The 115,343-nt window shown below is 51.5% G+C and carries 99 protein-coding genes and 2 pseudogenes (2 of these 101 running past the window's edge); 68 read left to right on the top strand and 33 right to left on the bottom strand.

What is annotated here, in order from left to right:
• Positions 1–6,232, top strand: the 3' portion of a protein-coding gene (locus IPK01_07870; GenBank protein MBK7933410.1) for a CSLREA domain-containing protein. 1,049 nt of this gene lie to the left of the window's left edge; only the last 6,232 of its 7,281 coding nucleotides appear in the window; its start codon lies beyond the left edge, outside the window; the stop codon is at positions 6,230–6,232.
• A gap of 76 nt (positions 6,233–6,308) precedes the next feature.
• Here IPK01_07870 and IPK01_07865 read toward each other — a convergent pair whose 3' ends face one another.
• From IPK01_07865 to IPK01_07850, 4 genes are all read right to left on the bottom strand, one after another.
• Positions 6,309–7,001 (bottom strand): hypothetical protein, encoded by a 693-nt coding sequence (locus tag IPK01_07865; GenBank protein ID MBK7933409.1) that lies wholly within the window; start codon positions 6,999–7,001, stop codon positions 6,309–6,311.
• A gap of 278 nt (positions 7,002–7,279) precedes the next feature.
• Positions 7,280–7,669, bottom strand: a complete 390-nt coding sequence (locus tag IPK01_07860; protein MBK7933408.1) for a hypothetical protein — start codon at positions 7,667–7,669, stop codon at positions 7,280–7,282.
• A 75-nt stretch (positions 7,670–7,744) separates the two neighbouring features.
• Positions 7,745–8,767, bottom strand: a complete 1,023-nt coding sequence (locus IPK01_07855) for an isocitrate dehydrogenase (NAD(+)) (GenBank protein ID MBK7933407.1) — start codon at positions 8,765–8,767, stop codon at positions 7,745–7,747.
• A 159-nt stretch (positions 8,768–8,926) separates the two neighbouring features.
• Positions 8,927–10,582 carry a cadherin-like domain-containing protein gene (locus IPK01_07850; GenBank protein ID MBK7933406.1) on the bottom strand — a complete coding sequence of 552 codons (1,656 nt, stop codon included), beginning with the start codon at positions 10,580–10,582 and terminating at the stop codon, positions 8,927–8,929.
• Positions 10,583–10,706: 124 nt separating this feature from the next.
• Here IPK01_07850 and IPK01_07845 point away from each other — a divergent pair, with 124 nt between their 5' ends.
• From IPK01_07845 to IPK01_07785, 13 genes are all read left to right on the top strand, one after another.
• Complete coding sequence (locus IPK01_07845) at positions 10,707–10,859, top strand: hypothetical protein (protein ID MBK7933405.1); 153 nt, start codon at positions 10,707–10,709, stop codon at positions 10,857–10,859.
• Positions 10,860–11,149: 290 nt separating this feature from the next.
• On the top strand, positions 11,150–12,316 hold the full coding sequence (gene thiO, locus IPK01_07840) for a glycine oxidase ThiO (GenBank protein ID MBK7933404.1): 1,167 nt from the start codon (positions 11,150–11,152) through the stop codon (positions 12,314–12,316).
• On the top strand, positions 12,313–13,740 hold the full coding sequence (locus IPK01_07835; GenBank protein ID MBK7933403.1) for a TlpA family protein disulfide reductase: 1,428 nt from the start codon (positions 12,313–12,315) through the stop codon (positions 13,738–13,740). Before thiO ends, IPK01_07835 begins: the two co-directional genes overlap by 4 nt.
• A gap of 8 nt (positions 13,741–13,748) precedes the next feature.
• Entirely contained in the window at positions 13,749–14,393 is a 645-nt protein-coding gene (locus tag IPK01_07830; GenBank protein ID MBK7933402.1) for a methyltransferase domain-containing protein, read from the top strand.
• On the top strand, positions 14,390–15,163 hold the full coding sequence (locus IPK01_07825; GenBank protein ID MBK7933401.1) for a hypothetical protein: 774 nt from the start codon (positions 14,390–14,392) through the stop codon (positions 15,161–15,163). The genes IPK01_07830 and IPK01_07825 overlap by 4 nt, the downstream gene beginning before the upstream one ends.
• Positions 15,164–15,399: 236 nt before the next feature.
• Positions 15,400–17,622 carry a redoxin domain-containing protein gene (locus tag IPK01_07820; protein MBK7933400.1) on the top strand — a complete coding sequence of 741 codons (2,223 nt, stop codon included), beginning with the start codon at positions 15,400–15,402 and terminating at the stop codon, positions 17,620–17,622.
• Between the two features lie 47 nt (positions 17,623–17,669).
• Positions 17,670–19,559 (top strand): M3 family oligoendopeptidase, encoded by a 1,890-nt coding sequence (locus tag IPK01_07815; protein ID MBK7933399.1) that lies wholly within the window; start codon positions 17,670–17,672, stop codon positions 19,557–19,559.
• Positions 19,560–19,616: 57 nt separating this feature from the next.
• Positions 19,617–21,335, top strand: coding sequence for a tetratricopeptide repeat protein (locus tag IPK01_07810; protein MBK7933398.1), 1,719 nt, complete (start codon positions 19,617–19,619; stop codon positions 21,333–21,335).
• Between the two features lie 6 nt (positions 21,336–21,341).
• Positions 21,342–23,144 carry a tetratricopeptide repeat protein gene (locus IPK01_07805; GenBank protein ID MBK7933397.1) on the top strand — a complete coding sequence of 601 codons (1,803 nt, stop codon included), beginning with the start codon at positions 21,342–21,344 and terminating at the stop codon, positions 23,142–23,144.
• A 43-nt stretch (positions 23,145–23,187) separates the two neighbouring features.
• On the top strand, positions 23,188–23,781 hold the full coding sequence (locus tag IPK01_07800) for a hypothetical protein (GenBank protein MBK7933396.1): 594 nt from the start codon (positions 23,188–23,190) through the stop codon (positions 23,779–23,781).
• A gap of 64 nt (positions 23,782–23,845) precedes the next feature.
• Positions 23,846–24,337, top strand: a complete 492-nt coding sequence (locus IPK01_07795; GenBank protein MBK7933395.1) for a DUF1772 domain-containing protein — start codon at positions 23,846–23,848, stop codon at positions 24,335–24,337.
• Positions 24,338–24,452: 115 nt separating this feature from the next.
• On the top strand, positions 24,453–24,608 hold the full coding sequence (locus IPK01_07790) for a hypothetical protein (GenBank protein MBK7933394.1): 156 nt from the start codon (positions 24,453–24,455) through the stop codon (positions 24,606–24,608).
• A 20-nt stretch (positions 24,609–24,628) separates the two neighbouring features.
• Entirely contained in the window at positions 24,629–25,390 is a 762-nt protein-coding gene (locus tag IPK01_07785; GenBank protein ID MBK7933393.1) for a hypothetical protein, read from the top strand.
• A 38-nt stretch (positions 25,391–25,428) separates the two neighbouring features.
• Here the strand turns inward: IPK01_07785 and IPK01_07780 are convergent, their stop codons facing one another.
• From IPK01_07780 to IPK01_07770, 3 genes are read right to left on the bottom strand one after another with little or no spacing between them, the layout of a single operon-like run.
• The gene (locus IPK01_07780; GenBank protein ID MBK7933392.1) at positions 25,429–25,974 is read right to left on the bottom strand and encodes a hypothetical protein; all 546 of its coding nucleotides are present in this window, start codon (positions 25,972–25,974) and stop codon (positions 25,429–25,431) included.
• 4 nt (positions 25,975–25,978) lie between these two features.
• Complete coding sequence (locus IPK01_07775; GenBank protein ID MBK7933391.1) at positions 25,979–26,299, bottom strand: hypothetical protein; 321 nt, start codon at positions 26,297–26,299, stop codon at positions 25,979–25,981.
• Between the two features lie 36 nt (positions 26,300–26,335).
• Positions 26,336–26,689 (bottom strand): hypothetical protein, encoded by a 354-nt coding sequence (locus tag IPK01_07770; GenBank protein MBK7933390.1) that lies wholly within the window; start codon positions 26,687–26,689, stop codon positions 26,336–26,338.
• A gap of 849 nt (positions 26,690–27,538) precedes the next feature.
• Between IPK01_07770 and IPK01_07765 the strand changes: the two genes are divergently transcribed.
• From IPK01_07765 to IPK01_07650, 24 genes are all read left to right on the top strand, one after another.
• Entirely contained in the window at positions 27,539–28,909 is a 1,371-nt protein-coding gene (locus IPK01_07765) for a pyridoxal-phosphate dependent enzyme (protein ID MBK7933389.1), read from the top strand.
• 18 nt (positions 28,910–28,927) lie between these two features.
• Positions 28,928–29,353 (top strand): hypothetical protein, encoded by a 426-nt coding sequence (locus tag IPK01_07760; GenBank protein MBK7933388.1) that lies wholly within the window; start codon positions 28,928–28,930, stop codon positions 29,351–29,353.
• A gap of 39 nt (positions 29,354–29,392) precedes the next feature.
• Entirely contained in the window at positions 29,393–31,024 is a 1,632-nt protein-coding gene (locus IPK01_07755) for an FHA domain-containing protein (protein MBK7933387.1), read from the top strand.
• 6 nt (positions 31,025–31,030) lie between these two features.
• Positions 31,031–31,759 carry an FHA domain-containing protein gene (locus IPK01_07750; protein MBK7933386.1) on the top strand — a complete coding sequence of 243 codons (729 nt, stop codon included), beginning with the start codon at positions 31,031–31,033 and terminating at the stop codon, positions 31,757–31,759.
• Positions 31,699–32,460, top strand: a complete 762-nt coding sequence (locus tag IPK01_07745) for a transglycosylase SLT domain-containing protein (protein ID MBK7933385.1) — start codon at positions 31,699–31,701, stop codon at positions 32,458–32,460. The genes IPK01_07750 and IPK01_07745 overlap by 61 nt, the downstream gene beginning before the upstream one ends.
• Positions 32,461–32,464: 4 nt before the next feature.
• Positions 32,465–33,724 carry an FHA domain-containing protein gene (locus IPK01_07740; GenBank protein MBK7933384.1) on the top strand — a complete coding sequence of 420 codons (1,260 nt, stop codon included), beginning with the start codon at positions 32,465–32,467 and terminating at the stop codon, positions 33,722–33,724.
• 5 nt (positions 33,725–33,729) lie between these two features.
• A complete protein-coding gene (locus tag IPK01_07735) occupies positions 33,730–34,566 on the top strand; it encodes a YkgJ family cysteine cluster protein (GenBank protein MBK7933383.1) in 837 nt (278 codons plus the stop codon).
• 80 nt (positions 34,567–34,646) lie between these two features.
• Positions 34,647–35,999: a type VI secretion system baseplate subunit TssK gene (gene tssK, locus IPK01_07730; GenBank protein ID MBK7933382.1), complete on the top strand. Its 1,353-nt coding sequence runs from the start codon at positions 34,647–34,649 to the stop codon at positions 35,997–35,999.
• Between the two features lie 39 nt (positions 36,000–36,038).
• Positions 36,039–36,716, top strand: a complete 678-nt coding sequence (locus IPK01_07725) for a DotU family type IV/VI secretion system protein (protein MBK7933381.1) — start codon at positions 36,039–36,041, stop codon at positions 36,714–36,716.
• Between the two features lie 14 nt (positions 36,717–36,730).
• Positions 36,731–40,348, top strand: a complete 3,618-nt coding sequence (tssM, locus tag IPK01_07720) for a type VI secretion system membrane subunit TssM (protein ID MBK7933380.1) — start codon at positions 36,731–36,733, stop codon at positions 40,346–40,348.
• 10 nt (positions 40,349–40,358) lie between these two features.
• Positions 40,359–41,153 (top strand): tetratricopeptide repeat protein, encoded by a 795-nt coding sequence (locus tag IPK01_07715; GenBank protein ID MBK7933379.1) that lies wholly within the window; start codon positions 40,359–40,361, stop codon positions 41,151–41,153.
• 116 nt (positions 41,154–41,269) lie between these two features.
• Positions 41,270–42,475: a type VI secretion system protein TssA gene (gene tssA / locus IPK01_07710; protein ID MBK7933378.1), complete on the top strand. Its 1,206-nt coding sequence runs from the start codon at positions 41,270–41,272 to the stop codon at positions 42,473–42,475.
• Between the two features lie 110 nt (positions 42,476–42,585).
• Complete coding sequence (gene tssB / locus IPK01_07705; GenBank protein MBK7933377.1) at positions 42,586–43,101, top strand: type VI secretion system contractile sheath small subunit; 516 nt, start codon at positions 42,586–42,588, stop codon at positions 43,099–43,101.
• Positions 43,102–43,107: 6 nt separating this feature from the next.
• Positions 43,108–44,598 (top strand): type VI secretion system contractile sheath large subunit, encoded by a 1,491-nt coding sequence (tssC, locus tag IPK01_07700; GenBank protein ID MBK7933376.1) that lies wholly within the window; start codon positions 43,108–43,110, stop codon positions 44,596–44,598.
• A 128-nt stretch (positions 44,599–44,726) separates the two neighbouring features.
• Positions 44,727–45,215, top strand: coding sequence for a type VI secretion system tube protein Hcp (locus tag IPK01_07695; GenBank protein MBK7933375.1), 489 nt, complete (start codon positions 44,727–44,729; stop codon positions 45,213–45,215).
• Between the two features lie 110 nt (positions 45,216–45,325).
• The gene (gene tssE, locus IPK01_07690; GenBank protein MBK7933374.1) at positions 45,326–45,811 is read left to right on the top strand and encodes a type VI secretion system baseplate subunit TssE; all 486 of its coding nucleotides are present in this window, start codon (positions 45,326–45,328) and stop codon (positions 45,809–45,811) included.
• 84 nt (positions 45,812–45,895) lie between these two features.
• The gene (gene tssF, locus IPK01_07685; protein ID MBK7933373.1) at positions 45,896–47,788 is read left to right on the top strand and encodes a type VI secretion system baseplate subunit TssF; all 1,893 of its coding nucleotides are present in this window, start codon (positions 45,896–45,898) and stop codon (positions 47,786–47,788) included.
• Positions 47,789–47,798: 10 nt separating this feature from the next.
• A complete protein-coding gene (tssG, locus tag IPK01_07680; protein MBK7933372.1) occupies positions 47,799–48,800 on the top strand; it encodes a type VI secretion system baseplate subunit TssG in 1,002 nt (333 codons plus the stop codon).
• Positions 48,801–48,850: 50 nt separating this feature from the next.
• Positions 48,851–51,619, top strand: coding sequence for a type VI secretion system ATPase TssH (tssH, locus tag IPK01_07675; GenBank protein MBK7933371.1), 2,769 nt, complete (start codon positions 48,851–48,853; stop codon positions 51,617–51,619).
• Positions 51,620–51,646: 27 nt separating this feature from the next.
• On the top strand, positions 51,647–52,339 hold the full coding sequence (locus IPK01_07670; protein MBK7933370.1) for a hypothetical protein: 693 nt from the start codon (positions 51,647–51,649) through the stop codon (positions 52,337–52,339).
• A 77-nt stretch (positions 52,340–52,416) separates the two neighbouring features.
• Positions 52,417–53,910, top strand: a complete 1,494-nt coding sequence (tssI, locus tag IPK01_07665; GenBank protein ID MBK7933369.1) for a type VI secretion system tip protein VgrG — start codon at positions 52,417–52,419, stop codon at positions 53,908–53,910.
• Positions 53,874–55,169 (top strand): hypothetical protein, encoded by a 1,296-nt coding sequence (locus tag IPK01_07660; protein ID MBK7933368.1) that lies wholly within the window; start codon positions 53,874–53,876, stop codon positions 55,167–55,169. Before tssI ends, IPK01_07660 begins: the two co-directional genes overlap by 37 nt.
• A 16-nt stretch (positions 55,170–55,185) precedes the next feature.
• A complete protein-coding gene (locus tag IPK01_07655) occupies positions 55,186–55,890 on the top strand; it encodes a hypothetical protein (GenBank protein ID MBK7933367.1) in 705 nt (234 codons plus the stop codon).
• Between the two features lie 36 nt (positions 55,891–55,926).
• Positions 55,927–56,430, top strand: coding sequence for a PAAR domain-containing protein (locus IPK01_07650; GenBank protein ID MBK7933366.1), 504 nt, complete (start codon positions 55,927–55,929; stop codon positions 56,428–56,430).
• 183 nt (positions 56,431–56,613) lie between these two features.
• Here IPK01_07650 and fumC read toward each other — a convergent pair whose 3' ends face one another.
• The 11 genes and pseudogenes from fumC to IPK01_07595 all read right to left on the bottom strand — a co-directional run bounded on the left by fumC (position 56,614) and on the right by IPK01_07595 (position 67,584).
• The gene (fumC, locus tag IPK01_07645; protein ID MBK7933365.1) at positions 56,614–58,020 is read right to left on the bottom strand and encodes a class II fumarate hydratase; all 1,407 of its coding nucleotides are present in this window, start codon (positions 58,018–58,020) and stop codon (positions 56,614–56,616) included.
• Between the two features lie 101 nt (positions 58,021–58,121).
• Positions 58,122–59,325, bottom strand: a pseudogene (locus IPK01_07640) (aminotransferase class I/II-fold pyridoxal phosphate-dependent enzyme).
• Positions 59,322–59,939: a class I SAM-dependent methyltransferase gene (locus tag IPK01_07635; protein MBK7933364.1), complete on the bottom strand. Its 618-nt coding sequence runs from the start codon at positions 59,937–59,939 to the stop codon at positions 59,322–59,324. The pseudogene IPK01_07640 and the gene IPK01_07635 overlap by 4 nt, the downstream one beginning before the upstream one ends.
• A gap of 5 nt (positions 59,940–59,944) precedes the next feature.
• The gene (locus IPK01_07630) at positions 59,945–61,351 is read right to left on the bottom strand and encodes a T9SS C-terminal target domain-containing protein (protein MBK7933363.1); all 1,407 of its coding nucleotides are present in this window, start codon (positions 61,349–61,351) and stop codon (positions 59,945–59,947) included.
• A gap of 14 nt (positions 61,352–61,365) precedes the next feature.
• A complete protein-coding gene (locus tag IPK01_07625; protein MBK7933362.1) occupies positions 61,366–62,118 on the bottom strand; it encodes a ZIP family metal transporter in 753 nt (250 codons plus the stop codon).
• Between the two features lie 17 nt (positions 62,119–62,135).
• Positions 62,136–62,528 (bottom strand): DUF302 domain-containing protein, encoded by a 393-nt coding sequence (locus IPK01_07620; protein MBK7933361.1) that lies wholly within the window; start codon positions 62,526–62,528, stop codon positions 62,136–62,138.
• Positions 62,529–63,050: 522 nt separating this feature from the next.
• Positions 63,051–63,704, bottom strand: coding sequence for a peroxiredoxin (locus tag IPK01_07615; protein MBK7933360.1), 654 nt, complete (start codon positions 63,702–63,704; stop codon positions 63,051–63,053).
• Between the two features lie 249 nt (positions 63,705–63,953).
• Positions 63,954–64,838 carry a DUF2202 domain-containing protein gene (locus IPK01_07610; protein ID MBK7933359.1) on the bottom strand — a complete coding sequence of 295 codons (885 nt, stop codon included), beginning with the start codon at positions 64,836–64,838 and terminating at the stop codon, positions 63,954–63,956.
• Positions 64,839–64,848: 10 nt separating this feature from the next.
• Positions 64,849–66,228, bottom strand: a complete 1,380-nt coding sequence (locus tag IPK01_07605; GenBank protein MBK7933358.1) for an MBL fold metallo-hydrolase — start codon at positions 66,226–66,228, stop codon at positions 64,849–64,851.
• A gap of 40 nt (positions 66,229–66,268) precedes the next feature.
• The gene (locus IPK01_07600; GenBank protein ID MBK7933357.1) at positions 66,269–67,030 is read right to left on the bottom strand and encodes a sulfite exporter TauE/SafE family protein; all 762 of its coding nucleotides are present in this window, start codon (positions 67,028–67,030) and stop codon (positions 66,269–66,271) included.
• 8 nt (positions 67,031–67,038) lie between these two features.
• Entirely contained in the window at positions 67,039–67,584 is a 546-nt protein-coding gene (locus IPK01_07595; GenBank protein MBK7933356.1) for a rhodanese-like domain-containing protein, read from the bottom strand.
• Positions 67,585–67,683: 99 nt separating this feature from the next.
• Here IPK01_07595 and IPK01_07590 point away from each other — a divergent pair, with 99 nt between their 5' ends.
• A complete protein-coding gene (locus IPK01_07590; protein MBK7933355.1) occupies positions 67,684–67,995 on the top strand; it encodes a winged helix-turn-helix transcriptional regulator in 312 nt (103 codons plus the stop codon).
• On the opposite strand, the gene IPK01_07585 is transcribed toward IPK01_07590, so the two are convergent.
• Positions 67,992–68,675 (bottom strand): class I SAM-dependent methyltransferase, encoded by a 684-nt coding sequence (locus tag IPK01_07585; protein MBK7933354.1) that lies wholly within the window; start codon positions 68,673–68,675, stop codon positions 67,992–67,994. The genes IPK01_07590 and IPK01_07585 overlap by 4 nt on opposite strands.
• A 4-nt stretch (positions 68,676–68,679) precedes the next feature.
• Positions 68,680–68,826: a hypothetical protein gene (locus tag IPK01_07580; GenBank protein ID MBK7933353.1), complete on the bottom strand. Its 147-nt coding sequence runs from the start codon at positions 68,824–68,826 to the stop codon at positions 68,680–68,682.
• Positions 68,827–69,116: 290 nt separating this feature from the next.
• Here IPK01_07580 and IPK01_07575 point away from each other — a divergent pair, with 290 nt between their 5' ends.
• The 3 genes from IPK01_07575 (at position 69,117) to IPK01_07565 (ending at position 71,983) form a co-directional block, all read left to right on the top strand.
• Positions 69,117–69,530: a hypothetical protein gene (locus IPK01_07575; protein ID MBK7933352.1), complete on the top strand. Its 414-nt coding sequence runs from the start codon at positions 69,117–69,119 to the stop codon at positions 69,528–69,530.
• A 190-nt stretch (positions 69,531–69,720) separates the two neighbouring features.
• Positions 69,721–71,130 carry a dihydrolipoyl dehydrogenase gene (gene lpdA, locus IPK01_07570; GenBank protein MBK7933351.1) on the top strand — a complete coding sequence of 470 codons (1,410 nt, stop codon included), beginning with the start codon at positions 69,721–69,723 and terminating at the stop codon, positions 71,128–71,130.
• 121 nt (positions 71,131–71,251) lie between these two features.
• Entirely contained in the window at positions 71,252–71,983 is a 732-nt protein-coding gene (locus tag IPK01_07565; GenBank protein MBK7933350.1) for a hypothetical protein, read from the top strand.
• A 10-nt stretch (positions 71,984–71,993) separates the two neighbouring features.
• On the opposite strand, the gene IPK01_07560 is transcribed toward IPK01_07565, so the two are convergent.
• Positions 71,994–73,346, bottom strand: a complete 1,353-nt coding sequence (locus IPK01_07560; protein MBK7933349.1) for a Gfo/Idh/MocA family oxidoreductase — start codon at positions 73,344–73,346, stop codon at positions 71,994–71,996.
• Between the two features lie 116 nt (positions 73,347–73,462).
• On the opposite strand from IPK01_07560, the gene serA reads away from it, so the two are divergent.
• The 6 genes from serA to IPK01_07530 all read left to right on the top strand — a co-directional run bounded on the left by serA (position 73,463) and on the right by IPK01_07530 (position 77,681).
• On the top strand, positions 73,463–74,698 hold the full coding sequence (gene serA / locus IPK01_07555; GenBank protein ID MBK7933348.1) for a phosphoglycerate dehydrogenase: 1,236 nt from the start codon (positions 73,463–73,465) through the stop codon (positions 74,696–74,698).
• Between the two features lie 49 nt (positions 74,699–74,747).
• Positions 74,748–75,638: a hypothetical protein gene (locus tag IPK01_07550; protein MBK7933347.1), complete on the top strand. Its 891-nt coding sequence runs from the start codon at positions 74,748–74,750 to the stop codon at positions 75,636–75,638.
• 111 nt (positions 75,639–75,749) lie between these two features.
• The gene (locus IPK01_07545) at positions 75,750–76,007 is read left to right on the top strand and encodes a hypothetical protein (protein ID MBK7933346.1); all 258 of its coding nucleotides are present in this window, start codon (positions 75,750–75,752) and stop codon (positions 76,005–76,007) included.
• A gap of 4 nt (positions 76,008–76,011) precedes the next feature.
• Positions 76,012–76,521 carry a YqhA family protein gene (locus tag IPK01_07540; GenBank protein ID MBK7933345.1) on the top strand — a complete coding sequence of 170 codons (510 nt, stop codon included), beginning with the start codon at positions 76,012–76,014 and terminating at the stop codon, positions 76,519–76,521.
• Positions 76,522–76,528: 7 nt separating this feature from the next.
• Positions 76,529–76,966, top strand: coding sequence for a hypothetical protein (locus tag IPK01_07535; protein MBK7933344.1), 438 nt, complete (start codon positions 76,529–76,531; stop codon positions 76,964–76,966).
• 76 nt (positions 76,967–77,042) lie between these two features.
• A complete protein-coding gene (locus IPK01_07530; protein MBK7933343.1) occupies positions 77,043–77,681 on the top strand; it encodes a hypothetical protein in 639 nt (212 codons plus the stop codon).
• Positions 77,682–77,740: 59 nt separating this feature from the next.
• Here IPK01_07530 and IPK01_07525 read toward each other — a convergent pair whose 3' ends face one another.
• Positions 77,741–79,924, bottom strand: coding sequence for a DPP IV N-terminal domain-containing protein (locus IPK01_07525; GenBank protein ID MBK7933342.1), 2,184 nt, complete (start codon positions 79,922–79,924; stop codon positions 77,741–77,743).
• 135 nt (positions 79,925–80,059) lie between these two features.
• Between IPK01_07525 and IPK01_07520 the strand changes: the two genes are divergently transcribed.
• The 5 genes from IPK01_07520 to IPK01_07500 all read left to right on the top strand — a co-directional run bounded on the left by IPK01_07520 (position 80,060) and on the right by IPK01_07500 (position 85,000).
• A complete protein-coding gene (locus tag IPK01_07520) occupies positions 80,060–80,335 on the top strand; it encodes a DUF4242 domain-containing protein (protein ID MBK7933341.1) in 276 nt (91 codons plus the stop codon).
• A 107-nt stretch (positions 80,336–80,442) separates the two neighbouring features.
• Positions 80,443–80,748: a hypothetical protein gene (locus tag IPK01_07515; GenBank protein ID MBK7933340.1), complete on the top strand. Its 306-nt coding sequence runs from the start codon at positions 80,443–80,445 to the stop codon at positions 80,746–80,748.
• A 97-nt stretch (positions 80,749–80,845) separates the two neighbouring features.
• The gene (gene sucB, locus IPK01_07510; GenBank protein MBK7933339.1) at positions 80,846–82,570 is read left to right on the top strand and encodes a 2-oxoglutarate dehydrogenase, E2 component, dihydrolipoamide succinyltransferase; all 1,725 of its coding nucleotides are present in this window, start codon (positions 80,846–80,848) and stop codon (positions 82,568–82,570) included.
• 269 nt (positions 82,571–82,839) lie between these two features.
• The gene (locus tag IPK01_07505) at positions 82,840–83,808 is read left to right on the top strand and encodes an OmpA family protein (GenBank protein ID MBK7933338.1); all 969 of its coding nucleotides are present in this window, start codon (positions 82,840–82,842) and stop codon (positions 83,806–83,808) included.
• An 82-nt stretch (positions 83,809–83,890) separates the two neighbouring features.
• A complete protein-coding gene (locus IPK01_07500) occupies positions 83,891–85,000 on the top strand; it encodes a VWA domain-containing protein (protein ID MBK7933337.1) in 1,110 nt (369 codons plus the stop codon).
• On the opposite strand, the gene IPK01_07495 is transcribed toward IPK01_07500, so the two are convergent.
• The 4 genes from IPK01_07495 to IPK01_07480 all read right to left on the bottom strand — a co-directional run bounded on the left by IPK01_07495 (position 84,997) and on the right by IPK01_07480 (position 89,161).
• Entirely contained in the window at positions 84,997–85,536 is a 540-nt protein-coding gene (locus tag IPK01_07495) for a hypothetical protein (GenBank protein MBK7933336.1), read from the bottom strand. The genes IPK01_07500 and IPK01_07495 overlap by 4 nt on opposite strands.
• 79 nt (positions 85,537–85,615) lie before the next feature.
• Entirely contained in the window at positions 85,616–87,274 is a 1,659-nt protein-coding gene (locus tag IPK01_07490) for an NAD+ synthase (protein MBK7933335.1), read from the bottom strand.
• Positions 87,275–87,317: 43 nt separating this feature from the next.
• Positions 87,318–88,121, bottom strand: coding sequence for an ATP-binding protein (locus IPK01_07485; protein MBK7933334.1), 804 nt, complete (start codon positions 88,119–88,121; stop codon positions 87,318–87,320).
• A 101-nt stretch (positions 88,122–88,222) separates the two neighbouring features.
• Positions 88,223–89,161, bottom strand: coding sequence for a COX15/CtaA family protein (locus IPK01_07480; protein MBK7933333.1), 939 nt, complete (start codon positions 89,159–89,161; stop codon positions 88,223–88,225).
• A 35-nt stretch (positions 89,162–89,196) separates the two neighbouring features.
• Between IPK01_07480 and IPK01_07475 the strand changes: the two genes are divergently transcribed.
• The 3 genes from IPK01_07475 to IPK01_07465 are packed head-to-tail and all read left to right on the top strand — an operon-like array spanning position 89,197 to position 91,029.
• Positions 89,197–90,117: a pyrroloquinoline quinone biosynthesis protein PqqB gene (locus IPK01_07475; GenBank protein MBK7933332.1), complete on the top strand. Its 921-nt coding sequence runs from the start codon at positions 89,197–89,199 to the stop codon at positions 90,115–90,117.
• The gene (locus tag IPK01_07470) at positions 90,114–90,854 is read left to right on the top strand and encodes a TlyA family RNA methyltransferase (protein ID MBK7933331.1); all 741 of its coding nucleotides are present in this window, start codon (positions 90,114–90,116) and stop codon (positions 90,852–90,854) included. The genes IPK01_07475 and IPK01_07470 overlap by 4 nt, the downstream gene beginning before the upstream one ends.
• A complete protein-coding gene (locus tag IPK01_07465; GenBank protein MBK7933330.1) occupies positions 90,844–91,029 on the top strand; it encodes a hypothetical protein in 186 nt (61 codons plus the stop codon). Before IPK01_07470 ends, IPK01_07465 begins: the two co-directional genes overlap by 11 nt.
• On the opposite strand, the gene IPK01_07460 is transcribed toward IPK01_07465, so the two are convergent.
• Positions 91,021–91,437 carry a winged helix-turn-helix transcriptional regulator gene (locus tag IPK01_07460; GenBank protein MBK7933329.1) on the bottom strand — a complete coding sequence of 139 codons (417 nt, stop codon included), beginning with the start codon at positions 91,435–91,437 and terminating at the stop codon, positions 91,021–91,023. The two genes, IPK01_07465 and IPK01_07460, sit on opposite strands and share 9 nt — an antisense overlap.
• Positions 91,438–91,549: 112 nt before the next feature.
• Here IPK01_07460 and IPK01_07455 point away from each other — a divergent pair, with 112 nt between their 5' ends.
• Both IPK01_07455 and glpK read left to right on the top strand, forming a co-directional pair.
• A complete protein-coding gene (locus IPK01_07455; GenBank protein ID MBK7933328.1) occupies positions 91,550–92,731 on the top strand; it encodes a PLP-dependent transferase in 1,182 nt (393 codons plus the stop codon).
• A 27-nt stretch (positions 92,732–92,758) separates the two neighbouring features.
• Positions 92,759–94,249: a glycerol kinase GlpK gene (glpK, locus tag IPK01_07450; protein MBK7933327.1), complete on the top strand. Its 1,491-nt coding sequence runs from the start codon at positions 92,759–92,761 to the stop codon at positions 94,247–94,249.
• 55 nt (positions 94,250–94,304) lie between these two features.
• On the opposite strand, the gene IPK01_07445 is transcribed toward glpK, so the two are convergent.
• A complete protein-coding gene (locus IPK01_07445; protein ID MBK7933326.1) occupies positions 94,305–95,513 on the bottom strand; it encodes an ATP-dependent Clp protease ATP-binding subunit in 1,209 nt (402 codons plus the stop codon).
• A gap of 272 nt (positions 95,514–95,785) precedes the next feature.
• Positions 95,786–97,099, bottom strand: coding sequence for an inositol-3-phosphate synthase (locus IPK01_07440; protein ID MBK7933325.1), 1,314 nt, complete (start codon positions 97,097–97,099; stop codon positions 95,786–95,788).
• 255 nt (positions 97,100–97,354) lie between these two features.
• Between IPK01_07440 and IPK01_07435 the strand changes: the two genes are divergently transcribed.
• Entirely contained in the window at positions 97,355–100,081 is a 2,727-nt protein-coding gene (locus IPK01_07435; GenBank protein ID MBK7933324.1) for a VCBS repeat-containing protein, read from the top strand.
• Here the strand turns inward: IPK01_07435 and IPK01_07430 are convergent.
• From IPK01_07430 to waaC, 4 genes and pseudogenes are all read right to left on the bottom strand, one after another.
• The gene (locus IPK01_07430; protein MBK7933323.1) at positions 100,078–101,730 is read right to left on the bottom strand and encodes a DUF1957 domain-containing protein; all 1,653 of its coding nucleotides are present in this window, start codon (positions 101,728–101,730) and stop codon (positions 100,078–100,080) included. The two genes, IPK01_07435 and IPK01_07430, sit on opposite strands and share 4 nt — an antisense overlap.
• Positions 101,731–101,824: 94 nt before the next feature.
• Positions 101,825–103,117, bottom strand: a complete 1,293-nt coding sequence (locus IPK01_07425) for a DUF4912 domain-containing protein (GenBank protein ID MBK7933322.1) — start codon at positions 103,115–103,117, stop codon at positions 101,825–101,827.
• Positions 103,118–103,200: 83 nt separating this feature from the next.
• A pseudogene (locus tag IPK01_07420) lies at positions 103,201–103,932 on the bottom strand (DUF3108 domain-containing protein).
• 203 nt (positions 103,933–104,135) lie between these two features.
• Positions 104,136–105,188: a lipopolysaccharide heptosyltransferase I gene (gene waaC / locus IPK01_07415; protein MBK7933321.1), complete on the bottom strand. Its 1,053-nt coding sequence runs from the start codon at positions 105,186–105,188 to the stop codon at positions 104,136–104,138.
• Between the two features lie 171 nt (positions 105,189–105,359).
• On the opposite strand from waaC, the gene IPK01_07410 reads away from it, so the two are divergent.
• The 9 genes from IPK01_07410 to IPK01_07370 all read left to right on the top strand — a co-directional run.
• Entirely contained in the window at positions 105,360–106,262 is a 903-nt protein-coding gene (locus IPK01_07410) for a hypothetical protein (protein MBK7933320.1), read from the top strand.
• Positions 106,263–106,512: 250 nt separating this feature from the next.
• Positions 106,513–109,386: a VCBS repeat-containing protein gene (locus IPK01_07405; GenBank protein ID MBK7933319.1), complete on the top strand. Its 2,874-nt coding sequence runs from the start codon at positions 106,513–106,515 to the stop codon at positions 109,384–109,386.
• 160 nt (positions 109,387–109,546) lie between these two features.
• Positions 109,547–110,650 (top strand): redox-regulated ATPase YchF, encoded by a 1,104-nt coding sequence (gene ychF, locus IPK01_07400; protein MBK7933318.1) that lies wholly within the window; start codon positions 109,547–109,549, stop codon positions 110,648–110,650.
• Between the two features lie 50 nt (positions 110,651–110,700).
• A complete protein-coding gene (locus IPK01_07395; protein ID MBK7933317.1) occupies positions 110,701–111,168 on the top strand; it encodes a DUF3010 family protein in 468 nt (155 codons plus the stop codon).
• 22 nt (positions 111,169–111,190) lie between these two features.
• Positions 111,191–111,622, top strand: a complete 432-nt coding sequence (locus IPK01_07390; protein ID MBK7933316.1) for a hypothetical protein — start codon at positions 111,191–111,193, stop codon at positions 111,620–111,622.
• Between the two features lie 95 nt (positions 111,623–111,717).
• Positions 111,718–112,254 carry a hypothetical protein gene (locus IPK01_07385; protein ID MBK7933315.1) on the top strand — a complete coding sequence of 179 codons (537 nt, stop codon included), beginning with the start codon at positions 111,718–111,720 and terminating at the stop codon, positions 112,252–112,254.
• A gap of 112 nt (positions 112,255–112,366) precedes the next feature.
• A complete protein-coding gene (locus tag IPK01_07380; GenBank protein MBK7933314.1) occupies positions 112,367–114,463 on the top strand; it encodes a multicopper oxidase domain-containing protein in 2,097 nt (698 codons plus the stop codon).
• A gap of 5 nt (positions 114,464–114,468) precedes the next feature.
• Positions 114,469–114,993 carry a DUF3347 domain-containing protein gene (locus tag IPK01_07375; GenBank protein MBK7933313.1) on the top strand — a complete coding sequence of 175 codons (525 nt, stop codon included), beginning with the start codon at positions 114,469–114,471 and terminating at the stop codon, positions 114,991–114,993.
• 120 nt (positions 114,994–115,113) lie between these two features.
• On the top strand, positions 115,114–115,343 hold the start of the coding sequence (locus IPK01_07370) for a carboxypeptidase regulatory-like domain-containing protein (protein ID MBK7933312.1). The gene runs 238 nt beyond the window's last position; 230 of the gene's 468 nt are visible here — the first part of the coding sequence; it begins with the start codon at positions 115,114–115,116; its stop codon lies off the right edge, out of view.

Here is a 115,343-nt window from a genome sequence, read left to right as displayed (position 1 = left end):
AAACTTGGCGGTTCCTGTGCGATCCGGATCGAAGAGGCTTTCCAAGTTTAAGGCTTATGCAGAACGCATGGAGACGCCGGGAGAAGCTGGGATAACGCCAGGAAATGTTGGCGGGAAAGTGGACCCGCCCGATGACGCGTCACCGGGGTTCCCGATCGAGTACCAGACCACCGACCTCGCCGTGCAGGGTACTAATTTATCGCCGGAATCGCGCGAGAAAGCGACGGCAGGTTTCCTTCGCTCGATCTCACCTGCCGATACGGCACCGCTCGCCCAGTGGAAATTAGAAACTATCGTCCGCGACGCAAAACTCGCGAACGCCGCTGCGTCGCTGTCATTGTCAAAGCTTGTAAAAGTTCGCGTTTCCGATTCGGGACGCGACGAGCTCGCGTTTATCGACTCGGCTTCGAATCAAATTCACTTGATGATCCGAGAGAATCTCAGGCGCAACAGTTCAACGACGGCGAACGAGATAGTGTCGCTTGATGTCGATGGTTCCGCAGTTGCGATCCGTCCGATGCGTCTGAACTCGGATGCTCTTTCGGATCTCGTCGTGCTCCGACAAGGAGCCTCGGAGCCATCCGTCATATTGACATCGCCTGCTGCGACGTTCGTCGTCAATACTACGAGCGACGAGGATGATGGATCATGCGGCGCCTCGTGCTCGTTCCGGGAAGCGATTCAGGCAGCAAATAACTCCAACGGCGTAGACACGATCACGTTCAGCATTGGATCTGGTTTTAGGATCCTCCAACCCGAATCAGCGCTGCCGAGGGTGGAATATCCGGTGACGATCGACGCTACCACGCAACCCGGTTTTTCCAGCGTCCCGATCATCGAGGTATTCGGCAATCTTGCTGGCGAAGGTTCAAACGGTTTAGATATCAACACCTCCGACTCAGTCGTTCGCGGACTCGCCGTGACCGGATTCGAGCAACTCTACAACGAGAACGATGAGACTTACACTGGCGGAGCCGGGATCGCCATTTTTAACTTCGTGGGCGAAACGTTCGCCGGATTCAATATCATCGAAGGAAACTATCTCGGAAATACGGGGTCCGGCACACAGGATCGGGGCAACGAAGCTTCCGGGCTTCTGATCTACGATTCGGATGACAACTTTATCGGCGGAGTGAGTTCCTTCGCCCGGAATGTGCTGTCTGGAAACGGCGATGCAGAGGTTCCGAACGGTGAAAATTTCGGCACCGGTCTGACCGTGATCGACGGCCGGTCTACTTTCATCTTTGGAAACTTCATCGGCCTGAACTCCAATGGCAACGCGGCTCTCGCAAACTCGGCAGGCATCCACCTCTCCGGCGCAGACAATCTCGTAGGAAGCGATCAGCCCGGTTCGGGCAATACGATCTCGGGGAACCGCCACCTTTTCCCCGTATCGAACGATCCGGAAGGATGCCTCGGCGATGGCGTCCTCGAACTGTCGCCTTTCAATTTAGAGACCGGCGAATGGGTTACTGAGAATAGTACTTTCAAAGGAAACAGGATCGGTACTAACGCGGCTGGAACAAGCCGTATCGGAAACTGCCGCTCCGGGATCTACACCAGTCCCCGAAACACCGCCACTATCGGCTCAGTCACTTCCTCGGGACGTAATATTGTCTCCGGTAATAGCGAAGGCGGTATTATTTGCTCCCCCCGGCGGCCGATCGAGATCGTCGGAGGATTTCTGACTGAGGCTGCTGCCGGTCCGTTTGTACCTGAGGGCAGCTGCAGAGTCGGCGGTAACAACGTCGGCACCGATGTGACCGGCAGCATCGCGATCCCCAACGATTACAATCGCCTACCTATACCTGCTGGCGGGTCCATCTGGACGGTCAATCTTTTCGGCGCATTGGGTGTTTTAAATACGGAAACGTTTTCGACTATCGGAGGCACCAGCGGAATATCGCCCGATAGCTGCACGGGGTTCTGCAACCTCGTCTCCGGGAATGCTAACTTCGATCCGAGTTCGGGCTCGGGGTTCTCAACCACGACCGGCATCGTTCGCGCCGGGCGGCTTGGAGACGTCGGCATCTGGAATAATTATGTCGGAACGAACAGGACCGGCACTGAAGCGCTGCCGAACGACAATGGGATCGCAATGTTCGCGGCCGGGACCTCAAGGATCGGCGATGTCCTGACCGGTCAGGGCGGAAACCAGACTTCGCTGGGCAATCTCATTTCGGGGAATAGGGGCTTCGCGATAACCTCCTCCTCGTTTGGCGACAATGGAAGCCTTTCGCTGTTTCTTGTTTATGGGAACCTTATCGGCACCGACCGGACGGGATCAACCGCGATTCCGAACGCCGACGGAATTCAATTCTACGATCCACGAGGTGCGGCGGTCATCGGCGGTTCAGATCCGATCACACGCAATGTGATCTCGGGAAATACCGGCAGCGGAATTATTTTTCTGCCGGGCGTTCCGGCTGCTGCGACCGTCAACAACTATATTGGCGTAAACAAGAATGGAGCCCCGCTTGGCAACGGCCGCGACGGTGTGGAACTGCGGGGCGAGTTCGACCACATCGGCGATACAGGCTTGGGCAATGTGATCGCCTACAACGGGCGCAACGGTATAACCGTTAGCGGATATTTTACCGATTTCGCCGAGAGCAACCGCATCCGGTTCAATTCAATTCACAGCAATGGAGCACTCGGGATCGATCTTTCCGCATCGACCGTTAGCAATCCACAGCCCGACGGCGTTACGGAGAACGATTGTCAGGACTCCGATAACGGCGCGAACAAACTCCAAAACTATCCCATCCTGACGACACCGATCTTCAACCAGAGCGGAACCGTAACAGTCGGCGGGGCTTTCGGCAGCGAGGCTTCTAAAACTTACACCCTTGATTTTTATTCAAACTCTTCGCCCGATTCTTCAAACTACGGCGAGGGAGAAACCTACATCGGATCGCACACCGTCACAACTGATTCAAGCGGCCGGACCGCGTTTCTTTTTTCCTCCACGGGCCCGGTTTCTTCCGATCTCAAGATATCCGCAACCGCAACGGACTCGGACGGAAATACAAGCGAATTCTCGTGCTATGCGGGAGAATGTTCTGTTTCCGGCGCCCTAACGGAACAAGAGTCCGCAATGAGCCTAGCCGGTGGCAGTTGCCCAATCGGATTCTTTGTAAATATCAACACCGACGAATCCGATCCCAATCCGGCCGACGGCATTTGCGATGTAGATTTCAATACCACCGGGGAACAGTGCAGCCTCAGGGCAGCGATTCAAACGACGAATGTTATCGCAGGCACCGATTACATCTATTTCAACATCCCGGGTGGCGGCATTCAGACGATCTTGGTGCTCAGCGATCTGCCGCCGATCACCGAGAAAGTTTTCATCAATGCCACATTCCAACCCGGCTATGCCGGTACACCTGTCGTCGAAGTCAATGGTGCCGCTACCAGCATTACCTCTAACGGTTTTGTCTTTGCCGCAGGCAGTGATGATTCTTTACTAACGGGATTGACGATCAATCGCTTCGGCGATTCGGGAGTCCTAATACAGGCGAATGACGTTGATGTCACTAAATGCTATATCGGCATATTCGCTGACGGTATCACCGAGGACCCTGCTGGTAAACAGCGTCGCGGGGTCCTTATCACAGGCGCCCGAAACACGATCGGAGGAGATCGTGATGCAGCCGAGCCAAGTACCGGCTCTAACAACCTGCTCGTCGGAAACTCAGTCGAGCAGATCAAGATCATCGGCACATCGGCAGTGGGCAATACGGTCCTAGGCAACTCGATAGGCTTCACGCTTTCCGACACCGAACGATCACGGCTCAGTGAGGCGGACGGGATCGTTTTGGATGCTGGCTCTTCAGGCAATCATGTCGGCGGGAATGGCGATATTATGTTGAGAAATGTCATCCAGGGACAAATTGCGGTCATGATCCGGGAGTCCGACGGGAATTTTGTAACTAACAACGGTATCGGTAATAGTGCCGCCGGCGTCGCGATATTCCAGGGAGCGAACAACACCATTGGCGGAATAGTGCGTTCTGAAAACGAATACACTGACCGAAATCTGATAGCGAACAATATCATCGGAGTTATACTATCCGATTTCTTCGAGATTCCCGCTGAATTCACCCGAAACTCTCCGGACGTGGACGATAAAGACTGCAAGGGAGCTTCTGATGAGCGCAAAAGGAGGGCGAACTCAAGACGGTTCTCGGCGGGTGAAACGATACGGACGACGGGGAACAAAATACTCGGCAATCTAATCGGTATTCGCAGCCAAGCTGACCCGATCGATGATTATAGTAACTGTGTCGGGGTCGTGATTTCTGAGGCGTCTGGTAATTTCGTGGGAGCAGACGTGGATGGCTACCTCAATTTTATTAGCGGCAATAAAGAAGGCGGGATCATAATCGATCACCTCGGAACGCAAAATACGATCCAGAGAAATTATATCGGCACCACCCGAACCGGCACCGAGTCGCACCCGAACCTGCATGGCGTCGATATTGCCGGAAATGTGAACTTTGTCAGGAACAATATCATTGCAGGAAATACAGAAACGGGCGTCACCATTGAGAGGCATGTAGAATCGGATACGATTCCGACTGGTAATGTGGTCGAGAATAACCGCATCGGTCTAAGTCGCGAAGATGTAATGCTTCCGCAGGAAAAGGGAATCTACGTGCAGGGCATAGGCAACACAATTCAAAACAATAATATTAGTGGCAATTCGATAGCCGGGATCGACATCCTCGGCGATTCCAATTCGATACTCAACAACCTGATCGGGACAGATCGGACGGGGAACGAGGCCAGGCCGAACACGGATTTCGGGATCCTCATTACAAGCTCTAACAACACAATTTCGGGAAATACTATCTCTGGAAATGGTAGCGGGGTCACGATCATTCGGCCAGTTGAGGATCCCAAGATCGAGGCTTCGGGAAACCGCCTCCTTGGAAACTATATCGGAACCAATTCTGCAGGTACCGTTGCGCTTCCCGGACAAACGCACGGAGTTGCGATCGCCAACGGCGCCGACAACAATACTATCGGGGGAACAACCGCCGATTCTCGAAACGTTATCTCCGGGAACACGCAGATTGGGATCTCGCTCCAGCCCGGTGCCGTCCCGGCAGCGTCGGCTCCGTTCGGAACCAAGATACAAGGCAACTATATTGGCACGAATGCGGCCGGTACGGCGGTTATTCCGAACGGAATTATGGGCTTAGAAATTAGCGAAACCTTGGAAACGTTGATCGGTGGCTTTGGAGCGGATATGCCCGGAGCTCGAAACGTGATCTCCGGTAACAGTCAGCATGGAATATTCCTGCGAAGCAACACCCTGAATACGCGCATTTCCGGTAATTACATCGGCACGGCCTCCGACGGCACCAGTCCACTCGGAAATATCGGAAATGGTATTTTTCTGCAGCGAGGCGTTGGAAGGACGACGATTGGGGGCCTTGAGCCGAATGCCGGGAACACGATCGCATATAACGGAAAGAATGGAATTCTCATGGCTGTCGACGCCGGCCAAAACAACATTATTGACCCGAACAGCATCTTTGCCAATGCCCTAATGGGAATCGACATCGGCGATGACGGCCATACGCTGAATGATCCTCTTGACGCCGATACCGGGCCGAATAATTTGCAGAATTACCCCGAAATTGTTTCGACGCGAGTAGTAAACGATGATGTTATCGTTAGTTTGCGTGTTGATTCGGCACCGGCGAACTCCGCCTATGGGATGAACGGTATTTATATCGAGTTCTTCAAGGCCGATGCAGGCAGTGAGGGTGAGCGGTTTATTGGTTCGACGTTTTATACTCTGGCCGACTACAATTCGCTCGCTCCCGGGACAAAGACCGTAAACCTCGGAAATATCTACACTCTCGGAATTCTCGGTACCGATATGATCACCGCTTCGGCGACCGACGCAAACGGTAACACGTCCGAATTCACACCTCGATTTGGCCCAACTGCCGCAGGCGTGAGCATTTCCGGCCGCATAAAAACTCCTTCCGGAGGTGGGCTGACGAATGCCTCTGTTTCGATCACCGATTCAACCGGTAATCGCCGCACGGTTTTGACAGGTTCTCTTGGATACTACAGGTTCCAGGACGTCCCGTCCGGGGAGACATACGTGATCGCGGTCAGCTCTAAGCGGTACACCTTCTCGTCGCAGATAGTGGCGGTGAACGACGACCTGACCGATGTTGATTTTGTTGGATCAGAGAACTCGCCATAGTTGAAAGTTGTCCGCTAACTCGAACAAAAAAGCCCCGAGCATTTGAGCCCGGGGCATTTTTTATCAAAACGCTAAATTAATAGGTCTGAATGTTCAGGATCTGATTGAGTATCGTTCCGAGGATGCTCATTGATCCGTTGTTGTAGGTACCGTACTGATAGTCGCCGTTGTAGTCATTCTGGTAACGGCTGTTCGAACCGTCCTGATAGCCACGCTGGAAGCCCTGCTGGAAGTAGTACTGGTACTGAGCACGGCTGACGTTGCTCTGGTATCCCACCGTTCCGCTGCGATAAACGCTCGAATTGGACCAGCTCGCACGTCGGCGGTTGTCGCGGTCATTTCGTCCGGCCTGGAAACCCTGTCGGTAGCCTTCGTTCACTGCCTGCCTCAGCAATTCCGCACCGTTGCGGTCAGTGTTGTAATACGTGCCGTTGCGGTAGACACGATATCGGCTGCCGTTGTTGTTGACGTTGTAGTTGCCGTTGTTATAGACGCGGCGGTTGTTGTTCATCCGCGTGTTCCGGGCATTCCATTCAGCCTGACGCTGCAGTTCAGCTCTAACTCTGGCTGCCTCGACCTTCGCTCGCTGACGTTCGGCCTTTTGGCGTTCCTTTTCTGCCTTGCGGTCATTACGGCGGTCGTATGTTTGGTCGCTTCGACGGTCGTCGCGGCCGCGGCCCTGTGCGTTGGCGATCTCGCTGGTGCCCAATAACGCGACCAAACCTAGTGCTGATGCTGCTGCAAATTTCTTGATATTAATTGATCTCATGATTACTCCTCTGTATATCCCTGCTTGATTTTCAGTTACACATTCTTTGGATCTCCGGATGAGATCCGCGAATTGTAATGATTTGTAAATGATTGATACTCAACGAGTTATCCATCTACACTAGGTATGTATCAACCTTTGTGCCATTCGCTGTCGATCCGTTTGTTCGCCTACGTTTACGCGCAAAAAGCACCTTTTGCCGGATCTCCGTTCCGTAGCAGAAGGTGCGTGTTTTACGTGAATGGTCTATCGAGAGACCGTCAATATTTAGTCTTCGGTCAGCGTGTAAGACGAATGACCTTGAATTTGGCCTTATAGTGACCCGTCGCGGCCTTTCCTTGTTTAGGATATGGCGTGAGTTCCTCAAGATAAACGGCCCAGCCGTCGAACGAATCGCCCTTCGGGCCATCATTCGAGTTGAACTCGAATTCTTTTGAGGTCTGTCCGTTGCTCAGCTTGACCTTGATCTTGGCGTTGCCCGCCCAGACGCAATTGACGCCCTCTGGACATCGCGAATCTTCCACTAAAGAAATGAACTTTATTCTTAGCTTGCTTTTCTTTGCGATGCCCTGCTTGCCCGACTTTACGGTCAGGTATTCAGGTGTCTGAGACATTCCGGTCATTGCGAATGCGAAAACGAGTGCAAATGTTGCGATTATTATTTTCATATCACTGCGGCCTCCTCCGGCCCCGCACTATTAGAACGAAACGGCCAAGTTTGCGTTGCAATAAATCTCGCCGCACTATGCCGCCGCGGTCGCACCCGAATGGATCTTTTCGATGATAGCGTTGGCAAATTCAGCCGTCTTTGCGGTGCCGCCGAGATCCTTGGTGCGTACAACGCCTTCGGCAAATACTGCCATCATCGCATCCTCGACCGATTTTGCCGCGGCGGCTTCGCCAATGTAGCGGAGCATCACGATCGCCGACATCAGGATGGCGGTCGGATTGGCAATTCCCTGCCCAGCGATATCAGGTGCCGAGCCGTGGACGGCCTCGAAAACCGCTCCCTGCTCACCGATGTTCGCTCCCGGAGCAAGCCCAAGCCCGCCGATCAGTCCGGCACAAAGGTCGGACAAAATATCGCCGTACAGGTTCTCCATGACCATCACGTCGAACTGTTCGGGCCTCATTACGAGCTGCATACAGCAATTGTCGATGATCTTGTCATCGGCCTCGATGTCGGGAAACTCCTTGGCCATGTTGTAAAAGCACTCGAGGAATAAACCATCAGAGAGCTTCATGATGTTGGCCTTGTGAACGGCCGTCACCTTTTTGCGGCCAAAATCGCGGGCGTACTGAAACGCATATCGCGAGATCCGCGTCGAAGCTTTCTCAGTGATGACCTTAAGGCTTTCGACAACGCCCGGAACGACCGTGTGTTCGAGCCCCGAGTAAAGCCCCTCAGTATTTTCGCGGACGATGACGAGATCGAGTTCGGGATATCGACAAGGGATATTCGGCAGAGCTTTGACCGGACGTACATTGGCGTACAGATCAAGTGCCCGGCGCAAGCCGACATTGACTGACGTAAATCCTTTTCCGATCGGCGTCATGATCGGCCCTTTCAGCGCCACTTTTGTCCGCCGCATCGAGTCGATCGCCGCCGCAGGCAGTGTTTCGCCGTATTTCTCGAGTGCCTGCGAGCCAAGTATCTGCGTTTCCCAATTGAATTCGACGCCCGTCGCCTCGATGATCCTAACCGTCGCCGCGACGATCTCAGGGCCGATGCCATCGCCGGGAATTAGTGTAATGGTGTGTTTCATAAGCTGTTATCCTGTATTCAAATTTACAACGGCCCGCGAATAAAGGCCAAACAGCGCATCGAGATGAACAAACGGCCGTCACCGCGGAAGATCCGAGGTGACGGCCATTTTTTGCTATTCCGCAAGCGTCCGGTGTCAGCATTTTAACTGATCGACGTTCTACTTCTTTCCCTTCGTCGCCGTGATCGTGACCGTGTCCGCGACGGAATTAGCTGTACCGTCGTTGACCACGAGACTTACCAAATAGGTGCCAGCCTTATCGGCCTTGAACGTCGGGTTGACGACTGTCCCTCCTCCGCTCAATGTTGCTCTGCTTTTGGCAGGTACTGACGTTAACGCCCAGGTAAATGTTATGTTGTCACCATCGACATCCGCACTTCCGCCTCCATTCAGAGTGACGACAGTGCCCATGCGAACGGACTGATCGGGCCCCGCATCGGCTGTTGGCGGATCGTTCACCGGTGTGACCGTCACGCTGACTGAGGCCGTTGCAACGTGTGGTCCGTCGCTGATCGTATAATCAAATGATGCGGACCCGTCAAAATCAGGATTCGGGGTAAATAGGACATTGGTTCCATCCCAACTAACAGTTCCGCTGATCGCGTTGTTAACAGACTGGATGCTTATAGCGTCACCGTCGGCATCACTGTCATTACCCAAAAGAAATGCCGGGCTGATCAATATCGCAACGTCTTCGGTTGTAACAGCGCTGTCAGGATTAGCAAGAGGCGGATGGTTTTCCGGAGTGACAATGACCGGCCCCGCGAGATTGACCGCCACATTCTGCGCGCCGATCAGATCGCCTACTCCGGCGACTCCATTTGCGTCAGGCTCACCACACCGCGGCGATGCCGGAAGCTGTTGATCCAAAGCTGTCGGGTTGTCGCAAAGAGCTTCACCAAGGTTTTCGGTATCCGGGTCAAGCAGTCCCGTATATTTGTAGAACTCGAAACGTCTGGTAACGGCGTCGCTGCCACTCGGCGTGATCTGGGTAAATACGCGGTCACCGGTGATCACGCCGTCCACGACCTTTGCCTGCAGCAGCATCCATTCCCATTCGATCTCGGCGGGCTCATTCGGAACGATGTTTACATCCGGATCATCTATGATCATATGGTTGAGATCTTCAGCATGAACGGCATTTGGTAATGTCGTAACCCATACTTTGATCCACATCGGCTCGCCGAATTGCGAGTTGCCGACAGGAGCGATAGGTGGTATCACGGTCGCGACCGCAGGCGGATCGCCCGGTGTCGAAGCAGGTGTCACGTTCCAGACTGGAGCGGGGATCGGCGTATTGCTGCCGAACTGGACCAGGCTGCCCGGCGTCGTGCCTTCGACGAGCCAACGATATGTTGTTCGTGTCGGAGCGGCATTCAATGACACTACGAAATGGTCGCATCCCCAGCTTAAGTAGTTGGGGTTGACACCGGCCCAGCACGAGTGCCCGTCGGTCGGCGGAAAATAGCCGCCTGCGATCGGCGTCGTGGCCGACCACGCACCTGCGGCATAGGTCGCCGCATATCGAACGATCACGCCATTTGATGTCGGCACGATCGAGGGTTCGCCATAACGCTGGTACGGCGCACCGAACCAATATGGGACGTCGGCACTGGTAATTCCCTCCAGCTCGATCTCAAAACCGTGACAATCACCACCGGTGTCATTTATGACATCAAAATTATCAAGCGTTCCGTAGGTCACGGGCGGCGTCGACTGTGCGATCGCACCTGACGGCGTGTAACTTACGGCAAATAGAATGAGAGCCGCACTGATCGCAACGGCGAGCACGGCATAAAACTTCTTGTTCATCATATTAACCTCCCTTGGAACCGTCTCTTCGTGACAGTCACAGGACAATTCCTTACTTGAAAATGCTAGAGGAAATAAGAGATGAGCCGCCGTAGGTTGTCTCCAGGCACTTACCTAAATGACAACCATGCCTGATCTTTTTCTCCTCATGACGATAACCCTCGCCAAAACTACAGGAGATGATCTTGGTGACTTTGCCGAACTTGCGAAAACGGTTCTCAATATCGAAACCGCGCCCAAGATCCAACCTGCCAATTCTGATCTTGGCAAAGGTATCTAACGTCACGCACCGTTATTCTTCGCAACTTTCGTGCCGTAATAATGCCGTGCTTAAGCTGTCACCGGCGTGCGGGATCAGAGCGGATCAGTGCAGCACAAAAAACTTCGCGCTCGCATGTGAAAAATATCACAGCCAAATTCCCGGTCGTCATTGATTCGTTGTAACGCGGCAACGTCAAAGCGAATTTGGTCGATCCGCTTTGTCTTTTGTGACGGCCATGGCTGCGTGGAAAAGGCAGTTTTAGGTGGGGACGTTCGTCCTTTGTGTCTGACTTAATTTATCATCTACTTGTGGCACGTAGTATCAAAGTCTCAGGTTCAAATCCAAGCGTACTAATTATCGGCGGCGGTGTGATCGGGCTGAGTATCGCCCGCGAACTGCATTTGCGCGGCGTTCGAAATATCACGCTGCTTGAAAGAAAAGCTTGCGGCGAGGAATCGTCGTGGGCCGCGGGCGGCATGCTTGGGCCGCAGGCAGAGGCCGATGAAGCGGGACCGTTCTACGATCTGTGCGGCGGATCGCGCGATCTTTATCCGGCATTTGCTGATGCCCTGCTGGCCGAGACAGGCATCGATATTGAGCTTGATCGCAGCGGCACGCTCTACTCGGCATTTAATATTGAGGACGAACGGCACCTGAACGGCCGTTTCGAATGGCAGTCAAAAGCCGGACTCGCCGTCGAGCGTCTGACCGCCGAGGAAACGCGGCGGTCAGAATCTTTTATTTCGCCGGATGTTCGGATGAGCCTGCTCTTTCCGAATGACTGGCAGGTCGATAACCGCAAACTCCTTACCGCATTGGGGCATTATGCCGAAATGAACAAGATCGAGATCTGCGAAAACACACATGTCGAATCGCTCCTGATCAAAGACGGCTGCGTTACCGGCGCCGCATCGGCAAACCGAACTTTCACCGCCGGCAAAACTGTCCTAGCAACCGGTGCGTGGACGTCGCTCATCAAACTCGGCGATATGGCAATGCCGTTTGCGGTCACGCCGGTGCGCGGGCAGATCATTTGTATGCGGACAGCAAAGCGGGTCTTCGAACATGTCGTGTACAGCCGTCGGGGATACATTGTGCCGCGTGCCGATGGACGGATATTGGCCGGGTCGACTACGGAATTTACCGGCTTTACCAAGGGCGTAACCGGCCAAGCCGCGACAGATCTGAGAAATATGGCGTTCGAGATCGCTCCGAGCATGGATAATCTGCAGGTGATCGACAGTTGGTCGGGACTCCGGCCGATGGCGGCGGACGGTTTGCCGGTTCTTGGTGAAATAGAAGGCCTCGATAGCCTGTTCGTCGCCACAGCCCATTACCGTAACGGCATTCTGCTGGCACCTTTAACAGCTAAGTTGGCCGCAGATTCCCTGATCGACGGACAGACTGACATTCGGCTCAGCGAATTTAGTCCGAACCGTTTTCGAGTGGCTGCCGGTAAGTCTAATACACGATGAACTTGCTCAGGATTTACAAATTTGCGTTGTTCTTGATACTTTGCACGGCGGTCCCGCTCGCGGCTCAGTCGGGGCGTGTCTTACCGGCAAGTTCGCCGAATGGGCCAACTGCGGATGGTCAGACCGTAAAGCAGTTGTTCGACGAGGCGAATTCTTACCTGAGAACCAAGGCAGCCGAATTTGAGGCAAAAAAGATCAGATTCAGCGATGCTAAGCTGGCTCAACTGCAGATCGAACAAAAACAGCTCGCCGCACGATACGCAGCCTCGGCGGGAATGCGAAAGGACCTTGCCGGCGAGGATCATTACTATCTCGGGATGCTGCATTGGATCGCCGAGAACCTCGACGGAACCCTTGAAAATCTTGCCAAGTTCGTCGCCTCCGAGGACTCACCGGCCGATCGTTCGCAGACCTCACGGTCGATCATGATCGTGGTCTATGCCAAGCAAAAGAACACCGAAGACGCCGAAAGGACGCTCGCCGAGTATCTTAAGAATCAACCGCAAAGGCTTACCGAACGTGCCCGAATGGAAAGCGAGATCGCCAAGGCGTATCAGGAAAAGAAGGACTTCGTCCGGATGGCACCGCATGCCGAAGAGGCATTTGCAGCGGCAAAGGCACTGCTTGCCGACGCATCGTCACGGGCACGCGGGCTCGATGAGATCCTGGATAACGGAATGTTAGCTTTTGAGGCCTATCGAGATATCGGAAATGCTGACAAGGCATTGGCCGCACTCGACGATCTGATCTCGTCCGGTGTTTCGACCCAAACGCCGAGCCTCTATTACTATGCCGCTGATAAGAAGATCACGTATCTGATCGAAACAGGCCGAAAACCACAGGCCCTCGCGTTTTACCAAACGGCCGCCGACAATGCCCAAAAAGAATTCGCCACGCCGCCGCTGAGGGCCGACGCCGATCGGCGTCTCAGGGCCCGCGACCGGCATTACCGTTTGCTCGGCGAATTGGCTATCGATCTGCCGGCGGTAGATCAGTGGTTTCCCGGAACGCCGAAGAAATTTGCCGATCTCAAGGGCAAGGTCGTGCTGCTCGATTTTTGGGCGACGTGGTGCGGGCCGTGCCTCGAAGCATTTCCGGCGCTCAAGGAATGGCATCAGGATTTTGCCGGCGAAGGGCTAGAGATCCTCGGCGTCACGCGCTATTACGGCGAGTACGGCGGCCTTCCGAAAGAGACGCCGGCGGAGCTCGAATACCTCAAGCGATATCGCGTCAGCAAAGGATTACCGTACGATTTTGTCGTGGCGAAGGGCCAGGCCAATCAGATCTTATACGGTGCGACAGCTTTGCCGACGGCGGTTTTGATCGATCGAAAAGGCGTGGTACGTTATATCGCGACCGGCACAAGTTATACACGGCTCGAAGAGATCCGGGCAACGATAATCAAACTCCTGGCTGAAAAATAAGCTCACCGATGCCGAAAAACGGCCGCAAGGCCAAACCGACAACGCAGGGACTATACGACCGCATCGCCGATGTGCAAAATGTCGCGATGAAGCTCAACGGCTATCGAACATCTGTTGCCAAATACCTCCGTTCACTCGACCTAAAACTCGACGCAGATTCGCTCGTCCTCGATGCCGGCAGCGGCACGGGACTTGTTTCGATGGCGTTTCAGGACGCAGCTTTGCCGGCGAAACGGAGCGTCGCACTCGACCTTTCGTTCAAATCGCTCGAGGTCGCCCGCGACGAATTTCGAAAAAGCAAAAAGCGCGTCAAAAAGATCGACGCCGTACAGGGTAACGTACTGCAGCTGCCGTTCGCTGACGAGACGTTTGACCTGCTGTTGATGTGCGGCGTGCTCGAGTATACGCCGCTCGACGACGGGCTTCGTGAGGCCGCGAGAGTTCTGAAAAAAGGCTCGCCGCTTGTCTTCCTGCCGGTCAGGCCGTCGCTAGTCGGATCGGTCCTTGAGATCCTTTACGATTTCAAGATCCATCCGCTCGCCGAGGTCCGCGAGGCAGCCGCCAAGTATTTCAAGGTCGTCGGCAATCACAAATTCCCTGTCACCGAACCGATATCGTGGTCGAAAACTATCTTCTTACTCGAAAAAAAATGAGCAATTTCCCACTCATTATCGGTCACCGCGGAGCGAGTGCCCACGCTCCGGAAAATACACTCGCCGCGTTCCAACTTGCGCTTAATGTTGGTGCGGACGGCGTCGAATTTGACGTGCAGCTTGCGAAAGACGGCGTTCCGGTCGTCATCCACGACGCAACGCTCGATCGGACCGCCTCAAGGCCCGAACGCGTTGCCGATCTCACGCCTAAACAGCTTGCCGCAGCCGATATCGGAACATGGTTCAATAATAAATTTCCAAAGAAGGCCAAGCCCGAATTTGCTAAAGAAACGGTCCCGACGCTCGCTCAGGTCCTCGACTTGCTGAAGGACACACAAGGCCTCATCTACATCGAACTCAAATGCGGCGACTCCGACTATGAACCGCTCGCCAAGTCGGTCTGCGACGTCATCCGCGATTCGCATCTACTGCCGCAGGTCATCGTAAAAAGCTTCAAACTAGCGGCAATTCCAGTCGTTCGCTTTCGCCTTCCAGAGGTCCAGACCGCCGCTCTCTTCGAACCAACGATCATGGATTTCCTCCGCCGCCGCAAACATATCCTCGCGATCGCCCACGAATTCGGCGCCCATCAAATATCGCTCCACTATTCCCTCGTCACCCGAAAACTGGTCGCCCTCGCCACCCAGGCCCAAATGCCCGTAACCATCTGGACCGCCGACGATCCAAAATGGCTAAAACGCTGCCATAAACTCGGCATTCGTGCATTGATCACAAACGACCCAGCAAACGCGATCTCGGCTAAGTCTTGATGAACGATCGGCCCCGTACATTGGCAAATTTCGTAATTATTCGTGCTATAATCCCTCAACTCTTCACCATAGCTTTGTATGAAACAATGCCCTGAAATTAGACGGGATTATTAGGACGACACTTCTGATGTATTGTCTCGACGGCCGTAATGCACACGAAGGCGGCGTTCTTCGGATCAAGCCTTTATAGCAAGGTTTTTCATCGAGCTGGTCAGTGGATTTGATTGGAGAAACTTATGATTCGATACAGCTTTCAAATGATGGGGCTACTAATATTGTTCTGTCTTTCAGTCTCAGCACAACCAAACAGCGGCGACAAGCTAAACGCTGCTGAAACCTGGAAGGTGGGGCATTCGCGGCATGGCGCAGCCTTCGATGCAGGCCCTCGCGAAAAACCGTGGGTGATGTCCGGCATCGGCAAGGTTAGCTTTCCGATCACGACCAAAAGCGCGGAGGCTCAGCAGTGGTTCGATCAGGGCATTGCGTTGCTGCATTCTTTTTGGTTCTTCGAAGCGGAACGTTCGTTTCGTTGGGCGCTCAAACTCGATCCCGAATGCGCGATGTGTTACTGGGGTTTGTCGCAAGCCGCCGCCGATGAACGCGGCCCGCAGTTTTTGAAAGAGGCCGGCAAGCGGAAAGACAAGGTCAGCGACCGCGAACGCCGCTATATCGAAGCCTGGGAGGCACGCGGAGAGACGGACCTTCCCGCCGATGCAGGCGGGAACAATCCAAGCGACGAAAAGCGGTCTAAGCGGTTCATGTTTCTGCTCGAACAGCTCGTCCTCAAATATCCCGACGACATCGAAGCCAAGGCGTTTTTCGCGCTCGATCAGATGGGCGGCGAGCATCGGTACGGCGCAGAATTGATATTGCAGCAGGTCCTCGCACGCGACCCGAATCATCCCGGCGCACACCATTACCGCATCCATAACTGGGACAGTGCCGAGGGCTATCAGGCACACGATAGCTGCGCGGCGTACGGAAAGATCGCGGCCGGCATCGGCCACGCGCAGCACATGCCCGGCCACATTTACAGCGGCATTGGCATGTGGCACGAGGCGGCGATCTCGATGGATTCGGCAACGCGCGTAGAAAAGCAATACATGCGCGAGCGTCTCGTGTTTCCATTCAACACTTGGAATTACGCACACAACCAAAATTATCTCGGCTACATTCAGGAACAGCTTGGAATGCCCGAGGCCGCGATCAGCGGAGCAAGGCAAATACTCGCTGCGCCGCTCGATCCAAAATACAACGATCCATCCCGCTACAGCGCACATGCTCAGGGCACGATCGCATTGTCACGCGTCCTTGTCCGATTCGAACGCTGGAAGGATATTCTCGACCCGAAGACTTTCAATTGGCAGGATCACACTCGGGATAAGTTAACTCGCGCGTACATCGAAACCCTCGCCCATCTTGGCTCGGGCGATCTCGAGAAAGCCGCGAAGAGTTACGCCGAGCACTCTGCTCTCAAGAAAGAGATGGAGAAGCCCGAAAACAAATGGTTCGAGCATCATCACACGATCCAATCACTCGAACTGCGCGGCCGACTCGCCATGGCGAACGGTGAAGCGCTGAACGGGTTGATGCTGATCGGTGAGGCGGCTAAACTGCAAGCCGAGAAATTCGACGACGAAGACGATCCGTCGCCGTGGCCGAATGTTCTGTACAACTCGCTCGGCCGCACTTACCTTCAGCAGAAAACGCCATCGCTCGCGGTCGCTGCGTTTGAAAAGGCTTTGACTATCGTGAGAAACGACGGCTTCGCCCTGTCGGGCCTTGTCGAGGCTTATAACGCTTTAGGCGACAAGGGGAAAGCAACCGAAGCCTATGCGCGCCTTCTGCACGTCTGGTCCGACGCCGAGCCCGGGTTAAAGTGGCTTGCACAAGCCAAGGCTATCGGGCTGCAGGCACAGCCTAAGGATGTTTCACCGGGGCCGCAACGCAATTACAAACGCACTACGTTAGCACAACTTGGTCCGAGCGTCTGGGAGCCCTTTGATGCACCCGAACTGAATGCCGTCAAAGCCGACGGTAAGGCCGTTTCACTCAAAGAGTTTCGCGGCAAAAATGTGCTCCTGATCTTTTATCTCGGCGGTTACTGCGAGCACTGCCTCACGCAGCTAAAAGACGTCATCAAACGCAACAAAGAACTCAATGAATTGGACACGACCGTACTTGCCGTGAGCGCGGATCTCGATGAGGGCCTCGCCAAAACAGCCAAATCGCTCGGCGTGCCGTTCCCTTTGCTTTCCGATCCAAAGCTCGAAAACGCCCGCCGCTTCAAAGCCTACGACGATTTCGAAGAGATGGCTCTGCACGCAACCATCCTGATAGACAAACGCGGCCGCGTACACTGGTCGCGTACGGGCGGCAGTCCGTTCACCGAATTCGATTTCCTGATCAAAGAGATCGAACGATTGAACGCATCAACCAACTTGGAGGTAGCCAAGTGAACGCAGCGACAACAACGATGCACTTTTTGCAAAGGAAGCATAGAATTATGTACTTGTTATCAAAAAGACTGACGGTTTTGCTCCTTGCGATCTCTTTTGTCGCCCTCAGTATTCCGGCTCAGGTGAAGTTTGAGGCGATACCAAACGAACTTGCGCCGCAATACAAATTCGATTTCGCGAAGAATTTCTTTTCGTCCGCTGAAGTGCAGCAGGCCGATCTCAAGAAGGGCATGGCCACGCTCGCGGAATTGGAAAAATTCAAGGGCAAGGTTACCGCGTCGGCGGATAATTTATTACGAACTCTCGAGCTATCCGATCGCATTGCCACGGAGGTATATCGCCACATTATCTATTTGTCGCTCAAGTATGCAGTCAATACAAAGGATGAGACGAGCAACAGCGAATCTTCGCGTCTGGGTTCGGAACTTAGCAAACGGACGAGTTTTCTACAGCAGGAATTGATGCGGATCGACGACAAAACACTGGCTCGGTTCATGATGCAAAAACCGGCACTCAAGCAATACGCATTTGTCATCGAGTCAGCTCGCCGCTACGCTCCGCACACGTTATCGCTAAAGGAAGAGGAGCTGTTGAGCGAGGTCGAACCGCTGGCGAGCGACTGGACGGCGGAGTTGTTCCAGCGTGCCGTTGACCGTACGCAGTGGGGCAAGGTAAAAGCTGGAAGCGAAATGCTCGATGTCAATCAGCAGTTTCAGGAGATCGCAAATAGCCCCGACCGTGCCGTTCGCGAAGAAGGATTTCGAAAGACATACGCCGCCTTGGCGTCGCAGCGGGACATCTACGCCTTTTCACTGACGCGGCTGATCAAGACGGCGAACCGCCTCGCTCGCGTTCGGAATTACACGGACCGGGCCCATGAGGTCCACTTCGACATGTTTCTGACCACTGACGAAGTGCGAAACATCTACGAAAAGATCGCCCAGACCTCCGAAACGCATAAACGCTTTCAGCGGATGCGCGTCGAGCGCGTTAAAAAACAGTCGGGATACGATGAAGTAAAATATTGGGACCGGAATTTCACGCCCGCAGATTCGCCTCTGCCGCGTTTTTCGATAGGTGAAACGACACGCATTCTAAACGAGTCTCTTGCTGTGCTCGGCAGCGAATACTCGCGCGAACTCGCCGAATTGCTTGATCCGGCGAATGGCCGGCTCGATATCGTCAGCGGCGAAAGCCGCGTGCCCGGTGCCTTTGCCAACGGTTTTCTTGGCAACCCGAAGAGCATCTTCTTCTGTTTTAACTACGAAGGCTATTTCGACGATCTCGATGCCTTCGCCCACGAGGCCGGCCATGCCGTCCATTTCCAGTTGATGGGCAATAATAAGGTTCGGCCCGCGTACAGCGACGGGCCGAATTATTTTACCGAATCGTTCGCGATGTTTAACGAACTGGTCATGATCGATCACTTGTACACTAACGAAAAAGATCAGGCCCGAAAGATCTACTATCTCGAACAGTTCATGATCTATGCCAATTTCCTATATTCCAACACCATGACGGCCGCGATGGAACAGGCAATATACGACGAGGTCGGAAAGTCTGAAAACACTGGCGCCGACGAGATCGATGCCGTCACAAAACGCATCGGTTCGCGGTTTTCGATCTGGTATGACAAGCAGGACGAACTAAAAATGCGCTGGATGGACGTCCATCATTTTTACGACGCCCCGATGTACCATCCAAACTACGTCTATGCCCAACTGCTCGCCCTAAAATATTACGAGCTATACAAAAAAGACAAGAAAACATTCGTCCCCAAATATCTCGACCTGATGCGAAACGGCTTCGACGCCCCACCGTCCGATCTGCTCAAGAAATTTCTCGGCGTCAACCTCCGCGACCCGCAGCTCGTTCCAAACGCCGTCGGCATACTCGACGATAGGCTCGATGAACTGGAGGTTCTCTACAAAAAGTGATCAAATTTGCATAAATCCCCGGAAAGCCGCACGACTGAGTTTTACGACACACCGCCTATGAAACGATGCCCGGAATGTAGACGCGATTATTACGACGACACGCTGCTGTATTGCCTCGATGACGGCAATGCGCTGCTCGAAGGCCCGGCGACCGCCTCGTCGGGTGATGAGCCTGCAACGGCTATCCTGCACTCGACGGCTGCTCCGGGCGAAGCTCAAACACGTGCGCAAATTCAGATGACCGATCAGACGGCGATCTTGCCAGGCAGGACGGGTGACATTGTCCCTGAGGCTCGCGGTTTCGATAAACGTCTATTGTTTGCTCCGATCGCGCTCGCGGTCATCGTTCTCGGCGGGTTCTACGGTTATCGATATCTCAAACCTGCAGCAGGTGGACCGATCAATTCGATCGCCGTTCTGCCTTTTGAAAACCGGAGCGGTAACGCAGATTCCGAATACTTGAGCGATGGTTTGGCGGAATCTTTGATCTATCGCCTTTCGCAATTTCCCGATTTGAAAGTCAGCCCGACGAGTTCGGTCTTTCGTTACAAAGGTAAAGAAACGGATCCTCAGACGGTCGCGAAAGAACGAGGAGTTGATTCGGTGATGACAGGACGCATCACACAACGCGGCGAAAACTTGACCATCAGCGTCAATCTGGTTGATACCCGAAACCGCAAATCGCTGTGGGGGGAGCAGTATGAACGCAAGATGTCTGAACTGCTCGCAACGCAGCGTGAGATCGCGGCGGCGATAACTCAAAAATTGCAGTTAAAGCTTTCCAGCGAAGAGACAGGCCTCACAAAGAAGTACACAAACAACAACGAAGCGTACCAGCTATATCTGAAAGGCCGTTTTGCCTGGAACCGACGAACGATCGAATCGCTGAAACAGGCGGCTGAATTTTTCAAGCAAGCGATCGAGAAAGACCCGAACTACGCACTCGCTTTTGCAGGTTTGGCCGAAACGTACGTTCTTTTTTCGCAGTATAACGTAACCTCAGCAAAGGACAGTATGCCACAGGCAAAAGCGGCTGCTTTGAGGGCATTAGAACTGGACGATTCCTTGGCAGCTCCACACGCCGCTCTCGAATCGTATTTTACCTTTTATGAATTCGATCGGGTTGCGGGGGAAAAGGAGATCCGTCGGGCCATCGAACTCGATCCGAACTACGCGACTGCCTATCACTGGCTCGGCGGAGATGTGCTTTATCCGACGAAACGGTTTGACGAGGCCGTTGCGTCGTTGAGGCGAGCCGAGGAGTTGGATCCGCTTTCTCCGATAATTGGAACAAATCTCGGTGACGTATTACTTGCCGCCCGCCGCTATGACGAGGCGATCGTTCAATATCAACGTGTTCTTTCTCTCGACCCGAATTTTGCTAGTGCCTTCTATGGTTTGGGTTTGACGCATTGGCAAAAGGGCATGAAACCGGAAGCAATAGCCGAAATGCGTAAGTATATTGAAATGAGCGGTTCTACCCTCGGAAAAGGAGATCTGGGGTTCTTTCTGGCAAGATCCGGACAGCGGGATGAAGCGGTTAAACTCCTGGCCGAGTTAAAGCAGGCATCTTCACAGCAATACGTTCCTCGCACCGCCGTTGCGCTGATCCACCTTGGGCTTGGCGAAAAAGAAGAAGCTTTGGATTGGCTCGAAAAGGAAATTGACGACCGCGGATCACTCGCGACTTATTACGCAGTTATGCCGGAACTTGACGACCTGCGCACCGAGCCGCGATTCAAGGCAATGCTCAAACGCCTGAATCTGCCGGAATAGGATCTTATGAAACGATGTCCTGAATGCAGACGAGACTATTACGACGACACGCTGCTGTATTGCCTCGATGACGGCAATGCGCTGCTCGAAGGCCCGGCGAGGTCAGAACCGGGAGCGATAGCGACTGGGTTCCCATCCGACGAGCCGCAAACCGCGATCCTTCACTCGACGGCTGCTCCGGGCGAGGCTCCGACTCGTGCACAGATACATACCACCGAACAAACTGCTGTATTTCCACGCGGAGCGGAGGCGAAGCCTCAAGAAAGTTTAGACGGCGTCTCGGAAAAGCCTAGCTTTTCCGCAAATAGAGCGGCAAAGCCGTTGATCGCGGTCGTAGTTGCTTTCGTTCTTTTGGTCGGTGGATTCCTCGGTTATCGATATTTCAACATCAGTGGATCGGCGGCGATCAATTCCATCGCTGTGATGCCGTTTGTTAACGACAGCGGCAATGCAGATATTGATTATTTGAGCGATGGAATGACTGAATCGCTTATCAGCAATTTGACTGAGATCCCAAATCTTTCCGTCAAAGCCAGGAGTACTGTTTTCTACTTCAAAGGTAAAGAAAAGTCGGTCAAAGAACTGGGCGAAGAGTTGGGGGTCGAAGCGGTTTTGCTAGGAAGGGTCAGTCAACGCGGCGAAGATCTGAAGGTGACTTTGGAGTTGGTTGATACGAAAAAACTCGATGCGATTTGGAGCCAAACCTATAACCGCAAGATGAACGACCTCGTTTCGTTGCAGAGCGAGATCGCAAAAACCGTTTCGGACAAGCTTCGTTCGAAACTAACGGCGACCGAACAGGAGCGAGTCAGCAAAACTAACACGACCAGTTCCGAGGCACAGCAGCTTTACCTAAAAGGGCGTTTTCATTGGAACAAACGAAAGACCGAAGACTTTCAAAAAGCCAGAGAGTATTTCCAACAGGCGATCGCGGCTGACCCGAAGTACGCACTCGCATACGCAGGACTCGCCGACACTTTGGCATTGATGCCCTATTACGGTGCATTCAGGCCAAGTGAATATATGCCGTTGGCGAAACAGGCGGCACAAAAAGCCCTCGAAATTGACCCAAATCTGGCGGAAGCACATGCCTCGCTCGGTCAGATCTTGACCAACTATGATTATGATCTCAAAGGTGCTGAGAGAGAGCTAAAGAGAGCGATCGAACTCAACCCAAAGTATCCGTCAGCTTATCAGTGGCTTGCAGAGGTATATCATTTTTCGGGAAATGGCGACCAAGCGCTATCGGAGATAAATAAAGCTATTGAACTTGACCCGTTGTCGATGGTCATAAATAACCAAAAAGGTAGAGTGAATGATTTTGGAGGCAAGCGGGACGAAGCAATTGCTCAGTTTAAGAAAACCATTGAGTTGTTTCCGGACGCCCCGAGTCCTCGCAATAACCTCGCCGACGTTTATGAAGCCAAGGGTATGTATTCCGAGGCCGTTGAGCAACGCCTTATCCAGATCAAACTACTCTTTGGCGTTAGCCCGGAAAACATTAAGGACCTCCAACTAGCTTTTGAAAAAGACGGTTATAAGGGATTTGTGCAAAAGCAAATAGACATTCAGTTGGACAGTCAGAGATCAAGTCTGGAGAAGGATAAAAATGCTTATCTACCGGCCTTTCGAATTGCGGAAACCTATGCCCGTCTCCAGGACAAAGATAAAGCGTTTGAATATCTGAACAAATCGTATGATCAACGCGAACCACAGATCGCAGAACTCAAAATTCGACTACCATTTGTTTTTCTGCGAGACGACCAGCGATTCAAGGAATTGGTCAAGAAAGTAGGGATCCCGGAATAGATATTTTGGATACGGCGATCTGAACAAATGGGAGATCAACTTTATGAATGGAGACGAAGAATCAGTCTTTGACCGCCTTTGGGCGACGATAATCGGTGATCGGTTCGGTTTTCTTGTCCCCCTGTGGATCGCACGGCGGCCTGAGTCATTGATCATCATGGACTACAGGCCGACGGTCCTCGGGTTCTTTGCGGCCGTGGGCTTTGTGGTGTTGACCGTGTTGTTCTTCCTTTTCTTGTTTATATGGGACAGTGGCGATGCTCTCGGGTTGTGGTTGACGGGAATACCTGCTCTCCTTTGCCTGGCAATCACGCTCAAAGGCTCGATCCGCGAGGCATATTATTTTGACAAGACGAAAGACAGCTACGCCTTCGTCCGCCAGTTCATCTACCGCCGCGAGGTTATCGAAGGCAGCCTGAGCCAATTCACCGGTGCCTATGTAAAGACGGAAACGAATTACAACAGCGAATCGAATGGGACCAGCAAGTCCTATTTCGTCGTCCTCCAGCAGGAAGGAATGTTCCTCACCGGCGTCACCGAACAACGCTTGCGCGAAGAGGCCCCGATATTCAACACCCACGCCCGCGAAGCCCGCATCGCAAATGCGATATCGGGGTTTCTTGCGTCGAAAGGCTGAGATCAATTTAAGCTGCAACAATATTCATTTAGTGACAAAATGCTCATTTTAGCGACATAAACCTATGAGAAATAGAATTGCTTTTGTGCTTTTGGCTGCGTCGGTTATGGTTTGGGGCGTTTGGTGTGGCGGGCAGGTTTTTAACGAGATGATGGTCATTCCGAAATGGAGCGCCTCGCCGCCCGAATCGTTAAAAACCTTTGCCCAACTTCCCAGCAAAGGCGGTGCGCCGTTCTTTCCGCTTTTTAACCCGTTGTTCGCCATTCTTGCGGTGGGTTCGGCGATCGCTGCGTGGAAATCTGCGCGGCGCTCCCGTTTATGGCTCGGGCTCTCGGCGGCGACATCGGTTCTCGTGTCGGTCTCATTGATCGTTTATCTCGCCCCGCTCGTCGGCAGCATGTTTGCCCACAGCATTGCCGGTGACATGAGCGCAAACGAAATTATCGCCGGCGTCGACCAGTGGATGCTCGGAAACCGGATCCGTTTGATAGTCGAATTATTCGGCTTCGCCTTTTCCGTTATCGCTCTAAGAGTGTGGTCTGCCGAAACAGCCTAGCTAAGCGTAAGTACTGCTTCGCTTTCACTTTTATTGTTCACTGTTAACTGTTCACTGTCAGTTGTTCACTGTTCACTATTCACTATTCTGTGCTACATTTCCGTGAGCAATCCCAATGAACACTCTTCACTACGGCGACAATCTAAAGATCCTCCGCGATTACATCAAAGACGAGAGCGTTGATCTTGTTTACTTAGATCCGCCGTTTAACAGTAACCGCAATTACAGCGTCCTGTTTCGGAGCGGAATGTCAGAAAATCGCAGTGCCTGACCCCGTTCGCTTAGTGGATTATGGAAAAGATGTTCAGTGAACTTCTATTTGAACGATATCTCCGATCTCAGGGGCTTGATAAATTTGAGTTTGAGAAGACTTGGCCGGGTATCCTGAAAAAGCCGGACTATACATTAGACGCTTCAAATTCAACCTTAATCTTTGACGTCAAGGAGTTTCCATTCAAACACCCGCCTGCCGGACTTTTTTACGATGATCCTTCCGAGCCAATTCGTAAAAAAATTAGTGATGTACGGAAACAGTTTCAAAAGTTTAAAGACAAATCTTGCTCGTTGGTGCTTTACACACATGGCTACGAAAGACTGCTTGATCCTATAGCTGTTAACGCAGCAATGTACGGTCAGGTTGGAATTTCCATACCGTTCGACCAAGAAACCGGATCAAGCTTGGGAGAAAGTAAAACGATCTTCTCGGGGCGGGGGAAAATGATTGATGACAAGAGCAAACGACCGCAGAATACAACGTTAAGCTCGCTCATTACTCTGTATGAAGTTGATATCAATGGACTTCGAGGTAATCTTTCCTTAGCGGAACTGTGGCCGAAAGCCAAATTCGCTGATTTTGTACGTATTCACAACAAACGAGACTTGGTTCCCGCCGTAATTGTCTGGGAAAATGCATTAGCAAGAATACCACTAGTTCGCAATCTGTTTACTGGACCTTGCGATGTAAGGTGGGCACATGATGGTCAGTTTCTTTCGCGTGTCTTCACGGGTGAAATAATAAAGGAATACTATCCGGAGGACGAGAATCAGAAGTGATAGCTTCTTAATCGCAAGGTCAGACACTGCGATTCTAATCACGGCTTGAATGTCTGTTTCTTATTTTTTTTCCTTTTACGAATTTCGTCCCAAATATTATTAGCTTCAACCTTGAACCAAATAAAATTTTTGTTTGCCGTGAAATAAAGATAAAAATCTTTGCAATAACCATGGAAACCTTCTTTATCGTCCGAAGACGTAAAAGATGCGAGTTCTTTCTTTGGGTGGGGAACTCCAAGATTAGTCATAAATTGATAGGCAAATTCTTCTCCTGATGCCCACTGAATTGTTGGCTGATATGAAATATCGAACGAGACGAGCTTATTGTTTTCGATAGTTAGCCCGATACCTCTCACATCAGGATCGGGGTTCTTGATCGCGGGTTCAAACCACGTTTCCATGTATCCGAGTTTTTCCGTTCGCATCGTTGGATAGATAGCCCTTATCTGGCTAAGCGTCATGCCTAGACGCAATTTTCGGACAGCGGGCAAACTCTTCACAGTGAGTGTGCATTTATCCTGGGCTAACAGAACTGGCTCAAACAAGCCAATTGCAAGAAGGATCAGTAAAAGCTTAGGTAGCATAAATTTAGTCAGGTGCTGTTAAACGTTCGACAGCCGACCGAAGCTCCAGATCATACTCCGCTTCTACTTCCGGCGTCGAATGAAACAGTTGTCGAAACGATACTGCTTCTTCATTATAAAGTGGCTTCCAGTGCCAAAAACGGATCCTTAATGTGGTCTGCTCAGTAGCATAAGTGACCATACCAACAGAAATTCCATCATCGAGAACCGAAACTTGTCTTCCATCAATGATTTCTGTTTTCAATCCGTTACGCTCTTCACAAGGAATAGATTTTTCATTACAAATCATCTCTAAGCGGTCTGTCGCGTTCTTATATGCGTTCATAAGTTATCTTTACGGTCTAAATCCATTGGTGAGAGATCACGAATGAAAACGTTTATACAATGGGTCCAGTTCATCACGGTGAAAGGCAAATTCATCTAGAGCTACGGCCAATCTGCGGACAATCTCTTGAATTTCCGTAACATCCGAATGTTCTTGACCCAAAAAAAATCCTAATTTAGTCAGTTCGTCTCTATAGCGATGCCTATGCTCAGTCGAGGGAAATGTAGCGCCCTGCAATACTTCTTTTGCTGAAGCCAGCCACTCAAGGGAATGTTCGCGAAGTCTCCTCGCCATTTCACTCGACCAATGATTGTTCGTTTCGATAAGCATTTCCCACTCGATGACAAGCTCTTTAGCTTCAATTTCAAGATCCTTTGTTGAAGTGCCCATGGAGTGGATTATATGGAGTGTTAAACAAAAAAACAACACTTATTGCGCCACTGGAGAACGCATTTATCATGTTTTAATTGGTCCGATGGGTTTCATAAATGACTTGACACCCTGACCCAAAATCGATTAAATTCTTTTCGTTCTCATTTTCTCTACTAAAAACCTAAAATCGGACAGCCGCTCTTAGCTTTTTTTGTTGTCCGAAAAGACTGCAAAAGGAGTAAATATCGCTATGGCTGAGGCCGGGCAAGTGTACCTGAAGGTACTGTGCCTGACCTGTTATTTTCTTCGGCGCTAGACATTTCATTCCTGACAATTCACCTGCCTTTTGTCTGAGATCAAAGGCAGAGACCCAACCGGTAGGGCGGGTGTTCCTGCTGCGTTGTCATTTCCGCCTCGATCGGGCTGCGTTGACGCCGGGGGTGTGGGGCGAGATGGACGCGGGTGGGCGGTTGGGGCGAGTGGGTCTGGCGGTGGCGGCGTTGGGGTGGTGGATATCGCCCTTTTTGGATGGGTCTGATGGACGGCGATGGGAATTTGTTGGAATTTGAACCGAGCGACTGCAAGTGACAGCTTTTTAGACACGTTTAGCAATTGTGGCTGGGCGTCTTTTTTTGCAGAACCAGATTTTACGGCATTTTCTTCAATTTTGTTGATTTGATTGTGGTACGTACCACAATTTAGACCAAACACATAAAAAAACACAATTGGTCATTTCGAGAAACGTGTTTTGGGTGCCATCGATTCCACTTCTTGAGTCTTGCCACAAAAACGGTTTGCGAATAAACTCTGTTGTAGAAATATTTGTTTTACAGGTATTCCCAAGCGAGCTCTAGCGAGCAAGTATAAATGAAATTCTACAATGATATTATTCACCTGATCGGCAACACTCCGCTGGTTCGGATCAACAACATTACACGCGAGCACAAGGTAAAGGCACAGGTCTTTGCAAAGATGGAGAGCCTCAATCCCGGTTATTCGGTCAAGGACCGCATCGGCGTGTCGATGGTCGACTGGGCGGAACGCGAAGGCGTTTTGAAAAAAGGCGGCACCATCATCGAGGCAACCTCAGGAAATACCGGTATCGGACTCGCATTGGTCGCGGCGGTTCGCGGTTATCGGACGATATTTGTTTTGACGGAAAAGGCGTCGACCGAGAAGGTTCGCTATCTCAAAGGTCTGGGCTCGGACATCGTCGTTTGCCCCGCAGCGGCAAAGCCAGGAACCCCTGACCACTACGTCGCGACCGCAAAACGCATCGCCGAGGAAACGCCGAATTCCTTCTATCCTGACCAATACAATCACCCCGAAAATCCGGCGGCACACTACCGCACGACCGGCCCCGAGATCTGGGAAGACACCGAGGGCAAGATCACTCACTTTGTCGCCAGCATCGGCACCGGCGGCACTATCAGCGGAACGAGCCGTTATCTGAAGGAAAAGAACCCAGACATCAGGATCATCGGCGCCGACCCGTACGGTTCGATATTCAAGACCTACAAAGAATCGGGCCACGTCCCCGAAGGCACGCCTTACCTCGTCGAAGGCATCGGCCAGAACCTGCCCGTCGGCAATGCCGATGTAAATATCATCGACGAGATCATCAACATCACGGACCGCGAATCGTTCAACTTTGCCCGCGAATTGGCCAAGCGTGAAGGCCTGTTCGTTGGCGGTTCGACCGGGACGATCTTTGCCGCTGCGCTCAAAGTCGCGAAGGAACTCGACGAGACGGGCTTTGTCGTATTTATCGTCTGCGACACCGGCGAACATTACCTTTCCAAGTTCTATTCGGACGAATGGATGAAGGAAAAATTAATGCTCGAACCGCAGCGAATTACCGCGAGCATCATCGCCGACACCAAGAATGCAAATTCGCCCCGCGAACTGATCTCGGTCACTCCCGACGATCTGGTGAGCGACGCTCTCGCGATCATGAACGAACGCGGCGTGACTCAGCTGCCCGTGATCGAGGATCATCGAGCGGTCGGCAGTTTGCGCGAAAGCGGGGTTTTGACTAAACTTTTGGCGGATCGCGATCTGTTAAATGCTAAGGTCGCGGATATAATGGACGCAAGTTTTCCGGTGCTCGAGGCCGATGCAACGTATAACGAGATCAAAACAAAGCTGCAGAAGCATCCGGCGGTTTTGATCGAGGATTTCAAACGCATAACGGGCATTATTACCCGTGGCGACCTACTTGAATTACCGCGGCTATAAGCTGAAAGGAGAAAACTTATGGGCGATAATTGGGAACTCCCGAAACCGGTATTCCGCAGCACGAGCGGATCGCTGCCGCAGGATTTCCCTGCCCGGGCCGGAGCTGATGCCCAACCACAGGCCGCTGCGCGAGTCCCTGACGAGGGCGACCAGATACTGTCTTCGCTCTACGCCCCGCCGAGCGAAACCGTCGAAGAACCGGCTGCTCCCGAGCCTCCTCCGACCGCTCCGGCGATCGTCGAGATCGAGCCGCAGCCCTTTATTTCCGAACAGTTCAGCACCGAAGAGATCGTTACCTTAGCTCCTGACAAACCCGTGAAAAAGGGCGGAGCCGGCAAGACGTTTTTGGTTGTCGCGGCCATGATCTTGATCGGCGTGGTCACCGGCATTTTGGCTCTCGTTTATTTGCTTTTCATCCGAACCCCGTCGGAATCCACGTTTTAGTGGGCAAATTTATCGCCTCAACCTCGTCTTTAACGTGCTATGAGCTGCGCGAAACTAAAACTCGAAAACGGTGAGACCGTCCTCAGCGAAGGAGTTACGACCATCGGCCGGACCCCGGACAATGTTGTTTCGTTTCCGGAGGATTCGAACGTTTCGCGATATCACGCCGAGATAGAGTTTCGCGGCGGCGACCATTACCTGATCGATCTCAACAGCAGCAACGGAACGAGCGTTAACGGAAACGCGGTCAAAGGTGAAGTTCGGCTCGAGCCGGGCGATAAGATACTGTTCGGAGGATCGAGCGAAGCCGAGTTCCTTTACGGCTCAGCCTCGTCGGCGAATGAGAGTGGATCTGAGCTTTCGAACACGCCCGGAATGTCCGAAGCCAGGTCGGAAATGAGCTCGCTCGGTTCGTCCGCTCAGTCCGAAGCAGAATATGCAGCACAAAATGCGGTTCACAGTGCGATAAATAATGCGGTTAGCGGCACTGGCTCGTCTGTTGCGACGTCAACCGCAGGCTCATCAGCGATAGATGTCGCGGCTGGTTCAGGCCCCAATTCGACCGTTCTGATCGCAGGTGCCGTGTGCGGACTCGCAGTAGTTTGTGCGATCGCGGCGGGTGTTTTTTACGCAACACGCGGCTCGTCCTGTAATGCTTCAGCGTCGATAATCAAGCCTGAACAAGGTGATACTATCATCGCTCCTACAGAGATCGAACTTAAGGTCGAAAATGGCGAATGCGTAATGCGGGCAGTTTTCACTCTCGACGGCGACGTGATCGCGTCGGCGAGCGGGCCTGATTTTTCGGCATCGATCGACCCCAAGGACCACCCGCAGCTCGCAGACGGCCTTGACCACGATCTGCAGGTCATACTAGTAGACGCAAAAGGTGAACAGATCCGCCAACCGTCAGGTGTAATGCTGGCGTTCGAAACACGTGCCGTTACCAAACAGCCGCCGACAAATGTGACGGTTGCTACGGCGAATGCACCTCCCGTCAAGACGACCGCCGCCAGTCAAGTTACGCTGATCCAGATGCAGGACATGGCCCAGCGATTGGTCAAGCAGTTTTCAGGTAACTTCGCTTACAATGTGTCGAACAAGCAGTTTTTACAGGAAGTGCAGAAACGCACCGCTGAATATAGTCAGGAAGGCTATTTTGCCCGTGCAAATACGTATCGCGACGCGATCAATGTGGCATTCGTGCGTGAACAGAATCTCGACGCACCGTTTGGATTTATGCTCGCAATGAGCCGCAGCAAGTTTGTTCCGGCGAAACAGGGCGACGAGGAAGGGCTTTTCCGAATGACGAATACTTTTGTCTCTGACAATAAATACAACGGCCAATGCGGGATCGAAACACTTTCGGATCCGTCGCAAAACTGTGCTGCAAAGGCCGCTGCGATCTACATGAAAGCGGTCGTTTATGGAGTATTTGAGGGCGATTTGGTTTACAGTGCCGCCGCTTTTGGAAAAACGACGCAGGATGCCGGTGCCTGGAAAGCGACACTGCCGCAAAACCGAACCGACATTTGGAATGTGATCAAAACGCCTGCTGAGCGCGAACAGCTATTGCGATTCTTTGCTGCGGGCATCGTGGCTGAAAATCCTCAGAAATTTGGCCTAGCGAAAGATCGGCCGCTGTCGGAACTCTATCGCGTAACAATGTAACTATCGATGATCGAGGTCGTGCTCACATTTCCAACGCCTGAAGGCACCCGCGAGATCGCTATCGACGCGGACCGGACCACATTTGGCCGCGGAAGCGACGTCGATCATCGTATTGACGACCAAGGGCTGTCGCGGTTAAATTCGACTATTTACCGCGATGGTGACCGTGTCTGGATCGTTGACGAGAACTCGACGAACGGCACCTACATTAATGGTCAACTTTGTGTATCTGCCGGCACACCGCTTCGAAGCGGCGACGTAATCAAGATCGGAAACAATACATCGCTTACCGTTCGTTTGGGTGAAAAGCAAGCAGTTGCGACGGCCGTAGCGGTCAGTCATACAGCACCGACGGTCACATCCCTGCCTGAGCAAAAGGCGAGTATCTTGCCATTGGCATTGATCGCCGGCGCCGTGATGGTGATCAGTATCTCAGCTGTCTTTATTGGACTTACTTTTTCGGAGGCAGTACTACGGTCACCGCGAATTACGAGGATCCGGGCGACTATTTTGAGAATGACCACCGACGCGTGCCTTCGGGATCGCCAACTCAAAAACCGGGCAGTTCGACCAACATATCTCCGGCGAATGACAACACAAGCCTTACAGATTCGCCGTCCGGTACGAACACCGGGACCCAACCGACTCTTCCGAACAGCAAGAAATATCAGGAAATGTCTGACAGCGAGAAAAGACAGTATCTCGAGGTCAAGGCGATGCGGATCGCCCAAATAATCGGCAATAACAGCAGTGAGCCGATTCCTGCGGCGGCGATAGAAAAGATCAAGGGATTTGCCGATGGTTATGCCTCACGGTCAAAGGTAAAGCCACTCGGCGGTTGCCGGTTTGGCGACAATCTTCAAGTGACATTTGAGCGGGCAAGTAAGAATGCTCCGTTTGTTGTGCGGGCGTTTAACGAGCGCGGTGTCGACCCGCGGATCGGGCTTTATTTGGCGATGATCGAATCTGAACACTGTGTTTGCCTGCAGAGTCCAACAGGGCCGTTGGGTATGTTCCAGTTCACCTTTTCGACCGCCAAACTTCATTTTGTGCCGAATGATGGTGTGATCAAGGGTTCCTCGCCATCAAGTCCTGACGAACGATGCAAGCCGGAGCCTGCGGCACGGGCAGCGGCATCGTATATGAAAGCTCTTACCGGTCGATACGGCACCGGCCCCGCAAGCGTTCCGCTCGCCATCGGAAGCTATAACAGCGGCGAGGGCGGCCTAAGTTCGAATCTGCAGAAAGCTCTCGACTCGAACACGGGATTACCCAGAGATTTTTGGACGCTTATCGCAAACGGTGATAAGTTATCAAAGCAGTTTCAAGCGGAGAATTTCAAGTATGTTCCGAAATTCTTCGCGGCCGCAATAATCGGTGAAAACCCTCAGGACTTCGGTCTTAACCTGCAGCCGGTCTCAACATATTCCAAGTAGAAATATGGCTGAACTCTTGCTCAAATATAACGACCCGTCCGGAGTGGAACGTGAGATCACCGTCCGATCGACCAAATTCATTGTCGGGAGGCACTCAGAATGCGATTTGAGCATTTCTGATACGCGACTTTCACGCGAACATTTGTTGGTCGAACGGTACGGCGATGTCTTTGTAATTACGGATCGCGGTTCGAGCAACGGCACGATGCTCAACGACGAGAGGGTCGAGGAACCAAAAGCGATAAAGCATGGCGACCGACTCGAACTCGGAGGTTTTGAGCTCGAAATTCTGATCTTGGGCGAAGATCACGACAAACGGAATCCCACAGAAGCGGCAGCGGCAGCCGAAACAACTTCGGCTGCTGCTTCGGTAGCATCTGCTCCTACTTCTGAAACTGCCATTCCGCGGAGTCTATTTATTATTGCCCCTCTATTAGGTGTTTTCCTGTTGGTGGCCCTTGGCATCATTGTTTACATCACAAGCAAAAATAACAATAGCAAGATCGACAACAGCAATTTTGAATACTCGATCGACCCTGAGGAATCCCCAAAGCCTCGAAAAACAGCGGAACCGGGAGGAAGTCCGTCGAATCCCGGCGGAGCGGATACTCCATTGAATGGAACGACCCAATCAGACCCCGGAAATGTCGCGATAGCGGTTCCGACGCCGGCCAATCTGAACGACACGGGCAAAACGGAGGCAAATGCGGCGGCGTTTCTCCGGAAGGCTGCTGCTAACGACCCCAAGGCCTTCGTTACCGGAACTCAGGCTCAATTAATAAGCACAAAGATCAAAACGATCGCTGCATCGCCATCGCTTGCGGAAAATCTATCCTCCGCACGTAAGAACGCATCGGCGATCAAGTCTCTGGCATCCGCAAAGAATCTGAAGCCGCAGTTTCTCGCGGTGGCTGCGATCGCCAAATTAGGAAACTCGCGAGGGGACGTGCTTTCCACCGCTCAATCAATGGTAGATGAACTTGATCAGCTCGCGATTCAGGTAGGCAACGAACTTGGCGAAGATTGCCTGTTAATGATGGCAGCCTATGACCGCGGCGACCCAATGAAAATGCGCAACATGCTGCAGGATCTCGCTACCAAATCCAGTGAAAGCTCGCGAACCATTCGCACAATTTGGTTTCTACAAAAGAATGGAAAGATCACACAGGCCGAGTTCGATCTTGCACTTCGTTTTTTGGCAATCGGAACAATTGCGCAAAATCCACGTGATTTCGGCGTCAATACCGATGGACTGGGATTATAAAGCTTATGGAAAAGGGCGAGTGGATAACCGGAAATATTATGCTTCGGATCAACGGAGAACCGGTCGAGATGGAAATGACCGTTCCGGCATTTCCTATAAAGCCGCATCGGATGCTTCCAGTCTTTCAGCAGATGTCGAGCGCAATGGTCGGCGAGTGCATTAAAGCTGACGAAGCAAAAGGAAGAACCGTTTCGTGCAAAGCCGGCTGCGGTGCGTGTTGTCGTCAGGCAGTGCCTATCTCTGAGATCGAGGCATATCAATTAGCCGAACTCGTTGAGGCAATGCCTGAACCGCGACGAAGCGAAGTAAGGCGGCGGTTTGCTCACGCCCTTGCCCATTTTACGGAGATGAAATGGTTCGATGAGCTCGTTGATATAAAGAACCTCGCAAATGCAGGCGACCCCGATTTTACGCCAGACAGGTTTAACGAGGTGATCACGAACTACATGAAACAGGACATTCCGTGTCCGTTTCTCGACGACGAATCGTGTTCTATACATCCGGATCGTCCGCTCGTTTGCCGTGAATACCTGGTCACCTCGCCTCCGGAAAATTGCTTAGCACCGACCGACGACAACATTGAAAAGGTACCCATTTTCATGCAGCCGTCAAAGGCGTTGTTACGGGTCGGAAAGACGTCGAATTCTGAAAGAATGTCGTCTCTAATGATGATCGAAGCTCTGGACTTTGTTGCTCGTTTTCCCGAAAATTTTCCTGAAAAGACAGGCCCCGAATGGGCCGGTGATTTCTTCCGTGAACTTTCGAAAAAAGACGCATCGATGGAATCTGTTCCGCCAACTCCACCAAAGATCCGCAGAAGCGGAAAGAAGAGACGGAAATAGTTTGAATTGATCGGTTTAATGCAGGCTCAGGTATTTACTAATTTACACAGTCGGTTTACTATTTACGTCTATTCGACGATATGAGCAAATACCGAAAAATTGTCTGGAACGAAGGGATGCTGCTCACGCCGCATCATTTTCAACAGTGGGACAATTACCACGAGGAACTGCTCCATTCGCGCGTTCGCACCCTGCGGCCGTTCGATTACGGAGTCGTCGATTTGCAGATCAATAACGAGGCGATCACGAACGCCAATTTTCAGATCACAAATTGCCGTGCCATAATGCCGGACGGCCTGGTCGTGAACGTTCCTGATACAGAAGCTGTTCCGGATATGCGGCCGGTCGGCGACCACTTTAGTGCTGAATCCGAAAGGCTTGGAGTTCATCTCGCAGTCCCTGCGATGAAAGCCGGCGAGGCGAATTATCAGGCAAATGGTGCAAAGGCGAGCTCGAATCTTCGCTATTTGCAGGAAGGTGCTCTCGTCCGCGACGAGACAAGCGGCACAAATGAGCAGCCGCTTGCATACGCCAAGAGCAACCTGCGAATAATATTCGACGATGAATTGCGCGATGGTTTCACTTCGATCAAGATCGCTGAATTAACACGCACACCTACTGGACAGCTCAAGATCGCCGAAGATTATATTCCGCCGATGCTCAAATCGGGCGGATCACCTTGGCTTGCGAATATGCTGCAGCAATTGGTTGAGATCTTGATCACGAAGAGTGGAAGTCTCGGTGAGCAACGTCGGCAACGGAAATCTGGATTGGCAGATTTTACGACGTCTGACGCCGGAGTTTTCTGGCTGCTCCACACGATCAATTCATCGATCCCCGCGATTACACATTTTTTCCATTCGCCGCTCTTACATCCGGAGAATCTCTATCTCGAAATGGCCACTCTCGCCGGCAAGCTGATGACGTTTTCGACCGAGTTTCATCCCAAGGACTTGGTCAAGTACGATCATGACGATCTATATCTTACATTCAGCAGCTTGTTCGCTCAGCTTCGCGAACTTCTCGAAACTGTTATTCCGAGCCGCTGTGTGCCGATTCCGCTTGAAAAGACACGTGATACGCTCTATGTCGGTCGGGTCGAGGACGAACGAGTGCTCAAAGATGCCGCATTCTATCTTGCCGTAAGATCGCAAATGCCCGAGGCAAAACTTATCGAAGGAGTTCCGCGAATTGTCAAGATCTCGTCACGTGACGTTATCGATTCGGTCATCGGTTCAGCATTGCCGGGCGTGGTATTAACCCACGCTAATCCGCCGCCTGCCCCTATTCCGGCTCGCATCGGCTTTAAGTACTTCCATCTCGACGGCGTCGGTCCGTATTGGGATGGCATCAAGGGATCAAAGGTCTTGGCCGTGTATGTTCCGGACGAGATCACTGATGTAAAACTCGAAATGTATGCGGTCAAACCATAGTTAGCTGCCGAGAGACTGATACCGTAACCTCACTTTCATATGAGCGAAACGACAGCCAAAAACGACCTTGTCGCATTTGCCGGGCCAATATTTGATTTGGTCCTCAGGCTAAAGGCTGCGATCGTCGCACCGTCGAATGAGCTCAGGCCTAAGATCGCTTCAATGCTTGAGGATTTTGAAAAGCGGGCCGAGCGTTACCGCTTCAACCATAAGATCGTCTCGGTCTCGAAATTTGCGCTCGCATCATTTGTCGATGAGGCGGTTTTGACAAACAACTTTCCATTGCGGGACGAGTGGGAACGCAATCCGCTCCAACTTGAGTATTTTGGTGAGGCTCTCGCCGGCAACAAGTTTTTCGATAAGCTCGAATCAATGCTGCAGCAGATCGAAGTAACACAGGATGCGGTAGAGATCTATTATTTCTGTATGCTGTTAGGTTTTAAGGGAAGATACGGTGTCTACGAACAGGAAAAGCTGCTCGCGATCATGCAGACCACTGCGAATGCTTTGGTCAAGGCAGGAAAGATAAAGCAGGTCGAGCTTTCGCCGCATTGGCTTGCGAATGACCAACCCGAACCTCCAAAGAAGCGCGGAATGCCGACGTGGGCGAAGGTCGGTGCGTTGGCTGGCCTGGGATTGGCGATCATTGCGTATTTGGTGATGTTTTTAATGTCGGCAAACTATCTGCAAAACGCCATCGACCGACTGCAGATCTAACGGGCAATTTTTTTATGAGCAGCTGGCACACAAGCCAATTAACATATGCCTTCGGTATCGGCGGCATGATGTCGTTTTACGGCATTATGGGGCTTGTTGCCTATATGCTGCCATCAAACATGATCAGCACCAACGGGCGGATCATTTTTATTGCTCTTGTACTGCTCACGCTTCCATTCGCTTTGCTGTTTACCTACCTGGTCGCGCGCAGACGGAAGAGACGGGAAGCTGCTGAAGAGGCTGCGGCTGCAAACACTTCGGCACAATCTGACAAAGCGAACCCGGAGGTTGATACTCCGGCAAAGCTCAAGGCCCCGAGCGGCACCTATGGCGACCTTGAACGCGGGATCCAGGAAACGGTTGATTTTCTCAAGTCCTCGAATCTCGGTTCGGGCAGCAAGGACGCCATCTATTCTTTGCCATGGTATATCGTTGCCGGAACACCGAAATCAGGTAAGAGTTCGCTCGTTATCGGTTCGAATCTCAATTTTCAGACACTCGCCAGTCAGCGCGAATCCGAGCAGAAGATCGTCCGCCCAACCTCGAATGTTGACTGGAGAGTGACAAGCGAAGCGGTCTTCATTGACACCGCAGGACGCTACCAAACAGAAGGTTTGGACGCCGACGAATGGAACGCACTACTCGAATTGATCCGTAAACACCGTCCCAATCGCCCGATCGACGGTTTCATCCTCGCGATCGACGGTGACAAAACGATCAAGTCCGACGAACGTCAGACCGAAGAAGCGGCGAAGGTCCTTCGAAGCCGTTTGGATGAGGCTGTGCAACGATTGAAAGTGCGATTTCCTGTCTATTTGGTGTTTACACACAGCGACGGGATCGAGGGTTTTCAGGATTCGTTCTCGGTATCAAAGAACGAGGGCAGAGACCTTGTTTGGGGAGCTACGATTCCACTTGAAAAAAGCGAGAACGCACAGGCCCAGTTTGATCCGGAATTCGAAGTTCTCCGGGATGCCGTGATGAAGCGACGCATCGTGCGGCTTTCAGCTCCTTTTTCTCCGGTCAGGCAGCTCAGGATCTTTAATTTTCCATTGCATTTCGGTTCGGCGAGGAGAAAGGTCGGTGCATTTATTTCGACGCTTTTTCGCCCCAATCCATTTAGCGAAAGCCCGTTTCTTCGTGGCTTTTACTTCACTGCCACTGCTCCGGTCAAGGTTGCGTCAAACATACCGGTTACGGTAGGCCCGACATTTTTTTCACAAAGGCTTTTCCGCGATGTGATTTTGCGTGACCGTGATCTTGTCGCAACCTTCCAGGCTCAGAGGCAAAAAGCTCCAATCTTCGGCTGGGCGATGACACTGATCGGCGGGGGCTTCGTCGCACTGCTTTTGGCTCTCTCTGGTGTGTCTCTCTACAACAACAAGCAAATGCTCGATCAGGCCCGCGATCGAGGTGATAAACTACTGACGATCACCAAAACCGAGGCCTACAAAGACCCTGCGAAAGCTGATGAACGATCGATCCGTGGAGAGATCAACGCCACCGAAGAGCTTCGCGAACTGCTGGTAAAACTCGATGATTACGAGCGAAATGGAGCACCTTGGTATATGCGAATGGGCTTGTATTCGGGAAACCGTGTTTACAAACAGCATCTGCTCAAGATCTACATGTCGGTGATCGAAAACCGCTATAAAACGGCGACGGTCAAAAAGATAGAAGGTGACCTGCGTAAATTTGCCGATTCAAATCCGGTCGTAAATTCTGGAAAGCTGACCGACGCGGAAGAGACTGTTCTCGGTAAGAACTATGACTTGCTTAAGGCCTACCTAATGCTCACGGGCCCGTTCAAGGACAAAGCGGATCCGACACACATCTCGACCGTTCTCAAGGATCATTGGACGACCGAATCAAAAATACCCCCTGATCTCAAGCTCGTTGCCGGCCAGCAACTCGATTTCTGGGCAAAACAGGTCGATCGTGATGACGATGATTATCGATTCCCTCGGATAATGCAGGACGGTAAATTGGTGGATGATGCCCGCAAGAAACTTCAAGCATTTCCTGCTGTCTTTCGTTATTACAAGCGAAAGGTCACCGAGATAAGCAAGATCGTTGACGACAAGGTCGGGCTGGCGACTGTTGATGCGATCCTTTCGAGGAATGGGGCAGACGTCAGCCTGATCGACGGCAACTATTCCGTGCCAAGCGCGTACACTAAGCCGGGCTTTCAGTTGATGAAAAAGGCGATCGCTGAGGCGAACGAAAAACTCAGCGAGGACGATTGGGTGATGGGTGAAGTCGGCAAGAAAGATGTCGCTCAAACAACCGATGCATCCAAGCTCGAAGAACGTTATTATCGCGACTATGCTGATCACTGGCGAGCATTTGTTAAGGCTGTCAATGTCAAGCCCTACAAGAATAAAGAAACTGCATTTACTGCATTACAGGCCTTTTCATCGGCAAATTCGCCGATAAAGATCCTTCTTATCGAGATCGGTAAGAATACCAATCTGTCGGCAAAGCCTGAGGTTCAGGGCTGGTGGGAATGGTTCAAAAGTTGGATATTTACTGAGGAAAATAGCGACACCGGCGGAAGCACTGCACCTGAGAAGGAGTTCCGGCCATTGTTTACCTTCATCGGGAAGAAAGAAGATAAGGAAAATGCTCCAGTTGAGAAATATCGGAACGAGATCGGCAAAATATCAAATGCTATTAATGGTATTTCGGCTGATGCCTTGAAGCAAATTGCTCAGGAACTGGCAAACGATACCGACAAACTTGGATTGCGAAAAGCAGAAACGGCGATCTCGAATCTAATTCAGGGCTTTAATGAAACGCCGTCGTCGCAGGAAGTCGCGATATTGATCCAGCAGCCCCTTGGCAATCTCAAAACGCTGCTAGGCGCCGATGCTCGTACTCAGATCGGAAAGGAATGGACGGAAGTGATCTTACCGGCTGCTAAAGAGATCGAGAAAGGCTATCCGTTCGAAGACGGCACCGCCGAGGCCGATCTAACTAAATTGACCGCATTCCTTAATCCGGTTGACGGTAAATTGTCCAAGTTTTATGACGAACGGTTGAAGAAGTATTTTGAAGAATCGAATGGTGCCCTGAAGTTGAAAGATACCGCCGAAGTTAAGTTCAGCGAAGAGTTTATTGCCTATTTGAATAATGCATTTGCTCTGCGAAAAGCTCTGTTTGGAACCGGTGCGACACCGAAGTTCGAGTATGAATTTGCATTCAAGCCCGGCAAGGATGCCATCATTGAAATCGTCATTGATGGTCAAAAAATAACTTCCGAGGGAACTGCGTCGATCAAGGGAACGTTCCCGGCTCCGGCGTCAGCGGAGACGGGTGTGATAATGAGCATTGCCGGATCGGCACCGGCGACTACCTCCGCACCGCCGCCTGTAAGTACTTCGACCCCCTCATCGGGCACCAAACCGACCGTATCCGACACAAGCGGGGCGTCGCTAAAGTTCCCGGGTAATTGGGGTCTGTTCCGCTTTGTTGATGCCGGCAAGGCAGCGAAACAGGCTGGCGGTGAATATTCATTAGGCTACTCTGTCGGTGGCAAGGCCATCTCGGCGACCATCAAGCCCAGCGGTGGCGATCTTTTAGACAAGAATGTTTTCCGGCAGGTCAAAGCACCTCAGACATTTTTGAAATAGGCATAAGGATATGGAAAAAGCAAAACAACTACTCGACGCCGGCGACCTCGCCGGTGCTGTTGACGCGGCCCTTGACCTCGTTCGGGCGAATCCAACGAACATTCAGGCCCGTATTTTTCTTTTCGAATTGTCGCTTTTCTCCGGCGATTGGGAAAGGGCCGAAAAGCAGTTGGATGTGATCGGCCATCAGGATGCGAACGCGTTGATCGGTTCGATGATCTTCCGTCAGTGCCTTCGTGCTGAAAAGGATCGTATGAAGTTTTTCGCCGATGGACTTAAGCCCGGGATACTTGCACCTCCGCCTTCGTACATTGAAGATCTGCTCGCCGCTAATAACCGCATTCGTGAAGGCAATTCAGGCGAGGCCCGAGTAATTCTTGATACGGTCGAGGAAGAGCGGCCGGCGTTCTCATGCAAAGTCAACGGCAACGACATCGAAGATTTTCGCGATTACAACGATGCGACGATGTGCCTGTTTGAAGTGATATTCAAAGACTCCTACACGTGGCTTCCGTTCGAGAACATCAACAAGATCGAGTTCTTGCCTCCGAAATCGCTCCGCGACCTCTACTGGTTGCAGGCACAAGTCGATATGACCAATGGGACGAGCGGAGAGATGTTCTTCCCCGCACTGTATTGCGGCTCATGGAAGCACGACAATGACGTGGTGCGTTTGGGCAGAATGACTAATTGGCGTGACATCGGCAATGACCTGTTTACGGGTGAAGGCACAAAGCTATTTTGGATGGACGGGAAAGACCGTTCAATACTCGATATACAGACAATAGAATTCCAATATGATTGATCGCGAAAAGTATTATTTTTAATGCTTTTTGCGCAAAATTCAGTTATGATACTCGCGAATTCGGCAATTAATTAAGAATTACCCGTCTTTGTCTTTACAGCAAGGAGCCTTTTTTGATGAGCGACGAACTTCAAATTCCGTCCGTGATTGATCTTGACGCACTGCTTCAGCCCGTTTCGGATGAAAATCCGTCGGGCGAGAGCCTGCGTTATTCCGGCCTTTACGACGAGATAGCCGAGGCTCGCCGTGCGGATGTCGATGTCAATCAAGGAGAATGGCAGACCGAACTGAAGGTCGCCGATCATCGAAAGGTTGTCGATATTGCAACACCGGCGTTGATCGATCAAACCAAGGACCTCCAAATTGCCGTATGGCTTTCCGAAGCACTTATCAAATTGAATGGTTTCGCCGGTCTCCGCGACAGCTTAAAACTCGTCGCGGGCCTGCAAGATAACTTCTGGGAAACCTTGCATCCGGAGATCGACGAGGGTGATATGGAAGGCCGTGCGAACGCGATCGCATGGCTCGACGCTCAGGGAGCGACGGCTGTACGCACTTGCCCGATCACAGCCGGAGCCGGCTACGGGTATTCTGATTGGCAGGACGCAAAGCGTTTTGATTTTCCTGACAATCTCGAAATGCTCGATTCAGAGACACAAGCAAAATACAGCGACCTAAAACAGCAGGCCGAAACCGAGAATCGCGTCACTTCGGACAAATGGAAAGCAGCTTTAAATCAAACCCGGCGTACTTTTTGTGAACAGACGAATTTCACTATAGATGAATGCTGGTCCGCATTTGCCGAGTTGAACCGGGTCATTGAGGAAAGGTATGACCGCAATCAAATGCCTGGTCTGTCGAATCTGCACAAGGCACTCGATGATGTTCATGCGCAAGCAAAGAAACTTCTCGAACGAAAGCGAGCCGAAGAGCCGGACGAGAATGATTCGTACGTACCCGAATCCTCAGGTGATTCTGTAAATGGCGAGGGCGAGGTGGTCAGCAGCGTCAGCGGCGGCGGCGGGCCGGTTCGAAGCCGTCCTGAGGCTCTTAAACGCTTAGGTGAGATCGCCGCATTTTTCCAGCGGACGGAACCCCACAGTCCTGTGGCATATCTCGTCCAGCGAGCGGTCAAATGGGGAAATATGCCTCTCGAGACATGGCTGCAAGACGTTATCAAAGACGAAAACGTCCTGTTTCAGTTGCGCGAAACTCTTGGGCTCGGCGGCATCGCACCGATCAGTTCGGATGATGGTTGGGGCACAAGTTCTGAAAGTGCGGTCGAAGAAGAGTCGACAAGTTCAAACAGTGATGAGTGGTAGAGCCTTGTCGTCAAAGTTGCTACCCACGTGGGCGGCGATAGATCGGGCTGGATTTGCAATGATCTTTTATTTTTATATTAAAACGGTTTAAGCCTAAGGAGACAAAAAGAATGCCAAAAAAAGAAAGTTTACAGCATAAGATCGACCGGGTCCGCCCGCCTCGAGTCCAGATCACATACGATGTCGAGGTCGGCGGTGCGATCGAACTCAAGGAACTGCCGTTTGTGATAGGCGTGATGGGGGACTTTGTCGGAAAACCGGAAGAAGCTCTTCCTGCACTTAAGAACCGCAAGTTCGTCGAGATCGATCCCGATAATTTTAATCAGGTGCTTGCAGGCATGGCCCCTCGGCTCGCGTATACGGTCGATAACAAGTTGGCTGACGATGGAAGCAAATTGGGCATAGAACTCAAGTTCACGGATATCGAGGATTTTGAGCCGGACCAGATTGTTCAGCAAGTCGAGCCACTTCGCAAATTGGTCGAAGCCCGGCAGAAACTTGCCGACCTTCGCTCGAAGATGGACGGTAACGACAAGCTTGAATCGATGCTCGAGGATATTATCTCGAATGTCGATAAGCAGAAGGAACTAAGCAGCGAACTAGGTATCGACGCGAAGGAGGATTAATTTAAGATGGCAAAGACAAAAGAACAGGATGCTTCGGTACAGACCGTCGAGACTGAGGTGGGCGGAGGCCTACTTGACCAGATCTTGACCGACGGACGGATGGCTCGCGACGATTATCAAAAAGAGCGCGCGAAAGATATGATCGGCGAATTTGTTTCGCAGGTAATGAGCGGTGAACTGACGATGTCAAAGAACATGGACGTCGCCATAAATTCCCGTATTGCCGAGATCGACAGACTCGTTTCGGCACAAATGAATGAGATCATGCATCACGAGGACTTCCAGAAACTCGAGGGCTCATGGCGCGGACTTCATCATTTGATCAAGAACAGCTTGACCGGCCCGATGCTAAAAATCAAGGTAATGAGCGTAACGAAAAAGGACATGCTTAAGGACTTTGAACGAGCTCTTGAATTTGACCAGTCAGCAATGTTCAAGAAAGTATACGAAGAAGAATATGGAACATTCGGCGGAGCTCCGTTTGGTGCCTTGATCGGCGATTTTGAGTTTGGGAATCATCCGCAGGACATGGCCTTGCTTGAGAGTATTTCACAGGTTGCTGCCGCCGCTCACGCTCCATTCTTGAGTGCTGCTTCGGCAGGCATGTTCGGATGGGATTCATTTTCGGAAATGTCAGAGGTCCGCGATGTCGCCAAGATCTTCGACCGTACAGAATATATGAAGTGGCGCAGCTTCCGCGAATCGGAAGATGCCCGCTATGTGGGCCTCACGATGCCTCATGTACTGATGCGTGAACCCTATGGTGCGGCGACCAAACCGACGGAAACGTTTCGTTTTGAAGAAGACGTGGATGGCAAAGACCATAAGAAATATCTGTGGGGCAACGCCGCATACGCAATGGGAACGCGTCTGACTGAGGCGTTTTCTATGTATGGCTGGTGTGTGGCAATTCGCGGTGTTGAAGGGGGTGGCCTGGTCCAAGGTCTGCCGACACATACGTTTGAAACGGACGAAGGCGAAGTGGCGATGAAGTGTCCGACCGAGGTCGCGATCACCGACCGTCGAGAGAAGGAATTTGCCGATAACGGTTTTATCCCTCTCGTCCACTGCAAAGGAACGGATTACGCAGCGTTCTTTGGCACCCAATCTGCGAATAAGGCAAAGAAATATGATTCGGACGCTGCAAATGCGAATGCTCGTCTTTCAACACAACTGCAGTACATTTTTGCGGTTTCAAGATTCGCTCACTATCTCAAGTCAATGATGCGGGACAAGATCGGTTCTTTCATGTCTCGTAAGGATTGCGAAATGTTCCTCAATCAGTGGATCAACAATTATGTAACAGACGACGACACAGCAAGCCCGACGACGAAAGCACAGTACCCTCTGCGTGAAGCTCGGGTCGATGTTTCTGAGATCCCGGGCAAGCCCGGATGCTATCGAGCTGTCGCATTCATGCGGCCGCATTTCCAATTGGACGAGCTTTCTGTTTCACTTCGGCTCGTCGCCGATCTGCCGGCGCCGGCGAACGGATAGGTCAAATGATCTTTTTGCGGATATTTTTTGGAATATCCGCAAAAAGTATTTTGCCGTTCGTCTTTCATTTGTAGCTGATGAAATAAATTCGTTAGCCAGTTTATAGATTGATATTAAGGAGCAAAAAAATGGCAGCAGTTGATTATTTCTTAAAGATAGACGGAATTGATGGCGAGAGCATGGACCACAAACATAAGGGCGAGATCCAGATCGAATCCTGGTCCTTTGGCGAAACCCAAGCGGGATCGCATTCAAGCGGCGGCGGCGGCGGCGCCGGTAAAGTTCAAATGCAGGATTTTCATTTTGTCATGAAAGTCAGCAAAGCATCACCGAAATTATTCCTGGCGTGTGCAACAGGTCAGCATATCAAGAAGGCTGTGTTGGTTTGCCGCAAAGCCGGCAAGGATCAGCAGGAATTCCTGAAAACTACGTTCACCGATATTTTGGTGTCGTCTTTCCAAACCGGTGGTTCGGGCCACAGTGATGTCCTCCCGATGGAACAACTCTCGCTCAACTTCGCGAAGATCGAGATCGAGTACAAAGAACAGAAGCCGGATGGAACCCTCGGTGGTGCGATCAAGGCCGGTTATGACCTGAAACTCAACAAAGCGGTCTAGTCGATTAGCTTTCAAATTGATTTGCAGGACGTTGTTGCGACGGAAGTACTCGGAACCGCTACGATGTCCTGCAAAATTCTTTTAATTTCCGCAGTTATCGATAGAATAATATGGCCCGCAAAGACCTCGAGATTCGAGTCACACCATCCGTCCTCGACCGACTCATTGATTTAGATCCAAATGTCTCGACGGAGGCTCCGAAGTCTCGCTCGACAAGTCTTCATGAACTCAAGTCGGCAGTTCGCCGAGATTTGGAATGGCTGCTGAATACAAGGTGTCATGGCAACCTAGATGACATCGACAATATCGAGGTTCGTCGTTCCGTTGCCTTCTATGGATTGCCGGATATCATGGGAATGAGCCCTAAGAGCCCGGCGGAGCAAAAGCGGCTCACAAAAGCTCTTGAACTCGCTATTAAGTATTTTGAACCAAGATTTCTATCACCAAAAGTTACGCTCGAACCGGTCGAAAATGCTGACCGGCAGTTGAGATTCAGAATCGAGGCAAGTTTGGACGTGGAACCGACACCGGAACCAATAGTATTTGATACCGTACTCCAAACCGGAAGCGGAGAGTTCGCAATATTCGAAAAGTAGGCTAAGACTATTTTGACCGCTGCCTCCACCGGCTGACATAGTGTTTCAATTTTATTACTTTTCTAGGCTATAATACCCACGAAAATGCGAGACGAACTATTAGGATATTACGAGCGGGAACTCGTTTATCTGCGCCGGATGGGAGCGGAATTCGCCCGGCGCTATCCAAAGATCGCTGCCCGTCTCGAACTCGATGAAGAAAAGATCGAAGACCCTCATGTTGAGCGGATGATCGAGGCTTTTGCCTACCTAACGGGTCGAATCGGCCTGAAGCTTGACGACGAATTACCTGAGATCACTGAGGCATTTTTTAACGTCCTTTACCCTCATTACCTTGCACCTATCCCGTCGATGGCGATCGCACAGTTCACATATGGTTCGCCTAATGACAAATTGACGGCCGTGCAGACGATGGAGAGAGGGTCACGATTGAATTCAAGACCGATCGAAGGCAGCCCGTGCCGATTTAGAACAGCCTATGATGTCGATCTATTGCCGATCGAGATCGATTCCGCTGCTCTCGAATCGGCCGCACCGAAAGACGGCAGAGGCAAATTTGCGGATAGTACGATCCGCATCGCGATGCACTGTTTCGGCAATGCCAATTTGCACGAAATGAAACACGGCGGAACCGGACAACCGCCGGAATCGATCAGGTTTTATCTTGACGGTGACCCGCAGCTTGTATTTCCTTTGTACGAGATCATTTTCAATCACGCGACCTCAGTCGAATTTCGTGCCAAAGAGCCCCCAATTGGAGATAGGACGCTCAAGACTTTTACAAATGTATCACTCAAACTGCCCGATCCCGTCGTGTTTCCCGCCACAGATGTAATTAAGGCTGTAGGTTTTGACGAAGATCAATCGTTGCTTCCTTTCACGAAGCGATCGTTCATGGGCTATCGCCTCTTGAGCGAGTACTTCGCCTTTCCATATAAATTCTTGTTCTTTGATCTGCATGGTTTAGATCAGGCGATCGCCCGACAATTTGGTAGTCATTTTGACATTTTGATTCATTTGAAAGATATCACGCCACCCGTGGCCCCTATCTCAAATGAATCTTTCCGTTTAGGATGTACGCCGATCGTAAATTTGTTTTCAAAGCTGGCAGATCCAATATATTTATCGCAAAAGAGATATGAATACCAGGTGATCCCCGATGTGCATCGCCAAGGATCTACGGAGATCTACTCCGTTGACGAAGTGATCACAAGCGATCCGCAATCCAATATTACTCGGGATTTCTCGCCATTCTATTCTATGAGACACGCGTATGGCGAGCAGATGGAGAAATCATTTTGGTATGCCGTTCGCCGACCCTCTCAGCGACCCGACGACGAAGGGACTGAAATTTTTATGTCGCTGGTCGATATGAACTTTGACCCGCTCATTCCCGCTGTCGAGGTTCTCAACGTAAAAACAACTTGTACGAATCGTGATTTACCGGCGAAGCTTCCGTTTGGAGGAAAGGAAGGTGATTTTGAGGTTGAAGGGACTGCTCTGCTTTCACGGGTTAGGTGCTTAACGAAACCGACGGAGACGATCCGTCCGCCACAGCGACGGTCAGCACATTGGAGGTTGATCTCGCATCTTAACCTGAACTATCTATCAATTGTCAACAATGACAATGGAACTGCCGAGGCTTTGCAGGAGATCCTCCACCTTTACAATTTTGACGATTCCAATGTGTCGCGAAAGCAAATTCTGGGAATCACCGGAATCGAAACTCGCAAGGTCGTTCGTCAGATTGGTCGGCACATTGGGGCCGGTTTTGTTCGTGGTCTTGAAACCACGATAACTATGGATGAAGAACAATACGTTGGCAGCGGCATGTTTTTGTTCGCATCTGTGATCGAGCGGTTTTTGGGACTCTACGCATCGATAAACTCCTTTAATCAAATGGTTTTGATGACCGAACAGCGTGAAGAGATCATCAAGCGATTTCCGCCGCGGGCCGGCGAGCAAGATCTATTATAACCGAATAAAAATGGCACAAAAGTCATTAAATAAACAGCTTTTTGAAGAGCCGTATTCGTTTGAGTTCTTTCAAGCGGTACGGATACTGGAAAAGCTAAAGCCGAATCGTCATACAGTTGGCGGAACGGCATTACCGGGCGAAGAGGTGGTTCGGTTCAGATCGCGGATCGGCCTTGATTTTCCGTCAAGTGAGATCCACGAGATCAATGAGATCGAAGGCCGTGACGGTACCGCGGACCGGACCGAAATGCTTGTGAATTTCATGGGACTTGTGGGTGTTAGCGGGGTGTTGCCAACCCATTACACGGAACTAGTTCTTGACCGCATACGTCACCGCGATACCGCGATGTGGTCATTTCTCGACATCTTCACGCATCGGGCCGTTTCGTTGTTTTATCGTTCATGGCTGAAATATCGTTTTCCGGCGGCATACGAGCAAGGAAGCGACGATTTCACATCATATCTTTTCGACTTTGCCGGTCTTGGCACAAAAGGCCTGTGCGGAAATCTAGATCTCGAAGATGAGGCGTTGCTTCCCTACGCCGGGCTGATTTCTCAAAGACCTCACAACGTCAATGCTCTCGAAAATATCATAAGTGATCATTTTCAAACGAAGGCAAAGGTTGTGCAATTTTTCGGACAATGGCTGCATTTGGGCCCGGAAGATATAAGCAAGTTGGGCAAGGACAATAGCTGTTTGGGGGGAAATGCGATCATCGGCACACGAGTTTGGGATCAGCAATCAAAAATCCGTATCAGTCTTGGGCCACTTGACTTCAAACGGTTTCAAGCTTTCCTACCGAACGGTACGGCAAACGCTTCGCTTCGTTCGATAGTAAAATTCTACGTTGGGCTCGAGTTCGATTTCGATCTTCAACTCATACTTGCAGCAAAGGCGGTGCCGGCTACGATACTTACTACGCGGGCGGTACGAAAGCCGGCATTAGGGTGGACCACATATCTGAAAACAAAACCCTTCACAAATGACGATGGCCAGGTGGTACTGCAATAGCAGGTCTCGGCTTATAGTTATTTTGTTGGGAAACTTGGGGGAAAATTGTTATGAACGTAAATCTTAAATCCTTGGTCGGCAGATTAAATGATACTTGCAGAAATGCTCTGGAGGGAGCTGCCGGATTATGCCTTTCCAGAACTAATTATGATGTCGAGATAGAGCATATTCTAGCGAAGCTGCTTGAGCAAGACGACACTGACCTTCATAAGATCTGCAATCATTACGAGGTCAACATTGACCGATTGAACAAGGATGTTGGTGATGCTCTCGATCGTCTGAAGAAAGGAAACACCCGAACTCCCGGCTTGAGTGACCGGCTTCCGCGTTGGATACAGGATGCGTGGCTGCTTGCGTCGGTCGATTTCGGCGCAGCCCGTGTCCGAAGCGGCCATCTCATTTTGGCCTTGGTACTGAATGACAGCCTCGCACGAATCGCGCGTGAGATCTCGCGTGAATTTAATCATATTTCAGCCGAATCCATGCAAACAAAGCTCGCCGACATCACCGTAGATTCGGCCGAGGAGCGTGATGCTGTTGCATTGGGTGAAACGGCCACAACATCTGACGGGGCTCCAGTCGCAAGCGGAGTTCCTGGAAAAACGAAAGCTCTTGACCAATATACAGAAGACCTTACGGCCAAGGCTGCCGCTGGTAAGATCGACCCGATACTCGGTCGCGACGGCGAGATCCGGCAGATAATCGACATATTGACTCGCCGCCGCCAGAATAATCCTATTCTGACGGGCGAAGCCGGAGTCGGAAAGACTGCGGTTGTCGAAGGGTTTGCGGCCCGCGTTGCTGCCGGCGACGTCCCCGATCCTTTGAAAAATGTTTCGGTCCGTTCACTTGACCTTGGACTTCTTCAGGCCGGTGCCGGTGTTAAAGGAGAATTCGAACAGCGTTTGAAATCGGTGATAGACGAGGTCAAATCATCGCCGCAACCTATCATTATGTTCATTGACGAGGCTCATACGATGATCGGTGCCGGAGGGCAAGCGGGACAAAATGACGCTGCCAACCTTCTTAAACCTGCTCTCGCTCGTGGCGAACTGCGGACCATCGCTGCGACGACGTGGGCCGAATACAAAAAGTATTTCGAAAAGGATGCGGCTCTCGCACGTCGTTTTCAGGTAGTTAAGGTCGAAGAGCCGGATGAAGAAAAGGCAATTGCCATGATGCGCGGCCTGCTCGGCAAAATGGAGGAGCATCATAACGTCCGCGTCCTCGACGAAGCGATCGTCGAATGTGTAAAACTTTCGGCTCGGTACATCACTGGCAGGCAACTGCCCGATAAGAGCGTTTCGGTACTCGATACAGCATGTGCAAAAGTAGCGATAGGTCAGGGAGCGACTCCGGCATCGGTCGAAGACGCGACAAGGCGGATCCAGAACTTGAGTTCCGAGATCGATGCTCTCGAACGAGAACAGGTTACCGGAGCTGGTCACGATGCCAGGCTCGCCGAATTGATCGGTAAACGGAGTTCGACCGAGGCCGAACTCGCTCAACTGAAGGAACAATGGGCAAAAGAGAAGGACCTGACCGAACGCATTCGCAATATTCGACTGAAGTTGGAAATGTCGAGGCTCGAAAGTGCCGCTACTTTGCAGGACGGCGGGAATGGCGGACCGCCTTCACCGGTTGAGCAAAATGCAACAGAGGCCTCTGCAGAATTAGCTGAATCTGCGACGGAACAGACCGTTGCGGCGCCTGCGGAACCGATCGATACTGAATCTCTGAAAGCCGAACTCAAAAAAGCTAATGAGGAACTAATGCAAATTCAGGGCGACGATCCGCTCATGCAGCCGGTGGTAAATGGCCAGACGGTTGCCGAGGTTATATCCGGCTGGACCGGGATTCCGATTGGCAAAATGGTTGCCGATGAGATCAATGCAGTTCTTAATCTCGCAGGAACACTTCGCGAGCGTGTCCTTGGACAGGATCACGCTCTAGATGCAATATCTCAGCGGATCCGTACTGCCCGAGCTGGCTTAACTGACCCGAAACGTCCGATCGGTGTATTTCTGTTGGTTGGAACGTCCGGCGTTGGTAAGACAGAGACAGCACTTGCCCTCGCAGAATCGCTTTACGGCGGTGAACGCAATCTGATATCCATCAACATGAGTGAATACCAAGAAGCTCATACAGTTTCGAGCCTCAAAGGGTCGCCTCCGGGATATGTCGGCTACGGCGAAGGTGGAGTTTTAACCGAAGCCGTTCGCCGCAAACCGTATTCGGTCGTCCTGCTCGATGAAGTCGAAAAGGCCCACCCTGATGTGATGGAGTTGTTCTTTCAGGTGTTTGATAAGGGTGTTCTCGAAGACGGCGAGGGTCGCGAGATCGACTTCAAAAACTGTATCATTCTGCTTACTTCAAACGTCGGAACCGACACCATAATGAAACTCTGTGCTGATCCCGATACTAAGCCGCTACCCGGCGGCCTCGTCGATGCGGTCAAACCGGAACTTAATCAGGCGTTCAAACCGGCTTTGCTCGGTCGTATGGTCACCGTACCGTATTATCCGATCTCGGACGACATTTTGCGGCTGATCGTGAAACTTCAGCTCAAAAAGATCGAGAATCGTATTCGCGACAATCACAATGCGCAATTTTCTTATGACGAATCCGTCATAGAGACGGTGGCAAAACGCTGCACCGATGTCGATAGCGGAGCTCGCAATGTTTATAACATTCTGACCGGATCGCTGCTCCCTGAAATGAGCGGCGAAGTATTGTCGAGAATGGCCAGCGGCGAAGGGATCGCAACGGTTCATGTAGGCGTCGATAAGGACGAGAATTTTACCTATGGCTTTGCTTAAAAGCTGCAGCCTTATTAGCGGAATACTATGATCAAGGTTCATATTTGGTATCCGGTCAACACGGCTCTCGATTCGCCGGGCCGTACAATATTGGACGGCATTACGGATCTCTATATAGAAGACTTCGACTACCACGGTCGTCCGACACGCCGCCGTATCTTACCGGACTGGATCGATGCTATCCCGTCTGGTTCGATGGAAAGGTGGGGACATGCAGGGATCGAGTTCATCGGTGTTGTTTCAGAAACAGGAGCTCCGTACGATGATTGTTATCGTGCATTTTGGCCGGGTCTAGGTGCCGATTGGCAAAGAGAATCTCCAGGGCGGGTCATTACCGACTTATCGTATGATATCGGTGAAGAAGGTAGTAGACCCACGCGATCGATCACTGTATCAACGGGCCTGAATGAAGCCCTTGTATACCGTTATTGGAATTCGCTGCAACTGCATCCATTGAATTATGCTGCGAGAGGGTTTAATTGCTGTTCCGCAGTGGCTGTTTCGATCAGGGATGGTTTTCCGCTTTCGGTTTCGAGTTCGGCACCGGCTTATCCACCAATTGCGATGGCTGGCGGTTATATTCCCTACGGATATTCAAATCCTTATTCACTTGAGGAATGGACCGTCGATTTAAATAGCTGGTTGCCGGCCATTGTTCGGCCCGCTTCCACGACACCGACGACCGCACCAACATCTCCCGGGATGCCGCCAGGTCGGTAGCTGAGTATTTTTTTGCTTGGCAAAAGTTGTTTGGGTTATACGTCTAGAATCAGCAGCCGAATTGTTGCTTAATAGTTATGCCAACGACACAAGAAGGTAGATTACTCAAATTAACGACGCCGCTGGCGGATGATTTTTTACTTATAAAAAGGATCCGAGCAGCCGAAGGTATTTCTCAATTGTTCCGTTACGATCTTGAAATGCTCCACGAGGAGGAAGATCTGGGTGAAGAACCGACTCTTGTCGATCCACAGCAATTACTTGGACAGAAAATGACCGTGGCTGTCCGCCAGGCCGATGGCGCGGAACGGTTCTTCAATGGCATCTGCGTTGATTTTACGCAGGGAAACCGAAATGAACGTTTTTCGAAATATCGAGCGGAGATCGTGCCGCACTTCTGGCTCTTGACGCAAAACTCCCAGAGTAGGATCTTTCAAAATATGTCGGTCCCTGAGATACTCGCAAAGGTTTTGGAAGGGCTTGAGGTTACGTACGAGATACAGGGGACTTTTGAACCTAGGAATTATTGCGTCCAATATCGCGAATCCGACTTTAATTTTGCATCGCGCCTGATGGAAGAGGAAGGTATCTACTATTATTTTGTACATACCGCAGATTCACATCGAATGATAGTCGCGAACACTCCGGGCTCGCACCGTGATTGTCCAACAAAATCCGAAATACCATTCAGGCTTGATATTTCCACCAATCCTGATGAATGGCAAGGGGCAGTCCACTCATGGCAAGTAACAAACAAGCTTAGAGCCGGCAAATTTACACTTCGGGATTTCAATTTTCAGTTGCCGACCAACAACCTCGAGGCCGTGCAAATGAGCAGGTTCAATATCGGCGGCAATCAAGATCTCGAGATCTACGATTATCCGGGAGCTTACGCGAGCCGGTTTGACGGGATCGACGCTGGCGGGGGTGAGCAATCAGGGGTCTTGCAACGCGTCTTCGATGACCGCACTCGAACTGTCGGAATAAGACAACAAGAGTTGGATGTCGCCTACAAGAGCAGTCCAGGCACTTCTGATTGTTGCTCGATGACGGCAGGTTTCCGATTTCAGCTGACATCACACCCGGAATCGGCCAATAACCGCAATCACGTTTTGGTGTCATTACGTATAGAAGCGACCCAGTCACCGAGTTATATTTCCGATGAGAATGTGCAGGATGCCTACAGCGTCGCATTTATCAGCATTCCACAGGGCGAAGGACAAGCCCCGTTCCGTCCTATTCGACGCACTGAAAAACCCACCGTTAGCGGCAGTCAGACCGCGATAGTTGTGGGCCCCGCAGGCGAAGAGATCTTCACGGATAAATTTGGCCGCGTTAAGGTGCAGTTTCACTGGGATCGCGAGGGGAGGAATAACGCTACATCTTCGTGCTGGCTGCGCGTTTCGACCAGCATTGCCGGCAACAAATGGGGAACAATGTTCATTCCTCGTGTAGGGCAGGAAGTTATAGTGGATTTTCTCGAGGGCAACCCAGATTCGCCGATCATAACGGGATCGGTCTATAACCCGAAACAATGCCTCACTATGACTTACCCAAGTTCAAGACCTTGACGTACATAAAGACACGAACAAGTCCGGACGATGGAAAGGGATTCAACGAATTGCGTTTTGAGGATAAAGCGGGCAAAGAACAGGTATTTATTCGTTCTCAAAAACGGTACGATCTGCGGGCCCGTGGATCAATGTACGAAACATGCGGCGGAAATCGCCAGGAGGTCATTGGTGTTCGATCCGACAACCAACCGGGCGGCAACCTTGCCGTCACTGTCGGTGGTAATTACGACCTTCACATAAAGGACAGCCATTTCGTCGGCATTGACGGAAAGCTTAACGAATCCGTCAAAGGCGACGTAGTTGAGGATTATCAGGCAAACCTTTCGACGATTGTTGGGGCAAAGACCGAGCTAAATGCTCGCGAGATCACCCTTGAGGCATTGACCAAGATCAGCCTTAAGGTCGGTGGAAACTGCATTATGATCGATCCAAGCGGAATAACCATCGCGGGAACGATTACCAAGATCAATTCGGGTGGATTTGCAGCCGGTACCGGCAATCCGGCATTTGATGATGCCCTTGATGCCGAACCCGCGGATACGGGCGAGCCCGGCTATCTTGATAGGCCTCGTTCCGGCGGAGGCGGCGGCAGACGACGACGAAATCTGCGATCTCAGCACTATATTGCACCTCCGCGTCCGGGCGAAGATCCGCGAATTACGGCGATGCGTGGCACACTGGCAAACTCCGAACAAGGACGCCACGCCCTCGAGGTTTATGACCGCTATGGCGTTTCATCGAGCTTCCGTCCAGGCGAAGGCTCGACCTTTGATCCCGGCGATAACAACATGAACATCAATCCCGCACAGACGCCGGATCGCCAGGCACTAGGATTTGTTCATGAAATGAACCACGCCGAGGAGCATCATGAGGGGACATCAGGCGATATCGAAAATCAAACTCGTGACGAATACGTCGACGCTATGGTTGACGAAGAATCCGAAGGAGTCGTTCGAAGTATTGAGGCTCGAGATGAGTTGATAGAAAGCGGCCATGAGAGTGCGGCCGAAACCAGCTATCCTCTTCAGGACGAGTACCATACAGCATATGACCAAGGTGTTGCAGACGCACGTGCGGCAAACCCGAATATAAGCGATGCTGATGCTGCGGCGGCCGGTCGTGCCGCCGGACGGCAACGAGTAGAAGACGGCTTTAGAAATGGAGAGGTTGAAACCTCGAATTCCGGCGAAAGCTACCCTGATTATTATGGAAATGCGTGGGATGGCGCCCATCCCGCCGGGGGCGGCACTCCATAGCAAATTGAGAGGCTGTATGAAGTTTTTGATCCTTTTAATCGTCGGTTTGGTTTTTGGTGATGGCTGCGGACGGCCTTTTACGGCGATGGAGAGTTTGGAAGTGCCGACGGAAACGCCAGCCAAGGAGAAAAAGATTGCAATGGAAAAGGAAGTATTGGCAAATATGTTGGACCAAACTAACAAGGAGATCGCCAACCTTGTTCGCGACCCTGCGTCGAAACTGGAGTCGTACGGGCCGAAGATCGGAAACGGAACGATCGTTCGAGTTAGTAAGTTCGCTCCAACCCGAATGATCGTTCACTTCGTCGGTGTCGTCTCCGGCGAGGAGGCGATCGTATTGACTGGCGATAAAGAGGCATTCGTTAACTTTGCTCAGCGTTCTAAGACGATGCTTAATCGTGCGGAGGACCGTATTGCCTACGGCAGCGAGTTTCTTTCCATCGCCGTCGCCGGAGGCAACAGGTTGCGGATACTCGAATCTGTGAGTTCAATAAAATCCCGACCAGCATTGAACAATGCTCAATCCGATATGTTTGCTGAGTTTGTTGCCAAGTACACCGGCGTTATCAAACCGCCCGCCTGCTCGGGCGAAGTCTGCAATTACTATGCGATTTCTGGCCAGGATCTGGTTCTATTTGAACTGACGGTCAGCGCATCAGGATCGGTCAAGATCGATGAAACGGTTTTAGAGAAAGATATACTCATACCTTATGCAATGTAGGTCTTTTGTGTTTCGATCAGTTAGGAGACAAATAATATGCCAACCGGACCAGCAGCTAGAGCTCTAGTCGATACCACCGCTCACCCGTTGCCGCCGAACCTTAGCGTCGGACCAGGCAGTCCGGACGTTTCGATCGGATTTGCGGCCGCGTGGCGTGGAGTTCCACTTGGGGCGGTGGCCGCGTTGCAGTCGGCAAAAGCCGCAGCCGATACTGCTGTTCAGACCGCGGTTGCGGCATCCGCCGCGGCAGCCGGGACGCCTGGGGCTCCTGCGGCCGTCGCCGCTGAACAGTCTGCAAAGGCAGCCGCACTGTCCTCGATGTCGAGTGCTATCACAAGCGCGTCTGCGGGAGCTGATATCCATACATGCGCGGTTCCCTCACCCGTTCCGCCCCACGGACCCGGCGTTGTCATCACGGGTTCCGCCACGGTGATGATAAACAACCTCCCGGCATCACGAATGGGCGACACGATCCTCGAGGCTCTCGGTCCGACAAATAGCATAACGAAAGGCGAAACAACAGTTATTATTGGAGGATAACGGTTGACACAACTTGAGTTGTCGACCCGATGGAGACTGGCCAAGCAAAACTCACTAACATAATTGGTTCGGGTTGTTCTGAGGTTTTTTAGGATCGATAGCTCCAATCGCAATGATTGCAAGCGATTTACGAATCCTGCTTCAGGCGTCACTCGTTATGTAACCGTTTTCAGTTTGACGTTCTTACGGGTGCGTCATGTCTTCAGCTACTACGAGTTCGTCAAATTTCTCACCCGTCAATAGCTCCAACTGAACCGCAGATTCTCTTAAGGAGATGCCCTTTTTATGTGCATTCTTTGCAATCTTTGACGCGTTGTCGTATCCGATATGCTGATTTAATGCGGTCACTAACATCAACGAGTCTCGCAGGTAATGGTCGATCTGATCGCGATCCAATTCGATTCCCTTGATACAGAAATCGACGAAACCGTAACACGCGTCCTGGATCAACCGCACCGAATGCAGGAAATTGTGGATCATTACGGGCTTAAATACGTTCAGCTCGAAATTCCCTTGCGATCCCGCAAAACCGATAGCGGCATCGTTGCCAAAGACCTGCACGGCGACCATCGTCATCGCCTCAGACTGCGTCGGATTGACCTTCCCGGGCATGATCGAACTTCCAGGTTCATTTTCTGGCAGCGAAAGTTCACCAATGCCGCATCGCGGTCCCGAAGCGAGCCAGCGAATGTCATTAGCGATCTTCATCAGGCTTGCTGCAAGTGTTTTCAATGCTCCAGAGGCGAATACCACTTCGTCATGAGCAGAAAGTGCCGCAAATTTATCGGGATGCGACTTAAAAGGCAGACCGGTTAACTCGGCGATCTTTGCGGCCGCTCTTTCGGCAAATTCGGGATGTGCGTTGAGTCCAGTGCCGACAGCCGTGCCGCCGATCGCAAGATCCATCAGTCCTGGCAGAACCATTCTCATTCGCTCGATATCGCGGTCGACGAGGTTCGCCCAGCCGTTGAATTCCTGTGTGACGGTCACCGGCGTCGCGTCCTGAAGATGCGTTCGGCCGATCTTCACGACACCCTCGAATTCGCGCGCCTTTGCTTTGATCGCATCACTGACAGTCTGCACCCGAGGGATCAGCGCCGTCACACGTTCCGCAGCAGCGATGTACATTGCTGTCGGGAACGTATCGTTGGATGATTGCGATTTGTTGACATCATCGTTCGGGTGAACCGGGGTTTTCGAGCCCATTTCGCCGCCCGCGATCTCGATCGCCCGGTTTGAAATGACCTCATTGGCATTCATGTTCGTCTGCGTACCCGAACCCGTCTGCCAAACACGCAATGGAAAGTGAGCGTCGAGTTTACCATCGATCACCTCATCGGCCGCCCGAACGATCAGATTCATTTTCTCCTCGGGCAGTTTACCAAGATCAAAATTGACGATCGCCGCCGCCTTTTTCAATATCCCGAGAGCTCTGATCACTTCACGCGGCATGATATCGAATCCGATATCGAAATGGTGGAGTGACCGCTGGGTCTGAGCCCCCCAATATGCCGTTGTCGGCACGTTGATATTTCCCATCGAATCGTTTTCGATACGCGTCGTTACTGCTTCTTCTATCACTTCTGACATAATTTATTTGAATTTGCGAAAAGCACAATCTTACATCAGTTTCGCAAACGTAAAAAGAGATCAGGCTGCGAAACCTCAAATACCGCCAGTTGGAACTGTTACTAAATAACGCCTACTTCAGCAAGGCATCGTTTAATGCGTTCGAACGATAGTTGGATGTCGTTATCAAGACCAACTGAGAACCGTACGAGTCCTTCACTCAGACCCATTGCCTCTCGCTCTTCTAACGGTATCTCGGACGACGTGCTGTGGCCCGGACCGCTAAAAAGAGTCTTAAAATAGCCAAGACTGACGGCAAGATAGCCGACCTTTTCCTGCTGCATTAGTGTCATTAGCTGGTTAGCATCTTTCAAAGTGCCGACATCGACCGCCAACATTCCGCCATAGCCGTAACCCGGATTCATAAGCCGCGTGAGCAGCTCGTGCTGAGGATGATCGGGCAACCCCGGATAATAGACACGGAGCCCAAGCTCCCGAAGTTTTTCCGCAAGAAACATCGCATTATCGCTGTGCTGCCGCATCCTCAAGTGAAGCGAATGCAGATTTTTCAGGATACTGGCGGCACGCGTGCTGTCGAGGACCGCTCCAAGCAGCATCGATGCCCCTGAATTGATGTCCGTTAGCTTGTGGATAAATTCGTCACTCGCACATACTGCACCTGCTACGCAATCGCTTGTGCCGTTGATGTATTTTGTTAGGCTGTGAACAACAACATCAGCTCCATGCCGTATTGGAGAAAGGATCATTGGGCTGAACGTGTTGTCAACGACGAGTTGCAGACCGTGCTTCTTGGTAATTGCTGAAAGCGACGGGAAATCTGCGACCTCTAGCAGCGGATTGCTCATCGATTCGCAATATATCACTCGTGTCTTATTATTAATGAGCGAGGTGACAAGTTCGACGTCAGACAGATCGGCAAAATGGACTTTGATACCGAACCGCGGAAGAAAATTCTTGAAAAGAGCATACGTACCGCCATATATCGTCCTGGAGGAAATGATCTCATCCCCGCTGCCGCATATCTGTACGATCGTTGACGAGATCGCCGCCATTCCCGAAGCCTTTGCCTGAGCTGACTCGCTGTCCTCCATGCGCCAGAGCATCCGAGAGAAACTTGTTCGTCGGGTTCCAATGCCGCGAATAAAGAAAGCAGCCTTCGATCTCATGATCGAAAAGCTCTTCCATACGATCGGGGCTCATAAAAGTGAATGTCGAAGAATCCGTTATCGACGGATTTACATCGCCGAATTCGCCGAAAACCAAAAAGTCTTGAATCGCGTTACTGGGATCAAATTTGCCGTTCATACAACCTTCCTGCAATAGCAATAAATAAATTCCTGCGTCGTTCCAAATGGCGTCTGGTGAGTTTCGCCGACACTCCTTATGAGTCGGAATTGTTCACCAAATTCATTATGCATAGTTTCGGGATCATACCGGACAACGTCGAGTCCGCTGCATTTCTGCGGGCCATCAAGCCCAAATGACGCGATAATTATATGTCCGCCGACTTTTAGCGAACGCATGACGAGTTCGACATATTTTCGGCGATCGTCAGCGTCGGTCAAAAAGTGAAACACCGCCCGATCGTGCCATACGTCAAAGTGGTCACTTGGGAGAACCACTTCGGTGACGTCAGCTTCCAACCAATTTACCTTTGTTGCCGTTGTGCCCAAACGTTCCTTACTTTTTGCGATCGCTGTGCCGGAAATATCGAGAACTGAAACATCAGCAAAGCCGGCGGCCAACAAGTCATCCACCAACGTCGAACTCCCGCCGCCTACATCGATGATCGCGGCATCCTTCCCAACGCCTGTATTCAAGATCATTTGCAGCGAGTTGTCCAAATGGTCACGATACCAACTCACCTGATCAGGGGCCTTGGTCGAATATACATTTTCCCAATGTTGTTTTTGGTTCATTTTGTTCACTTTTTCCCCATTTTGGTGTCACTCAATTTGGTTTGACCGGTCCTCGTGAGCCAAACTTTGAAAACGAGATTGCTCGCTTCACTTTCGACTCCGCTATTGCTGAAGAAAATGCTCTTTCGGGTGGAGGAAATACCTCCAACAATATGGCCCAGGAAAACCCGGTCGCCCTTGATCTCATTTATCTTGACTATTTCGTTTTCATATATCGGCAGTTGAGGGTTAACGAAGAACTCCGCACTCGCACCTAAAAATCCAGGCATTTCACTGAGTTTAGTTTCGGTCATCTTACCCGCTTTGTCGCGCGTAATTTTACTAATTACCTTGCTAAAAGGAACATCGTCATTCCTTGTCAAAGTTCCGGCGTTTTCCTCGTATTGGCTGATTCCGCCGAAGAAGATGTTCTCCATCCTTTGTTCCGATGCGTCATAAAAGGCCACCTTGGCGCTGTGATAGTGGCTGAGATATTGAACGAACGCATCGTTGACACGGTGTCCTGTAGGGTAAATATCGACCGTGTTAGTAAATGGAATATTGGCACCAACCTGGAATACTCCGGAAAAGACGGTAAATCCAAAAGAATTGTCGGGAAAGATCTGCGGAAGCATGTTGAAGTCCCGACGGTGCAAATTTGCCTTGTCAGTGGCCGAGACCAGACTATTGATGCTCAATGTTCTTCCATCATCGACGATCCGAAATCTCGTTACCTTATTGGTATACTCTTGCGAAAACCCCGGACCATGATCAGGACCCATCGGGTTGTAGCGGCCGTCAAATTTTTGGCCTCCGACCAAAAAATATGTGTCGCCGATCCGTCCCATTTGTCCACCTGTCACCGCAAATAGCGGATCGGCGATCTGACGAAAACAAGGTGCGGACGTAGTGCCGTTCTGGACCGCCGCGACCACACAATCAACCTTGACCGCTGTCAGTTTGTTGTGAGTTATATGATCGCCGGCAGACTTGCTATAACCGTATCCGCCGATAAGGTAGAGAGTCTTTCCGCGTTGAATGGACTGCATATTCGTCGACTGAAGCTGCTCGTTCAAAGCTGGAGGGAGATCTGCGATCGATGCGGTCCGGCTTTGCTTCGTCTGCGGATCGATCACCACGATATTTGTATTGTTACCGCTCAACGAGAAAGAGGCGAATGGCTGCCGGCGGTGAAGCCCATCGGTTCGACCGCCGATCAACAGCCACTTACCTTCATGTTGGCCAGCAGCATAAGACTGCAATCCCAAAAACCCCTCAATAACGAAAGGCTCCAGAGATAATGAATATCCATTGCCGACGGAATTCGATGTTTCGATCGAGATCTTATTAGCCGCTTGTCCAAAAACCTGGTTAGCGACGACCACAACAAGTATCAACCCAAATAGAAACCTAGTTTTTGCAGAAAAGAACATATTACTTTGATAGTTTATTCCATCACTAACTTCACGCCCAGCATCAAACCCAGTCCAACAATGAATGAAGCGAAATGCTTAACATTAGCTATTAGGCTTTCGTGCTTATTAACTTCTGGAATCAGATCCGACGCTCCAATATAAAGGAAATTGCCGGCGGCAAAGGGAATCAAAAACGAGAGGTCAAATTGAGAGGAAGCAAGATAAACAACCAAGCCTCCCGCTAAAAATGTCAAGGAAGACAGAAAATTGAATATTAATGCCTGTTTCTTTGACCAACCACCGTAAATCAGCACGCCCATATCACCTAATTCTTGAGGGATTTCGTGTGCCGCAGCTGCCAGCCAGGATGCGATCCCCAATCGAATGTCCAATAGAAAAGTCCCACCGATCGCCATCCCGCCAATAAAGTTATGGAGCCCGTCGCCAAGCAATATCAGATATGTCAAAGGTTTTTTACACGTTGTCTCGGCCTTTCTGCAATGATGCCAATGTAGAAATTGTTCGAGGGCGAAAAACAATGAAAATCCGATCATTACCCAAACAAATACGTTGAGGTTGACGCCAGCCTTTTCTAAAGCTGCCGGAATTAGATGAAAGAACGCTCCACCGATGAGTGCTCCAGCCGAAAAAGCGACAAGAAGCAGAAGAAATTTCTCGAGCTTTTCGCCAAACAGAAAAAACGTTCCACTGCCACCGAGTGCGATCGAACTCATTAAGATCCCACTTGTCAGAATCCAAAGGAAAGTCTCAAATCCTTGAAGCATTTGTTACGATCCTCCATTTAGATACTATCGATCGCTCGCCGCAACTTTTCATTGACAGAGTCGGCAAATACTTCAAGTTTTGTATTGCCGGTCACGGCGAGCATTTTCTTTGCATCGACGGCCGCCACGTAGATTTCATCTTCCTTCTGAAATACGATCACGTTGCACGGCAATAGAAGTCCGAGTTCGATCTCTTCCTGAAGAGCTTGGTATGCCAGCGACGGATTGCACGCTCCAAGGATCAAATAGTTGCCGAAGTCAACATCGAGTTTTTCCTTGAATTTCGCCTTTAGATCGATCTCGGTCAATACACCAAACCCTTCCACTTTTAGGGCTTCCCGTGTGCGTTCGACGGCCTCAGAAAAGGAAAGTTTTAACGATCGAACATAGCCATAATTATTCTTTTCCACCCTCTGCTGACTGGTTCCGATCCCCTCGATGAACCAATTTCCAAAATAAGTTACACGCTTCGCAGACGTGTCGTTCAATATCTTTGCGGCGAGACGTTTCTCATCAGAATCCGCGACTTTCACTTCCAATAAATAGTGACCCGCGTGCAACTCCTTTTGATAGTATTCGAGGAAAAGCCGTTCCGTGCTTAGGTTCTGGAGCGATCGGACAAAAGTTCCCCACCAGCCATGTTTCTCGCCGGTAAAATCAATCTGTTTTTCCCTTCAGTACCGCACAGAACCTCGATAGTTTCGTCACCGAAATTAGATTGCCTTAGGGACGAGATCGCTTCCGCAACCCGGTCAGGATCGTCAAACACTCCGAGAACCCAGTGCAACGGATATCGCCAGAACTCAGATTCATCAGTCGGACCGTAAGTCCTACAAAAAACCGCCGATTTTTCCATTTCTAAACCTCACTTTTCATCAGCCCCGTATTCATGTATAAGAATGGCGGCCAGGTTTTCCCGATCCGCCATTATATTAGAGCTCCTTTTTTGAAAAATACCAGTCTGTATATTCAAACCCTTCATCAGCCCGCTTTTCAGCTTCCTCAGTCGTTGTCGGTGGAGGCACGATGACTTTATCGCCGGGCTGCCATCCTTCCGGAGTTGCCACTTTGTTAGCGTCTGAAGTTTGCAACGCATTTACGAGCCTGACAAATTCAGGGATCGAACGTCCATTTGTCATAGGGTAGTAGACCATCGCACGCAAGATACCCTTGTCATCGATGATGAAAGTAGCTCGAACCGCGGATGTGTCCGAAGCACCAGGCTGGATCATGCCGTAAGCATGGGCCACATTCATCGACAGATCCTCGATTACCGGAAACTGAATGTCCACCCCAAATTTCTCCTTGATGTTTCGCACCCACGCAATGTGTGCAAAATTGCTGTCGATCGAAAGCCCCAGAAGTTCAGTGTTCATTTTCTGAAACTCGGGATGAGCTTTGGCAAACGCCATAAATTCGGTTGTGCAAACCGGTGTAAAATCAGCCGGATGGGAAAATAGCACAAGCCATTTTCCTTTATAATCCGAAAGTTTCTTCAAACCGTGAGTGGTTTTCGCCACAAATTCCGGTGCCGGTTCATTAAGTCGCGGCATTCCATTTGTTTTTGTTTCGTTAGTGTTTTCCATAATTCTGGTCTTCGTTAGAAGATTTTTTTACTGTTTGCCGGTATTCTCAAGTCCAGCCTCGATTTCCGACTTAATTACTTCGTCATTCGACTGAGATTCTATTTTCCTACGCCGGGACCCGACGTCACATGCTCCACGCATTCAGGTGTTAAAGCCCAATCGGGGCAATACGACGAGCTGAAGCAAAAGCCAAAACCCCAAAATTCCAACCAATATGAAAAGTTCGTACATCTTATTTTATTTTCACTCCTAGAGAGGTCGTCCTTTTCCTCTTCCACCACCCACGCCACCTTCGCTGCAGCGCGTAAACGCGGGAAGATGATTGTCGCGTGACGCACTTTGGAGCCGGGTGAAGACCTCTTTGATATCCGTTTCTTTCACAAACTGAAAGAATCCATCGTACAACGCAATGTTCTCGTTCTCTGCCTTCACTCCCGCTTTGCAGGCTTCGATCAGATCGTCGGGCACGGTGATCTTAGCCGGATCAAATTCGTTCTTTGGTACCGCAACACCGTATTTGGCAAACAATGGGATCAGAAAGGACTCATGCTTCTTTTCCGCTTCGATTATGTTTACGAAAGGACGTGAGCCCGGAAACTTGTTCAAAATTGCCTGATAAGTCGCCTGTGCCAGACGCTCATCAGCAAGCGCCGAGATCAGAGCATCTTGCGTTTTCTGGTCGAGCTTGCTTGAATTGGCGGTCGGTGAATGAGGGGATAACGTCTCCATCGGCAAACCGGCAGTTTGCCATGCAACCGTTCCACCGGTCACATTTAATACATTATTGAACCCGGCACTCTTCAATATTTCCGCCGCCATCTTCGAACGACTTCCGGTTTGGCAAATTATGTAGACCGGCTCATTCCTTTCAAGCGTATCAAGCTTGGCCGCGAGCGTGTCGAGCGGGATGTTAACCGCACGTGCCGCGTGTCCGCCAGTGTATTCAGCAGGCGTGCGGACATCGATGAACTGTGAATATGCCTTAGAAACCGCCGTCTGGGTTTCCGCTGGCGACACTTCTTTGATGTCCGACGCGACATTAGGTACGCCAGAATCCGTGTTTTTTGTCGGTGCAGCCTGGCAGCCCCCAAGAAGAAAGATCGCTGTGGTAATGAAAAGTAATATGAACCTCATTTTCTTGCTCCTATTTCGTCGTTGCACAGGCCGCCGCCGAAACCTCGGTTTCGAGGCCTTCACTTATCCATGCGGCAGTGCCGCCGATCACATTGTAAATCTCACTGAAGCCGGCATTTTCAAGCACACTAGTTCCCAAACTGGAGCGATAGCCGCTTTGACATATAATGTAGGTCGGCTTTTGAGGATCGAGCTTGCCGATCTCGTTTGGCAACTTGTCTAACGGCAAATTGATCGTTTGACTAGCGTGGCCGTTTGCATACTCCGCTGTCCGTCGGACATCGACAAACTGAATTCCACTGTTTAACAATTCCCGGACCTGACTGACCGGCACCTGTTCAGTTTTCCTTACTTCGCCGGTAAAATCACCCATCAGAATATAACCTGTCGCAGTTTCATGACCGATCCTGGCCAATCGCATGAAAGCCTCGTCGACTTGATCCACAGTGTCAGCGGCGATCGCGATCGGTGTGCCAATTGGGATCATAGTACCTGTCCATGACGCGAATTGACCCTCAAGCCAAATGTTTATGGCGTTTGGGATGTGACCGGCACCGTATCCGGCACTTGGACGAACATCGATCACTACTCCGTCGAAATTCCGGATCTCATCTGTCGATAGTTTTCTCGGAGCCGTTATCTTGTCCAACGCCGCCGAGCCCTCAAGGTTCTTCGCCGCACTTAGCGGAAAATACATCGGCACCTCCGGTTGGTCCGCCGCGACGATCTTTATGAAATCATCCTTGCTCATAGGCTGAAGTGCATAGTTGAACTGCCGCTGGTTGCCAAGCGTTGACCATGTTTCCTTTGAAAGCGATTTGCCGCAAAGGCTTCCGGCACCATGTGCGGGGTAGACCTCAGTTTCGTCCGGAAATCCAAGAATGCTGTTGTGAAGCGAATCATAGAGCATCGATCCCATCTGCTCTGCGGTGAATCCTTTGGAACCAATTAGGTCCGGCCGTCCAACATCACCGATAAAGAGCGTGTCGCCTGTGAACATCTTAAGTGGTTCATCGTGGTCTTCAGTGTTTTCGGCAACTATCGTTATTCCTTCGGGTGTGTGACCGGGCGTTTCGAGAAATCGGAGCTTGATCTTGCCGACATACAGTTCATCGCCGTCCTTCACCTTGAGCGTCGGAAACTGTGTATTTGCACGTTGACCATAGATGATCGCGGCACCGGTTTTCGCCGCGAGTTCGATGTGGCCGCTGACAAAATCGGCGTGCGAATGTGTTTCGATCACGTATTTGATCTTTTGACCGTTGGCATCTGCCTCATCGATATATTGTTGGACATCACGCTGCGGGTCGATGATCGCGGCCTCGCCTTCTGACCCCAAATAATACGACGCGTGCGAAAGACATCCTAAATAAAATTGCTTGAATTGCATGATCTTAGTTCTCCTAATAAGTGTGTGTATTTTACCAATTTCAAAAAATAACCGCGTAGTTTTTCACCACGAGGAACGCTGCGACCCCTAAAACGAGAACCGCAAACATACTCTGCAATCGTTGTGCCGCAATGCGATGGGACAAAATAGTTCCGACCACCGCACCGGCGACAGCCAAAGCCATCACGATGCCCGTCAGTTGCCAATCAAAGGTGCTCTGGCTCATGTGGCCAAAAAGGCCGGCCGCACAGTTCAGAAATATGACGAACAAAGATGTGCCGATCGCCTTTTTCATCGGCAGTCCGCCAAAGAACACCAGAGCCGGTACGATCAAAAATCCGCCGCCGACACCAAGAAATCCCGTCAAAATGCCAACACCCAACCCAGCAAGGATCCCCTGGATAAGATGCGGTTTGTGAAGTGATACGTCGATGGCATGGTTTCGACGCCAGATCATCGAAATGGCGACCACGAGCATCAACAAACCAAATATCAGCAGAAGAGCCTGTGGCGAAACCAATTTCGTTAAAGGCGAACCTAAAAGAGCTCCGATGATACCTGCAACACCAAACAACAGACCCGTCGAGATATCGACGTTGTCCCGCCGCCAATGCATGTACGACCCAAGTATGCTCGTGGCCCCCACTACAGCTAGCGACATGCCTACCGCCTCATGCGGACCGACTCCAAGTAGATAGACGAGAATCGGGACCGTAAGTATCGATCCGCCGCCCCCGATCAGCCCAAGTGACAAGCCGATCACTGCACTTAGGATCAATCCGATGATGAAAAGTATCGACATTGTGATCCCTATTTCGCCGGCTCGCAGCTAACTGGAGCCTTATTCCAAGGCATTTTGGCCAATGCCATTCCCATCGCACACGTATCGGTCGCGGCCGAAAACATCAACCCTGCGCCGACAAGCGCCGAGAACATTAGAAAATACGAGCTGACAAATAGTGAGAGAACTACACCTGCCAAAACAAGCATACCGGCAGTAAACCTCACCTGACGTTCCAGCGACCAGACCTTTGAATCGCCCTTAACGACCGGCAGGTTTGCACCTGCCCATGCGACCATTCCACCCTCGATCACGTGAATATCTGTAAAGCCCTTGCTTGCAAGCTTTTCCGCAGCGTTCTTTGCACGATTTCCGGACCTGCACATTATATAGACGGGTTTTGTATGGTCGATCTCGTCAGCGTGCTTTTCAAAATTGGATAACGGCATCAATTGGGCGTCTGCGATCCGCTCACTGTTGAATTCTGAAAACTCGCGCACATCAATAACCTGACATTCGCCGCCGCCGTCCAAAAGTTCATTGATCTCGTGTACTGATGCTTGTTTAATTGTCATGCTTGTAATTAGTTCTCCTAGGTAATATACTCGATCTGTATATGAGCATATAACTCTATCGTTATATTGTCAAGTATGAAAAAGTATAAACACCAGAAAATGTCTACTGAGGCCGTAAGTGTTGTAGCGGCAAGATTTAAGGTGCTTTCAGAGCCTCTACGCCTGCACATTCTGCAGTTCCTTGAGAATGGCGAGTCGAGTGTGGGTTCAATAACGAATGGCGTAAATTCGACACAGCCGAACGTTAGCAAGCATCTTAAAATGCTGCAGGACGAGGGACTCGTTGCCAAACGACAAGCCGGAAACACGGTCTATTATAGGATCGCTGACGATACCGTCTTCGAATTGTGCGATGTTGTTTGCGGTAGTCTCAAGGCAAAATTCTCCGATCGAAGTGCCATGTTCAGTTAGGCCGAGTCTTTCGCGCGGACATATTCGACAACGAACCGCGGCGGCTCCCCTTCTTCGCCGGGCATGATGACAAAGTCGTTTTGCGTCAGGCCGTTGTACTCAAAGCGGCTGAGGTCGCGGCGGGACATCGGCCAAGGCAATTCATCAGGCTCGACGTCATCTTCGCGGCCTCGGGTCACAACGACAATTCTCCCGCCTTCCTTTACAAACCCGGCAATCGCGTCAACGACCTGCGGCCGCATAATCAACGGCAACGGCTGTATCGTATAGATCTCGAGAACAAAGTCGAAAGCCCCTAACCAGCCGCGAAAAGGCTTGAACAGGTCGCATGTCTCAAACACAATATCGGTGTCTGCGTGAAGTTTCCGAGCCCAATCAACAGCAGTCGGCGAGATATCAAACGCTGTCACCTTGAACCCTATATCGTGAAGATACCGAGCGTCGTCGCCAAGACCGCAGCCGACGACCAAAGCCGTTCGGCCTTCCCCCTTAAGCCCTTTAGCCTCTGCCCACTTTCGAAAATACGCATTCGGCTCGAGGTCCGCCCACGGAATCACCTCATTGTCGCCGGCGGCCTCTTGATAAAGAGCCTCAAACCAACCCATTGAGTCTCCACGTACTGCAAATTGCTCTTGGATCTCTCTCACTCGTGCTCTACGTGCTTCAATATCGGTCTTCATATCGTTAAAATATTGCTGTTTCGATTGGTGCTCCTGCCTCTTGCCATGCCGCCCAACCGACGGCCAGAAACCATATGTTTGAATCGCCGATTCTCTGGATCATATCGGCTGCAAGCGCCGATCGATATCCGACGGCGCAGTACAAGATCAATTCCGCCGATTTATCGTGAAACGTTTGAACGATATCGCGGTCTAAGACGCCCCTCCCACATGTTTGGCACCCTGGGCGAGGGCTGTTTTGAATTCATCATTTTCTCGGACATCGATTTTTCCGGCAACCCGTCACTTCCGGTACTCGGCTTTTCGCAACTTCGACAATTTCCAAAAACTCACTTGAATGGTTCATTGTTTTCCTGTAATATTTTGCAGATTTCCTGTAACAAACCGTTCGTTAGATACAGTTTTGGTAAGAAACTAGATATTACACTTGGAGAGTAGAAAATGAAAAAAGTAACCCTATTTCTGATCGCGATGTTCTGCATCGGCCTAACCGGCTGCAGCAAAGATGCTGAGATCAACGCGTTCATCACCGAATTTGAATCTGTAACTAAAGAACTTACATCGAAGATCGATTCCGATCCGTCTGCCGAAGGTATCGCTGCGGCTCAAAAAGCATTTGACGGCAAAAAAGCCGGCCTCAAAGCTAAATGGGACGCCATTAAAGATGCGGTCGGAATGCAGGTCAGCGCAGACGTGAAGAAAAAGCTCGAAGACAGCGTAACAAGCAATATGAAAACGCTGACGGACGTTGCGACAAAGAACGCTATGAAAATGGCCCAAAGCGACGGAGCTGTCGAGAAGTTTCAGGCGTTGATGAAGGATTATTCGAGCATTTTTGAAATGCCAAAAAAATAGTCGGAGTTCGAAGTTCATTCCTTGCGGCGAATATGATCTATTCGCCGTTTTTTTGTGTTTGCAGTTACCCCGTTGAATGGTGAAACGGATCTTAAGAAATGGTTCGCCTTCTCGGCTAGCAAGAACGGGCTTAAATTCTTATAATCAAGTTTTGCTTTGAACGACGTTTACTTAGTTGAGGGACACTACATTGGCAGAACAATTTGACGTAACAATTATCGGATCGGGCCCCGGCGGCTATGTCGCGGCGGTGCGTGCGGGACAGCTTGGACTAAAAGTTGCAATTATTGAAAAAGAGAAGGACGCTCGGTTGGGTGGCACGTGCGGCCTTCGCGGATGCATTCCGACCAAGGCTTTGCTGAACGCGGCTCATTTGTATGAAAAGGCTTCGCACTTTGAGAACTTCGGCCTGAAAGTCTCGGGTTTGAGTTATGACTGGGCGGGCGTTCAGAAGTACAAATCCGACGTCGTCGCGAAGAACTCGGCCGGCGTTACATACCTGATGAAAAAGAACAAAGCCACGATATTCAACGGCTTTGGCAAGATCGTTGGGAAAGGCAAGGTCGAGGTCGCTATGGCAGACGGCAAGACCCAAACCATCGAGACCAAGAACATCATCATCGCAACAGGCTCAGTCGTGCGGCCGATCCCCGGCTTCGAGACTGACGGCAAGCAGGTCGTTAATTCTGATCACATTCTCGAGCTTAACCACGTGCCAAAGTCGATGGTCGTTATGGGCTCTGGTGCGGTGGGCGTTGAATTTGCGAGTGTTTATCATCGCTTTGGCTGCGACACGACGGTCGTTGAGCTAATGGACCGCATCGTTCCGATCGAGGACGCTGACGTTTCGAAAGAGTTGGCTCGTGCATTCAAAAAGCAAGGCATCAAATGCGAGACGGGCATCAAGCTCGACAAGCTGACAAAAGACAAAAAAGGCGTTAAGGTCTCAGGCAAGAATTCAAAAGGTGCTGATGTGACGTTCGAAGCCGAAATGCTGCTCGTCGCCGTCGGCCGAATGCCGTCGATCGAAGGCATCGGCCTTGAGAACACCAAAGTCGTCGTCAATCCCCGCGGAACGATCAAAGTCAACGAATACTGCGAGACCGACGAACCCAACGTCTTCGCCATCGGCGACGTCATTGATACAGCATGGCTCGCTCACCTCGCCTCAAAAGAAGGTATTCTTGTCGTCGAAAAGATCGCCGGCAAAAAGGTCGAGCCGATCAAACAAAATCTCGTCCCTAACTGCACCTACTGCGACCCCGAAGTCGCCAGCGTCGGCCTGACTGAGGAGAAAGCCAAAGCCGCCGGATACGACGTAAAGGTTGGCAAGTTCCCATTCTCGGCATCAGGTAAGGCCCGCATCCTCGGCGAGACCGACGGTTTCGTCAAGATCGTCTCTGAGAAAAAATACGACGAGGTTCTCGGCGTCCACATCATCGGCCCGCACGCGACCGAGCTCTTAGCCGAAGCCTGCGTCGGCATGGCCCTAGAAACCACCGCCGATGAACTAGGCCGCATCATCCACGCTCACCCAACCGTCTCCGAAGCAGTAATGGAAGCCGCAGAGGGCGTGCACGATCTGACGATCCATATGTAGAGCTTTCGACTATCCGCAAATCGTAATTGAAACGAGAGGCTACCGGCCTCTCGTTTTTTTTGTTATACTTCTGCTGACCAAACACAATTTAGTACGTTCGGATCTACGGGTAGACGCGGCCATGAATCAGTACAAGAATCTTCATAGGTGGATGATCATCCCTCTGGTCGTCATGCAGCTAGGGATATTTATGGACTATTGGGGCGACTTCTCTGAGAATGCGTGGTCGGTGCATGTCCATTATTGGACCGGGACCGTGTGGTATCTCTTTCTAATCCTTCAGCCCTACTTCGCGACGCACGGCCAGATCGTCAGGCATAGGACGCTTGGGATCATCGGGATGTTTGTGGCGGGCGGCGTTTGTATGACAGCGCTGAGCATGTTGTACCGCGATCTCGTGAATGCGGACAATGCTCGTTTGCAGCCTGAACGGTTTGGCCCTTTTGAGCCTTCGTTCTTTTACGGCGTCGCCGTAGTCGAGATCGTTATGATGACGGCATTTGGATATGCGGTCATCAAGAGTATAATCCATCGCAAAGAGATCGAGAATCATTCATGGTGGCTGATCTCGACGGTCTTTTTGATAATGACGCCGGCGCTCGGCCGCGGCCTAACAAACGTATGGATCGGGATAAATTTTGCCGACTGGCCGAACATCGACATAACAGCGCCGGGCTATGTCACGCAGGCTCTGATAATCGGTATGGTCGTGGTGGCAGCATGGAAGTTCGGCACGCTAAGGCACCCGGCAACATATCTCGCAATTGGTGTCAATCTTTTCGTCCTTCTTAGCGGACCGCTCGGCCGCTCGGCGACCGTAGAAGCATTCTTGAAGGCCGTTATCAAAGGCTAGCGTTGGGTATTTACGGAATCGAAGTCCTCGCCCCCGTCCATTTCCCTCTCGTAAAATCAGGAAACTTGATCGGCATTGAGCCTTTGGCGACGGATATTTCGCTGAGGGGGCCGGGGGCGCTCCAGGCGGCGGCGTCATAGACGTCCATGTCGGGGACGAGACCTTCGCGGAAGCATTGGACGAGTCGCCAGCACATCAGGTAATCCATCCCGCCGTGGCCGCCGAGCTTTCGGGCTTGCCCGCCGACCACGCGCCAGAGGTTGTGTTCGTACTTTTCCTTGTAGGCGTCAATCGTTTGCCAGCGGTGGTCTGCTTTGTCTTTTTCGACGTAAACTCGGGACGGATAGTCTCGGAAGATGCCTTTCGTTCCCTGGATCAGGTTGATGCGGTCGTACGGACGCGGAGTCGTGACATTGTGCTGCACCATGATCGAACGGCCTTTTGCAGTTTTGATCAGATTGGTGTTGTAGTCACCGGCCTTGTATACCTCCTTGTGTCGCGAATCGTTGGCATCGAGCTTTTCTTTTCGATAATCCTGTAGGCCGAGGCTACCGGAACTCATCGCGACCATATAGTCGAATTTGTCGCCGCGATTGATGTCCATGTAATTCGCGACCGGGCCGAGGCCGTGCGTGGGATATAGATTGCTGTCGCGAAGCATATGATGAGCCCGTCGCCACAAGCCTTCGTCCTTTGTTTCGAATAAAATTGCCCGCAGGTCGTGATTATACGCGGCTTCGCCGTGTACCAACTCGCCAAAAACACCGGCACGCACCATGTTCAGGATCAGCAACTCGTCGTAATCGTAGCAGCAGTTCTCCATCATCATCATGTGCTTGCGAGTGCGTTCTGATGTGTCGACGAGTTCCCAAAGCTCTTTCAACGTATATGCCGCAGGAACTTCTGAGCAGACGTGTTTCCCCGCCTTCATCGCGTCGAGCGACTGCGACACGTGCCATTCCCACGGCGTTGCGACATAGACTACGTCTATGTCGTCGCGCTTGAGCAGTTCCCGATAGCCTCGATCACCATTTACATAAACGGTCGGCGAAGGCTGCCCTGCCTTTTCGACGATCGCCTTCGCCTTGTCGGTCTTTTCCGGCAGGACATCGCACACCGCAGTAACACGGACATTCGGAATATTGACGAATTCGCTGAGGATGCTCTGCCCACGCAAGCCGGTGCCGATCATGCCCACGCGGACCGTTTCGCGGCGTTCAAATGGCACACCGATCATCGTTTTCCCGGACGGTGCAGGCCCTTCAAGCAATTTGCTAAGAATATTTTCGTCCGAGACGGCCGCATCGGTCTCAATTCCAAAAAGGCTGAGGCCAAATCCAGCCAATGCAGTATTCCGCAACATCTCGCGGCGTGTCTGTTTGTTTTCGCTCATGTTGGTATTTGTGATCGTGGAACGACTTAATATTACACGCTCAATTGTTTCCTCTCAAGCCGTTTTGCCGTTACAATTGATGCTTTATGAAAGTCAGTTCCACTTCGTATCCGCGTAACAAGATCAAGATCCTTTTGCTCGAGAATATTTCTGACTCGGCGGTGGCTGAGATGAATGCTAGCGGTTATTTGGAGATCGAGAGGTTGAACGGCGCTTTGAGCGAGGCTCAGTTGATCGCGGCAGTGAAGGCTGTACATTTGATCGGAATCCGTTCGAAAACGCACATCAATGCGAAGGTCATTGCTGCGGCCGACAAATTGGTAGCGATCGGGTGTTTTTGTATCGGCGTCAATCAGGTCGATCTCAAGGCAGCGACAGAAAAGGGAGTGGCCGTTTTTAACGCCCCTCATGCAAATACGCGCAGCGTGGCGGAACTTGTGATCGGGCTGTGCGTGATGCTGATCCGCAAAATATCGGACAAGAACGCTGCGGCACATCGCGGTGAATGGCTCAAGGAATCGAAAGGCAGTTTTGAGCTACGCGGCAAGACTCTTGGGATCATCGGTTACGGCAATATCGGTTCACAGGTGTCAAATCTGGCAGAGGCAATGGGCCTGCATGTTATCTATTACGACATCGCGACGAAATTGCCGCTCGGCAACGCAAAACCAACTCGCGAACTCACCGAATTGTTGAAGCATTCGAACATCGTCACACTCCACGTTCCCTCGGACGAAACAACGCGAAACATGATCAACGCCGAGACGCTCAAATCGATGCGAAAAGGCAGCATTTTGATCAATCACAGCCGTGGCGACGTAGTCGATCTTGACGCTCTGAAAGATGCTCTCGAGTCCGGCAAACTCGCCGGTGCGGCCGTCGATGTCTTCCCGGAGGAACCCGAGAAAAGCGGCGACGCTTTTTACTCAGTCCTGCAAAATCTGCCGAATGTTATTCTCACGCCGCACGTCGGCGGTTCGACCGAAGAGGCACAGGCAAATATCGGCCTCGACGTGACGGCAAAGCTGATCAAATATCTCGAGTTCGGCGATTCGCAGGGCTCGCATACCGTTCCGCCGATGAGTCTTTCGCCGCAGGCCGGAACGCACCGCATACTGCATATTCACCGAAACATCCCGGGCATCCTTGGTCAGATCAACTCGCGTTTGTCGAAAAACAAGATCAACATCACCGGCCAGGTCCTAAGAACAAACGATCAGATCGGCTACGTGATCCTCGACATCGAATCAAAACTGTCGAAAGACGCCTTTGAAATACTCAAGAGCATTAAAGGCACGATACGGGCACGGATGGTGTACTGACCTTTTTCAGGAAAAAGTATTAATACTCAATAATTATCGGAGAGTTTATATGCAACTGGTAAAGTTCGTCGTTTTTGTTGGTATCTTTGCGACGATTACGAATGCTCAGTGGGTCAAGCAAACCGTCAACACGACCGCGAGTTTTCGCGGGCTTTCGGTCGTAAATGAAAAGGTCATTTGGGCCAGCGGCACCGGCGGAACGGTCATCCGCACGATCGACGGCGGCAAAAAGTGGGATGTGATCCAAGTGCCCGACGCTGCCAAACTAGATTTCCGCGATATCGAGGCGTTCGATGCAGAAACCGCATACATCCTCAGCATCGGCAACGGCGAATCGTCACGCATATACAAAACCACCGACGGCGGAACGACCTGGAAATTGGAATTCAAAAACACCAATGAAAAAGCCTTTTTTGATGCGATAGCTTGTTGGGACAATTTCAGTTGCCTGGCAATGTCCGACCCTGTCGACGGCAAGTACCTATTTATCCGAAACTACGGAGGCAGTAAATGGGAGGCGATTGAAAGCGACGGCTCCACCGCGGAAAAAGATCAAGCAGCGTTCGCCGCCAGCGGCAGCTGTCTTATAACAACGGGAACGCATCATCCGGCTATTGCCGTAACAGGAGGAACGAAGTCTGAAGTACTAACTACCAATGACAATGGCCGTTCATGGAATCGTTCGGCGACGCCGCTAATCAGTGGAACGTCAGGCAGTGGCATCTTTTCCATCGCTATGATAGGCAAAAACAATGGTGTCATCGTCGGCGGCAATTACGAGAAACCTAACGAAGCGAAAGACAATTTGGCGTTCACGACCGACGGAGGGAAAGACTTGGAGACTCGGGACGGGCCTATCGGGCTATCGCTCGGCTGTGGCATACATAGACAAGAATACGCTTATCGCCGTCGGCACAAACGGCACAGACTTATCGCGTGACGGCGGAAAGAGTTGGAAAGTCGTTGGCAAGGAAGACCTCAACGCCGTCGGCACAAGAGGAAAGAAAGCTGTCTGGGCCGTCGGGCCAAAAGGCGGAGTTTACAAAATGAAATGACGTGGGCCTGGTACGACATTCTCGGCACGGTCGGCGTCGCGACGATCGTCGTAACGTATGTCCTGCTCCAACTCGGACGAATACGAAGCGATCAGCTCTCTTATTCGCTGCTCAATGCGGCCGGGGCGTCGTTGATATTGGTGTCGCTCTATTTCAGCTTTAACTTCCCTGCGTTTGTAGTAGAATTTTTTTGGTTGTTGATCAGTTTGTTTGGTATCGGGAAATACCTCTTAAGATCCAAGGTTCACGGTTAAGACAATGAAATGGTTAATTGAGAGGTCGCGATATTTGGCGTTGGTTGCGGTGCTTGGTCTTCAGATCGGCGCCGTCGCGGCGATGTATGTGGGTGCCGAGAAGATCGTCAAGGTCCTTCAGGTGGCGTTCTTGCATGCCGAGACCAACTCGCCGACGCTCTATGTCTTATTCGAAAGTCTAGACAGCTTTCTGGTCGCGATCGCTCTCATCGTCATCTCGGTCAGCATGTACGAGCTATTTGTCGGTGATCTGTCTGTACCGGACTGGATGACCGTTAAAAATCTAAACGAGCTGAAAGCGAAATTCGGCGTGGTGCTGATCCCTGTAATGGCAGTCAAATTCGTCCAGAAACTGCTCCAGTCAGAATCAGCCCTTGATACTCTCTATTACGGAATTGCGGTCGCACTGGTCTCTGCGGCATTGACCTTTCTGACGATCGTGAGCGAAAAGGAAAAAGAGGCCGAATTCGAACGTCACGGTGACGAAAATGAGACCAGGGCCGCAGATCTTTAATAACTCGATGCAATATAGCTTCACCAGTGTTCCATTTAAGACCGATAGCGGGATGTCACAGATCAATGGTGTGGCAAAATTCTCGTCCGCAGGGGTCGTGCTTGAGTTTGAGTCGAAGCTGTTTGGGCTGATCTCGAACGGCGTCAAAGAGGCCCGACTCGCGACGGATGAGATACTCGACGTCAAATTCAAAAAAGGCGTTCTAAAACGCGGCGCTAAGGTCGAGATCCGCGTCAAGTCGCTTGCTAAACTCAACGAATTGCCCTACAAAGACGGCAAACTAACGCTCAAAATACAATCCGAAGATTTCGAACGTGCCCGCGACGCCGTCGCGAAATTAGAAAAAGACATGGCTGACGAAGCTGCGTCGCTTCCGCCTTATCACACATCTGTCAGTTCGCTCTTTGACGGAAGCGAGGACGAGACGAAAAAATTAGACGAATAACCGCACGCCGATGTTCATTTTCCTGAGCATATTGTTCTCTAAATCAGAACCATTGTCATCTGGAGAGGGCATGGTGATGTTAGCGATGATTATGGTACTGATCATCGCGGGCACCTTAATTGGCGGCTATATTTTTGTACGCGTGCTGGCCGGAATAGTCAATAAGCGGCGTGACAGTTGGGAACTTGCCGCCCGCGAATTAGGCATGTCGATCGACCATCCTTCCGGAGGCTTAAACAAGGACATGATCGGCACTCGTGACGGCCGGTCCGTCAGAATTACTCGCTACTCCGTGCCGAAAGGAAAATCCTCGGCGTACCATTTTGCGGCGATTGAAGTTTCGATGCAGTTGCCGATAGCGATCTCCTTTGAGATCAAACGCCCCGAGATGTTCTATCAACACGTCGCGAGCTATTTTTCTGAAGACACGACCATCGGCCACGAGCCTTTCGACAAGGCATTTACCATTGAAACGTCGGACACGCCGTCGCTGATGGAACTCCTAAACGTCGAAATGCTGGACGGCGAAAATTCCAACCTCATCGGCGACCTCATGACTGCCCGAAAAAAATATCATCGCGTCAACGCAACAGACAGCGTGATCTCTCTAAGCAGCCTCATGTCCGACCTTACAGACGCAAGTCCGATCGAACCGACACTGCAAAAGGCGATCAATATTGCAGAAAGATTTGAAAAGGCTGTGGGGAAGATCTAAAAGGACCAGCGAGAATGTGCCATGGCCGAATGACACACTCCCCACCGGTTGGGTTTCTGCTATTGAGCCATTCTCGGATCCGGTTTAGGAATGATCTTGTATTCCTTTGGCGGCTCGACACCGAGCAGATTCTTTACAAAATAGTCCCAACGCCTACGCATCATGTAATAGCTGTCTCCGCCGTAGCCATGACGGGCGTTTGGCAGGATCAGAAGGTCAAAATCCTTGTTTGCTTTGATCAGTGCATCAACGACGAGATAGGTATTATACGGCGGGACGTTGTCGTCCATGCCTCCGTGGGCGAGCAGGAGCTTGCCTTTCAGGTTCTTGGCAAAATTCTGCGTCGCTTGGTCCTCATAGTTCGATTTCCAGTTGGCGTCGTATTTCATCAAACCGATGTAGCGTTCGCCCCAGTCGTCTTCATAGTTGCGGTTGTCATGATTGCCCGACTCGGAAATGCCAACCTTATAAAAATCAGGAAAACGAAACATCGCCGCCGCCGTCGCATAGCCGCCGCCCGAGTGCCCCCAAACGCCAACGCGCGTCAGGTCCATATACGGATTTTTCGCCGCTAGTTCCTTCAATCCGGCGATCTGATCGTTTAGCGTGTTCTCAACCATATTGGCGTAACAGGCGTCGTGGAACGATTTCGAACGGTCAGGATTGCAGCTTCCGTCGATGACAACTACGACGAATCCTAGTTCCGCGAGGGCCTGATGGTCGCTCCGCGAAGCATTAAACGAACGCGGCCCGACTCCACCGCCTTGCGGGCCCGGGTAAATATAGTTGATCACTGGATATTTCTTCTTCGGATCGAGGTTTGTTGGCGTGAACATCACGCCGTATAGATCCCATTTTCCATCCGCTGATCTCACGGTGACAGGCTTGGCCGGCTTCCAACCCGTTGTGGCGAGGCGAGAGATTTCGGCCTTTTCGAGATTCGCGATCAGTTTTCCGGTCATATCCCGCAAAACCGCGACGTTTGGAACGTCCACCTTCGAAAAATTATCAACAAAATACTTGCCATCCGGCGATATGGTCACCTGATGATTGCCGTCCTCTGGGGTCAACAATGCGAGGCCAGTGCCGTCAAAATTGATACGATAAAAATGTGTGAAATAAGGATCGCGGCCTGGTTCGCGGCCGTTTGCCTCGAAATAGAGTACGCGAGCAGCCTCATCCATCTTCAGCAATCGAGTGACCACAAAGTTTCCCTTTGTGATCTGGTTCTTGAGCTTTCCGGTCGTCAGATCGTAAAGGTATAGATGCCCCCAATCGTCGCGTTCCGAATACCAGATCACTTCTTTGGTCGCCGGCAGAAACTTCCAGTTAACGGCACCCTGGCCTGATTCGTATTGCGTCGCGACCACTTCTTCCATTACCTCGCGAACCTGGCCGGTAGCGGCATCAGCTATACGTAATTTTGCCGCCTTGTGGTCTCTCGAGGTCGACACAAATGCCAGCGTCTTTGCATCAGCACTCCATTCGTTATCATCAAAGCTGCCGGCACACGAGATATCGTCGCACAGCGTGCTGCGGCGGTCGTCCGGAGCGGCCTTCAGACGGATCATCTTTGCCGTGTCGACCTCGATGATCACTCGGTGGATCTTGATGATCTCGGTGTCTTGAGGGAGAGGATATTTCCAGGCTTCTAGTTTTGGGGCACCTACGTTGGTTGTCACCAAGTACATGTCGCTGACGTGACGCTGGTCCTGCTGGAATGTAGCGATCTTTCTAGAATCAGGTGACCATAGCAGAATTGCCCTGTCGCTATGCGTCCAGCCGGCATTGTCAGTGGCGTAGCCAAAATCCTTAATGCCGTCGGTCGTCAATTGCGTTTCCTTTTTCGATTCAATGTCGCGGACCCATAGATTCCAGTCCTTGATGAAGACCTCTTTCTTCCCGTCCGGCGATCTGACCGCATTGCCCCCGGCAAAACGTCCGCCCCCGCCGGCCGGAGCAGTCACACCGATGTCTGCCATTGTCGCACCGGCCTTTCGTGTTCCGTCAACCGGATTAATCAGTACATATTCGCTGCCGGTTGCCGTCAATACTCGATACCAAAAACGCCCGTCCGGCAAAAATGTTGGACGAGCTCCTGCACGATCTACAAAGGGAGCCGTGGCAAAACCAAGCATTTTCTCAGCACGAGCGTAGTCAGCGGCGGTTATTGGAGGCTGCTGGGCAAATGCTGAAATTGAATACGAAATGACGACAATGGCGACAACACAAAACTTTTTCATTTAGATCTCTACCTGACGATTTGGATTTGTTCTTGAAATCACTTCCCATTTTATATTAACTGTCAGTGTTATTACATTCATGATCAGTTTGTTTGTTATTATTTGAGAATAATTTTTCTAAATAAGAGGTGATCTATGCCCAAATATTTGATCGAACGAGAAATTCCAGGCGTCGGCGGTTCAACAACTGAGGCTCTGCGGGCCGTCTCTCAAACATCCTGCAGTGTGCTAAGTGAACTGGGACCGAGTATCCACCGGATCGAGAGCTACGTCACTGACGACAAGATCTATTGTGTGTATATCGCACCGAATGAAGAAATGATCCGCGAACATGCTACCCGTGGCGGATTTCCGGCAAACCGTATTTCTAAGATCCGAACCATCATTGACCCGACAACCGCCGAAGCCTAGTGTCCGATCAAAATAAAAATTTAGGCAGGCTAATTTCCATTCATGGCATTCAGCCGGCATATCTACAGCGTGGGGTTTTTGTCGTGATACTCTCGTTCCTGTTTTTTATGGGTACAATGATCGTCTTCTATTTAAGACAGGGGTTTGTCTACTTTTTCCTCTCGACCGCATTTTTGATCATCTATCTTGTGACAATGTTTAGCTGGGTCGTACAAAGACGAAATATCGTCAAAATATACGAAAACGGTCTTGAATATCGTAAATATTCCTGCCTCTGGAGTGAGATCGAATCGATCGGAGCCGGCGAAAAAAACACAGTTGAGGTTCGCACAAAAGCTGCCGGCCGATTTGCGATACCCGCCACGATCGCGGGACTCGACAAGGTCGTAATAGCGATAAAAAATAAGATCTGACACTGCCGCCCCGTAAACCGCACATGCGCTGGTTTTCTTAACCTCCGATTTTCTTGTATTCTATCTAATTGATATCTAATTGCCGCACGGAGTTTTTATGAGCATGGAAGTGGTTATGCCGCAGATGGGCGAATCGATTACTGAAGGAACGGTCTCAAAATGGCTGAAAGCTGTAGGCGAACGAGTTGAAAAGGACGAACCGGTACTCGAGATCTCAACCGACAAGGTCGACGCCGAGGTCCCGAGCCCGGGAGCCGGAATTCTGCTCGAGATCCGTACACAAGAAGGCGAGACCGTCGAGGTCGGAACCGTCGTTGCGGTCGTTGGTGAAGAAAGCGAATCCGTGGCATCCGATCTGCCTCCGGTTGGAGAAGCTCCGACAATTATCGAGTCAGGGGGACCCGAAGCAATGGTCGAAGAAGCTCCGGATGTTCCTGCGATAATCGAGGCGATACCTGCCGCGGCCCCGGAAGCCGCTTCGACCGCGGGTGCCGCCGAGGTCGTGATGCCCCAAATGGGCGAATCGATAACCGAAGGCACGGTTTCAAAATGGCTGAAGTCAGTGGGCGATACGATCGACAAAGACGAACCTCTGCTGGAGATCTCTACCGACAAGGTAGATGCCGAGGTTCCTTCGCCGACCGCCGGAACGCTACTGGCGATCAATGTGCAGGAAGGAGAAACGGTCGAGGTTGGCTCGGTCCTTGCACTGGTCGGAGCGGCAGGCTCTGTTCGCGGTCAGCAGTCAGCGGTCGGTAGTTCAGCGGTGGCGATTGAGATTCCCAAAACGGAGCCAACACCCACGCCGGTCGCCCAAATAGCGGCCGCCGCGACGACAACGAACGGAGGTTCGAACGGCAGCTCCACCCTCGACGAACTCCGCCGAATTAAATCGAGTCCGCTGGTCCGAAATATTGCCAAGGAACACGGTGTCGACATCACTCGGATTCCCGGCTCAGGTATTAGTGGACGCGTTACGAAGAGCGATATTCTCTCGTTCATCGAAACTGGTGCAGCTCTTCGACCGCAAGATCTGCTTGTCAAAGGGGCGGCGGCACTTCCTGTTTCACGTCCCAAGCCGCAGGTGCAGTTCACACCTCCGCAGTCCGTGGTGACGACCGAGGATCGGATTGAAAAAATGTCGGTGATGCGCAAAAAGATCGCCGAACATATGACCTTCTCAAAACAGACCTCGGCACATGTCACGAGCGTTTATGAGATCGACATGACGAATGTCGCCAAATTCCGAAAGGCGAATCAGGATGCCTTCCAGGTGAAATACGGCACAAAATTGACATTCATGCCGTTTATTTTCCAGGCGGTTGCCGCGGCGATACGCGAATTTCGTATCGTTAACTCTCAAGTCGATGGCGACCAGATCATTTACAAAGGCGATATCAATCTTGGTATGGCCGTCGCACTCGATTGGGGCTTGATCGTTCCGGTCCTTCGAAATGCTGACACCCAAACGCTGGCACAACTCGCCGTCAGTGCAAATGCCCTCGCCGATCGTGCCCGGACCAACACGCTCAATCCTGCCGAGGTGCAAGGCGGAACATTTACAATCACCAACCCGGGCGTATTTGGCGGTTTATACGGAACGCCGATCATCAATCAACCGCAGGTCGCAATTCTTTGTGTCGGAACGATCGAGAAGCGTGCGAAGGTTTTGACCTCACCTGAAGGCGACGATTACATCGCGATCAGACAGATGGCTTACTTCGCTCTGACATACGATCACCGCGTAGTTGACGGTGCTGATGCTGAACGATTTCTCGCATATTTGAAGGATTATCTGCAAAATGCAACTTTTGAGATCTAATAGCGTGTGATAAATATCGTTGTTTCGATTCGTTAAAAGTTGTTGGCACTGTGCCGCTCTTGCGGTATAATGGTCGGTAATTAGTTATATTCGACACTTTCGGGCAACAATCTCGTTTTTCGGTACGACGAACTTTTTGAATCGAGATCAAACATTGAGCAGACCGCGAGTAGATCGCCGATCTATTTCACCGACAACCCACCGCCGTTATTTGGCGTCAATACAATTGGCCACTTTACGCAACGCACTTTTATCCTCAGGAGGAACTTATGTTTAAGAAAATTTCAATTTTAGCTTTGTCGCTCGTATTCGGAGCGACTGGTGTCCTTGCACAGGGTACACAGATCCGTTCAGCAGTCGCGGGACAAAAATACAAGATCAAGGGCGTTGTCGTATCGAAGGACGACCAGGGAACTTTCATAGTTCGAGACACGGTCGGTATCGACACCAAGATCGTGATCGCATCGAATGCAAGCATCAAAAACAACAGTCTTTTTGGTGGAGATAAATATCCTGTCACTTCGATCGTTCGGGGCCTGAATATCGAGGTTGAAGGCGTCGGCGACAGCAGCGGAAGCGTATCGGTAAACAAAGTTCGATTTGATAAGAGCAATATGATGACCGCTCAGTCGATCGACGCCCGCGTTTCGCCGGCCGAGGAACGTTTGACTGCGGCTGAACAAAACGCACAGCGTGTCTCGGGCCAGATCGACGAATTGATGGCGATCTCAAACGCCGCTAAAGGCGGTGCCAAGGCCGCTCAGGACACGGCAGACGCCGCAGTCGCAGGCGTTAATGCAACTAACAAGCGCATTACCGATCTTGACGATTTTGTCGTTCAGTCATCCGCGACAGTTAACTTTAGGGTCAACAGTGCGGTCCTCTCGGCGGATGCAAAGGCACAGCTCGACCAGATCGCAACCGCAGCGACCGCCCTTAAGGGATACATGATAGAGGTAACGGGATTCGCTTCTGCAGAAGGCAGTGCAAAAGCCAACAAGGCATTGAGCGAAAGGCGTGAAAAGGTCGTTCGAGAATATTTGATCGAACAGCACAACATCTCGCTCCGCCGTTTCACACCGTCTTACGGTTTTGGCGAACTGCAGGCAGTTGCCGACAACACGACCAAAGAAGGGCGTGAGCAGAATCGTCGAGTTGAGATCAAACTCCTTGTCAGCCGCGGCATCAATCAGAATGTCGAGGTCAAATCGTCGAATAACGATCAAGACGATAAGTAGTTGAGATCACAAGTGGCACTGCGAACGGCATATCTATTCAATGCGAGTTCGCGGTGCCTTTTGACTTCGTTTTCCATCTGCAATGAAAACTTTCCGCCGACAAAACCTCGTTACCGGCCTCGCGATCGTGCTAATGACCGCCTTTGTTGCATTTGCACAAACCGCGACCCCGACGCCGAAGGTCACAGACGATGAGATCATCAAAGTCGATTCGCGGCTGATCGTTGTGCCGGTTTCGGTGACGGATACGAACGGGCAGCCGGTATTCGGGCTGACCGCACAGCATTTCAGGCTGACCGAAGAGAGCCGTTTACAGGCCATTGACCACGTCAGTAGTGCTGACAAAGTGCCGCTCGAGATCGCTCTGCTATTCGATGTCTCGGCAAGTACGGACAAAATGTTCCAATTCGAGCTCGAAACCGCGGCAAAATTCCTTAAGGATGTGATGCGGACCGAGGATCGGGCAACCGTCTTTACGATCGGGGCAAAACCGATACTCGTCCGGCCGCGTGATACATCCGAGAGTATCGCGACTGCGATCCGGGATATCACACCAACCAAAGAGTTTACCGCGTTCTATGATACAGTCGCGGCAGCCGCAGACTACCTGAAGTTAAATGCCCCTGACGGTTCGCGTAAGGTCATACTTGTCATTTCTGACGGCGAAGATACAAACAGCGCCCGGATCTCCAAGGCGATCCAAGACGGCTACCGCAAGATCAATGTCAATAAGATCGACAATAAATCGTTGTATGAGCTAACCATCAAAAATCGCAACGAGGCCGGAGTTGCGGAGCGAAGACGTATCTTAAAGTTGCTGCAGGATGTCGATACCGTGTTCTACTCGATCAATCCGGCAGGTAGTTCTCTTCAGCTGAACAAAATGAGCTTGGCGGGACAGGAGAATATGCATAAATTTGCCGAGGACACCGGCGGAACCGCATTTCTGCCCAAATTCCAGCCATTGAATACCAAGGACGAACTTCAGAACCAATCAAACGGCCGGAAAAACGCCGATGTTCTCGACCGTATTTTCCGGCAACTAGCAAATGAGCTTCGCTCACAATATCTGGTTCAATATTATTCGGACGCGGATTTTCCGGTGAATAAATTCGTCAATTTGGACGTAAAACTCCCAAACCGCAGTGACCTCCGCATTCGAGCCCGACAGGGCTATTTCGTTAAGAACTAATCGCGAAAGCCGGCGTTGGGCTTCGTCTTGCCGATCAATTGCATCGTTTCGTGATCGACTTTCGGCATTTTCTTTTTGGTTGCCGGCGATGGCGATGGCGATGCCATCGGCCGCATAACTCCCATCGTTGGACGATCCGGTGTGGGCTCTGTAAATGGTATCAGCAGTTTGCCGATTGCCGGCCTTCCCTTTGAAAACAACGACACGAACAGAACTCCGCTGAACAGAGCGATAAGCAACGAGGCAACAGCCGTGGCATAGGCCTTGGTCCTTTGCTTCATTTTCGCCCAACCGACAGGACAATCGGCCGTCAGAACCGTGCCATCCGAGCGCTGAAAATACCGAACACAAAGCCTACCTTCAGCATTGGTGACAAGAGCTTCCGCATCTTCTTTCGTCATACCCGAAAGATTGTAAACATTGAGCTTACAGTCACCGCAAAAGCGTTTGCGATTGTCGCCATACATCTCATCCCAATCTGCCGAGCATGGCGATGCGATTCTTACGTTGTTAAGCGGACTATCAAATGTGGACATACAAAAACTCCGTTCAATTTAAATGCAGCAATTGCTGTTGAGTATTGAACGGAGTTTCTAGATCGTCTTGCGGAATTTTTTACATTTTTCGTCTGTATTTATGTGTGATCGGCCTTCGTCGCCCGACGCCAATGGCGTTTTTGGAGATTATAAGTGTCGGCGGCAGTTGCTGGCGTTTAAACTCGTTAGCCGGATGTTCGACTTTGTTGAGGATCCAATAGACGCGTTCGGCGTCGTGGCCGGCCGCGATTATCTCGGCAGGCGACTGTTTTTGTTCGAAATAGAGCCGAAGGATCGGATCCATCAGTTCATACGGCGGCAGACTGTCCTGATCGAATTGATTCGGTGCGAGTTCGGCCGAAGGCAGTTTTTCGATTATCCTGGTCGGGATTATCTCTCGGCCGGCCGAGTCATTGACGTGCCGAGAAACTTTCCAAACTTCGGTCTTCAGCAGATCGCCAAGCACGGCAAGCCCGCCGTTTGTGTCACCGTAAAGCGTACAGTAACCGACCGCTAATTCGCTTTTGTTCCCGGTTGATAACAACAATCGGCCCTCGGAATTAGATATCGCCATCAAGATGACACCGCGAATGCGCGACTGCATATTCTCAGCCGCCAGGCTTTCGCCACCCTTCGTCGGTTTGTGCAGACCCATTTGCTGAAGCAGCACTTCGAATGTCGATGAGATCGGTTCGATGCGGCCCATGCAGCCCAGATTGCGGATCAACTCTTCCGAGTCATCGATGCTACCCCGCGAAGAATAGGGCGACGGCATCATCACACACAGCAGATTTTCCGGACCGATAGCCTCGGCCGCAAGCGCAGCGACAAGTGCCGAGTCGACGCCGCCAGAAAGCCCAAGTACGGCCTGTTTGAATCCATTCTTCTGAGCATAATCGCGGATTCCTAAGACCAACGCTTTTCGGATCGTTTCGGTCTCATCGCCCGTGATGCCGCGGGCATCGGGCTTTCGTACGTCGAGTTCGACCGTTTCGACAAACTCTTCGAACGCCGGTGCCTGCAATATCACGTCGCCTTCCTCATCGGCGATCAAACTCGCTCCGTCAAATATAATACCGTCGTTGCCGCCAACAAGATTTACAAAGACGATCGGCTTTTTCTGCAATTTGGCACGATGCGCGACCATATCACACCGGAGCTTGATCTTTCCTTTGTTGAATGGTGAAGCGTTTATCGAGACGATCATGTCGGCTCCCATCGCGACGACCTCGTCAGTCGGATCGCTGTCGTATAACCGTTCGTCCCAAAATGTTTTATCGTTCCAAAAGTCTTCGCAAACGACCACGCCGATCTTGACTCCATTTATTTCAAAAAGTCTCCTCTCAACGCTTGGCTCGAAATAGCGAGGATCGTCAAAAACATCGTACTCAGGAAGCAATGTTTTATCCGCAAATCCGATCAACTTACAATCGTGTATGACAGCAGCTGAATTATACAGCCGACGCCCGTTCACTTCGTCATTTGGACGTATTGTGCCTACAACTGCTGTTATGCCTTGAGTTAGCGGGATAATGTCACGGAGTGGATCGATGGCATGTTCGATAATGTCGCTATCTTGGAACCAATCTTGTGAGGTGTAACCGTGTATCACTACTTCCGGAAAAACAACCAGGTCGGAACCGTCCGACCTGGCTTTCTCGATAGCAGCGTTGATCTTTGTTGTGTTACCGGAAAGGTCACCGTTGGTGGTGTTAATTTGAGCAATTGTAACTCGCATGGCTCAATTATAGACGCTTGACCAGCAATACCAAGATGCCGAACTAAGTTGCCGTAGATTGCTCAGATCGTTTGATCATCGTCAGGCGATTTCCGCGGTCGTTGTATTTGACCTCGTCCATAATGTTGTAGATAAAGAGCACCCCGCGGCCGGAGGTCTTGAATAGATTTGTCGGGTCGAGCGGGTCAGGAATGTTATTGACGTCAAATCCCTCTCCTTCATCTTCGATCGTAAATTTAGCTTCCTGTTTCGATACTTCGGCAGTGATCCGTACGAGCTTTTTAGCATCAAATTTGTTGCCGTGTTTTACGGCGTTGACAAATGCTTCGTCAAGAGCGACGAACAAGTTTGATTGCTCCGGTTTGACCACTCCGAGCTTTTCGACGCGTTTCATCAGATACTCGAGCACAATGTGCATCAGCGAGATCGCACTCGGCAGTTCGAATTCGATGTTTTCGTGTAAGTCCTGGACGGTTTCGGCAGTGTCGACATATCTGATCTTGTAATCGAGAACGGTGGCGACCATATTTTTTAACTCGTCCTCATCAAAATCATCGCGACGAAAATTCGCTGCACATAGTTTGAACGCCTTGATACGTTCGTACGGATTTGCAGCGGCAACCTTCGGAAAACATGTCGGCTCGTCGCCATTGAGCTGTGCCACCGGATCCGTGCTTTCGACATCGAGATCCGTGATCACCATGTCATACGATTCAACGTCCGGCAACCGGATGGCGGCTGATCGATCTTCAACGATAGCAACCTCGTGCCCGATATGCGAAAACACCTCTTCCAGCGACGTGGCGAGGTCGTCATGGTCGTCGATGATGAGAATTCGTCGCTGCATAAGTGAGCAGGAGAGGCCGATCTACATTACGAACTGTGATTTACCGATGTTGCAGATTTTACATCAAAGCTCGCATTATTTCGAACGTGAGCCGCTCTCTGCTACTCAGATACGGCTGTTTTTGACGCAAGAAAATTTGCCGCGATAAGCACGAAACTGACCCAGATGGCGTCTGCCAACAAAAGATGGCCGATCTGCATTACGATCGGGGCTAGCATCAGCAATGTCGCTCCACCGAATGCTATCTGACATATGACAAGTATCGAAAGCACATTTGACCAACGTGTGACGCTTTTGTCATCGCCCGATTCACGCCGCAGCCAACCCGCAGCAAATATCAGGAGAACGGCTGTCAGGATCGACGAGATCGGATGCAGCACCCTAAGCCGCAGAAGCATATTCGACGTCGGAGAAAAATCTTGCTGGACACCCGCCGAGAGCGTTTCAGCCGGAAACAGCATACTCGCGAGGGCGGCGATCGAGCCGGTAGTTCCGACATAAAAGATCGCCGCAATACATACGGCCAGGATCGCTCGGTATTTGCCTTCGACCTTAAATGTGAACCGCTTGCCTACGCTGGCGTACCAAGCCGTCATAGTAAGAAATGCCAGTAAAATGAAGGTATTGACCAGATGCCCTGCCATCCAAAACGGCCGAGCCGCCGAAAGCGTATCAGCGGTGTTGCCCGTCAACACGAGCCCGGCCCCTACGAGGGCCTCGGTTACGACAAATATGAACGATCCGACTGCTGCCTTTCGAACGGAGCTTCCCTTTTCAAATTTCTTGAACGCCCAGATGAGCAACGCCAGAACCACCACAAATGCAAGAAAACTCGTGATTCTATGTGAAAACTCGATCACGGTTTTCAGTTCCGGCGCACTCGGCAGAACCTCGCCGTGACAAGTCAGCCAATGCTGCCCGCAGCCATCGCCCGATTTTGAAGCACGAAGAAAAACACCCCATAGTATCACGAGGACGTTGTACCCAAGTGCGAACCACGCATACTTAGCAAATTTACTCAGCTTTGTTTCCGTTCCCATTTTGCTTAGAATAGCATTTTCGCTCGTCCAAAAAAATGATGCTCCGTTTAGCGGTTATTGTGTCGATCTTGGCTTTCGCTGCAAATATGTTTGCCGGAAAGCCTTATATTGTTGTGCTCGGTGTAGGCCAGGATGCAGGCGTGCCCCAAATAGGATGTGCTTCACCGTTCTGCCGTTCTGCATGGGCAGACCCAAAACTGCGGCAAACTGTGGCATCGCTCGCACTTGTCGATCCAGATACAAAGCAGCGATGGATCTTTGACGCGACACCGGACCTGCCGGAACAGTTTGAAATTCTTAAAGAAGCGACCGCCGACCGTTCTAACAACATCACAGGTATTTTCCTGACCCATGCACACATTGGCCATTACACCGGACTGATGTTTCTCGGTCGCGAATCGATGAATTCCGACCTCATACCAGTTTACGCAATGCCGCGTATGAAGCAGATGCTCGAGCAAAACGCTCCTTGGTCGCAGCTTGTGAGACTAAAGAATATCGCAGTTAGTTCGCTCGCCGACGGTGTCAAAGTTAGACTGAACGATCGCCTGTCAGTGACGCCATTTACCGTTCCGCACCGTGACGAGTTCTCTGAGACCGTTGGTTATCTAATTGATTCGGACACGAAAGCGATCGTCTACATTCCTGACATAGATAAGTGGCAAAAGTGGTCGACGCCGCTCGAAGATCTCGTTAGATCTGCAAACTATTTACTGCTCGACGGCACATTTTATGCAGACGGCGAGATCAACCGGCCTATGAGCGAGGTGCCTCATCCCTTCGTCTCCGAAACAATGGACATGCTCCGGACGATGCCGCGAAAAGAGCGTTCAAAGGTATACTTCATTCACTTCAATCACAGCAACCCGCTGGTACAAGGTAATAAACGGCAAAACCGTGAAGTGAGGCGAAAGGGTTTTCGTGTCGCCGTCCGCGGCCTGAGGTTGGATCTTTGAGCAAAAAGGAACGCATTGATAAACTTCTGGTCGAACGCGGCCTTGCCGATTCGCGCACCAAAGCTCAGGCTCTAGTGATGGCAGGCATTGTGCTTGTTAATGACCGTCGTGTGGAAAAATCATCCGAGTCATTTGCAATCGGTGAAGTCATCCGGATAAAAGGAGAATCTGCTGAATCGAAGTACGTTGGCCGCGGCGGCCTCAAGCTGGAAGCGGCCTTGACTGCATTCGAGGTCGATCCGACTGGTTTCAACTGTGTCGATATAGGGGCATCAACCGGCGGATTTACTGACTGTTTGCTTCAGCATGGGGCCGGCCGCGTAACAACGATCGATGTCGGCACTAACCAGCTCGTATGGTCGCTCCGCACCGATCCCCGAGTCGATGCGAGAGAGAATGTAAATGCACGTTCGCTGCAGCCCGACGACTTTGATACCGCATTCGACCTTGCCGTGATGGATGTTTCATTTATCTCGGTCACAAAGATCTTCGCGTCGATCGTGCCGTTGCTCACTGACAACGGCCGAATGATCGTGCTCATCAAACCGCAGTTTGAAGTAGGCCGCGGCGAAGTTGGAAAGGGCGGGATTGTCCGTGAAAGCGATAAACACGAACGCGTCGTCGCCGAAGTAAATTCATTCGCCGAGTCTATCGGCCTCACTGTGAAAGGTATCATCGATTCACCGATCTTAGGTGCCGAAGGGAATAAGGAGTTTCTCGCACTTTATGCACGATAACGACGAATCATTTGCCGAAGAAGGAAACGAAACGTCTGTTGAAGGGCTCGATTTCGATTTTGAGGACGGTCTTATGGTACTAACACGCCGATATTTGTCCAGACGAGGATATTGCTGCGGCGGTGACTGCCGACACTGCCCTTATGAGGAGCACCGGCAAGCAGCATCACAATAGATATATCTCTATCTCTTGGGGCACGTAGTCGTTTACATATGTTTCGCCCGATATGTGCTGATCTGTTCGCTCGAGTGCCAGGCTGCCATTGCTCACATTATACTGCCCGCCGATCTGCTTTCTCGATCGGGTTCCAAGCACAGCCGTCAAAATGTTCGCCGCAATTTCGTCTGTCGGCCATTCGATACCGTAAAATATGTGCTTACCGTCCCGCCGAGTCACAACCAATCCTGCGGTTCGCAGGTACGCCAAATGACGCGAGACCTTGGGTTGGCTCTCGTCGATCGACTCCGCAAGATAGCCGACTGATACCTCCCCGTCGGCCATTAGACTGATCAGCTTAAGTCGAGTGGTATCCGAAAGGGCTAAAAAGAGTGTTCCGAGGTCAGCAAGAGTTGATTCGTTCATTGTCGTTCTGGGTGGTCAACTTACATATTACCTTGTCCATATATATATAGCAAATATCAGGTTGACTTCGATCTTAATTGCGATTTTCACCTAATAGTTTTAGGATAATTTGGTGAAAGCTCAACATTCTATATACACATCAGCGGTACATGCCGGTGATGATCACTCGCAGCATCATGGAGCCCTGTCGGTTCCGATCTATCCGGCCTCGGTTTATGCTCTGCCTGACGCAGATGAAGGTGCGGACATCCACAATGAGATTAAGGACGGATATTATTACGGGCGTTTGGGAAATCCTACTCAGACGGCTTTGGAAAACGCTGTTGCGGAACTCGAGCACGGGGAATCCGCACTAGCTCTGGCCTCCGGCATGGCAGCCGTGTCGGCTGCAGTCTTTACGCTTGTCAGAACCGGCGACCATATCATTGCTCCAATTTCCGGGTATTCCACCACTTCGAACTTCCTTCGTAATATCGGTGAGAGGTTCGGTGTCGAAACCACGTTTGTTGACGCCGGAGATGCGGACAATTATCGAGCTGCTATCAAGCAAAATACTAAACTGCTCTGGATCGAAACTCCGTCAAATCCGATCGTTCAGATCACCGACATCGCTGCGGTAGTCGCGATAGCTAAGGCGCATGACCTTGAGACGATTGCCGACAATACCTTCGCGACGCCGTTCAATCAACTGCCGCTAGATCTCGGTGTCGATGCTGTCATTCATAGTGCGACCAAATACCTTGGCGGGCACAGCGACCTGACCGCCGGTGTCATCGTGGGGAGCCGACAGATCGTTGAGGCAGCGAGACAGGGTGCGAATAAATATTACGGTGGAAACATCGCACCGCAGGTGGCGTGGCTTGTTGTGCGCGGCATCAAAACACTGGCATTAAGAATGGAACGGCACAATGAGAACGCATTCGCCATCGCCGATATGTTTTTTGGCCATGAGAAGATCGCTGCTATTCATTATCCCGGATTGCCGTCGCATAAGAATTACGAGATCGCTCTGGCTCAAATGACCGGTGGATTTGGCGGAATGATTGGTCTTGATGTCGGCAGCATTGAGGCCGGCAAAGCCTTTGTCAATAATTGTGCGTTGTTTACACTCGCGACATCGCTCGGCGGGGTCGAATCGATCGTTCAGCATTCGGCGTCGATGACCCATTCGACGATTCCACGCGAAGAACGCATCGCTGCCGGGATCACCGACGGCCTGATCCGAATGTCGGTCGGCGTTGAGGACGTCAACGATCTCATTGCAGACATCGAGCAGGCTCTTGATAAGATGTAGACTGACTACATATCCGTTTTAGTGTATATGAGTTACATTCTCGCCTTAGATCAGGGCACCACCAGCAGCCGCAGCATTATCTTCGACCATGATGGCAATACAGTCGCCGTTGGTCAAAGGGAATTCGCGCAGATATTCCCGCGTTCCGGGTGGGTCGAACACGATCCCGAGGAGATATGGCGGTCGCAAGTGGAAACAGCTTTCGAAGCCCTGCAGCGGGCAGATATAACCGCAGCCGATATAGTTGCCCTAGGCATCACTAATCAACGTGAAACCACGGTTATATGGGATCGCAAGACCAGTGTGCCGATCTATAACGCCATCGTCTGGCAGGATCGGCGAACGTCTGATTGGTGTTCGCGATTTCGTGAATCTCACGGTGAGTTGATCAAGCAGAAGACAGGGCTTGAATGCGATGCCTATTTCTCGGCAAGCAAGATCTCATGGTTGCTTGACAATGTTGACGGTGCAAGGGAGAAGGCCGAGAGCGGTGAGCTTGCTTTCGGCACGATCGACACATGGCTTGTTTGGAGGCTGACAAACGGCCGTTCGCACATAACTGATCCGTCTAATGCCTCGCGGACAATGCTTTACAACATCAATCGGCTTGAATGGGATGTTGAGTTGTTGGACATATTCAACATTCCGTATGTGTTACTTCCGGATGTTCGTGCTTCTTCTGAAGTATTTTGCGAAGTGAAGTCGCCGGGCCAACTCGACGGGATAAAGATCGCAAGTATTGTAGGCGATCAGCAGGCGGCGTTGTTTGGGCAGGCTTGTTTTGATGCGGGTACTACAAAGAACACATATGGCACAGGCTGTTTTATGCTGCAGAACGTCGGGATCTCGCCGGTCGCATCCGAGCATCGATTGCTTTCCACCGTTGCTTGGCAGATCGAGAGACGAACTGAGTATGCGCTCGAGGGCAGTGTCTTTATCGGCGGTGCCGTTATCCAATGGCTGCGGGATTCACTCGGCGTGATAGCTGATTCTTCGGAGGTCGAGGCACTTGCCGGCTCGGTCGCCGATAACGGCGGAGTCTATTTCGTTCCGGCGTTTTCCGGCCTAGGTACGCCGCATTGGGATCAGGAAGCCCGCGGACTGATCATCGGCCTCACACGCGGAACCGGAAAAGCTCACATAGCCCGAGCGGCAGTCGAATCGATCGCTTTCCAGACGGCCGATCTTCTCGCCGCCATGAATTCTGATTCGGGAGTGGATCTCACTGAACTTCGCGTCGATGGCGGTGCCACCCGAAACAAAGGTCTCCTTCAGTTTCAGGCGGACATCTTACAAATACCTGTCGTCCGTTCTGCAACGAGTGAAACGACCGCACTTGGAGCAGCTTATCTTGCTGGACTTGCAGTACGGTTTTGGGCCTCGACAGATGAACTTGCTGAACATTGGCGATCTGACGGCAGATTCGAGCCCCGAATGGATCGTTCGGCCGCGATGTCGATCACTGAACGTTGGCACGAAGCCGTCCAACGGTCACTTGCCTGGGATCGACATCAATAGAAAGCCGCCTTTGATGGCAGGCGGCTTTCAAGGTGCGGAACGAAATGATCGTAAATTAAACGTCGTTATTCTCACCCTTAGATTTGCTCAAACCGACCGCTGCCTCAGCCTGCGGCAGCGGCATTCCGACACCATCTGCGCTAATGAGCAACTCATCATCCGAGGAAGAATCCTTTGGATCAGCAATGATCATCTTTCCTGACTGTTTCGTAAAAGTCAGCATCTTTGTTTCTTCGTTAAAATCGACCATCACAAAATCGCCCGTCTCGACCTGTTGGGTCGCGACGAGATTTGACAGCGGATAGACGAGAAAACGCTCGATCGAACGCTTGAGGTGGCGGGCACCGTATTTGAGATCGATTCCTTCGCTGAGCAAATATTCCTTAGCTTCGCCGGTACATTCGAACGCGAATTTCGTCCCGGCCGATTCCGTTATGCGATCCTGAACAGCACGCAGTTCGATGTCGAGGATCTGCCGCAGGTGATGTTCCTTGAGGCTGCGGAACACGACGACCTTGTCGATGCGGTTCATAAACTCCGGTGAGAATTTACGTTTCGCGGCCTCGAGTGCGGTGCGGTAGATCTTGGTGTCGATCTCGTTGTCGGCCTTGACCTGATCGGTCTTGGTCGGTGCGAACCCGATTCCGCCCGAGATCATCTCGGACATTTCGCGTGCCCCGAGATTGGAGGTCATGATGACGACGGTCCGCGAAAAATCAACACGGCGGTTGTCGCCGAGTGTCAGGGTCGCTTTGTCCAAAATACCAAGCAGCAACTGCCATAGCGAATCCGAAGCCTTTTCGATCTCGTCAAACAGTACGAACGTCAGTTTCGTGTCCTCTGTATGGGCCTTATCGAGGTTTTCCTGCGTCAGCATCGGCGAGGTTTCGCGATGACCGAGGTATCCCGGAGGCGAGCCGATCAGTTTGGCGATCTCGTGTGAATGTTGGAACTCGGCACAATCGATCTTGACGACCGTGTGCGGCTCGTTGAACAGAACTTCGGAGGCGGCTTCGACGACGCGGGTCTTACCCGAACCTGTCGGCCCGAGGAATAGCATTGTGCCGATCGGACGGGACGGATTGTTCATTCCGGCCAAGTATATTTGAAACAGGCCGCTCATCCGGCGAACCGCACGCTCCTGTCCGACGATCTGCGCGGACAATTTATCCTCAAATTCTGCTGCCCGCGGGCTTTTCCGTTCGGGGTCGAGCAGTATGCCTTGTTCGCCGCTGTCTTTTCGTTTTGCCGATTCCTGTTTCATCTTCTTAACTCCTAGCGGAAGCTTGAATCTTCCGCTATCTAATGAACGTTTCCGTTCGCGATATTTGCCGAATATCTGACGGCAAATATGTCGTCTATAGTGATGATGTCAAAACTTTTTTCGTTGGCTGGGTTATGGAATCTGGAAGGGCATACCCAGAAAAGAAAGGTCGCAGGTATGAAAGCCCGCTCCAATTTAAGATTTAACACAGAAAACATAAAGCGCGCAACCAGAAAACGATGGCCGCGAAAAGTTTTTCCGGAATAGTACCCCTAATCGTAATATTCGAGGCCGAGGTGCGTGATCAGCTCTTCGCCCATCATATGGCGAAGAGTATTTTTCAACTTCATTAGCTGAATGAAAATATCATGCTCCGGATAGAGCCCGGGCGCGGTCTGCGGGGCCTTGAAATAGAACGAAAGCCATTCTTGGATTCCCTTCATACCGGCACGGCTCGCGAGGTCCATGAACAGTGCGAGGTCGAGTGCCAGCGGGGCCGCGAGGATCGAGTCGCGGCAGAGGAAATTGACCTTGATTTGCATTTTGTAACCAAGCCATCCGAAGATATCGATGTTGTCCCAGCCTTCTTTATTATCGCCGCGAGGAGGATAATAGTTGATCTTGACGACGTGCGAAAAATCGCCGTAGAGGCCGGGATAGACCTCGGGCTGGAAGATGTGTTCGAGGACCGAGAGTTTCGAAACTTCCTTAGATTTGAAATTTTCGGGATCGTCGAGAACCTCGCCGTCGCGGTTTCCGAGGATATTGGTCGAATACCAGCCGTCGAGGCCGAGCATTCTGGATTTCAGGCCCGGAGCGAGGATCGTCTTCATCAGCGTTTGTCCGGTCTTGAAATCTTTGCCGCAGATCGGCGTGCGCGTCTGATCTGCGAGTTCCGTCATTGCAGGAATATCGACTGTCAGGTTCGGTGCGCCGTTAGCAAAGGGTACGTTTGATTTTAACGCTGCATAAGCGTAGATCATCGACGGAGCGATGCGGCCGTCGTCGTCGTACATTGCTTTTTCGAAAGCCGCGAGCGAAGCGTGGACCTCGGATTCTTCGATGTATATCTCGGTCGAAGCGGCCCAGACCATGACCAGGCGGTCGCAGCCATTGTCGGCCTTAAACTGTGCGATGTCAGCAATTAGTTGCTCGGCAAGGTCCATCTTATTCTTGCCGGTCTTGACGTTCTCACCATGTAGCCGCTTTACGTAATTCTGTTCGAAAACAGCGGGCATCGGTTTTAGGGAAGCGAGCGGCTCTGAAACTTGATTGAGCAGATCTTTGTCTAGGACGCCCGCATTCATCGCGGCTTCGAACGCGTTGTCATGAAAGATATCCCAAGCCCCAAAAACAATGTCGTCGAGCTTGGCCAGCGGCACAAATTCGTTGATCTTTGGGCTACGAATGTCGGTACGCTTTCCGAGACGGATCGTGCCAAGCTGTGTCAAAGATCCGACCGGCTCCGAAATGCCGCGTTTTATCGCCTCGACTCCTGCCACCAACGTGGTACTAACGGCCCCAAGTCCGACCAACAATACGCCAAGTTTGCCGTTCGCCGGGACGATGTCTGTTCGATTTCCCATCTAAAGTTCCTCCGCGAGAATCAAAAGAGAAGCATAACGGCACACAGTTGGATAGGCAAATACGCGGTCAGTTTCAATTGATGGCTTGTAAGATTCAGTGATAAACTTGGAGTTTGAACTTGAGTTTGAATGGATGCAGGATGATGGGCATTTTGTCGGGAGATCAGAGATTTGAATCGGCTTAAACTTGGTGTAGTGATTTTCATAATTCTGCTCTTTGCCGTCACGGCCTTTGTGGCGCCCACAATTAAGCCGGTGAGCGGTCAGAACGCCGGCGTCGGCCTGAATGCCCCAACCGCCTTGAAAGCGACTGATTCGGTTTATGCGACAAAGGTTGGATTACATTGGGAACCTGTACCTTACGCTATTGTTTATCGGGTCTTTAGATCAGCGACCAATGATTCGCAGTCTGCAATTTCGGTCGGATCGACCTCTGCGAATTTCTTTTTCGACGCGACCGCGATCGCTGGGCAGCAATATTTCTATTGGGTACGAGCTGAAAATAGTGAATCGGTCAGTCCGCTTGGTTCTTCCGATGCAGGGATGAGGGCCGTAGGCAACAACTCTCCAGGAGCACCATTTCCGCCTCTTGAGCCTCCTATCGTTCCGGGCGGAAACCCGCTTACCGCGGCGAAGGCATATCTCGGCAAAACACTTTTCTGGGACGAGCAGCTTTCTTCAACAAAAACTGTCTCGTGCGGTACCTGTCATCGGCCTGCCGCGGGCGGATCAGATCCGCGAACCAACTCTTTGACGAGACATCCCGGCTTCGATGGTGCATTTAATACCGACGATGACGTATTTGGTTCACCGGGCGTTCCTAACAGCCTAGCGACCGGCGAATATTCGTCAATCCAACATTTTGGGGTTGGCCTACAAGTAACAAATCGGCGCTCGCCATCGTATCTCAACGCCGGATACACCACAGACGGTATCTTTTGGGATGGACGTGCACGCGATCAGTTTCGCGATCCGATCACGAATTCGATATTGCTGGCGAGTTTTGGAGGCCTCGAAAGTCAGTCCGTGTTTCCGCCCTTATCAACCGCCGAAATGGGACATGTTGGCCGTGATTGGCCAGCAATTGTTACTCGACTAAATGACTCAAGGCCTTTGGCTCTCGCTCACGATATCCCATCGGGTTTAGCCAATTGGTTATCGGGCCGAACATATCCGCAGCTTTTTGAGGAAGCTTTTGGAACGCCTGAGATCACACCGGCCCGCATTGCAATGGCAATAGCGACCCATGAACGAATGCTTTTCTCTGACCAGACGCCTCTAGACCGATGGTCCGCACAACTCGAACCGTTAACAACCCAAGAAGAACAGGGCCGAACAATATTCATCGCTCAACAATGTACGTTTTGCCACGGCGGAGCTCTTCTAAGTAATGCGTCATATCAGAATGTAGGGGTCAGGCCGATAAATGAAGATCCGGGCCGAGGTGCCGTCACGGGAGTTACCGCTGATTTTGGCCGATTCAAAACACCGCCGCTTCGCAACCTCGAATTAAAGGGAAACTATTTCCACAACGGGCGTTTCGCAACAGTTGAGGACGTTGTCGAGTTTTACAATCGCGGAGGTGATTTTGATGCCCCCAATGTCGATCCGCGGATCCAGCCGCTCAACCTTACCATCGCCCAGCGTGCCGCTCTCGTCTCATTTTTAAAGCGGCCGCTGACCGATCAAAGGGTCGCTCAGGAATTGCCGCCATTTGATCGGCCGAAGCTGTATACCGAATCTACTTACGTTCCGACGATCAGTGGAAACGGCCGCATCGGAGCGGCCGGAATAACTCCAAATGCTATCGCTCTTGAGCCGCCGGTACTCGGGAATCCGCGTTTTACCGTTTCCGTTTCACAAACCGTCGGAGGCTCCTCCGCGGTTCTCGTGATCGATGCCGCTGATCCAGGTGTTGGAACCTCCATACCCGCTTCGGGCTCGTTTGCCCGCGTCGAGACAACTCTTTCGGGCTCGGGGGGAGAGAACGGCTATGGCTCGGCGGTGCTGTCGATCCCGAACGACCCATCGATCGTCGGCCGTTCGTTCTATGGCCGCTGGTACGTGACCGACGCAGGTGCAGCGAATGGCTTTTCGGTTTCCCGGCTGATCACATTCACAATATTTGGAAACGGCGGCGGTCGTGCGCCGTTCGATTTCGACGGCGACGGCAAGACCGAAATTTCGATCTATCGCCCGGCGGCAGGTGAATGGTGGTACGAGCGTTCGTCAAACGGCACCAATTTCGCGGCTCAATTTGGTAACGCGTCTGATAAACCGGTCCCAGCCGACTACACGGGCGACGGAAAAACGGACATCGCATTTTGGCGGCCTTCGAACGGAAACTGGTTCGTGCTGCGCTCCGAAGACCTTTCGTTCTACGCGTTTCCGTTTGGTCTGGGCTCGGATGTCACGATTCCGGCAGATTATGACGGCGACGGCAAAGCGGACGCTGCTGTGTTCCGGCCGTCGACGAATACCTGGTATATCCAACGTTCATCCGGAGGCACCGATATTATTGGATTTGGCTCCGTCGGTGACAAACCCGTTCCGGCAGACTACGACGGAGATGGAAGAGCGGATATTGCGGTCTTTAGGCCAAAGGGCGCCTCAGGAGCGGAATGGTGGGTCCGGCGCAGCTCGAATGGTTCGGTCTTCGCACTTGTATTCGGTGCCTCTGTAGATAAACCGGTCCAGGGTGACTATACCGGCGACGGCAAGACGGACATAGCTTTCTGGCGGCCCTCGAACGGCAGTTGGTTCATCTTGCGGAGCGAAGACCTCTCGTTCTATTCATTCCCATTCGGAACTTCCGGCGACCTGCCGTTGATCGGCGATTTTGACGGCGATGGAAAATCAGATCCGGGCGTGTTCCGTCCGTCGACTTCGAATTGGTTCGTCCAGCGATCGACCGCTGGAACGCTGATCCGGCAGTTCGGTGTCACAGGCGATCTGCCGATACCTAATTCGTTCGTGCCTTAGTCTTTCGGGCTGGAAATATAACTTCGAAAATCGATCTCTGCGAAGATGTTGTCGCGATTCTCGATCTCAGCGAGAAGCTCGTGATCGACCTCACCTGATTCAAGCATCTCGGCGAGCATGTGGAAACGTTGTATGTGCGACTGGAATCTACGGGATGAGTATTCGACCGTCGTCCCCTGATAGATCTGGAACGCCCAGTCAGAGGATTGGGCGAGGAGGAGTTCGCGGGCGAGTTGGTTGAGGATCCGCGAGGCAAAGAGAACCACCCCGTCAGCCGAAGCGGCTGCCACCCCTCCTTCGTAAGGAGGGGAGCTTTTGAACTTATTCGCGAGTTCGGTCATTTTTCGTTCCGCGTCGTGTTGGAACGGGTACATCCACGAGTTGCCTTCGTTGATCCAGACCTTGTAATAGCCAGCCTCGCCCCAGCTCGAGGCGGTGGGCCGTTGGACCTGGATCGGAAGGCCGGAGTCGAGAAAATCGCCGGGCGTGATGCACTGGATATCGTTTTGATCGAAGTGGATCTTTTTGAAAAAGAAGTCGATGAACTGCGGCCCCTCGAACCACCAGTGGCCGTAAAGCTCTGCGTCATACGGAGATACGACGAGCGGCGGATGGCCTTCGAATGTTCCTCTGAGCATGTGTGCCTGCTTGATACGTTCGCTGATGAAGTGCGATGCGTTCTCCGCAGCCTTCTCGCGAGCCAGCGAAGGAATGTACGGCTGTTTGAGATTCTGCGGCACATCGCGGCCGGTGATGCGGTGATATTTCAGGCCGAGATGGCGGCGGCTTCCATCGGCGTGCAGATGCGGAGCGAGATAATCGAGCGGCGCGTCCCAGCCGATGTCGCGGTAAAATTCGCGGTACAGGTCGTTGCCCGGATAGCCGATCTCAGCCGACCAAACCTGCTGGCTCGTCTCGACATCGCGTGCGAAAACGGCGGTTCCATTCGGCGTGACTACCGGTGCATGAACACCAAATCGCGGCCGAGGATCGCCGTAAAGTATTGCGTGCGTGTCGCTTATAAAATATTCGATGCCGGCGTCTTTTAACAGGTCTTCGACGCCAGGCTCGTAGGCACACTCGGCGAGCCATATTCCCCGCGGCTGCCGATGGAAATGTTTCTTGTAATTTGCGACCGCGATCTGCACCTGCGCTCGTCTTGATTCGACGGTCGAAATAAGCGGAATAAAGCCGTGCGTCGCACAGCATGTGATGATCTCGATGACGCCCTCGTCCTGCAGTTCACGGAAGGCGTTGATGAGATTGCGGTTGTAACGGTTGTTCCACAGGTCGAGCGACGACGAGAGGTTTTCGACGTACATCTTTGCAACGTCTTGAAATTCGTGCGACTCGGTTTTGGTGCGGTCAAGCTCTTTTTTTGCGAGTTCGAACAGGTTTTCGAGATGTGCGGTGTAACGCGTTTGCAGCATCTCGTCGGCGAGCATTTCGCACAAAGGCGGCGAAACGTTCATCGCAAGACGCGGTTTGACGCCGGCTTCGTGGAGCGTTTGAAAGATGAAAATTAACGGTAAGTAAACCTCGGTGATCGCTTCGTACAGCCAGTCTTCCTCGAGGAACTCAGGATATTCCGGATGCCGCACGAACGGCAGATGAGCGTGTAAAATGAGGCTGAAATATCCGGTCGGCATTAGAGGTATATTAAAACAGGATGGACAGGATATACAGGATGATTTGTCAAAATCCTATTTATCTTGTCCATCCTGTTAAAAACCAGATAACGGACTATCGAATACTGTGCGAACTGACAGGATCGTACCGCGGGGTGTATTTCGGCGAGAGCACTTTTGTTTTCAGTGTTCGCGGAAAATTGACGAGGCTGGCTCCGTAAACGGCGGGGCCGAATTGTTCTTCGGTCCACTCGGTCTCGTCGATGTCGAAATACTCGGTCAGGGCGGACATGGCACGGCCGGCCTCAATGTTGGCGGCGTTTGCCTGTAGGATCGCGAACAATGCCGGGCTGATGCGGAAACGGAGTTCTTCGAGCGATGTGCCTGATGCAAGTGCGACAAGGGCGTAACGGATCTCTTCGGCGGCGATGCCGCGGATGTCGTTGTCATTGTTGCCGACGAGCCGCGTGAATGCTGTGTGCGAAGCGTCCGACGAGGCGGCGACATCGTCACCGGCCATCGCGGCGTCAAACGCATCACGCGAGAATCCGGCGACATCGAGAACCTCGGCAAATTTGTTTGCCGACACGGTCCAGTCGGATTCGGTCGCCGCACGCGGGCTGGGCGAACGTCGCGGCGTAGATATCGTGTTCGAATAGACAATGCGAAAATACGGCCGGTTCGGTGCGTAAAAACCGATCTCGGCCTGATATTCCCCGTCCGGTTCGACGTCGAACCACCAGTTCCCTTCGGCCTCGCATTGGCTGATCGTTTCGCGGTCCGTGCGTTTGTCGATCAGCTTGACGACGAGCGTGTAGCTGCCTAGGTCGTCGCCGAAAACATTGCGCAGCGTGTGCCACGGATTTTCGCGGATCGACCAGTAGAAATACAAACGTGTCGGCGTCTGCATTTGCAGACGGGCTCGATTCTCGCGTTTCAGTTCGGGGAGTTTGACTTCAGCGAGGGCCTTGAATACAGGCGAAAGATCGGCCTTTGGTTCGCTCGCGGCGAGTTCGTTGGTCACGTCAAGATCGGTTTTCTTGATGCTCTTCGTTTTTGTCGCCTTGATCGCTGATTTTGATTGTCCGGCTGCTACGGTCGTCGTCTCTGACACTGCTTTGACCGCGACGGCCTTCGACGCTGTTTTTGCTCCACGCTTCTTTGTCGGCGACGACGCGACCGCCTCGACGGCAATTTCGGCGAACGGGTCAAGGGTGACCTTTTTTGCCGATTTGCGAGCCGCTTTTTTTGGCGTTTCGGAAATTACTCTTGTCTCTCTGACCGTGGCAGTCTTCCTTGCCGTCGGCTTTTTTGCGCTGTTGTCTACAACAGCCGTCGCGAACGGATCGACCTCGATCACTGCTGCCTTTTTATTTGCTTTCTTTGTTTTTGCCACCTTTGTCTTCATAACGCAATAAACCGCAACGTACATTATGCGACTTTGTGAAGAAAGTTACAAGCTTTATCGAAAATTGCGGTGTTAAATGGAGGTTACTTGCTAGCCAATCTTAGCCGGACATCGAACTCGCCATAGGTCGTGTTAACGTGGGCGCGGACAGGTATTTTGCGGTCGTCATCCATGAGCCAGATGATCATATTGCCTTTTTGCTCGATGAGATGGCCTTTCCCGAAGACCGTGGGTTCCAGGCGCCAGCACCATACCTTGCCGAAGATGGTCTTTTGCCGTTCGCGTTTCGTTATTCGAACGGGAACATTGTAAACGAGCCCGGAGTCGCTGATCGCCACTTCGAAGTTCTGCCCGACCGCAAGTTTCATCGGCCGGATAGAGTAGATACCGGTAACGAGGTCGTACATCGGTTCTTCGATCGCAGAAGCGATGCGGCGGGGCGGGCGGTTCCGGTCTTTCGGATCTGTCTCGACATAACTGACACGCCGTTGCGTGTAATCAAAATCGGCGATGCTGTCGCGGACACGCTCTTTTTGAACGTCGTGTTTGGTCGTTTTGAGGACACGCTGATTCGTAAAATCGACGATCGACTCATAGTCCTGGAGAAAGCTGAATCCGAACAATTTAAGCAATGTGCCCTTGGACGTAGCTTTGGCCCGGATGCGGTAATTTGTGGAATTGGGAATATTTTCGGCCGTGAACACTACGTCAGCTATCGAAATGGCGATAAGCAGACGGCTGATCTTGCCTTCGTATGTAAGTGTCTCACCGGACGTGAACGGAAGCGGCTTCGCGGCCTTTTCGAGCTGTGCCGGCGCTAATAAACGAAAACGCCGCCAAAAATACTAGTAACGAAACCCTGAAGTACAACAGCATATCAACTTAGTCTAAGACTTCACCAAATTACTTAGAGGCAATCATCCGAACTACGGTTGCCGTAGGCGTTTGCGACAAATAGAGTATATCCGAAAAATCGATTCTGCGCCTGTTTGGTTCCGCACAGACGAGAGCCCGCTATTTATGAATCGCTCGGGCGCGGTTCGCTCGTCGAGATCCGGCGGATAACAGCCGCCATAACCGAGTCGACATCTGAGTCCATGCAGATCCAATTGTCACATGTTCGCCGATGGCAATCGACGCGGCATGTGATATCGGTTCGTTCAACACAAATATCGCCTGGAGTCAAACTGCCGTTTCTCCACCATTCGGTAGGGCCGAAAAGCCCGACGACCGGTATTCCCGCAGCCACCGCTAAATGTGTAGGCCCGGTGTCGCCGCCGACATAGATTCGTGCCTGACGCGCAAGTTCATAAAACCCTTTGAGGCTCGGCTGAGTTAATATCAGTTTCCCTGTCCGGCTGTTTGCGACGACCGTTTGTGCTAGTTCGACCTCGTTTGGAGCAGTGGCGACGACCGAGATCATACCCGTTTCTTCAAATATGCGGTCTGCCAGTTCGCCGAATTTTTCGGCGTGCCACAGCTTCGTCACCCAGCCGCCGGCAGGGTTAAGGATGGCGAATTTTTCGCCTGATCGAGCGATTATCGCTCCCGCCTCCGCTCGATGATCGTAGGTAGTTGCGATCGGGAATTCTATAAGAGCATCGTCGTATTCAAATCCAAGGGTGGACGATGCGAGACGAAGTTGTTTTCGGATTATATGTGTCTTCGGTTCGATCGAAACCGTATTTGTTAGAAAATAACGGCTTGCCTTCTCTCGCAAGTCTCTTTTCGCAAATCCCCAGCGCTGCTTTGCTCCGCTGATCTTAGCGATCGCAGCAGATTTAATGAGCCCCTGAAAATCGATCGCAATGTCGTACTTGTGCTTTCGGATCAATTTTGCCTGCCACGAGATCTCGGAAACGATCTTGTCGACGACTTTCCCACGTATCGAACGCGTGTCGATCTCGATCAAATTGTCAACGAGCGGACAACCGCGAATAATTTCAGCCGAACGAGCCTCAACGACCCAAGAAATCTGTGCCTCAGGCAGCGCCCGCCTTATGGCCGCGACCGCTGGCAACGCATGAATTATGTCGCCGATGCTGCTCAGCTTTACTATCAGTATTCGCATCCGATTCAAAGCTAAATCGTAACATTGACGTAAACTAAGCAAAAGTGAGTGTTTTGTAATCGAATGTGAATACAACAATGCCAACCACTCGAATCGACAATGTATTTTGGGTTATGCTGTTGCACGTTTGTGTGATTTAGAATTGGGCTCCGTAGAGCTTGGATTTAACAAATGATAGAAAAATACGCCCTTTTCTTCTTGAGATCGAACGAACATTTTCCGGAGGGCACTCTGTTTGAACTCGCCGATACCACGCAGCCCAGTTTGCCGGATAGAGGTGATGGCGAGGCGGTTCTCATTGATATGGAAAGGTTGATCCGATGTCCGGAGTTTGCCGAGAATGTCCCGCCCGGGCAATGTCCGGTTGCTGTGACGTCGGTTTCGAAAGGTGATCTGAATAATGTGACCATTGACCAAACGCTGCATTATCAGGTTGTCGAGATTCCGTTTGCTGTTGAGATCAGCCAGGTTTTGTCGGCAACGGTAAATGACCGTCTGCACGGCCTGGAGGTTGAGCGGTATGAATCGTCAATTGTTGACCGCAAATATAGGCTGCACATCGGGCATTTGCGGCCGGGGTTTTATGAAGCGATCTGCGAACTTCCCGATAGTGAACAGCTACTGATAACATTTATCAAGTTCTTTCCAAAACAGTTCACCGACCGATATGCTGAGATCGCTCAGAACGAACAATTACGGCGTAACGGTAATGATGCCCGTAGAGTCCCAATTCCTTCGATCGCGATAGCACCGCACCACCGCGGCGATGTATTCTCCGACGAACTGCTCAATTACGCCCTCAAACTCACAACAGAATGGGGAGAAAACTACGGTAAGCCGATTAAAGAACGGATATTACGACTGTTTCCCGAACTTTCGGATCAAGAGATAGACGCCCTTACTAAAATCTCACGAGAGGCCGAATACTACATCTACGACCTCGCCGCTCAGGAACTCGATGGCAAAATAAACGAGCACGACATCGTTCCATTTGCACGGGGAAAATTTACTTGGCTAGACCGTGAGAATTCCTCTCGCCTCGCAAATATCGGGATGTTTTACGCCCGGAAATGACCAAAAATCTCAGTCTGTCTCCTATATCAAAAATCAAAATTCGAGGATCCGGATCTTACTCGAATGCTCCAAGTGTGCCCTGATTCGCAAAAAAACATTTGATATTTCGTGGTTTCAGGGTATTATTGACGATATTTTACTTCCAAAGCTACAACTTGGGCCGGTTAGGTCATTTCGAGAATCGGCAAACTATTGACCAGTTGCGTTCGATAGTCAGTGACTTTTGCACCATCAAATTAAGGAGAAAGAAATGAAGTTTAGTTTATTTTTGGCGATCGCGTTTGTATCGTCGATCTTGATCTCGTTGCCGACAACCGCTGACGCGGCCGGTGACAATGTGTGGAACAAGGCGATCGAGAGCAGAATTCCGGCTCGCGGCACTCGCGGCGTTTACCCGGACTCTTACGAGGTTTACAGACTTGATCAGGCGTCGCTTCGCGGAGTTTTAGAAAGATCACCGATGGAATTTTCCGAAGCAGCTCGACAGTCGGAAAACATATTTTCAATACCGACACCCGACGGCAGATTTGAACGGTTTCGGATCATCGAATCGCCGGTGCTTTCTCCGGACTTATCGGCTCAATATCCCGATTGGAAGACCTATCAGGCCTATGGAGTCGATGATCCTGCCGCCACCGCTCGATTGGGCTGGACGCTGAACGGATTTCACGCGACGGTCTGGTCACCGAAAGGCACATATCAGGTTGACCCTTACCAACTGCGTGACGTCGAAAATTACATCGTTTATTTCAAAAAGGATGTTTCCCGCACTCAACAGTTTCATTGTGATTTCGACGAGCAGCTTTTTAAGGGCGGCGAGCCTACGATGGATTTCCTGATCGCACCCGAATTCTCTCATGGTACGCAGATCCGAACCTATCGGTTAGCGATCGCTGTGACCGCGGAATACACCGCGGTTTTCGGAAGTCAGGCAAATGCGTTGGCACAGGTCACAACAACGGCAAACCGAATGAACGGGATCTATCGCAAGGATTTTGCCGTCGGACTGCAACTAGTTTCGGGAACAAATCTGATCTATACCGACCCCGCGACCGACCCGTATACGAATGTTATTAACAGTGCACAGCTGGACGCCAATCAAACGAACATTAACACGGTTGTAGGCGTTGCAAACTATGACGTCGGACATCTGTTTGCAACCAGCAATAACGGCCTCGCGAATCTCTCTTCGTTCTGCGGAGCAAGTAAGGCACGCGGAGCCTCAGGCCAGCCAAATCCGCAGGGCGACGGCTTTGACGTAGATTACGTAGCTCACGAGATCGGCCATCAGATCGGAGCGAATCACACCTTTAACTCCGATCCTAACTGCGGGTCGGGCAGCACGGCGGCCCGAAAAGAGCCCGGCAGCGGCGCTACCATTATGAGCTATGCCGGTATTTGTTCGAGCACTTCGAACCTCCAACGTAATTCGATCGACAATTTCCTGGGCCACAGCCAGCAAGAGGCGATCGCATTTCTCGGTGCCGGCGGTGCCGGATGCGGAACCTTGGCCGGTTCAAATCAGGTCCCGACCGTTACGGCTCCGGCAGCGGTATCGATACCGTTCAACACCCCTTATGCGTTGACGGCGACTGCCTCTGACGGCAATGGCGATCCGCTGACCTATTCATGGGAACACAATACATCCAGCGGCGGTTTGACATCAAATTACCCCGCAACCACCGATGACGACGACACAAATCTTGGTGCGAGCCGAATTCTGATGCGTCCGTACTCACCATCGACAAGCCCGACGCGTACCTTCCCTTCGTTGACATATATTCTGAATAACGCCAACGAAGCTCCGGTCACATTTACCGGCACTTCAGCCACCGGTTCTGTATGTGCAGCCACCTGCATCACAGGCGAAGATCTGCCGTCCGTCGCTCGAACAATAAACTATCGCGTGACCGTCCGCGACAACCTCGGCGGCGTTGCTGACGCCACGACCGACGTGACTTTCGTAAATACGACAACGCCGTTCACGGTGACATCACAAAATTCGGCCGTTTCGTATGCCGGGAACTCGGCCCAGACCGTGACGTGGAATGTGAGCGGTACAACTGCTGCACCGATCAATACGGCGAACGTTAAAATTACATTTTCTGCTGATGGCGGAACAACATTTCCATATACGTTGGTAGCCGCTACGCCAAATGACGGGTCGGATACTATTTTGATACCTAACGTAAGTACAACAACCGGCAGGATCAAGGTCGAAGCGGTTTCCAACATCTTTTTTGACATAAATAATGCAAGCGTGACCGTTACGGCCGCACCGGTTGCCGGCATTCGTGCCCCCTTCGATTACGATGGTGATGACAAAACGGATCTGTCGATCTTTCGTCCTGGCGTCGGTCAATGGTGGGTGAACCGCAGTTCGAACGGCACCAACTTTGCATTGGCATTTGGCTCTGCTACAGACGAGATCACGCCAGCTGATTTCACCGGCGACCAGAAGTCCGACTTTGCGTTCTTTAGGTCGACGACCGGAGCTTGGTTCGTATTGAGAAGCGAAGATTTTTCGTTCTTCTCTTTCCCGTTCGGTACAACCGGCGATACGCCGATCACCGGTGATTTTGACGGTGACGGCAAAGCCGACGCTACGGTTTTCAGGCCTTCGACCAACACATGGTTTATTCAGAAATCGACCGGAGGCACTGACATACTCGGATTCGGTGCGGCGGGAGATAAGCCTGTTGTCGGCGACTACGACGGTGACGGCAAGGCCGATATTGCTATTTTCCGTCCGTCGGTCGGCCAGTGGTGGGTCCGCCGCAGTTCAAATGGTACTGTGTTTGCATTGGCGTTCGGCGTATTGACTGATAAACCGGTCCAAGGTTACTACACCGCCGACAACAAGACAGACATTGCACTCTGGCGGCCGTCGACGGGCACCTGGTTCATCTTAAGGAGCGAAGATAATTCGTTCTACTCCGCACCGTTCGGCGTTACCACGGACATTACTGTTCCCGGTGATTATGACGGTGACGATAGATACGACACCGCTGTTTTCCGTCCGTCGACCAACACCTGGTTCGTTCAACGGACGACTGCGGGGACGCTGATACAGGCATTCGGTGCGGCGGGAGATATTCCAACACCAAATGCTTATGTGCCTTAATTCCTGAGGAGTAACCCTGTTGAGGCCGAAGCCAGACATTACGTTCGCTTCGGCCTCTTTTTGCTGTGTGGTGGGGCTGCCCCGATCACCGCTGCGTGGTAAATTTGGCCGTCAGAATGTAATATAAGAAGTTTGGAACTGGTCTGTACGGAACGTCTTTATGTTACAAGCTGGAATTGTTGGCCTGCCCAACGTCGGAAAATCTACACTTTTTAACGCTTTGACCGCTCAGGAAGCTGCTCTCGCGGCGAATTATCCGTTCGCGACGATCGAGCCGAATGTCGGTGTAGTTGCCGTGCCGGATGAACGCCTCGCCGTTCTTGAAAAGCTAAATAACGCACAGAAAACGGTGCCGGCGACGGTCGAATTTCTCGACATCGCAGGCCTTGTTCGCGGTGCATCAAAGGGCGAAGGTCTGGGCAATCAATTCCTCGCAAACATTCGCGAAACGCACGCGGTTATACAGGTCGTACGCTGTTTTGACGACGACAATATCATCCACGTCGAAGGCTCGGTCAACCCGATCCGCGATATCGAAACCATCCAGATCGAACTCGCTCTTGCCGATCTCGGTTCGGCCGAGAAACGCAAGGACAAGGCTGAACGCGCCGCCAAATCGGGGACGGATAAAGAAGCGAAACGCGACCTTGAGATCCTCAACAAAATACTGCCAGTCCTCGAAGAAGGCCGCCCGGCACGTGCCGCCGACCTGACGGACGACGAAAAGGCGATCGTAAAGACGTGGTTCTTTCTTTCGTCAAAACCGACGATCTATGCCGCCAATGTTGACGAAGAAACGCTCGCCGATCCGGATTCAAATCCGCACGTTCAAGCAGTTAAAAAACACGCCGCCGCCGAAAAAGCCGATGTCGTTGTCATTTGCGCAAAACTCGAGGCAGAGTTGGTCGCCCTCGATCCTGCCGAACGTGCGGAATATCTCAAGGACCTCGGACTCAAGTCGTCCGGCGTCGATGAGCTGATCAAGGCGGCGTATCACATGCTTGGGCTAATGAGTTTTTTGACGGCAGGTGAAAAAGAGGTTCGTGCATGGACGATCCCGATCGGCACAAAGGCACCTACCGCCGCGGGCGAGATACACACCGACATCGAACGCGGTTTTATCCGCGCCGAGATCATTGGCTACGACGACCTCGTTGCCTGCGGCTCTCGTAAAGCCGCCAGCGAAAAAGGCCTCGCCCGCCTCGAAGGCAAAGAGTACATCATGCAGGATGGCGATGTGGTGGATTTTAGATTTAATGTCTAGGCTGTTTTCAGATCGTTGGTGTTCTCTCCGCATACGCGTAAACTAAGGTCATGGCGAGAATATGCGGTATCGACCTCGATAAGAACGAAGCCCGCCTTGTGATCCTCGATGGGCATGGAGCAGATTTTGAGCTGATCGAAACCGAGATCACACGGATTGGCATTGGCGAGCCAAAGGATCAATCCGAGGTAAAGGAATTTCACGTCGCGATCCAAAGGTTTTTTGACGATCAGCATATCGATAACGTTGCCATCCGTGAACGCCTGTCAAAGGGCAGGATGAAAGGAGGCACGATCACGTTCAAACTCGAGGGCCTGATCCAAATCTGCCGCCAGGAGGTAGTGATCCTCTCGCCGGCGACGATCCGAAAAGCGATGTCGGCCGCAAATATCGAATTTGCCGAACTGCCGATCGCCAAATACCAGCACGAGGCATACGGGGCCGCCTATTGCTTGATGACCGGTTGTTTTGTAAAATCAAAAAATATTAGTGACGCAAGTCACACTCTCCGAGGCTAATTCGGTGTAGACTGATTACGTTATGTGGTTATTACGAAAAAACTCGACCTTGGTCACTCGATTCGTAATTGCCTTTGTCTGCATGAATCTCGGCGGAGCAATGTGTTTGACATATTGCAGCCAATCGGCCAAGGCCGCTCCCTTAGCATTGGCGGCGATGCCTTCGCATTGCGAGCATCACAAGAAACAAGCAAAACCGCCGACAAAAGATAATGATCGTGCATCTGCCAAAGCGGCGGCTTGCTGCACAATGCCCGTGAGCATGATCGCGGCTCCGGTCGAAGAACGCGGGATCATCGCGTTTGCCGATACGGTCGTAGTTGCTTCGGCAACGGTCACGCCGATTGAACTGTTTCGCACCTTTTCCTCAAATCGCGTCGTCGAACGCGTCTATCGTCCGCCTCCGCTGGACCAACGCAGCACCCGTCTGCGAAATTGTGTTTTCCGTATTTGATCGAACAAATGCGTAAGAGCCCTTCTTATGTTCGTTCTTGCGCGCATTTGTGCGTATTTACACCATTTGTTTAGTTATACTTACGGAGAATTGCAATGAAAAGGAATATATTTATCGCTCTCGCCGCGACGATGGTCCTCGGGCTCGCAGTCGCAGTTTACGCTCTCAATACTACATCTACAGTTGATACCTCAGCCGCCGTTTCTTGCTGCTGCTGCAGCGGTGATTCGTGTCCGATGAAAGACAAGAACGCTGCCGCAAAGACCGGAGCTGCCGACAAGCACGAAGGCTGCTGCTGCAAGGGAGACGGTGCCTCGTGCCCGATGATGAAGGATGGCAAAATGGCCGCCGATGGCGACCATTCGTGCCCGATGATGAAAGCCGGTGCCGATCACAAAATGTCCGGCAATATGGAAGGCATGAAGCATGACAGCAAGATGGCCGCTAACGGCGATCATTCGTGCCCGATGATGAAAGACGGAAAGGCTCATGACATGAAAGACATGAAGAGCATGGATCCGAAGACCCACGAAATGCACAAGAACATGGCCGCCACGGCCGACGGCAAGAGCGGATGCTCATGCCCTTGTTGTGCACACGGAAAAGCAAAGAAAGACGCTCCGGCGATCTAATTACTGACGATCGAACGCGTGAGGCCCCGACAGCTATTTGCGTCGAGGCCTCGACGCGTCGGCGCTTGTATCGGCGTGCGCGTTTGCCATGCCCGACGGAGATGTACTTTCAATGAAATTCGTTCTATTTTCTGCGTGCATTCTTGCCGCCGTGTGGGCCGTGCCGGCTCAGAACGTCGTTCGTTACGAATTAACTATCGACGAAACGACCGTCAACTATTCCGGCAAGTCGGTCAAGGCACTGGCTATCAACGGCCAGATCCCGGCACCGACGCTCACGTTTACCGAGGGCGACATTGCCGAGATCCACGTCAAAAACAACCTCAAAGAAGAATCGTCGCTGCATTGGCACGGCATCTTGCTGCCGAACGAGCAGGACGGCGTTCCGTATCTGACGACGACGCCTATCGCTCCGGGCGGGACGCATAATTTTCGTTTTCCGATCAAACAGAGCGGCACGTATTGGTACCATTCGCACAGTAACCTACAGGAGCAGCGTGGCCTATACGGGCCGTTTATAATAAAGAAGCGCGACGAGCCGGCGATGCCGAATTACACCGTTCTGCTTAGCGACTGGACGGACGAGAGCCCGCATGAGGTTCACCGTTCGCTCAAAAATGCCAACGATTGGTATGCGATCAAAAAGGACGCCGTCCAGAGCTACGGCGAGGCCGCAAATGCCGGTGCCCTCAAAGCAAAGTTTCGACAGGAATGGCAGCGGATGAACGCGATGGACGTGTCTGACGTCTATTACAATGCGTTTCTGACAAATGGAAAGAAGGAAGACGCTTCGCCGGATTTCAAAGCGGGCGACAAAGTTCGCCTGCGGATCATCAACGGCTCGGCTTCGACGTATTTTTGGGTGCAGTTTGCCGGCAGCCAACTGTCTGTCGTGGCAAGCGACGGTATGGACGTCGTGCCGGTCAACGTTGACCGCATGATGATCGCCGTTGCGGAGACGATGGATGTGATCGTCACCATTCCCGAGAACAAGTCATTCGAACTTCGCTCGACCGCCGAGGACCGGACCAAAGCAACATCGCTCTGGCTCGGCAGCGGCGAAAAGGTCGCGGCTCCTGTGCTGCCGAAGCTCAAACTCTTCGAAGGAATGAAGATGATGAACGACATGGGCAAGCACAAGATGGAAATGAGCTATCAGCAGATGGATATGAACGATGTGATGTATCCGGAAACCGTGCCCGACCCGGCAAATCCCGATGCCGAGCCGCGTGTGACGCTGAATTACGGAATGCTCAAGTCGCCCACGAAAACGGCATTCGACCCGAAACAGCCGGTCCGCGAGCTCAAATTCCGCCTCACCGGCAATATGAACCGCTACATGTGGAGCATGGACGACAAGCCGCTTTCTAAATCGGACAAGATCTTGATCAAAAAGGGCGAAGTCGTTCGCATCACGATGTACAACGACACGATGATGCGGCACCCGATGCATTTGCACGGGCATTTTTTCCGAGTTCTCAACGGCCAGGGCGACTATTCGCCGCTCAAAAATGTTCTCGACATTATGCCGATGGAGGAGGACGTCATCGAGTTCGACGCGAATGAGGAGAAAGACTGGTTCTTTCATTGCCACATTCTCTATCACATGATGTCCGGAATGGGCCGCGTATTTTCGTATGAGAATTCACCGCCGAACACACAGGTCGCACCGACCAAGCAGAACTGGAATTTCTTCAAGAAAGAGGACGAGCGGATGGTGCATACGATGTTTAATGTCGCGGCCCAATCGAACGGTATTTTCGGACACGCGATGGTGATGAACAATTACTACTTCGGTGCGACAAAGTTTCACTTCAATCCGAAACATGGTTTTGAAAGCGAGAACCGCTTGGGACGGTTTATCGATAAGGCCCAGTTCCTCAATATCTATGCCGGTTTTGAATTCAACCGTGAAGAGAACCACGCGATGCACCGCTGGGAAAACGAGGTATTTGGGACGCTTGGGTTTGAATATACGCTGCCGATGTTCGTTAAGGCCGACGCCCGGGTTACCACGCAGGGAAAATTTCGGCTGCAGCTCAGTCGTGAGGACATTCCACTCTCAAAACGGCTGCGAATAGATGCGATGTGGAACACCGACAAGGAATATGAGGTTGGCTTTCGATACATCCTTACAAAACGACTGCAGCTTACCGGCAATTATTACAATCACTACGGCCTCGGTGCAGGCCTCACTTACAACTACTAAAAAATATGAAAAGCTATCTCGTGTTGGTTACGTTTCTGTTGATCGCTCTAACGGCTTCCGTAAGTGCTCAGGACCTGGGTAAGATCGACCCGGCCGTGCAAACGCAGATCGGTGCGGCACTGACTGCTTACTATTCCTTGAAAGATGCAATGGTCGATTCGAACGCCGATGCCGCGAATCTGAAATCCGACGATCTTCTTACTGCCCTCGATAGGGTCGATGCGGCTAAAATGAACACGGCTCAAAAAACGCAGTGGGACAAGCTATCGCGTTCGATCCGCAGCGATGCAAGTCATATAAAGGAAAACGAAGACCTCGTCCACCAGCGTGACCATTTTGTTAAGCTCTCGAGCAATATGTATTCACTCGTATTTGGCTTTAAGGCTAATGAGACCGAGGCGTATTTGCAGTATTGCCCAATGAAAAAGGCTTCGTGGCTTTCGGATAAAAAAGAAATTCGCAATCCGTATTACGGCAATAAAATGCTCGATTGCGGCTCGGTCAAGGCAACTTTGAAAACAAACAAATGAGCGACTTGTCGTTTAACAAAGCGTGACAGGTGTCACATTTAGCTTTTTTACTGTATGCCATATTTACGAGAGGAGTCTCAACATTGATTCCAAATTTGAACTTAATCATGGGAGGTCAATATGAAAAAGTTACTTATGCTAACCGTAATCTGCCTGTGTTCATCTTTGTTTTTGACAGCTCAAGACACTATAAAATGCTCCGGAACTGTAACGGAATGGGTTGACGGAAAACAGAAGGTATTATCGGGTGCAACAGTTGTAGTCGGCAAACAGATCAGCCTTTTAGTTGGAGTAGAACGCAATAGAGGAGTCGATACCGTAAAAGGTCAAGTTGCTGCAAAATCAACCAC

This window comes from Acidobacteriota bacterium (assembly GCA_016713675.1).
Taxonomy (GTDB): domain Bacteria; phylum Acidobacteriota; class Blastocatellia; order Pyrinomonadales; family Pyrinomonadaceae; genus OLB17.
Note: the sequence above shows the minus strand (reverse complement) of the source record. Positions and strands in the feature narration are given on the sequence as shown.

Excerpts from the sequence above, each read along its gene's own strand:
- IPK01_07865 (MBK7933409.1), bottom strand. The coding sequence starts at position 7,001 with ATGAGATCAATTAATATCAAGAAATTTGCAGCAGCATCAGCACTAGGT.
- IPK01_07860 (MBK7933408.1), bottom strand. The coding sequence starts at position 7,669 with ATGAAAATAATAATCGCAACATTTGCACTCGTTTTCGCATTCGCAATG.
- IPK01_07855 (MBK7933407.1), bottom strand. The coding sequence starts at position 8,767 with ATGAAACACACCATTACACTAATTCCCGGCGATGGCATCGGCCCTGAG.
- IPK01_07850 (MBK7933406.1), bottom strand. The coding sequence starts at position 10,582 with ATGATGAACAAGAAGTTTTATGCCGTGCTCGCCGTTGCGATCAGTGCG.
- IPK01_07845 (MBK7933405.1), top strand. The coding sequence starts at position 10,707 with ATGCCTGATCTTTTTCTCCTCATGACGATAACCCTCGCCAAAACTACA.
- IPK01_07835 (MBK7933403.1), top strand. The coding sequence starts at position 12,313 with ATGAACTTGCTCAGGATTTACAAATTTGCGTTGTTCTTGATACTTTGC.
- IPK01_07830 (MBK7933402.1), top strand. The coding sequence starts at position 13,749 with ATGCCGAAAAACGGCCGCAAGGCCAAACCGACAACGCAGGGACTATAC.
- IPK01_07825 (MBK7933401.1), top strand. The coding sequence starts at position 14,390 with ATGAGCAATTTCCCACTCATTATCGGTCACCGCGGAGCGAGTGCCCAC.
- IPK01_07820 (MBK7933400.1), top strand. The coding sequence starts at position 15,400 with ATGATTCGATACAGCTTTCAAATGATGGGGCTACTAATATTGTTCTGT.
- IPK01_07815 (MBK7933399.1), top strand. The coding sequence starts at position 17,670 with ATGTACTTGTTATCAAAAAGACTGACGGTTTTGCTCCTTGCGATCTCT.
- IPK01_07810 (MBK7933398.1), top strand. The coding sequence starts at position 19,617 with ATGAAACGATGCCCGGAATGTAGACGCGATTATTACGACGACACGCTG.
- IPK01_07805 (MBK7933397.1), top strand. The coding sequence starts at position 21,342 with ATGAAACGATGTCCTGAATGCAGACGAGACTATTACGACGACACGCTG.
- IPK01_07800 (MBK7933396.1), top strand. The coding sequence starts at position 23,188 with ATGAATGGAGACGAAGAATCAGTCTTTGACCGCCTTTGGGCGACGATA.
- IPK01_07795 (MBK7933395.1), top strand. The coding sequence starts at position 23,846 with ATGAGAAATAGAATTGCTTTTGTGCTTTTGGCTGCGTCGGTTATGGTT.
- IPK01_07790 (MBK7933394.1), top strand. The coding sequence starts at position 24,453 with ATGAACACTCTTCACTACGGCGACAATCTAAAGATCCTCCGCGATTAC.
- IPK01_07785 (MBK7933393.1), top strand. The coding sequence starts at position 24,629 with ATGGAAAAGATGTTCAGTGAACTTCTATTTGAACGATATCTCCGATCT.
- IPK01_07780 (MBK7933392.1), bottom strand. The coding sequence starts at position 25,974 with ATGCTACCTAAGCTTTTACTGATCCTTCTTGCAATTGGCTTGTTTGAG.
- IPK01_07775 (MBK7933391.1), bottom strand. The coding sequence starts at position 26,299 with ATGAACGCATATAAGAACGCGACAGACCGCTTAGAGATGATTTGTAAT.
- IPK01_07770 (MBK7933390.1), bottom strand. The coding sequence starts at position 26,689 with ATGGGCACTTCAACAAAGGATCTTGAAATTGAAGCTAAAGAGCTTGTC.
- IPK01_07765 (MBK7933389.1), top strand. The coding sequence starts at position 27,539 with ATGAAATTCTACAATGATATTATTCACCTGATCGGCAACACTCCGCTG.
- IPK01_07760 (MBK7933388.1), top strand. The coding sequence starts at position 28,928 with ATGGGCGATAATTGGGAACTCCCGAAACCGGTATTCCGCAGCACGAGC.
- IPK01_07755 (MBK7933387.1), top strand. The coding sequence starts at position 29,393 with ATGAGCTGCGCGAAACTAAAACTCGAAAACGGTGAGACCGTCCTCAGC.
- IPK01_07750 (MBK7933386.1), top strand. The coding sequence starts at position 31,031 with ATGATCGAGGTCGTGCTCACATTTCCAACGCCTGAAGGCACCCGCGAG.
- IPK01_07745 (MBK7933385.1), top strand. The coding sequence starts at position 31,699 with ATGTCTGACAGCGAGAAAAGACAGTATCTCGAGGTCAAGGCGATGCGG.
- IPK01_07740 (MBK7933384.1), top strand. The coding sequence starts at position 32,465 with ATGGCTGAACTCTTGCTCAAATATAACGACCCGTCCGGAGTGGAACGT.
- IPK01_07735 (MBK7933383.1), top strand. The coding sequence starts at position 33,730 with ATGGAAAAGGGCGAGTGGATAACCGGAAATATTATGCTTCGGATCAAC.
- tssK (MBK7933382.1), top strand. The coding sequence starts at position 34,647 with ATGAGCAAATACCGAAAAATTGTCTGGAACGAAGGGATGCTGCTCACG.
- IPK01_07725 (MBK7933381.1), top strand. The coding sequence starts at position 36,039 with ATGAGCGAAACGACAGCCAAAAACGACCTTGTCGCATTTGCCGGGCCA.
- tssM (MBK7933380.1), top strand. The coding sequence starts at position 36,731 with ATGAGCAGCTGGCACACAAGCCAATTAACATATGCCTTCGGTATCGGC.
- IPK01_07715 (MBK7933379.1), top strand. The coding sequence starts at position 40,359 with ATGGAAAAAGCAAAACAACTACTCGACGCCGGCGACCTCGCCGGTGCT.
- tssA (MBK7933378.1), top strand. The coding sequence starts at position 41,270 with ATGAGCGACGAACTTCAAATTCCGTCCGTGATTGATCTTGACGCACTG.
- tssB (MBK7933377.1), top strand. The coding sequence starts at position 42,586 with ATGCCAAAAAAAGAAAGTTTACAGCATAAGATCGACCGGGTCCGCCCG.
- tssC (MBK7933376.1), top strand. The coding sequence starts at position 43,108 with ATGGCAAAGACAAAAGAACAGGATGCTTCGGTACAGACCGTCGAGACT.
- IPK01_07695 (MBK7933375.1), top strand. The coding sequence starts at position 44,727 with ATGGCAGCAGTTGATTATTTCTTAAAGATAGACGGAATTGATGGCGAG.
- tssE (MBK7933374.1), top strand. The coding sequence starts at position 45,326 with ATGGCCCGCAAAGACCTCGAGATTCGAGTCACACCATCCGTCCTCGAC.
- tssF (MBK7933373.1), top strand. The coding sequence starts at position 45,896 with ATGCGAGACGAACTATTAGGATATTACGAGCGGGAACTCGTTTATCTG.
- tssG (MBK7933372.1), top strand. The coding sequence starts at position 47,799 with ATGGCACAAAAGTCATTAAATAAACAGCTTTTTGAAGAGCCGTATTCG.
- tssH (MBK7933371.1), top strand. The coding sequence starts at position 48,851 with ATGAACGTAAATCTTAAATCCTTGGTCGGCAGATTAAATGATACTTGC.
- IPK01_07670 (MBK7933370.1), top strand. The coding sequence starts at position 51,647 with ATGATCAAGGTTCATATTTGGTATCCGGTCAACACGGCTCTCGATTCG.
- tssI (MBK7933369.1), top strand. The coding sequence starts at position 52,417 with ATGCCAACGACACAAGAAGGTAGATTACTCAAATTAACGACGCCGCTG.
- IPK01_07660 (MBK7933368.1), top strand. The coding sequence starts at position 53,874 with ATGCCTCACTATGACTTACCCAAGTTCAAGACCTTGACGTACATAAAG.
- IPK01_07655 (MBK7933367.1), top strand. The coding sequence starts at position 55,186 with ATGAAGTTTTTGATCCTTTTAATCGTCGGTTTGGTTTTTGGTGATGGC.
- IPK01_07650 (MBK7933366.1), top strand. The coding sequence starts at position 55,927 with ATGCCAACCGGACCAGCAGCTAGAGCTCTAGTCGATACCACCGCTCAC.
- fumC (MBK7933365.1), bottom strand. The coding sequence starts at position 58,020 with ATGTCAGAAGTGATAGAAGAAGCAGTAACGACGCGTATCGAAAACGAT.
- IPK01_07635 (MBK7933364.1), bottom strand. The coding sequence starts at position 59,939 with ATGAACCAAAAACAACATTGGGAAAATGTATATTCGACCAAGGCCCCT.
- IPK01_07630 (MBK7933363.1), bottom strand. The coding sequence starts at position 61,351 with ATGTTCTTTTCTGCAAAAACTAGGTTTCTATTTGGGTTGATACTTGTT.
- IPK01_07625 (MBK7933362.1), bottom strand. The coding sequence starts at position 62,118 with ATGCTTCAAGGATTTGAGACTTTCCTTTGGATTCTGACAAGTGGGATC.
- IPK01_07615 (MBK7933360.1), bottom strand. The coding sequence starts at position 63,704 with ATGGAAAACACTAACGAAACAAAAACAAATGGAATGCCGCGACTTAAT.
- IPK01_07610 (MBK7933359.1), bottom strand. The coding sequence starts at position 64,838 with ATGAGGTTCATATTACTTTTCATTACCACAGCGATCTTTCTTCTTGGG.
- IPK01_07605 (MBK7933358.1), bottom strand. The coding sequence starts at position 66,228 with ATGCAATTCAAGCAATTTTATTTAGGATGTCTTTCGCACGCGTCGTAT.
- IPK01_07600 (MBK7933357.1), bottom strand. The coding sequence starts at position 67,030 with ATGTCGATACTTTTCATCATCGGATTGATCCTAAGTGCAGTGATCGGC.
- IPK01_07595 (MBK7933356.1), bottom strand. The coding sequence starts at position 67,584 with ATGACAATTAAACAAGCATCAGTACACGAGATCAATGAACTTTTGGAC.
- IPK01_07590 (MBK7933355.1), top strand. The coding sequence starts at position 67,684 with ATGTCTACTGAGGCCGTAAGTGTTGTAGCGGCAAGATTTAAGGTGCTT.
- IPK01_07585 (MBK7933354.1), bottom strand. The coding sequence starts at position 68,675 with ATGAAGACCGATATTGAAGCACGTAGAGCACGAGTGAGAGAGATCCAA.
- IPK01_07575 (MBK7933352.1), top strand. The coding sequence starts at position 69,117 with ATGAAAAAAGTAACCCTATTTCTGATCGCGATGTTCTGCATCGGCCTA.
- IPK01_07565 (MBK7933350.1), top strand. The coding sequence starts at position 71,252 with ATGAATCAGTACAAGAATCTTCATAGGTGGATGATCATCCCTCTGGTC.
- IPK01_07560 (MBK7933349.1), bottom strand. The coding sequence starts at position 73,346 with ATGTTGCGGAATACTGCATTGGCTGGATTTGGCCTCAGCCTTTTTGGA.
- serA (MBK7933348.1), top strand. The coding sequence starts at position 73,463 with ATGAAAGTCAGTTCCACTTCGTATCCGCGTAACAAGATCAAGATCCTT.
- IPK01_07550 (MBK7933347.1), top strand. The coding sequence starts at position 74,748 with ATGCAACTGGTAAAGTTCGTCGTTTTTGTTGGTATCTTTGCGACGATT.
- IPK01_07545 (MBK7933346.1), top strand. The coding sequence starts at position 75,750 with ATGACGTGGGCCTGGTACGACATTCTCGGCACGGTCGGCGTCGCGACG.
- IPK01_07540 (MBK7933345.1), top strand. The coding sequence starts at position 76,012 with ATGAAATGGTTAATTGAGAGGTCGCGATATTTGGCGTTGGTTGCGGTG.
- IPK01_07535 (MBK7933344.1), top strand. The coding sequence starts at position 76,529 with ATGCAATATAGCTTCACCAGTGTTCCATTTAAGACCGATAGCGGGATG.
- IPK01_07530 (MBK7933343.1), top strand. The coding sequence starts at position 77,043 with ATGTTAGCGATGATTATGGTACTGATCATCGCGGGCACCTTAATTGGC.
- IPK01_07525 (MBK7933342.1), bottom strand. The coding sequence starts at position 79,924 with ATGAAAAAGTTTTGTGTTGTCGCCATTGTCGTCATTTCGTATTCAATT.
- IPK01_07520 (MBK7933341.1), top strand. The coding sequence starts at position 80,060 with ATGCCCAAATATTTGATCGAACGAGAAATTCCAGGCGTCGGCGGTTCA.
- IPK01_07515 (MBK7933340.1), top strand. The coding sequence starts at position 80,443 with ATGGGTACAATGATCGTCTTCTATTTAAGACAGGGGTTTGTCTACTTT.
- sucB (MBK7933339.1), top strand. The coding sequence starts at position 80,846 with ATGAGCATGGAAGTGGTTATGCCGCAGATGGGCGAATCGATTACTGAA.
- IPK01_07505 (MBK7933338.1), top strand. The coding sequence starts at position 82,840 with ATGTTTAAGAAAATTTCAATTTTAGCTTTGTCGCTCGTATTCGGAGCG.
- IPK01_07500 (MBK7933337.1), top strand. The coding sequence starts at position 83,891 with ATGAAAACTTTCCGCCGACAAAACCTCGTTACCGGCCTCGCGATCGTG.
- IPK01_07495 (MBK7933336.1), bottom strand. The coding sequence starts at position 85,536 with ATGTCCACATTTGATAGTCCGCTTAACAACGTAAGAATCGCATCGCCA.
- IPK01_07490 (MBK7933335.1), bottom strand. The coding sequence starts at position 87,274 with ATGCGAGTTACAATTGCTCAAATTAACACCACCAACGGTGACCTTTCC.
- IPK01_07485 (MBK7933334.1), bottom strand. The coding sequence starts at position 88,121 with ATGCAGCGACGAATTCTCATCATCGACGACCATGACGACCTCGCCACG.
- IPK01_07480 (MBK7933333.1), bottom strand. The coding sequence starts at position 89,161 with ATGGGAACGGAAACAAAGCTGAGTAAATTTGCTAAGTATGCGTGGTTC.
- IPK01_07475 (MBK7933332.1), top strand. The coding sequence starts at position 89,197 with ATGATGCTCCGTTTAGCGGTTATTGTGTCGATCTTGGCTTTCGCTGCA.
- IPK01_07465 (MBK7933330.1), top strand. The coding sequence starts at position 90,844 with ATGCACGATAACGACGAATCATTTGCCGAAGAAGGAAACGAAACGTCT.
- IPK01_07460 (MBK7933329.1), bottom strand. The coding sequence starts at position 91,437 with ATGAACGAATCAACTCTTGCTGACCTCGGAACACTCTTTTTAGCCCTT.
- glpK (MBK7933327.1), top strand. The coding sequence starts at position 92,759 with ATGAGTTACATTCTCGCCTTAGATCAGGGCACCACCAGCAGCCGCAGC.
- IPK01_07445 (MBK7933326.1), bottom strand. The coding sequence starts at position 95,513 with ATGAAACAGGAATCGGCAAAACGAAAAGACAGCGGCGAACAAGGCATA.
- IPK01_07440 (MBK7933325.1), bottom strand. The coding sequence starts at position 97,099 with ATGGGAAATCGAACAGACATCGTCCCGGCGAACGGCAAACTTGGCGTA.
- IPK01_07430 (MBK7933323.1), bottom strand. The coding sequence starts at position 101,730 with ATGCCGACCGGATATTTCAGCCTCATTTTACACGCTCATCTGCCGTTC.
- IPK01_07425 (MBK7933322.1), bottom strand. The coding sequence starts at position 103,117 with ATGAAGACAAAGGTGGCAAAAACAAAGAAAGCAAATAAAAAGGCAGCA.
- waaC (MBK7933321.1), bottom strand. The coding sequence starts at position 105,188 with ATGCGAATACTGATAGTAAAGCTGAGCAGCATCGGCGACATAATTCAT.
- IPK01_07410 (MBK7933320.1), top strand. The coding sequence starts at position 105,360 with ATGATAGAAAAATACGCCCTTTTCTTCTTGAGATCGAACGAACATTTT.
- IPK01_07405 (MBK7933319.1), top strand. The coding sequence starts at position 106,513 with ATGAAGTTTAGTTTATTTTTGGCGATCGCGTTTGTATCGTCGATCTTG.
- ychF (MBK7933318.1), top strand. The coding sequence starts at position 109,547 with ATGTTACAAGCTGGAATTGTTGGCCTGCCCAACGTCGGAAAATCTACA.
- IPK01_07395 (MBK7933317.1), top strand. The coding sequence starts at position 110,701 with ATGGCGAGAATATGCGGTATCGACCTCGATAAGAACGAAGCCCGCCTT.
- IPK01_07390 (MBK7933316.1), top strand. The coding sequence starts at position 111,191 with ATGTGGTTATTACGAAAAAACTCGACCTTGGTCACTCGATTCGTAATT.
- IPK01_07385 (MBK7933315.1), top strand. The coding sequence starts at position 111,718 with ATGAAAAGGAATATATTTATCGCTCTCGCCGCGACGATGGTCCTCGGG.
- IPK01_07380 (MBK7933314.1), top strand. The coding sequence starts at position 112,367 with ATGAAATTCGTTCTATTTTCTGCGTGCATTCTTGCCGCCGTGTGGGCC.
- IPK01_07375 (MBK7933313.1), top strand. The coding sequence starts at position 114,469 with ATGAAAAGCTATCTCGTGTTGGTTACGTTTCTGTTGATCGCTCTAACG.